The 115343-nt window shown below is 44.7% G+C and carries 98 protein-coding genes, 1 tRNA gene and 1 riboswitch (1 of these 100 only partly in view); of the genes, 64 read left to right on the plus strand and 35 right to left on the minus strand.

The window, feature by feature from the left end; genetic code table 11:
• The first annotated feature begins 89 nt into the window (after positions 1–89).
• From glgC to vsple_RS05220, 3 genes are all read left to right on the plus strand, one after another.
• Positions 90–1307 (plus strand): glucose-1-phosphate adenylyltransferase, encoded by a 1218-nt coding sequence (gene glgC, locus vsple_RS05210; RefSeq protein ID WP_261882867.1) that lies wholly within the window; start codon positions 90–92, stop codon positions 1305–1307.
• Positions 1297–2751, plus strand: a complete 1455-nt coding sequence (glgA, locus tag vsple_RS05215) for a glycogen synthase GlgA (RefSeq protein ID WP_261882868.1) — start codon at positions 1297–1299, stop codon at positions 2749–2751. The genes glgC and glgA overlap by 11 nt, the downstream gene beginning before the upstream one ends.
• Before the next feature lie 225 nt (positions 2752–2976).
• A complete protein-coding gene (locus vsple_RS05220; RefSeq protein ID WP_255231004.1) occupies positions 2977–3774 on the plus strand; it encodes an alpha/beta fold hydrolase in 798 nt (265 codons plus the stop codon).
• Positions 3775–3900: 126 nt separating this feature from the next.
• Here vsple_RS05220 and vsple_RS05225 read toward each other — a convergent pair whose 3' ends face one another.
• The 5 genes from vsple_RS05225 to torD all read right to left on the minus strand — a co-directional run bounded on the left by vsple_RS05225 (position 3901) and on the right by torD (position 7988).
• On the minus strand, positions 3901–4221 hold the full coding sequence (locus vsple_RS05225; protein WP_261882869.1) for a putative signal transducing protein: 321 nt from the start codon (positions 4219–4221) through the stop codon (positions 3901–3903).
• A gap of 13 nt (positions 4222–4234) precedes the next feature.
• Positions 4235–4915: a TVP38/TMEM64 family protein gene (locus vsple_RS05230; RefSeq protein WP_261882870.1), complete on the minus strand. Its 681-nt coding sequence runs from the start codon at positions 4913–4915 to the stop codon at positions 4235–4237.
• A 124-nt stretch (positions 4916–5039) separates the two neighbouring features.
• Positions 5040–5630 (minus strand): TfoX/Sxy family DNA transformation protein, encoded by a 591-nt coding sequence (locus tag vsple_RS05235; protein ID WP_255231001.1) that lies wholly within the window; start codon positions 5628–5630, stop codon positions 5040–5042.
• A gap of 128 nt (positions 5631–5758) precedes the next feature.
• A riboswitch (cyclic di-GMP riboswitch) is annotated at positions 5759–5843 on the minus strand.
• 171 nt (positions 5844–6014) lie between these two features.
• Positions 6015–7019 carry an HTH-type transcriptional repressor PurR gene (purR, locus tag vsple_RS05240; protein WP_261882871.1) on the minus strand — a complete coding sequence of 335 codons (1005 nt, stop codon included), beginning with the start codon at positions 7017–7019 and terminating at the stop codon, positions 6015–6017.
• Positions 7020–7340: 321 nt separating this feature from the next.
• Positions 7341–7988 carry a molecular chaperone TorD gene (gene torD / locus vsple_RS05245; protein WP_261882872.1) on the minus strand — a complete coding sequence of 216 codons (648 nt, stop codon included), beginning with the start codon at positions 7986–7988 and terminating at the stop codon, positions 7341–7343.
• Between the two features lie 256 nt (positions 7989–8244).
• Between torD and torR the strand changes: the two genes are divergently transcribed.
• Positions 8245–8958, plus strand: coding sequence for a two-component system response regulator TorR (gene torR, locus vsple_RS05250; RefSeq protein ID WP_261882873.1), 714 nt, complete (start codon positions 8245–8247; stop codon positions 8956–8958).
• Positions 8959–9078: 120 nt separating this feature from the next.
• Here the strand turns inward: torR and elyC are convergent, their stop codons facing one another.
• The gene (gene elyC, locus vsple_RS05255; RefSeq protein WP_261882874.1) at positions 9079–9954 is read right to left on the minus strand and encodes an envelope biogenesis factor ElyC; all 876 of its coding nucleotides are present in this window, start codon (positions 9952–9954) and stop codon (positions 9079–9081) included.
• A gap of 115 nt (positions 9955–10069) precedes the next feature.
• Here elyC and cmoM point away from each other — a divergent pair, with 115 nt between their 5' ends.
• The 5 genes from cmoM to fdhF all read left to right on the plus strand — a co-directional run bounded on the left by cmoM (position 10070) and on the right by fdhF (position 21988).
• Positions 10070–10852 (plus strand): tRNA uridine 5-oxyacetic acid(34) methyltransferase CmoM, encoded by a 783-nt coding sequence (gene cmoM, locus vsple_RS05260; RefSeq protein WP_261883121.1) that lies wholly within the window; start codon positions 10070–10072, stop codon positions 10850–10852.
• 136 nt (positions 10853–10988) lie between these two features.
• Positions 10989–12326 (plus strand): chromosome partition protein MukF, encoded by a 1338-nt coding sequence (gene mukF, locus vsple_RS05265; RefSeq protein WP_239840602.1) that lies wholly within the window; start codon positions 10989–10991, stop codon positions 12324–12326.
• A complete protein-coding gene (mukE, locus tag vsple_RS05270; RefSeq protein ID WP_255230996.1) occupies positions 12307–13071 on the plus strand; it encodes a chromosome partition protein MukE in 765 nt (254 codons plus the stop codon). Before mukF ends, mukE begins: the two co-directional genes overlap by 20 nt.
• Positions 13068–17522, plus strand: coding sequence for a chromosome partition protein MukB (mukB, locus tag vsple_RS05275; protein WP_261882875.1), 4455 nt, complete (start codon positions 13068–13070; stop codon positions 17520–17522). The genes mukE and mukB overlap by 4 nt, the downstream gene beginning before the upstream one ends.
• 239 nt (positions 17523–17761) lie before the next feature.
• Positions 17762–21988: a formate dehydrogenase subunit alpha gene (gene fdhF, locus vsple_RS05280; RefSeq protein WP_261882876.1), complete on the plus strand. Its 4227-nt coding sequence runs from the start codon at positions 17762–17764 to the stop codon at positions 21986–21988.
• Positions 21989–22102: 114 nt separating this feature from the next.
• Here the strand turns inward: fdhF and vsple_RS05285 are convergent, their stop codons facing one another.
• From vsple_RS05285 to vsple_RS05310, 6 genes are all read right to left on the minus strand, one after another.
• On the minus strand, positions 22103–23068 hold the full coding sequence (locus tag vsple_RS05285) for an alpha-L-glutamate ligase-like protein (RefSeq protein WP_261882877.1): 966 nt from the start codon (positions 23066–23068) through the stop codon (positions 22103–22105).
• A 3-nt stretch (positions 23069–23071) separates the two neighbouring features.
• The gene (locus vsple_RS05290) at positions 23072–24577 is read right to left on the minus strand and encodes an inactive transglutaminase family protein (RefSeq protein WP_255230992.1); all 1506 of its coding nucleotides are present in this window, start codon (positions 24575–24577) and stop codon (positions 23072–23074) included.
• 22 nt (positions 24578–24599) lie between these two features.
• Positions 24600–25334, minus strand: coding sequence for an ATP-dependent zinc protease family protein (locus vsple_RS05295; RefSeq protein WP_261882878.1), 735 nt, complete (start codon positions 25332–25334; stop codon positions 24600–24602).
• A 248-nt stretch (positions 25335–25582) separates the two neighbouring features.
• Positions 25583–26554 (minus strand): tRNA 5-methoxyuridine(34)/uridine 5-oxyacetic acid(34) synthase CmoB, encoded by a 972-nt coding sequence (cmoB, locus tag vsple_RS05300; RefSeq protein WP_032549422.1) that lies wholly within the window; start codon positions 26552–26554, stop codon positions 25583–25585.
• Positions 26555–26790: 236 nt separating this feature from the next.
• Positions 26791–27519: a carboxy-S-adenosyl-L-methionine synthase CmoA gene (cmoA, locus tag vsple_RS05305; RefSeq protein ID WP_255230990.1), complete on the minus strand. Its 729-nt coding sequence runs from the start codon at positions 27517–27519 to the stop codon at positions 26791–26793.
• 133 nt (positions 27520–27652) lie between these two features.
• Positions 27653–28537, minus strand: a complete 885-nt coding sequence (locus vsple_RS05310) for a DUF72 domain-containing protein (RefSeq protein ID WP_261883122.1) — start codon at positions 28535–28537, stop codon at positions 27653–27655.
• A 306-nt stretch (positions 28538–28843) separates the two neighbouring features.
• On the opposite strand from vsple_RS05310, the gene aspS reads away from it, so the two are divergent.
• The 18 genes from aspS to vsple_RS05400 all read left to right on the plus strand — a co-directional run bounded on the left by aspS (position 28844) and on the right by vsple_RS05400 (position 46526).
• Positions 28844–30628 carry an aspartate--tRNA ligase gene (gene aspS, locus vsple_RS05315; protein ID WP_261882879.1) on the plus strand — a complete coding sequence of 595 codons (1785 nt, stop codon included), beginning with the start codon at positions 28844–28846 and terminating at the stop codon, positions 30626–30628.
• 150 nt (positions 30629–30778) lie between these two features.
• Positions 30779–31300: a crossover junction endodeoxyribonuclease RuvC gene (ruvC, locus tag vsple_RS05320; protein WP_032549418.1), complete on the plus strand. Its 522-nt coding sequence runs from the start codon at positions 30779–30781 to the stop codon at positions 31298–31300.
• A 153-nt stretch (positions 31301–31453) separates the two neighbouring features.
• Entirely contained in the window at positions 31454–32914 is a 1461-nt protein-coding gene (locus tag vsple_RS05325) for a methyl-accepting chemotaxis protein (RefSeq protein ID WP_261882880.1), read from the plus strand.
• 91 nt (positions 32915–33005) lie between these two features.
• The gene (ruvA, locus tag vsple_RS05330) at positions 33006–33617 is read left to right on the plus strand and encodes a Holliday junction branch migration protein RuvA (RefSeq protein ID WP_261882881.1); all 612 of its coding nucleotides are present in this window, start codon (positions 33006–33008) and stop codon (positions 33615–33617) included.
• A 123-nt stretch (positions 33618–33740) separates the two neighbouring features.
• Positions 33741–34751, plus strand: a complete 1011-nt coding sequence (ruvB, locus tag vsple_RS05335) for a Holliday junction branch migration DNA helicase RuvB (protein ID WP_255230986.1) — start codon at positions 33741–33743, stop codon at positions 34749–34751.
• 555 nt (positions 34752–35306) lie between these two features.
• A complete protein-coding gene (gene cydA, locus vsple_RS05340; RefSeq protein WP_261882882.1) occupies positions 35307–36893 on the plus strand; it encodes a cytochrome ubiquinol oxidase subunit I in 1587 nt (528 codons plus the stop codon).
• Positions 36894–36906: 13 nt separating this feature from the next.
• Positions 36907–38043 carry a cytochrome d ubiquinol oxidase subunit II gene (cydB, locus tag vsple_RS05345; RefSeq protein WP_261882883.1) on the plus strand — a complete coding sequence of 379 codons (1137 nt, stop codon included), beginning with the start codon at positions 36907–36909 and terminating at the stop codon, positions 38041–38043.
• Positions 38044–38074: 31 nt separating this feature from the next.
• Entirely contained in the window at positions 38075–38182 is a 108-nt protein-coding gene (gene cydX / locus vsple_RS05350; protein WP_000270284.1) for a cytochrome bd-I oxidase subunit CydX, read from the plus strand.
• Positions 38175–38477, plus strand: coding sequence for a cyd operon protein YbgE (ybgE, locus tag vsple_RS05355; RefSeq protein ID WP_261882884.1), 303 nt, complete (start codon positions 38175–38177; stop codon positions 38475–38477). Before cydX ends, ybgE begins: the two co-directional genes overlap by 8 nt.
• A gap of 166 nt (positions 38478–38643) precedes the next feature.
• Positions 38644–39081, plus strand: coding sequence for a tol-pal system-associated acyl-CoA thioesterase (gene ybgC, locus vsple_RS05360; RefSeq protein WP_261883123.1), 438 nt, complete (start codon positions 38644–38646; stop codon positions 39079–39081).
• Entirely contained in the window at positions 39071–39754 is a 684-nt protein-coding gene (tolQ, locus tag vsple_RS05365; RefSeq protein ID WP_255230982.1) for a protein TolQ, read from the plus strand. Before ybgC ends, tolQ begins: the two co-directional genes overlap by 11 nt.
• Before the next feature lie 3 nt (positions 39755–39757).
• The gene (tolR, locus tag vsple_RS05370; protein ID WP_255230981.1) at positions 39758–40201 is read left to right on the plus strand and encodes a protein TolR; all 444 of its coding nucleotides are present in this window, start codon (positions 39758–39760) and stop codon (positions 40199–40201) included.
• 13 nt (positions 40202–40214) lie between these two features.
• Entirely contained in the window at positions 40215–41282 is a 1068-nt protein-coding gene (tolA, locus tag vsple_RS05375; RefSeq protein ID WP_255230980.1) for a cell envelope integrity protein TolA, read from the plus strand.
• Between the two features lie 12 nt (positions 41283–41294).
• A complete protein-coding gene (tolB, locus tag vsple_RS05380) occupies positions 41295–42647 on the plus strand; it encodes a Tol-Pal system beta propeller repeat protein TolB (RefSeq protein WP_261882885.1) in 1353 nt (450 codons plus the stop codon).
• A gap of 110 nt (positions 42648–42757) precedes the next feature.
• Positions 42758–43300: a peptidoglycan-associated lipoprotein Pal gene (pal, locus tag vsple_RS05385; protein ID WP_255230978.1), complete on the plus strand. Its 543-nt coding sequence runs from the start codon at positions 42758–42760 to the stop codon at positions 43298–43300.
• Between the two features lie 31 nt (positions 43301–43331).
• A complete protein-coding gene (gene ybgF, locus vsple_RS05390; RefSeq protein WP_261882886.1) occupies positions 43332–44114 on the plus strand; it encodes a tol-pal system protein YbgF in 783 nt (260 codons plus the stop codon).
• Positions 44115–44231: 117 nt separating this feature from the next.
• Positions 44232–45293 (plus strand): quinolinate synthase NadA, encoded by a 1062-nt coding sequence (gene nadA, locus vsple_RS05395; protein WP_255230976.1) that lies wholly within the window; start codon positions 44232–44234, stop codon positions 45291–45293.
• 177 nt (positions 45294–45470) lie between these two features.
• Entirely contained in the window at positions 45471–46526 is a 1056-nt protein-coding gene (locus vsple_RS05400) for a potassium channel family protein (RefSeq protein ID WP_255230975.1), read from the plus strand.
• Between the two features lie 98 nt (positions 46527–46624).
• Here the strand turns inward: vsple_RS05400 and vsple_RS05405 are convergent, their stop codons facing one another.
• A complete protein-coding gene (locus tag vsple_RS05405; protein WP_255230974.1) occupies positions 46625–47194 on the minus strand; it encodes a UPF0149 family protein in 570 nt (189 codons plus the stop codon).
• 138 nt (positions 47195–47332) lie between these two features.
• On the opposite strand from vsple_RS05405, the gene vsple_RS05410 reads away from it, so the two are divergent.
• The 5 genes from vsple_RS05410 (at position 47333) to vsple_RS05430 (ending at position 57203) form a co-directional block, all read left to right on the plus strand.
• Positions 47333–49768, plus strand: a complete 2436-nt coding sequence (locus vsple_RS05410) for a hybrid sensor histidine kinase/response regulator (protein ID WP_476723329.1) — start codon at positions 47333–47335, stop codon at positions 49766–49768.
• Positions 49769–50015: 247 nt separating this feature from the next.
• Positions 50016–50465: an L-alanine exporter AlaE gene (locus tag vsple_RS05415; RefSeq protein WP_261882887.1), complete on the plus strand. Its 450-nt coding sequence runs from the start codon at positions 50016–50018 to the stop codon at positions 50463–50465.
• A 154-nt stretch (positions 50466–50619) separates the two neighbouring features.
• Positions 50620–50707, plus strand: a tRNA-Ser gene (locus vsple_RS05420).
• Positions 50708–51378: 671 nt separating this feature from the next.
• A complete protein-coding gene (locus vsple_RS05425; RefSeq protein WP_261882888.1) occupies positions 51379–53163 on the plus strand; it encodes a hypothetical protein in 1785 nt (594 codons plus the stop codon).
• 389 nt (positions 53164–53552) lie between these two features.
• Positions 53553–57203, plus strand: coding sequence for an Ig-like domain-containing protein (locus vsple_RS05430; protein WP_261882889.1), 3651 nt, complete (start codon positions 53553–53555; stop codon positions 57201–57203).
• Between the two features lie 431 nt (positions 57204–57634).
• Here vsple_RS05430 and vsple_RS05435 read toward each other — a convergent pair whose 3' ends face one another.
• A complete protein-coding gene (locus vsple_RS05435) occupies positions 57635–58492 on the minus strand; it encodes a LysR family transcriptional regulator (RefSeq protein WP_261882890.1) in 858 nt (285 codons plus the stop codon).
• A gap of 126 nt (positions 58493–58618) precedes the next feature.
• On the opposite strand from vsple_RS05435, the gene vsple_RS05440 reads away from it, so the two are divergent.
• From vsple_RS05440 to vsple_RS05475, 8 genes are all read left to right on the plus strand, one after another.
• Positions 58619–60136, plus strand: coding sequence for an arylsulfatase (locus tag vsple_RS05440; RefSeq protein WP_261882891.1), 1518 nt, complete (start codon positions 58619–58621; stop codon positions 60134–60136).
• Positions 60137–60238: 102 nt separating this feature from the next.
• Positions 60239–61540, plus strand: a complete 1302-nt coding sequence (locus vsple_RS05445) for an anaerobic sulfatase maturase (protein WP_261882892.1) — start codon at positions 60239–60241, stop codon at positions 61538–61540.
• A gap of 67 nt (positions 61541–61607) precedes the next feature.
• A complete protein-coding gene (locus vsple_RS05450) occupies positions 61608–62591 on the plus strand; it encodes an AAA family ATPase (protein WP_261882893.1) in 984 nt (327 codons plus the stop codon).
• Between the two features lie 12 nt (positions 62592–62603).
• Positions 62604–63566 (plus strand): DUF58 domain-containing protein, encoded by a 963-nt coding sequence (locus vsple_RS05455; RefSeq protein ID WP_047475983.1) that lies wholly within the window; start codon positions 62604–62606, stop codon positions 63564–63566.
• Positions 63567–64118 (plus strand): DUF4381 domain-containing protein, encoded by a 552-nt coding sequence (locus vsple_RS05460; protein WP_261882894.1) that lies wholly within the window; start codon positions 63567–63569, stop codon positions 64116–64118. It abuts the gene before it with no gap.
• Positions 64111–65202 (plus strand): vWA domain-containing protein, encoded by a 1092-nt coding sequence (locus vsple_RS05465; protein ID WP_261882895.1) that lies wholly within the window; start codon positions 64111–64113, stop codon positions 65200–65202. The genes vsple_RS05460 and vsple_RS05465 overlap by 8 nt, the downstream gene beginning before the upstream one ends.
• Positions 65195–66940, plus strand: coding sequence for a vWA domain-containing protein (locus vsple_RS05470; protein ID WP_261882896.1), 1746 nt, complete (start codon positions 65195–65197; stop codon positions 66938–66940). The genes vsple_RS05465 and vsple_RS05470 overlap by 8 nt, the downstream gene beginning before the upstream one ends.
• Positions 66937–68259: a BatD family protein gene (locus vsple_RS05475; RefSeq protein WP_261882897.1), complete on the plus strand. Its 1323-nt coding sequence runs from the start codon at positions 66937–66939 to the stop codon at positions 68257–68259. The genes vsple_RS05470 and vsple_RS05475 overlap by 4 nt, the downstream gene beginning before the upstream one ends.
• Before the next feature lie 44 nt (positions 68260–68303).
• Here the strand turns inward: vsple_RS05475 and vsple_RS05480 are convergent, their stop codons facing one another.
• Positions 68304–69188, minus strand: coding sequence for a sensor domain-containing diguanylate cyclase (locus vsple_RS05480; protein WP_338116314.1), 885 nt, complete (start codon positions 69186–69188; stop codon positions 68304–68306).
• An 826-nt stretch (positions 69189–70014) separates the two neighbouring features.
• Positions 70015–70686: a DUF1826 domain-containing protein gene (locus vsple_RS05485; RefSeq protein ID WP_261882898.1), complete on the minus strand. Its 672-nt coding sequence runs from the start codon at positions 70684–70686 to the stop codon at positions 70015–70017.
• A 271-nt stretch (positions 70687–70957) separates the two neighbouring features.
• Here vsple_RS05485 and vsple_RS05490 point away from each other — a divergent pair, with 271 nt between their 5' ends.
• Positions 70958–71890 (plus strand): LysR family transcriptional regulator, encoded by a 933-nt coding sequence (locus vsple_RS05490; protein WP_261882899.1) that lies wholly within the window; start codon positions 70958–70960, stop codon positions 71888–71890.
• A 10-nt stretch (positions 71891–71900) separates the two neighbouring features.
• Here vsple_RS05490 and vsple_RS05495 read toward each other — a convergent pair whose 3' ends face one another.
• Positions 71901–72653: a DeoR/GlpR family DNA-binding transcription regulator gene (locus vsple_RS05495; RefSeq protein WP_261882900.1), complete on the minus strand. Its 753-nt coding sequence runs from the start codon at positions 72651–72653 to the stop codon at positions 71901–71903.
• Between the two features lie 9 nt (positions 72654–72662).
• On the minus strand, positions 72663–73367 hold the full coding sequence (locus vsple_RS05500; protein ID WP_261883126.1) for a glycerophosphodiester phosphodiesterase family protein: 705 nt from the start codon (positions 73365–73367) through the stop codon (positions 72663–72665).
• Between the two features lie 244 nt (positions 73368–73611).
• Here vsple_RS05500 and vsple_RS05505 point away from each other — a divergent pair, with 244 nt between their 5' ends.
• From vsple_RS05505 to vsple_RS05560, 12 genes are all read left to right on the plus strand, one after another.
• The gene (locus vsple_RS05505) at positions 73612–74625 is read left to right on the plus strand and encodes a C4-dicarboxylate TRAP transporter substrate-binding protein (protein ID WP_261882901.1); all 1014 of its coding nucleotides are present in this window, start codon (positions 73612–73614) and stop codon (positions 74623–74625) included.
• Between the two features lie 102 nt (positions 74626–74727).
• Complete coding sequence (locus tag vsple_RS05510) at positions 74728–75192, plus strand: TRAP transporter small permease (protein WP_261882902.1); 465 nt, start codon at positions 74728–74730, stop codon at positions 75190–75192.
• Between the two features lie 9 nt (positions 75193–75201).
• Complete coding sequence (locus vsple_RS05515; protein ID WP_261882903.1) at positions 75202–76485, plus strand: TRAP transporter large permease; 1284 nt, start codon at positions 75202–75204, stop codon at positions 76483–76485.
• A gap of 35 nt (positions 76486–76520) precedes the next feature.
• On the plus strand, positions 76521–77306 hold the full coding sequence (locus vsple_RS05520) for an HAD-IIB family hydrolase (protein WP_261882904.1): 786 nt from the start codon (positions 76521–76523) through the stop codon (positions 77304–77306).
• Positions 77307–78058: 752 nt separating this feature from the next.
• A complete protein-coding gene (locus tag vsple_RS05525; RefSeq protein WP_261882905.1) occupies positions 78059–79042 on the plus strand; it encodes an LPP20 family lipoprotein in 984 nt (327 codons plus the stop codon).
• Positions 79043–79108: 66 nt separating this feature from the next.
• Positions 79109–80095, plus strand: coding sequence for a hypothetical protein (locus vsple_RS05530; RefSeq protein WP_261882906.1), 987 nt, complete (start codon positions 79109–79111; stop codon positions 80093–80095).
• A 3-nt stretch (positions 80096–80098) separates the two neighbouring features.
• Positions 80099–80710: a lipoprotein gene (locus vsple_RS05535; protein ID WP_255230961.1), complete on the plus strand. Its 612-nt coding sequence runs from the start codon at positions 80099–80101 to the stop codon at positions 80708–80710.
• 84 nt (positions 80711–80794) lie between these two features.
• Positions 80795–82288 (plus strand): transglycosylase SLT domain-containing protein, encoded by a 1494-nt coding sequence (locus vsple_RS05540; RefSeq protein WP_261882907.1) that lies wholly within the window; start codon positions 80795–80797, stop codon positions 82286–82288.
• Positions 82289–82365: 77 nt separating this feature from the next.
• Complete coding sequence (locus tag vsple_RS05545; protein WP_255230959.1) at positions 82366–82536, plus strand: hypothetical protein; 171 nt, start codon at positions 82366–82368, stop codon at positions 82534–82536.
• 2 nt (positions 82537–82538) lie between these two features.
• Entirely contained in the window at positions 82539–83345 is an 807-nt protein-coding gene (locus vsple_RS05550; protein ID WP_261882908.1) for an ETEC_3214 domain-containing protein, read from the plus strand.
• A gap of 56 nt (positions 83346–83401) precedes the next feature.
• Positions 83402–84391: a DHH family phosphoesterase gene (locus vsple_RS05555; RefSeq protein ID WP_261882909.1), complete on the plus strand. Its 990-nt coding sequence runs from the start codon at positions 83402–83404 to the stop codon at positions 84389–84391.
• 257 nt (positions 84392–84648) lie between these two features.
• Entirely contained in the window at positions 84649–85902 is a 1254-nt protein-coding gene (locus vsple_RS05560) for a D-amino acid dehydrogenase (protein WP_261882910.1), read from the plus strand.
• A gap of 54 nt (positions 85903–85956) precedes the next feature.
• On the opposite strand, the gene vsple_RS05565 is transcribed toward vsple_RS05560, so the two are convergent.
• The 3 genes from vsple_RS05565 to vsple_RS05575 all read right to left on the minus strand — a co-directional run bounded on the left by vsple_RS05565 (position 85957) and on the right by vsple_RS05575 (position 88970).
• Entirely contained in the window at positions 85957–86880 is a 924-nt protein-coding gene (locus vsple_RS05565) for a pyridoxal-phosphate dependent enzyme (protein WP_261882911.1), read from the minus strand.
• Positions 86881–87024: 144 nt separating this feature from the next.
• Positions 87025–88296, minus strand: a complete 1272-nt coding sequence (locus vsple_RS05570; RefSeq protein WP_261882912.1) for a sensor histidine kinase — start codon at positions 88294–88296, stop codon at positions 87025–87027.
• Positions 88293–88970, minus strand: coding sequence for a response regulator transcription factor (locus vsple_RS05575; RefSeq protein WP_261883127.1), 678 nt, complete (start codon positions 88968–88970; stop codon positions 88293–88295). Before vsple_RS05575 ends, vsple_RS05570 begins: the two co-directional genes overlap by 4 nt.
• 130 nt (positions 88971–89100) lie before the next feature.
• Between vsple_RS05575 and vsple_RS05580 the strand changes: the two genes are divergently transcribed.
• The 3 genes from vsple_RS05580 to vsple_RS05590 are packed head-to-tail and all read left to right on the plus strand — an operon-like array spanning position 89101 to position 92031.
• The gene (locus vsple_RS05580; protein WP_261882913.1) at positions 89101–90120 is read left to right on the plus strand and encodes a glycosyltransferase family 2 protein; all 1020 of its coding nucleotides are present in this window, start codon (positions 89101–89103) and stop codon (positions 90118–90120) included.
• Positions 90117–91592 carry an ArnT family glycosyltransferase gene (locus vsple_RS05585; protein WP_261882914.1) on the plus strand — a complete coding sequence of 492 codons (1476 nt, stop codon included), beginning with the start codon at positions 90117–90119 and terminating at the stop codon, positions 91590–91592. Before vsple_RS05580 ends, vsple_RS05585 begins: the two co-directional genes overlap by 4 nt.
• Positions 91570–92031 (plus strand): GtrA family protein, encoded by a 462-nt coding sequence (locus tag vsple_RS05590; protein ID WP_261882915.1) that lies wholly within the window; start codon positions 91570–91572, stop codon positions 92029–92031. The genes vsple_RS05585 and vsple_RS05590 overlap by 23 nt, the downstream gene beginning before the upstream one ends.
• Positions 92032–92164: 133 nt before the next feature.
• On the opposite strand, the gene vsple_RS05595 is transcribed toward vsple_RS05590, so the two are convergent.
• Complete coding sequence (locus tag vsple_RS05595; protein WP_261882916.1) at positions 92165–94534, minus strand: YgiQ family radical SAM protein; 2370 nt, start codon at positions 94532–94534, stop codon at positions 92165–92167.
• Between the two features lie 246 nt (positions 94535–94780).
• On the opposite strand from vsple_RS05595, the gene vsple_RS05600 reads away from it, so the two are divergent.
• Both vsple_RS05600 and vsple_RS05605 read left to right on the plus strand, forming a co-directional pair.
• Entirely contained in the window at positions 94781–95461 is a 681-nt protein-coding gene (locus vsple_RS05600) for a hypothetical protein (protein WP_261882917.1), read from the plus strand.
• Between the two features lie 152 nt (positions 95462–95613).
• Positions 95614–95814 (plus strand): DUF4250 domain-containing protein, encoded by a 201-nt coding sequence (locus vsple_RS05605; RefSeq protein WP_150871959.1) that lies wholly within the window; start codon positions 95614–95616, stop codon positions 95812–95814.
• A gap of 119 nt (positions 95815–95933) precedes the next feature.
• Here vsple_RS05605 and vsple_RS05610 read toward each other — a convergent pair whose 3' ends face one another.
• Complete coding sequence (locus vsple_RS05610) at positions 95934–96845, minus strand: LysR substrate-binding domain-containing protein (RefSeq protein ID WP_261882918.1); 912 nt, start codon at positions 96843–96845, stop codon at positions 95934–95936.
• 271 nt (positions 96846–97116) lie between these two features.
• Here vsple_RS05610 and metE point away from each other — a divergent pair, with 271 nt between their 5' ends.
• The gene (metE, locus tag vsple_RS05615; protein WP_261882919.1) at positions 97117–99432 is read left to right on the plus strand and encodes a 5-methyltetrahydropteroyltriglutamate--homocysteine S-methyltransferase; all 2316 of its coding nucleotides are present in this window, start codon (positions 97117–97119) and stop codon (positions 99430–99432) included.
• A gap of 137 nt (positions 99433–99569) precedes the next feature.
• On the opposite strand, the gene vsple_RS05620 is transcribed toward metE, so the two are convergent.
• From vsple_RS05620 to vsple_RS05645, 6 genes are all read right to left on the minus strand, one after another.
• Complete coding sequence (locus vsple_RS05620) at positions 99570–99965, minus strand: GspS/AspS pilotin family protein (RefSeq protein WP_255230946.1); 396 nt, start codon at positions 99963–99965, stop codon at positions 99570–99572.
• 1 nt (position 99966) lies between these two features.
• A complete protein-coding gene (locus vsple_RS05625; RefSeq protein ID WP_032549334.1) occupies positions 99967–100263 on the minus strand; it encodes a YciI family protein in 297 nt (98 codons plus the stop codon).
• Positions 100264–100460: 197 nt separating this feature from the next.
• Positions 100461–100856 carry an acyl-CoA thioester hydrolase YciA gene (yciA, locus tag vsple_RS05630; RefSeq protein WP_255230945.1) on the minus strand — a complete coding sequence of 132 codons (396 nt, stop codon included), beginning with the start codon at positions 100854–100856 and terminating at the stop codon, positions 100461–100463.
• A gap of 118 nt (positions 100857–100974) precedes the next feature.
• The gene (locus vsple_RS05635; protein ID WP_261882920.1) at positions 100975–101538 is read right to left on the minus strand and encodes a septation protein A; all 564 of its coding nucleotides are present in this window, start codon (positions 101536–101538) and stop codon (positions 100975–100977) included.
• Positions 101539–101647: 109 nt separating this feature from the next.
• On the minus strand, positions 101648–101896 hold the full coding sequence (locus tag vsple_RS05640; protein WP_261882921.1) for a hypothetical protein: 249 nt from the start codon (positions 101894–101896) through the stop codon (positions 101648–101650).
• Positions 101897–102198: 302 nt separating this feature from the next.
• Positions 102199–103086 (minus strand): LysR substrate-binding domain-containing protein, encoded by an 888-nt coding sequence (locus vsple_RS05645; RefSeq protein WP_261882922.1) that lies wholly within the window; start codon positions 103084–103086, stop codon positions 102199–102201.
• A 181-nt stretch (positions 103087–103267) separates the two neighbouring features.
• Here vsple_RS05645 and hisC point away from each other — a divergent pair, with 181 nt between their 5' ends.
• The 5 genes from hisC (at position 103268) to vsple_RS05670 (ending at position 108577) form a co-directional block, all read left to right on the plus strand.
• Complete coding sequence (gene hisC, locus vsple_RS05650; RefSeq protein ID WP_261882923.1) at positions 103268–104392, plus strand: histidinol-phosphate transaminase; 1125 nt, start codon at positions 103268–103270, stop codon at positions 104390–104392.
• Between the two features lie 10 nt (positions 104393–104402).
• The gene (locus tag vsple_RS05655; RefSeq protein WP_261883128.1) at positions 104403–105176 is read left to right on the plus strand and encodes an ABC transporter substrate-binding protein; all 774 of its coding nucleotides are present in this window, start codon (positions 104403–104405) and stop codon (positions 105174–105176) included.
• Between the two features lie 565 nt (positions 105177–105741).
• A complete protein-coding gene (locus vsple_RS05660) occupies positions 105742–106701 on the plus strand; it encodes a TRAP transporter substrate-binding protein (RefSeq protein ID WP_261882924.1) in 960 nt (319 codons plus the stop codon).
• Between the two features lie 67 nt (positions 106702–106768).
• Complete coding sequence (locus vsple_RS05665; protein ID WP_261882925.1) at positions 106769–107248, plus strand: TRAP transporter small permease; 480 nt, start codon at positions 106769–106771, stop codon at positions 107246–107248.
• Positions 107249–107269: 21 nt separating this feature from the next.
• Positions 107270–108577 carry a TRAP transporter large permease gene (locus tag vsple_RS05670; RefSeq protein ID WP_261882926.1) on the plus strand — a complete coding sequence of 436 codons (1308 nt, stop codon included), beginning with the start codon at positions 107270–107272 and terminating at the stop codon, positions 108575–108577.
• A 100-nt stretch (positions 108578–108677) separates the two neighbouring features.
• Here vsple_RS05670 and vsple_RS05675 read toward each other — a convergent pair whose 3' ends face one another.
• The 6 genes from vsple_RS05675 to vsple_RS05700 all read right to left on the minus strand — a co-directional run.
• Complete coding sequence (locus tag vsple_RS05675) at positions 108678–109877, minus strand: dicarboxylate/amino acid:cation symporter (protein WP_261883129.1); 1200 nt, start codon at positions 109875–109877, stop codon at positions 108678–108680.
• Between the two features lie 426 nt (positions 109878–110303).
• Positions 110304–111110 carry a tryptophan synthase subunit alpha gene (trpA, locus tag vsple_RS05680; RefSeq protein ID WP_255230936.1) on the minus strand — a complete coding sequence of 269 codons (807 nt, stop codon included), beginning with the start codon at positions 111108–111110 and terminating at the stop codon, positions 110304–110306.
• On the minus strand, positions 111110–112300 hold the full coding sequence (trpB, locus tag vsple_RS05685) for a tryptophan synthase subunit beta (protein WP_261882927.1): 1191 nt from the start codon (positions 112298–112300) through the stop codon (positions 111110–111112). The genes trpA and trpB overlap by 1 nt, the downstream gene beginning before the upstream one ends.
• 138 nt (positions 112301–112438) lie before the next feature.
• Positions 112439–113866 (minus strand): bifunctional indole-3-glycerol-phosphate synthase TrpC/phosphoribosylanthranilate isomerase TrpF, encoded by a 1428-nt coding sequence (trpCF, locus tag vsple_RS05690; protein ID WP_261882928.1) that lies wholly within the window; start codon positions 113864–113866, stop codon positions 112439–112441.
• Between the two features lie 24 nt (positions 113867–113890).
• A complete protein-coding gene (gene trpD, locus vsple_RS05695; RefSeq protein WP_261882929.1) occupies positions 113891–114889 on the minus strand; it encodes an anthranilate phosphoribosyltransferase in 999 nt (332 codons plus the stop codon).
• 9 nt (positions 114890–114898) lie between these two features.
• Positions 114899–115343: the 3' portion of an aminodeoxychorismate/anthranilate synthase component II gene (locus vsple_RS05700; RefSeq protein WP_152468520.1), read on the minus strand. 164 nt of this gene lie beyond the right edge of the window; only the last 445 of its 609 coding nucleotides appear in the window; its start codon lies beyond the right edge, outside the window; it ends in the stop codon at positions 114899–114901.

Here is a 115343-nt window from a genome sequence, read left to right on the forward strand (position 1 = left end):
GCCTAAAATAACAGTTGATACTTACCCCCATAGGCTTACCCCTAAACTAAGTACCAACATCGACAAGCTATAAGTATATGGAGAATAAAATGGCTGGTGTATTGGGAATGATTCTTGCTGGCGGTGAAGGCTCTCGCTTAAGACCTTTGACTGAATCTCGCAGCAAACCCTCGGTTCCATTCGGCGGAAGCTACCGCTTGATTGATTTTGCTTTAAATAACTTCGTAAATGCAGATCTTATGAAGATTTACGTTTTGACGCAGTTTAAATCGCAATCACTATTCCACCATATGAAAAAAGGTTGGAATATCAGTGGGATAACAGATAGATTCATCGACCCAATCCCTGCGCAGATGCGTACGGGTAAGCGTTGGTATGAAGGTACAGCGGACGCAATTTACCAAAACCTCCGCTTCATGCAACTAGAAGAACCAGAGCAAGTTTGTATTTTTGGTTCTGACCATATCTATAAAATGGACATTAAGCAGATGCTTGATTTCCACAAAGAGAAGAAAGCGGCGTTGACGGTTTCTGCACTACGTATGCCTTTGGCTGACGCATCAGAGTTCGGTGTTATCGAGGTGGATGCGGAAGGGCGTATGATCGGCTTTGAAGAGAAGCCGGCGAATCCTAAGCCAATCCCTGGTCACCCTGATTTAGCACTCGTTTCAATGGGTAACTACGTCTTTGAAGCAGACGAGCTATTTGCTGAACTGGTAGAAGATGCCGATCGTGAAGGTTCTACTCACGATTTTGGTAAGGACATCATTCCAAATATGTTCCCGCGTGGTGACGTGTTTGTTTATGACTTTAGCACCAACCGTATTACTGGTGAAAAAGAGGAAGTGTACTGGCGTGACGTTGGTACGATTGACGCTTACTGGGAGGCACACATGGACCTGCTAGAAAAAGATGCGCCATTCTCTCTATATAACCGTAAATGGCCTCTTCACACTTACTACCCGCCACTACCGCCGGCAACCTTCACCGACTCTGCGAACGGACGAGTTCAGATCATTGATAGTTTGGTCTGTAACGGTAGCTATGTACGTGGCTCTCGCATCGAGAAGTGTGTACTTGGTTTCCGTAGTAATATTGCATCTGCTTGTGATATCAGCGAAAGTATCTTACTTGGCGACGTTAAAGTGGGTGAAGGCTGTGTCCTTCGTCGTGTCATCGTCGATAAAGATGCAGATATCGCACCGGGTACTCAAATCGGTGTGAATCTGAAAGAAGATAAAAAGCACTACCACGTTTCCGAAGATGGTGTGGTAGTCATCCCTAAAGGAGCAAGAGTTGGTTACTAAAACTCTCTCGGTACTTTTTGTAGCGTCTGAAGTTGAAGGTTTAATAAAAAGTGGTGGCTTGGCTGATGTAGCCAAGGCACTGCCTAAAGCGTTGCAAACACTCGAACAGGACGTTCGAGTGACCATCCCCGCATACAGCAAAATTCCAAACATTGAATCAGCAGAAGTGATTCTAACGACTGAGCTCGATCACTGGCCTCATACTGCTTATCAAGTTAAGAAATTAAGTGTTGAGGGCGTTCAAGTTTTTGGTATTGAATGTCCACAGTACTTTAACCGCGCCGAGATGTATGCTAAGCACAACCAGGCATACGCTGATAATGGTGAGCGATTTTCATTTTTCAGCGCCGCTTGTTTAGATATGCTGCCAAAGCTAGGTTTTCAACCTGATATTGTTCATGCCAACGATTGGCACACAGGCTTTGTTCCGTACTTACTCAAGTCTCGTTATCAAGATCATGATTTTTTTAAAGGGATGCGCAGTGTTATTTCGATACACAATGCTGTCTTTAAAGGTGTGTTTTCTTACGAGGAGCTGCAAAACCTACCGGAAATGCACAGTCGACATGTGCCTGAAGCCGCAGTCAGTGACACTCATGTCACAATGTTAAAGGCTGGTGTGATGTGCGCAGACAAGATCAATGCTGTTAGCCCAACGTACGCTGAAGAGCTCAAAACAGAGCTTGGAAGTCATGGCATGGCGCGAGAGTTCCAACAACGTTCTGATGACCTATTTGGTATTTTAAATGGTTGTGACTACGGTTCATGGAACCCTGAAACGGATGTGTATCTACCGCGCAAATATAAAGCGACGAAGCACAGTATGGTACAGGGAAAATCTGCCTGTAAGCAAAAGTTACAACAAGAAGTTGGTTTACCTGAAACTGATTGTGCTGTGTATGGCATGGTGTGTCGCTTAACCAATCAGAAGGGTGTCCACTATTTAATACCGATCATTGAAGAGTTTCTCAAAAATGAGCTGCAAATCGTGATTGTTGGTACTGGTGACCCTGTCTTGGCAAGTCAACTTAAAGAGCTTTCCGCGTTGCATTCAGAGAAGTTTTCGTTTGTTGAAGCTTACAACAATGAGTTGGCTCACTTAGTTGAAGCCGGTTCAGACTTTTTCTTAATGCCATCTGAATTTGAGCCTTGTGGCTTGAATCAGATATACAGCATGGCCTATGGCACATTGCCTATTGTTCGTTCGGTGGGTGGTTTGAAAGACAGTGTTAATCATTACGATGACAACCCAGAACAGGCAACCGGCTTCGCGTTCAAAGAGCCAACGCCTCAGGCTCTACTTTCTGTACTGCATCGCTCTCTGCTGCTTTATGCGCAAAAACCTGCAGAAGTTCGTCGAGTTCAGCTTTATGCAATGCAACAGAATTTTTGCTGGGAAGATGCCGCTAGATCTTATCTAGATATGTATCACACAGCATTTTAATTCGTTTATTTGCAAAGTAAGGTGTTCCATTGTGAACACCTTTATTTTTCCTGTCGCGTGAACAATCGCTCCGCCTAGTGCTTTAGGAGTAATTGTGGTCGAGCTATTCAGAACGTTGATAAGATGATTGACACTACCATCACTTAATCGGTTTAATAGCGTGCTATGATTACCGAGCACCTAACAGCGGTGTCCAAGCAAATAAGTAGAATTAAAGCGATAGGTATGTCTGAGAGTTTATTATTCCATAAAACATTCAATCACCCGACCAGTGATGAGTGGGTCGTTTTTGTCCACGGTGCTGGTGGGAGCTCGTCCATTTGGTTTAAGCAGATCAAAGCTTACAAACAGCACTTTAATTTGTTGTTGATTGACCTAAGAGGGCATGGCAAGTCTGACAATCTCTTAAAAGAGTTGATCAGCAACCGATACACCTTTAAAGCGGTAACCCTCGATATTCTTAAAGTTCTCGATCACCTCAAGATCCGTTCGGCACATTTTGTCGGAATGTCTCTTGGAACCATTATCGTGCGAAATGTGGCTGAGTTGGCTGCGGAACGTGTGCGTTCGATGGTACTCGGTGGCGCTGTAACGCGTTTGAATACACGTTCTCAAGTTTTGGTTAAACTCGGAAACCTCAGTAAACATATTATTCCTTATATGTGGCTCTATAGCTTATTTGCTTACATTGTGATGCCGCAAAAGAGCCAGCGAGAGTCGAGACACCTTTTTATCCGTGAAGCGAAAAAGTTGTGTCAGAAAGAGTTTAAGCGTTGGTTTATTCTTACTGCTGATGTTAATCCGTTGATGCGTTACTTCAAAGAACGAGAGTTGCCTATACCAACTTTGTACCTGATGGGAGAGCGTGACTATATGTTCATTAAGCCTGTGAAAGAGATGGTAGCGGCTCATAAGTCGAGCGAGCTGGTGGAAATTGCTAACTGTGGTCACGTTTGTAACGTGGAGCAGCCAGAAGAGTTTAATCAGCGTTCAATCGCGTTTATTCAGAAGCAAATCAAATAGTGCGATTGTGATGGGGCATCCCTCACGACACCGAGCAAGATACAAAGACAGGAAGCTATGATGCTTCCTGTTTCTTTTTGGAGAATGAGCTTTTGGAGATTGGACTTTTAAGCGCCTTTTGCTAACTCATGTTTCAGGGCAGGGTGAGCCACACTGCCAACATGAGCCAAATTGGGCTTCATTGATTTCATGACATTGGCTGCAACGCCACTCTTCATAGATGATGGAGTCTTGTTGTTTCTTATAAGCGTTAATGAGATTCAATGCCGCAGGCGCGTCAGAAGGCTCGTAGAGCCACACATATGGGTCTGTTTCCTCAGAGAAGGGGATTTCTCCTTTCAAACCAAACAACCCTTCTCCACGCACCTCACAGGCAATCTTTTCACTCTCTAGCAGCCCACAGATTATATGAGCCTCAGTTGGGTTTGCAGCACTGAAGATCTTCATCCACTTTCCTTGTCTATTCTACTATTGGTGCCGAACGAAACTTACCCATAATCCATTTTGCGGCGATTGGGAACACCCCAAGTAGTGCAAAAGAGATGAGTACAGAAGGAGATACGATACCTGATAGAGATTCGATCTCTGCCAGTTGAGTACCTGCGTTTAAGTAAACGGCAGTGCCAGGAAGCATCCCTAACTGACTGGTTAAATAGTAACGCCCTACGGAGATAGGTGTTAAACCCATGAGTAAGTTAATTAAGAAAAATGGGAATACCGGAATCAAACGTAGAGAGAATAGGTAGAATGCCCCGTCTTTTTCTACACCTTGGTTGATGGTAGACAGCTTGTCACCAAATTTACTTTGTACCCAGTCTCGTAATAGAAAACGGCTGCTCAAAAACGCCAGTGTTGCACCTATAGTGCTTGCAAACGAGACGAGTAACAAACTGGTCCAGAAGCCGAATAGAGCCGCACCGAGCAGCGTAACCACCGCGGCACCTGGAATTGAAAATGCGGTAATCATTACATAGAGAATGAAGTAGGTTGCTGCTGCTGCAACAAAATGACTCTCTATGTAGCCGTTTAGAAGTGCTTGTTGAGCCTTGGCATTTTCAAGCGTTAAGTACTGGCCAAAGTTGACAGCCAGTATCACTATCGTGGCAACTAAAATTATGCCTAAAATCATTTTCTTACTCATGAGAGCGTCCCTAAATTTTTTGCTTGTAGTTAGTATAGTTAGACAGGAGGAGGAGAGATTAACTTTCAATAGAAAATAAAAAAAGCCACATCAATGTGGCTTTTGACAATTAAGTGATTTGGACTTAATTAATAGAGTTGATAAGCTCATCGCGTCGTTGTTGAGGTATGACCGACCAATGAGTACCGTTGATGGCACCTTCAAGTGCCCAAAGCAGCTCTAAGCTGACACTGGACGAGTGAGACTCTTTTATTGCTTTGTACGCATTAACAGAACCAGACTCATACAAGCTCTCGACGGTATCGATGCCTGCTTTTTTCAACATACGCTCTGTGGCAAGCCGAAGGTTGGGCAAATCTTTTAATCGTGTAGGCTTCGCCGATGATTGGATTTGCTTCTCTTTTTTGGCACAGTCAAGGGACGTTTTTGCCAGTTCGATAATACGTTCTTGAGTCTGCCAGAGGTCTTCTGGAAGAGCAAAATACTTAGTAACGACTGGGAATCCGCGTTTTTTGTATACGTAAGGTTCGAAACCCTGTTGTTCAAATTTTGAAGTAGTATTTTTGTCAGCTCGAATGTGTAATTGATTGTTAACGACCAGTGCAAACATCGTGTCGTCGGCAAAGAGGCCAAAACCGCCAAACATTGAGCGTGACTTAATCTTTCCAAGTGGCTCAAATAACTTCATTGAGTCCTTGAGTATCGGTTTATCCATATTGTTTATCTCGGTGTATTTGAATTACGCCACCAAATAAGCAGGTCCGAGAGATTAGCAAAATGTCGCAATAAAATTGTCAATAAGCCGTAAATTACTACTAAAGGTAGGAAATACTGCATTTTGCCATCGGTAACCCCGCTACCATACCAATAATGGGTTAGGCCGGAGGCTTTGCGTCTCACCCTTTCAAGTGATTTGCCCTGTGCGTGACTGTATAACGAAGAATAAAGTTTTTTGTTGAATGAGGTTCACACTTGTTATTCCAAAATGTGATCTTAATTCAGTTAATTGTTGTATTTATATGCAACAAGGTTTTTATTTTGTCGGAATAAAAAAAACGCACCAAGCGGTGCGTTTTATTAGATTTTTCTAAAGTTTACGTTATTTTAACGTTCTAACTGTAGCTCGCTCAATGATCTCTGGATGCATTTCGAACACGCGTTTTTCGTGATCTTTGTCTTTAATGCGTTCCAACAAGATTTCAAATGCGTTTTTGCCGACACGACGCTTTGGCTGGTGAACAGTTGTCAACGGTGGTGAGAAGTACTCTGCCAGCTCAATATTGTCGTAACCAATCACTGAAATGTCTTCTGGGATCTTAATGCCTTGCTGTTGTAGACGGCTCATAAGACCAAGTGCCATCGTATCGTTGAAACAGAATACTGCTGTCGGGCGATTCTCCATTGCAACGATTTTATCTGCCGCGATAACTGCGGTGTCACATTCGAAGTTACCTTCAAGAATTAGACTGTCATCTGTTTGAATGTTTGCTTCCTCAAGAGCACGGCGATAACCCGCGATACGCTCTACACATGCCGCTTTATCCAAATGTCCACTTAGACAAGCGATACGTTCATGTCCTCGTTCAACCAGGTATTTAGTGGCGAGGTAGCCACCTTCTTCTGAGTTGTCGATGATTTTATCCGCTTGTGAACTCTCTGGGCCCCAGTCCATAACAACTTTTGGAATGTCTGCGTGGCGGTCAAGCATTTCACGCAGTTCTTCAGTTAAGTCAGAACACATTACCAAGATGCCGTCTACGCGTTTTTCAGCAAGCATTCGGATGTAGTCGCGTTGCTTCTCGTAGATACCACCTGTGTTACATAGAATCAGCGTGTAGCCTTGACGGTAACAGTAGCTCTCTACTCCATCGATCACTTCAGAGAAGAATAGGTTGGTTGATTGAGTCACTAGCATACCGATTGTGCGCGTAGAGTTACATTTCAGGCTACGAGCAACAGCACTTGGTGCATAATTTAGTTCATCGACGGCTTTGTTTACTTTTTCTTGAGTCGCTTCTGCGACGAAACGTGTCTTGTTGATCACGTGAGAAACGGTGGTTGTTGATACGCCGGCTAAGCGAGCGACATCTTTTATAGTTGCCATGGCTTTATCCTATTGATAGCTACTTCCTCAGCAGTACGGAGCAAGTAGCCGTTTAAAGCTACCAGAACAAGAGCTTAGAATATGGAGGGCTCTCTCGGTACTAAAGTGCTAAAAAACAAAAAACCGCTTATGAGAGCGGCTTGTCTTAACACCGAAATGCTCTTAGCTAATTTAAAGCATAGCATTTCGAGAATGTTTCATATTTTATCGTTTGCGGTCACAATTTTAGACTGACTAGAAAATACTCGCAATAAAATTCACCCAGAAATCTGGGTGAGTTGTCACATTCTACCTAAATTGTACCCTTAGTCATCAGTGAATTTATTCACCAGCTAAATATTGTGTATCAAGTTTACAGAAAGCGACTAGCAATTCTGCAACACATGCGTAAAAACCAAACTCATCAAATTCACGGCATTTTACTGCGAACTGTGGAACCCAACTAAGGAGCTGTCGTTCAACAAACTCGTGTTGTGTAGCGAAAGCCGTTTCTAGATCTTGTTCACTCTCAAGGTCGTTGGAACGAATAATGATGTTACCCAGGAAATCTAACTCAATGGCTAGGTGGTCAGCAGGCTCTTTCAGATCTTGGTTTACGGCGATGCCGTAAGACGCCATGATGGCTTCCATGTCTTGAGCTGGTTTTGCATTCAGTAGTCCACTTTTGTCTAGATAAATAGAAGCGTACGGCAGAGCACCGTACTTATCCGACTTTAAGAACAGCTCGCAAAAATCGGATGAAAGCTCTAATTGAGCATCTTCACGGTTCTGTAATCGGTTAAGTGTATCTACTAGGTTATTGATTGATGGCTTAAGCGTCTCGTTGTCGCCGAGGCCGGTTAAAAACGAACGAATCTCAACCGAGTGGTATTTGTCCAATTCTTCTTGAGTCAGTTCTTTCGCGAACAGGCTCGATAGCCACCAGTAGATTTCAGCTCGTTGTTCATTGAACGCTTTGGTTTCTTTCATCTCAATAATCCTAATATCGTCTTTCGTAATATCTGCGGTACGAAGGCTTACTAACCCTTGTATTTGCTAACTGCAAAGTCACTCGTTAGTAGTAATGCCTATATTGAATTGCGATGGGGGTTAAATAGCAAGGTTTAAGATTGTCTTGTATCAAAAAAAATTCAGGTTTCTGGCTTTTATCTTACCTACTACTAGAATTGTTACTAGTTATGAATAGAATGGTCACTGAAACTATTAAATAAGAAAAGTGGTGTAGATGAGCTATCACGTATTAGTCGTTGAAGATGATGTGGTAACCCGTAGTAAGCTAGTTGGATATTTCCAGAATGAGGGTTACACAGTAAGCGAAGCAGAAAGCGGCGCTCAAATGAGAAATGTTTTAGAAGAAAATAACGTAGATCTCATTATGCTGGACATCAACTTACCAGGCGAAGATGGATTGATGCTAACTCGCGAATTACGCAGTCAATCAGACATTGGGATTATTTTAGTTACTGGACGCACGGATAGCATCGACAAAATTGTAGGCCTAGAGATGGGCGCAGATGATTATGTTACCAAACCATTTGAACTTCGCGAATTATTGGTTCGAGTGAAAAACCTACTTTGGAGAATTTCTGCGGCTCGCAAGTCACCATCAGATGCAACTGAGCAGGCGGAAGACGCGTCAATCGTTCGCTTTGGTGAATGGACGTTTGATATTCCACGTCGCGCACTGAGTAAAAACGGTGAGCCAGTGAAATTGACCAAAGCTGAATATGAGTTATTGGTTGCTCTGTCGTCATACCCTAACCAGGTTTTAAGTCGTGAGCGAATCTTAAATATGATTAGCCACCGCGTTGATGCACCAAACGATCGTACCATCGACGTATTGATTCGTCGTATGCGTGCTAAGATGGAGTTTGATCCAAAGAATCCACAAATTTTTGTGACGGTTCATGGTGAAGGCTATATGTTTGCAGGCGATTAGCAGCTAGAATTGAAATGTTCAACTAGCGAAATTGAAAAAGCCGAGATATTCAGTATCTCGGCTTTTTGTTTATGAAATTAGCTTGAAAGGTCTAGGGACTTAAAGTCACTTCATACAGCATTAAATGGCTGGTTGTGCGCCACTTGTTGGTAGTGCATCGGAGGCGGCAGAGAGCTCTTCTTCAAGCATTGAAGGTTCGGGGATGATCATTGGCTCTTCCATTTCGGTGCTTTGGTTATCTAGCCAATCGCGCAATGATTGCCAAACTAACCCCATCGTTTCATGCCAATATCGTTCGGTCTGCTCTAAGTAGATCGCTTTTGGCATGTACTTGTTCCAAGGTTGCTCAATGCCTTCTTGAGCCAGAAAATTGGTAGGCGCTGGAATCGGCTTCATTCCTGCATCATGAAATTCGTTGAGAGCGCGCTGCATATGGCTGGCGGAAGTCACGAGTACCATTCGTTTGTTTTTCACAAATGCAGCAGCCTGACGCGCTTCTTCCCACGTATCTTTAGCTGTCTCAAGTAGGATAATGTCTCGTTTAGACACACCCAAGGCCAAGGCAACCTTCGCCATCATGCGTGCATTACTGACTTCAGTACCACCACCATAGCCAGATAAAATCAATCTAGCACCGGGATAGATTCGTTGAATGCGGATGCCTTCACTCAATCTCATCAGGCCTGTTCGGCTGAGTTCAGATGTAGGCGGGATTTGGTCGTCTACGACATGGCCACTACCCAATACCATCACATAGTCGATAGATTCATTTGTCGGCAAAAATGCGGTGTGTTGTCGTTCCATTGGCATAAGAAGTTGGCTAGAAACGGGTTGGAACGCGATCAGGAAAATACCACAAAGTGCAGAGAGCGTGATAAGGCACCCTGTTTTACGTTTTGTAGTGAACATAACAAGGGCTAGCCCCAGAAAAGCGAGAATTAACATTGCTGGCAGTGGCATCAACAGTGAAGACACTACTTTTTTCAGCTCAAACATATCCGATTAGTCCGAAAAAACATCACTTAGTACTAAAAAGAGACATCGCCTCTTTATTCCTGAAATTCCTGTGACAGAATAGCAGGCACGATAGGACATGATAACCCAAGTAGCTGTGACTGAAGACCGTAATTTCGACGATATTGCCCACAAATTTGCAAAAAATATTTACGGCTCTGACAAAGGAGAGATCCGTCAGATCATCGTATGGGAAGATTTAAAGCAAGCGTTAAGCACATTTAAAACCGAAGAAACACCTTTGCACATTCTGGATGCTGGAGGTGGTTTAGCGCAGATGTCGCAAAAGATAGCTAGCTTGGGGCATAAAGTGTCGCTGTGTGATCTCTCTTCTGAAATGCTGAAATTGGCACAGCAAGATATTGATAAAGCCGGCTTGCTTGAACAGTATCGATTCATTCATTCTCCGGTTCAAAATATTGCACAGCATATAGAAGAGCCAGTGGATATGGTGATGTTTCATGCTGTAATGGAGTGGTTAGCTGATCCAAAAGAGGCTTTGGATATCCTGCTTAAGCAAGTGAAGCCGGGTGGCGTGGCATCAATTATGTTTTACAACCATCACGGATTAGTCCTCAAAAATGTGATTTGTGGCAATATTCCTCATGTATTAAATGGGATGCCACATCGAAAACGGTTTAAGCTGCAACCCCAAAAAGGTTTGAAACCTGAAGAGGTCTATCAGTGGATAGAAGAGGCGGGTCTTGAGATTAAAGGAAAGTCGGGTATTCGTTCGTTTAGCGATTACATAGGTAATATGGAGTACATGGGCGACTACCAATTCGAAGATGTACTTGAGCTTGAGAAACAGCTATGTCGTCAAGAGCCTTACCTCTCTTTAGGTCGCTATGTTCACGTTTGGGCGCAAAAACCAGAATAAAAAAGCGGAGAATGTGGTACAAGAGTTGCCATCGCATTCCTAGGCTACAGTCGATAACCTGATAGCCCGCGTTATAAAGAAAAGGCGTAACATCGACATCTGCTCGGTGTTACAAAGAACAGTAACAGGAACCACAATGAGTGAAATGACTCAAACTGCCGAAGAGCAGCCAATTGATGAGTTGGTGGGCTGGGTCAAGCAGCATGATTTTTCATTAAATTTGCCGCCTGAGCGATTGGCATTTCTAATTGCTATCGCAGTACTAAGCAACGAAAGGTTCGATGAAGAGTTAGGTGAGGGTGAACTGCACGACGCGTTTACCATTGTCACTCGTCTGTTCGAAGATACCGGCGAAGCCTCAGCGTTTCGCGCAAACAACGCAATCAATGAACTGGTAAAACAGAAATTGATTAGCCGTTTTACCAGTGAGATTACCGATGGGGCGAGCATTTATCGTCTATCGCCGCTCGCAATTGGTATTTCAGATTACTACCTACGTCACCGCCAATTCTCGAAGTTAAAACTATCGATTCAACTATCGATGGTTGCTGACGAGATGGCGAAGGCCATTGAAGCCGCACAAAAAGGCGGAACGCCGGGTCACTGGCGCAAAAACGTTTATGGCGTCCTAAAATACTCAGTTGGCGAGATTTTTGACCAAATTGATCTTAACCAGCGTGTAATGGATGAGCAGCAACAGACGGTTAAACAGCAGATCGCGGACCTTCTTAACAAAGATTGGCGTGAAGCGATCAACAACTGTGAAGCTCTGTTATCTGAAACCTCTGCAACGTTGAAAGAGCTTCAAGATACCCTACAAGCTGCTGGTGATGAACTGCAGACACAGATTCTTGATATCCAGGAGATTGTGTATGGTGACGACGAGCTAGAGTTCGTTGGTGAAACCCTGTTCGGTTTGCAGATGAAACTAGACCGAATTACAAGTTGGGGCCAGCAAGCCATCGACTTATGGATTGGCTACGACCGCCACGTACATAAGTTTATTCGTACTGCCATCGATATGGATAAGAACCGAGCGTTCAGCCAACGTCTGCGCCAGTCGGTTACTGACTACTTCGACGCACCTTGGCTACTTACTTACGCGGACGCTGAAAAGCTCACAGATCTACGTGATGAAGCACTGGTTCTGCGTGATGACGAGGTGATGGGACAAGCGCCACTTGATGTCGAGTATGAAGAATTTGAACAAGTGAATGATTACCTCTCAGACAAAATCGCTGAGATGTTGAAAGTTCACAAACAGCAAGGGACGCCAATCGACCTTGGCCTAGTACTGCGAGACTACCTTGCAGAACACCCTCGCACACACCATTTTGATTTAGCCAGAATTGTTGTCGACCAAGCGGTGCGCTTAGGTTACTCAGAGTCTGACTATCAGGCGATCCAACCTGATTGGCAGGCAATCAACGATTTCGGTGCAAAGGTACAAGCAAATGTCATTAACAAGTACTGATGATTACATGCCAGAGAAACTGGTAAAAGCGATTGCGAACCCACTGTTCCCAGCGCTTGATAGCATGCTGCGTTCAGGTAAGCATATTTCAACAGAAGACCTAGATAATCACGCACTGTTGGCGGACTTCGAACTGGAACTTCAACAATTTTACCAGCGCTATAATACTGAGTTGGTAAAAGCGCCAGAGGGCTTCTTCTACCTACGTCCTCGTTCAACCTCTTTGATTGGTCGAAGTGTACTCTCAGAGCTTGATATGCTGGTGGGTAAGGTGCTGTGTTTCCTTTACCTGAGCCCAGAGCGCTTGGCTCACGAAGGTATCTTCACTAACCAAGAGTTATTTGAAGAGTTAATGACTCTGGCTGATGAAAAGAAACTGATGAAGCTGGCAACCAATCGTGCTTCTGGTTCTGATCTAGATAAAGAGAAGCTTTTCGAGAAAGTGAGAACGTCTCTGCGTCGTCTGCGTCGTATCGGCATGCTAATTTCTATCGGTGAAACGGGTAAATTCCGTATCAGTGAGGCTGTATTCCGCTTTGGTGCGGACGTACGCGTTGGTGACGATATGCGCGAAGCGCAACTGCGCCTAATCCGTGATGGTGAAGCCGTAGTTCATACTCAAGAACCAAATCAAGGTAGCTTGCTTAATGAAGAGCAAGAAGAGACAGAACAAGATGCTCAACAAGACATTTTCGATGACGAAATCATGAGCAACGAACAGACAAAAGAAGAAGGTGAAGCATGATTGAAAGAGGTAAGTATCAATCGCTGACCATGGTTAACTGGAACGGCTTCTTCGCACGTACTTTTGACATCGATGGTTTGGTGACAACCCTTTCTGGCGGTAACGGTGCGGGTAAATCGACTACGATGGCCGCGTTTATTACGGCATTGATCCCTGACCAAACGCTTCTTCATTTCCGAAACACAACGGAAGCGGGTAGCTCACAGTCATCTCGTGATAAAGGCTTATACGGTAAGCTACAACCGGGTGCGTGTTATGCCGCTCTTGATGTGGTGAACTCGCGAAATCAGCGCCTATTGTTTGCGGTTAAGCTTCAACAAGTAGCGGGTCGTGACAAAAAAGTAGACATCAAGCCATTCCTAATTCAAGGTCTTCCAAGCCATGTGAAGCCAACGGATGTACTGATTGAAAACGTATCGGACAGCCATGCGCGCGTATGTCAGCTCAATGATGTAAAAGCCGCGGTTGCTCAGTACGAAGGTGCTCACTTTAAAGCGTTCTCTTCTATCGTTGATTACCACGCTCAAATGTTCGAGTTTGGTGTTGTACCTAAGAAATTGCGTAACAGTGGCGACCGTTCTAAGTTCTACCGTCTGATTGAAGCATCTCTGTACGGTGGTATCTCAAGTGCAATTACGCGTTCATTACGTGATTACCTATTGCCACAAAACGGTGGCGTAAAGAAAGCCTTCCAAGACATGGAATCGGCGCTACGCGAAAACCGAATGACACTAGAAGCGATCAAGACAACGCAGTCTGATCGTGATTTGTTCAAACACTTGATCACAGAGTCAACTAATTACGTGGCAGCAGACTACATGCGCCATGCGAATGATCGTCGCAATAAGCTTGATCAGACGATGAAGCTACGTGGTGAGCTGTTCGGCTCTCGTGAAACCTTGCTTGAACAGAACAACTTACTTAATCGAGTGCAAGAAGAGCTTGAGCTGCTAGTTGAACAAGAGTCTTCGCTTGAACAAGATTACCAAGCGGCTTCAGACCACCTACAACTTGTACAAACAGCGCTGCGCCAACAAGAGAAGATTGAGCGTTACAGCGAAGATCTTGAAGAGCTTAGCGAGCGTCTAGAAGAGCAGATGATGGTCGTTGAAGAGGCGCAAGAGCGTGTTCTTCTTGCTGAAGAGCAGGCGACTATTACTGAAGAAGAAGTGGACAGCCTGAAAACACAGCTTGCGGATTACCAACAAGCCCTAGACGTTCAGCAGACTCGTGCCTTGCAGTACCAACAAGCGGTACAAGCGTTGGAGAAAACCAAACAGTTATTGGACGATGAGTCCATTACTGCAGAAGGCGCATTGACGCTGGTTTCTGACCTTAAGACGCAAGAAGAACAGAGCACGCAACACCTTCTAGCAACGAAGCACAAACTGGATATGTCGTCAGCGGCGTCTGCTCAGTTTGAAAAAGCACTGTCTCTCGTAAAAAGCATTGTAGGTACGGTAGAGCGTAGTGAAGCATCACAAGCGGCTAAACAAGCGCTTGATAAAGGTCGCAACGCAAAACATATTGTTGAAAACGAACAGCAATGGCGAGCTCAGCATCGCGATATGGCTCGTGATGTTGCACAGCAGCGTCAAGCAAAAGAGCTGGCTGAAGCGTACCAGAAGCAACACAACACTCAGCTGAATGATGAAGCGGTCTTTGAAGAAGAGCGCGAGCGTCATGCGATGCAGATCGAAACGCTTGAGTATGCTCAAGAAGAGTTGCGTGAAGCGAAGAGTGAAAAGCGTCGTGTACAGCATAATTATGATCAAGAGATTCAAAAACTTGAAGCAATTGCTCCTGCGTGGATTACAGCAAACGACGCCTTAGACAACCTGCGTGAGCAAACGGGGGCTGAGCTAGAAGACAGCCAAGCGGTGATGACTCAAATGCAGCAAGTGCTTGAAGATGAAAAAGCACAGTCTGTCGCGAAAGATCAATTGGCGAAACGTCGCAGTGAACTCGAACTTGAGATTGAGCGTTTGGCTTCACCTGGTGGTTCAAACGATCCTCGTTTGAAAGGCCTGGCTGATACTCTAGGTGGCGTGCTTCTGTCAGAGATCTACGACGACATTACCATCGACGATGCACCGTACTTCAGTGCAATGTATGGTCCTGCTCGTCACGCGATCGTGGTATCGGATCTTGACGGTATTAAAGAGAAGCTGGTGGATCTTGAAGACTGTCCAGAAGATCTGTACATCCTTGAGGGTGACGTTGACGCATTCGACGACAGTTCATTCAATGCCGATGAACTGGAAGGCGCAGTGTGCGTTCAGTTAAATGATCGCCAAATGCGTTACTCACGCTTCCCAGACATCCCGTTGTTTGGTCGTGCGGCTCGTGAACAGCGTCTAGAGAAACTGCGTGAAGAGCGTGATGTCGTCGTTGAAAATCATGCGAAAGCTGCGTTTGACTCTCAGAAGCTAAACCGTCTGTACCAAGCGTTCAATACGTTTGTTGCGAAACACCTGCATGTCGCGTTCAATGCGGATCCTGAGCAGGCGTTGGCATCGGTACGAGATAAGCGTAACCAAGTGGTTCGTGCCCTAGCTGAGTTGGATGCGAAAGAGCAGCAGCAACGTAGTCAGCTTGCACAGAGCAAACAAGCATTAGCCGCTTTAGATAAGCTAGCCCCTATGGTTCGTATTTTAGAAGACGAAACCTTAGCAGAGCGTTTGGCTGAGCTAGAAGCGCAACTGGAGCGTCTAGGTGAAGCGAAATCTTACCTGAGCAATCACGGTAAAGCGTTGCAAAGCCTAGAGCAAATCGTGACTGCTCTAGATGCAGACCCAGAGCAGTTTGATGCACTGGAAACGGAATACAAGCAAGCAGACCAAGCACTGCAAACCTTAAAGGCGAAGGTGTTTGCACTGTCTGATCTGATTGAACGTCGTCACTATTTTGCTTACTCAGATTCAGTAGACCTACTCAACAAGAGCAGCGAGCTGAGCGAGCAACTAAAAGCGAAACTGGTTCAAGCTGAACAAGCACGTGCTAAAGGTCGTGATGGCTTGAAGCAAGCTCGTGAGCAAATGAACCAATACAACCAAGTATTGGCGGCTCTGAAGAGCTCACACCAAGCGAAACTAGAAACGGTTCAAGAGTTCAAACAAGAACTTCAAGAATACGGTGTGAATGCCGACGAAGGTGCTCAAGAGCGTGCTGTTCGTCGTCGTGATGAGCTGCAAGAGCGTTTGCATACGTCACGTAGCCGTAAGAGCGAATACGAGCGCACTATCACTTCAACTGAGCTTGAGATGAAATCTCTGGCTAAGCGTCTGAAGAAGGTACAGAAAGAGTACGTTGAGCTGCGCACTTTTGTGGTTGCAGCAAAAGCGGGTTGGTGTTCAGTGCTTCGTTTGGCTCGTGAAAACGATGTTGAGCGTCGCCTACACAAGCGTGAGCTAGCTTACCTGTCGGCTGGTGAACTGCGTTCTATGTCGGATAAATCTTTGGGTGCACTGCGTTTGGCTGTTGCCGACAATGATGATTTGCGTGATGCACTGCGTCTGTCGGAAGACAATGCACACCCAGAGCGTAAGGTTCTATTCTACATCGCTGTGTACCAACACCTACGTGAGCGTATCCGTCAAGACATTATCCATACGGATGATCCTGTAGAAGCGATCGAAGAGATGGAAGTGGAGCTTGCTCGATTAACGGAGGAGCTAACACAACGTGAAAACCGTCTAGCGATCAGTTCTGAGTCGGTAGCAAGCATTATCAAGAAGACAATTCAGCGTGAGCAAAACCGTATTCGTATGCTCAACCAAGGCCTATCGAATATCTACTTCGGCCAAGTTAAGGGCGTGCGCTTGCATGTGAAGATCCGTGAAAGCCACGAGATCTTGCTGACGGGTCTAGCTTCTCAACAAGAGCAGCACAAAGATCTGTTTGAAAGTTCTCGCTTCACCTTCTCTGAAGCAATGGCGAAGCTGTTCCAGCGTGTGAATCCACATATTGATATGGGCCAACGCTCGCCACAAGTACTCGGTGAAGAGCTGCTTGATTACCGTAACTACCTAGAGCTAAGCGTGGAAGTAAATCGTGGTTCTGACGGTTGGCTACAAGCTGAGTCAGGCGCGTTATCAACAGGTGAGGCGATCGGTACTGGTCAATCTATCCTATTGATGGTTGTTCAAAGCTGGGAAGAAGAGTCACGTCGCCTTCGCAGCAAAGACATTGTTCCATGTCGCCTGCTGTTCTTGGATGAGGCAGCGCGTCTGGATGCGAAGTCCATCTCTACTCTGTTTGAGCTGTGTGATCGTCTAGGCATGCAACTTCTGATTGCAGCACCGGAGAACATTAGCCCTGAGAAAGGGACAACCTACAAACTGGTTCGTAAGGTCTTTAAAGATCATGAACACGTACACGTTGTCGGATTGCGCGGCTTTGCTCAAAACCGAACAGAGTCACCCATTCAAGAATTGATTGAAGAAGCGTAACAAGCGCGAGTGAATAGCAAACAATAGATAACTAAGCCCCTTTTCGAAGGGGTTTTTTTTGTGTCCGAAACAGCCCTCACTAAATCCCTTCATACTTTATGGTTAATATCAATGGAACGAGTTTGCGGTCACACGCACAAAACCACAATTAATGTATGGTAATAGTAACCATGATGAAATATTAATAATATTGTATTACTTAATTGTTCATTTTAGATGCTGTGTAAGGAAGGTTCACTATGATTCAGATTGTGATTGATGGGAAATACCGCATTGTCGAGCAGGGGCAAACAGTGCTCGAAGCTGCGAATACATGTGGTGTAGATATTCCATCGTTATGTGGGTTGAACCGCTCTGGTGAAAAGATCCCTTGTGACCTTTGCGTTGTTGAGGTTGAAAGTGGGGGTATGCAACGAGCTTGTGAACTGGAAGTCTACCAAGGTTTAACCGTTAACACGCAATCTGAGCAAATCAGTCAACATCGCCATCGCGCGTTAAATCGAATCATGTCTGATCACTACGCCGATTGTGAAGCGCCGTGCCAGACGGCTTGTCCTGCTGGCGTAGATATCCAATCTTACCTGCATCACATCGCGCAAAACGATTCGTTGAAAGCGATAGAGGTCATCAAACAAACCTTACCTATGCCATTGTCGATTGGCCGCGTATGCCCAGCTTTTTGTGAAACTGAATGTCGCCGCAACTTAGTGGACGATTCAATCGCGATACGTCAGCTAAAACGTCACGCTGCAGATATCGACTTAGAAGCGCAACAAAGCTACACGCCCCCGAAGAAACCGGACAATGGAAAGCGAGTCGCGATTGTGGGAGGTGGGCCTGGTGGGTTGACGGCAGGCTACTATTTGGCGAATGAAGGCTATCAAGTTGTTGTCTATGAATCGATGCCTAAAGCGGGTGGTTGGCTGCGTTATGGTATTCCTGAGTACCGTCTACCAAAATCGATTCTAGACAAAGAAATTGAGTTGATGTGCCGCAATGGAATGGTGATTGAATGCGATAAGAAGTTGGGTGAAGACTTTTCGCTGTCGAGTTTATCGCAAGATTTTGATGCCGTTTGTTTAGCGGTTGGCGCTTCCAGTGCAGTAGAGATGAATTATACGGGTAGCGATTTAGAGGGTTGTTACCTCGGTGTCGACTATCTAAAGGATTACGTTACTGACAAGCAATATACAACTGGCAAAAAAGTGGCGGTTATCGGTGGTGGTAACACCGCGATTGATTGCGCTAGAACCGCCGTCAGAGCAGGTGCTGAGACAACACTTATATATCGTCGTACTCGAGACGAGATGCCAGCAGAAGATTATGAAATCGAAGAAGCTGAACACGAGGGTGTTAAATTTCACTTTTTGACTAATCCTGCAGAAAATCTCGCAGATGAAGATGGCCGTGTCAAAGCGATTCGTCTAGAGCGAATGGATCTCGGGGCACCAGATGCTTCAGGGCGACGTAGCCCGAAAGCAACTGGAGAGTTTTTCACAGAAGCATTCGACACTGTGATTGCAGCCGTATCCCAAAAGCCAGACTTGAGCTTCATGACCGATGAGCTTTTAGAAATTCCACTTACTCGTTGGAATACAGCGGATGCCGACCCCGATACCATGCACACAGGTGTGGGCAATATCTTCAGTATTGGAGATTTCAGACGCGGCCCTGCAACAGCGGTTGAGGCGGTGGGAGATGGTCGTATTGTTGCACAGGCGATTGACCGTTTCTTTAGCGGCACTATGACACAGTTACCAGTGAAGCCTTTCAATTCACGCAAAGAGAAGCAATTAAAAGCAGTTGAACGGCAACAATATCAAGCGATTCAAAGTGTCGCCCGAAAGATTATGCCTGAGCTAAGCGCAGAGCAGCGTGAACAAAGCTTCGATGAAGTTGAACTCGGTTTCACCAACGCTGATGCGATTGAAGAAGCGCAGCGTTGTCTAGAGTGTGGGTGCCAAGCGAATACGCAGTGTGACTTGCGTGACTACGCGACAGAATATCAAGCCGTGCAAACATTCAATGATTATAAGGTCGATGTTACGGATGATGCGGTCTGGCAAGCAGTAAAAGCTAAGCAAGGGAATAGTAGCCAGCAACCAAGACATAAGTTTGAAGTGGATGCGAGTTCAGAGTTCATCGTCTTTGATGCCAATCGATGTATCAGCTGTGGTCAGTGCATTCAAGCTTGTCGAGAGCAAAATGTTCATGGTGTTTTAAGCTTCATGTGTGCACAAAATGGCAAGCCAAGCTCTAGACCGGAGCTTAGACCGAATTTTGGTCCGAATCAGACGCGAATGGGCGACTCTAACTGCGTTCAGTGTGGCGCTTGTGTTCAAGCGTGCCCTACGGGTGCAATGGTAGATGCCAGATACAAACAGCAAGGCTCTGTAGAACAACTAAAAAAAGTCGATACCATCTGCACCTATTGCGGTGTGGGTTGCAAGCTCACTATGCATGTTGACGAGTCGGCGAATAAGATTCGTTACGTAGAAGGGGCTAACTCGCCAGTCAATGAAGGCATGTTGTGTGTCAAAGGTCGTTTCGGGTTTGATTTCGTTGCTAGTGACGAGCGACTGACAACACCCTTGATACGTAAAGATGGTTGGTTACAGCCTGCTGGCTGGGATGAAGCCATTCGTTTGGTTGCCGACAAGTTTTCCGCAATTAAGAAAGGTGTTGGCAGTCAGGCGCTAGCGGGCTTCTCTTCAGCAAAAACCACCAATGAGGACAACTACGTCTTTCAAAAATTTATACGTCGAGAGCTAGGCACAAATAATGTCGATCACTGTGCACGCCTTTGTCACGCTTCGACCGTCACTGGGCTTGAAGCGTCACTGGGCAGTGGTGCAATGACTAATGATATTCCGAGTATCAAACACTCCGATGTTATCTTTATTATCGGCTCGGATACTACATCGGCACACCCTATCATTGGCTCTCACATTAAGCAGGCTGTGCGACATGGCGGCGCACGGCTGATTGTGGCTGATCCTAAGCGCATTGATATTGCCGATCACGCCGAGCTTTATCTAGCGCATAGGCCGGGCACTGACGTTATGCTGCTTAATGGCGTAATGCAGCAGATCATCAAACATGGCTGGTACGATCAAGAGTATATCGAAGAGCGGGTCGATGGCTTTGACACCCTATTGCAAGAGGTGATGTCGCCAAGCTATTCGCTGGAAAAGGTAGAGCTCGTAACTGGCGTTAAAGCAGAAGATATTTTTGCGATGGCGCGATTGATAGGCACAGCTGAACGTACAGCTGTCTATTACTCCATGGGCATTACCCAGCACACGACAGGGCACGATAACGTTCGCTCGATTGCCAATTTGCAGTTGCTGTGTGGCAACATTGGGATTGAGGGAGGCGGCATTAATCCACTGCGAGGACAGTCAAATGTGCAGGGTGCTTGTGACATGGGGGCGTTGCCAAACAATCTGCCGGGCTATCAGAAAGTCTATAATCCACTGGTTCGTAAGAAGTTTGAGATGGAATGGGATGTTGCTGAACTGCCTGCTGAGAGCGGTTTAACACTCACTGAAATCATTGATGGTGCGTGCAAGCGTGAAGTTCGTGGACTGTATGTGATGGGCGAAAACCCAGTACTGAGTGATCCAAACCAAGCCCATGTGATTGAAGGTCTTGAAGCACTCGATTTTCTGGTGGTACAAGATATCTTCTTGACCGAAACGGCTCAATACGCAGATGTTGTCTTGCCGTCATGCTCGTTCGCAGAGAAGTCTGGGCATTTCACTAATACGGAGCGTCGTGTGCAGCGTATCAACCCTGCGGTAAAACCGCCGGGTGAGGCGAAAGAGGATTGGGCAATCATTCAAATGCTGGCTAATGCCATGGGCAGCGATTGGAATTATCAGTCGGTAGCAGATATTACCAATGAGATCGCTCGTGTAACCCCACAATATGGTGGATTACGTTGGGAGAACATTACGATAAACGGCATTCAGTGGCCAAGTAACAAAAACAACCCTGATGGCACTCGTATTATGCACCAAACTCAGTTTACACGTGGGAGAGGGCAGATGGAGGCGATTCCATTTAGATACGCTGCAGAGCTGCCAGACGAAGAGTATCCTCTAGTACTGACCACAGGACGTATCCTTGAGCAATTCCATACTGGGACCATGACTCGTAAAACCAAAGGGTTGGATAATTTGGCGGGGCCTAGAGCTATGATCAGTGTGTATGATGCTGAGGCGCTCAATATCAACAATGGTCAGATGCTGAAAGTATCAACACGTCGTGGCGAAATTGAAATTGCTGCATTTGTAACCAAGCGTATGCAGAAGGGCGTGGTATTCATCCCGTTCCACTTTGTGGAGTCACCGGTGAATCGTCTAACGACAACAGCAACAGACCCACATGCGAAGATCCCTGAGTTTAAAGTCGCAGCGGTTAAGGTCGAGCCCGTATTCACTGAGCAGAGTGTTCACGTGTGATGTTTGAAAGTACCTAAAAGTACAGAACACAAAAAAAGCCGCATAGTCTGACTGTGCGGCTTTCGTTTTTATTAATAGCGCCGATGTCGTTGTTATTTTTGGCTGCGGCTGCTCTTATTCTATGTGTACGCCAAACTGCTTTGCAGCGTATGCGACACGCTCAGCGGGTTTCGGATACTCAGCTGGTGTGCCCAAGTTTTCGATGTGATGAAGACGTGGCAATAACCCAGCCCCGTTAGCAATCTGAATCGCCAGTCCTGGACGAGCGTTCAATTCAAGCACCATTGGGCCTTCCTCCTCATCAAGTACCATGTCAGTACCCATGTAACCAAGGCCTGTCATTTCCCAAGCACTCGATGCCAGAGTCAGCAACTTTTCCCAGTGAGGTACCTGCAGTAGGGCAAGCTCTTTACCTGTATCTGGGTGATGGGTGACGGGTTGGTCAAATTGCACCGCTCGTACAGCTTTACCAGTGGCAATATCAATGCCCACGCCTACCGCACCTTGGTGAAGGTTAGCTTTACCATCGGAAGCCGATGTTGACAGGCGCATCATAGCCATCACAGGGTAGCCTTTGAATACGATGATACGTACGTCAGGCACCCCTTCATAACTGAAGCCATCAAAGCAGCTGTCGAACTTAATTAAGTTCTCAACCACCGCCACATCGTTTTTACCACCTAACGAGAACAGACCCGCAAGTGCGTTACTGATGTGACGCTCAACGTCCTCTTTACCAATCGTCGAACCGGATGGTTTGGTATAAACGCCGTCTTTGTGAGAGGTGATAACCAAGATGCCTTTCCCACCACTGCCTTGTGCTGGTTTGATGACAAACCCAGGCCAGTCTTGGACCATCTTGTGGATAGTCTTCACTTCTGCTTGGTGACTAATGACACCAATCAGTTTAGGTACGGTAGCACCCGCTTGTTCAGCGATGATTTTGGTTTTTAGCTTGTCATCCACCAAAGGGTACTTGGAGCGATCATTATAGCGACCAATGTAGCTATGGTTACGCTTGTTCATCCCCATGATGCCTTTGTCTTTCAACTTAAACGGCGATGTAAACTGTTCAAACATAACTTAATCCTCCGCTAGCGGTTTAAAGCGACGTAGCTCAGTTAAGCGGTAACCTGTGTAAGTACCTAGTAGTAAGATGCCGCCTAGGACAATAAGTTGTAGACCAATAAAGTTAAACGTTAAGTGCTGAATGAACGGGTTGGTCATTGCCAAGTAAACAAGAACAGCAGTCAGTAGCGAGCCACCACCTTGTAGCACAACCTCTTTTGCACCTTCTTCTTCCCAAAGGATAGACATACGTTCGATAGTCCAAGATAGGATGATCATTGGGAAGAACGTAATCGATAGACCTTCAGTTAAACCCACCTTGAACGCGACTACAGTAAAGATAGAAATGATCATGATTACCGTAATAATCACCGCGGATATCCGCGCCACCAGCAGAAGGTTAAGTTTGGATAGATAGCTACGAATCACCAGACCCGTACCAACGATAAGTAGGAAACCGACAATACCGGTGACCAATTGCGTTTGTACGAACGCTACCGCGATCAGAACAGGCATGAAGGTGCCTGATGTCTTCAAGCCGACGATAACACGCAGGAACACAACGATGAGCGCACCAATTGGAATCAGCATGATGGTCTTAAACATCGCCTGTTCTTCAAGTGGTAAACTGTGGATCGAAAGGTTCAGTAGTTGGTCTGCTGAAATCTTGCTGTTTGTCGCTTCAGTCGGTGTCACCTCTTGGGCAATCATAGAGAAGTGAACTTTACTGTTCTGACCGCCGACAACGTCTAGTAGTGAAACGTTCGATTCATCCCAGATCAGTAGGTTTGGCTGAACTTGTTTTTGACTAGACTCTGTAGAGAAAAGTACCCATTGGTCTTTATCCCAAATCTGAATCATATGTTGGATAGATTGGCGACGACGGCCATCTTCTAACTCGATCACGCCAACAACTTTACTGTGGATTCCGGCAAAGGAAAGTAACTTGTGTGCTGCTTCCACTTTGTCCATGTTGTTGAGGATAAGTGCCGAGTTTTGGCTGTCTGGATCATTGAGTGTTTTAACGAGCTCACGAGTGAAAGTGAGGTTGTCTGCAGAGCGCTGAGTTGCGCGGTCGATAAGAGCCTTTGCTGCCGCTTCTTCAGGGCCATCAAAGCTTGGCGTGGCGACTTCGCCTTCCGGTGGAATCGCGTTAACCTGTGCTTGAGGGTCAACTAAGAACTGGGTCTTGTAATAGATGGTTTGGGCGCCGCTAGCGTGACGGATAGACCACTCTGCACGTCGACCCGTGTCAGTATTTACGTAAGAGATACCGTAGCCTGGAGAAGACGCGGATTCGCCGATGAGTGTGTAATTTGATTGTGTGTGAGGAGCGGCCAGAGAAACTTTCGCTTCTTGGTCCATTGCGTTGAACTCGATTCGAGCCTCAACGTCCCAAACTTGTCTGGTCTCCCCTGGCGTCCATGGCACACCGTAAGTCGTGTGTCTGAACACACTCAATGCAATGCCAGCTACGATGAGCAGCACGATCGAAACATAAAATGGGATTCTTGACGTCATAGCTTACCCTACTATTTGTTATTTATTTTTCCGTTTGTACGTACTTTTTACTTACATCCACAAGGGCAATGTCTTTGATAAACTCACGCCCCAGTAATACAGGGTGACTCATTTGCGAGCGATCCGCCAATGTAAATTGCGCTTTTTCATGGATTTTTCCAACTTTCACCCATAATTCGATCACAGCTCGACGTTCTGTCTCGTCACTAGTCGATTGGCGAATCTTCACGTAGCGTACAACGGGGGCTTCAATCCACTTTTGGTCTTCTTCTGATTGTGACTTGTCAGCTAGATGAAACTTAACCCAATTGTTGCCGTTGCGTTCGAATTCTTTGATATCTACCGCATTCAATGACGATGTTGTCGCGCCTGTATCTACACGCGCATCAAACTTTTGTTGGATTGACTCAATCGTGACCTTTTCAATGGCACCAAGAATGGTCGGCTGATCGTTTGAAACAACTGGGGCTTTAGTGGCAACCACTTCTTCCTCTTCGATCTCTTCGATCTGTTGTTTTTCGAGAGTAGTAAGGTGGACTTCAACTTCATTGGATAAGGCGATGATTTCTTCTTCTAGACTTTCGATATAGTCACTTTGATTACTAAGTTGAAGTTCTAAGTTTTGAACTTTATTTGCGATGTTTGTTTCTGATTTTGCGATAGCATCCAGAGTTTCTTGATGATAAGCGGCACCGTTAGTGAGAGTACAGCCAGAGAGCAAACCAACCGCCAGAATAGGCGATAATCGCTTAAACATATATAAACCTTTGAAATTAGAAAATAGTTCAGACTATTGAATAGTTTAGCCCACAAAAAAGGATGCGTGAAGCATCCTAATGTTAGCGTCCGGTCATATTGACAGGCTATGTTTGCATAGAGCCAATTATCATTCGACGAAATAGCTCATTCATTGAGCACTCTTCGGATTTTATCCAATTTCGAGCCTTCTTTCGTCAAATGCTTGTCAGCGTCTGATGTTTTTGAAAGATTAGACCTTTTAGCCGTCTATGGCTTAGTTGCCACCAAAACTGCACGGCGTGGCGCTGGATGCCCTTCAACCGTTTTACTTGGGTCATTCGGGTCTAAGTAATCAGGCAGTGAGTTGTGTGTCATCCATTCGGTGGTGCGTTGTTCACCGACCGTCGTTACGTTTTCATCGACAATACGTACGTCTTTAAAGCCCACTTGTTCTAGCCAGCGCTTTAGAGCACGCGCCGAAGGGAAGAAATAGACATTGCGCATTTGTGCATAGCGGTCAACAGGCACAAGTACCGCGTTTTCATCGCCTTCGATGACCAGAGTTTCTAGCACTAGCTCACCACCAGAAACCAACTGATCTTTAAGTTGGATTAGATGATCAAGTGGAGAGCGGCGGTGATATAAAACGCCCATGCTGAACACCGTATCGAACGCTTCCAGTTTTGGTAGCTGTTCAATGCCAAGTGGCAACAAGTGAGCACGCTGGTCGCCCCCCATTAGTTTGCGAATGGCTTCGAACTGAATTAGGAACAGGTGAGAAGGGTCGATACCAACAGTCAGTCGAGCACCTTCACCCAACATACGCCACATGTGGTAACCATTACCGCAACCCACATCAAGAACGCTGCGGTTTTTCAATGGTGTAATGTGTGGAAGAACACGATCCCATTTCCAGTCGCTGCGCCACTCTGTATCAATATGAATGCCGTGAACCGTGTACGGGCCTTTGCGCCATGGGTGGAACGTCTTAAGCAGGTTTTCTAACTTCTTCAATTCACCGTCATGAAAAGGGGTATCGTTAGTCAACGTTACTGAGTTCTTCAGATCAACTTGATCCGGAGCTCCTTGTGGGATCTTGTTTAAAGCGCGTAACCAGCGGTCGAAATCACCGTGCTCCGCGTTTTGCCAATCCGTTAACTGTTGAGGAAGAATATTCAGCCAAGGTTGCAGGCGCGTATCTTGAGCAATGAGTTGGTAAAAATTGGCAAAGTTAAACATTAGAACAAGTTCCTAAATTTTGTTTCCCGAGACTATCGTCATCCTCGAGCGCGAGTCGACGAGTGCATCGGGGATCTATAAATAGATGCTAGAGTGCTTTGTTGAAAGCGCTTTCTGAGTCGCTCGACACTCATAAAAATTACTAGTGATTAAGGTAAAGCAAAAAAGAGATTCCCTATCACGTTCGTTCCTCACTGTAGGGAATGACGGGGATTCTTCAGTATCAATTAGCTAGATTACTTAACCGCAAACATCGAGCCAAAGTTAAAACACTGGAACCAAACTTCGTGGCTAGAGAAGCCAATTTTATCGAAGCGATCTTTATGTACTTGAATTGAATCTGGGCGCATCACGTTTTCAATGGCACTGCGTTTTTGGCTTACTTCCAACTCGCTATAACCGTTCGCACGCTTAAAGTCGTGGTGCAGGTCAATCAATAGCTCATTCGCGTTTTCGTCTTCGAATACGTACTTTTCCGACAAGATAAGTACGCCACCAGGACGAAGACCAGCGTAGATCTTCTCTAGTAGAGCGAAGCGATCTTCAGGCGAAAGAAACTGCAGCGTAAAGTTGAGTACCACCACGGAAGCATCCGTAATTTCAATTTCGCGAATGTCCGCTTCAATCACTTCTACAGGGGTGTCGCTACGGTAAGCGTTAACGTGAAGCTTACAACGTTCGACCATGGCTTCTGAGTTATCAACGGCGTAAATTGTACAGCCTTCTTGTTGAATGTGACGGCGCATAGACAGCGTCGCAGCACCTAAAGAACAACCTAGGTCGTAGATGTTTGAGTGTGGTTTGACAAAGCGTTCCGCCATCATGCCGATCGCAGAAATGATGTTGCTGTAGCCTGGAACTGAGCGTTGAATCATATCTGGGAATACTTCAGCGACCCTTGCATCAAAGGTGAAATCACCGATTTTATCAATAGGAGCGGAAAAGATAGTGTCTTTGTTGCTCATAGCGTTCTCTCTCGACAGTCAGCAAATTAGCGCACTTTCGCGTGCTAAATAAAAGGGGGCGTATTTTACGTAAAAAATGTCACTGTGTCACGAAAACTCAGGTTTCACTGCCAATGGCTTGGTTGTAGATGAGTTAGAACATGCTGATTTGCGTATCCCCCTTATTAGCCGGAAATTCGGAGAGTGGGGGCAGATTGATATTGTGATGCTGCTGACATTGCTCGATTAGCTGTTTGTATATCGTGGCTGCCAGTTCTGGAGCATGGTCATTATCTGGAGTGTGGATCATTAAATAAGGCTGTTTTCCTTCCGCTACCCACGTCGGAAGCTTGGATAACCAAGGTTTGAAAAACTCAAGATTGGGCTTCTCGTCGTGCTGACCAATAAAACGAATCATCGGGTTGTTCGATGTCGCGATTGCATGCACGGGTACGCGTGGTTTTTTCTTGTGTGCATCAATAATGGCTTCTGTTGTTGGCGCTGCGGCAAACACAGGGCGACTATCCATAATGATGCGGTTGATGTTCTCTTCAACTAACCAATGATTAAAGCGCTTTTCGTCGTCGCCTTTATTAAAAAATCCAAGGTGGCGCACTTCGACACCGAGTGTCATCTCTTTTGGGAAGAGTTTACAAAACTGTTGAAGCGCAGGTAGCGATTCTGGCTCGAACTGGTGAGGTAGCTGAATCGTCCATTGACCAATACGTTCATGTAAGGGCGACATGATTTGTAGGAACTCTTTTAATTCTGCTTGGCAGTGTCTGAGTTGCTGCTGGTGGGTGATGAATTTAGGCAATTTAAATGTAAACCGAAAGTCATCATGGCTCGCGCTACGCCAATTGTTTACCGTAGTGATAGAAGGAGTTGCGTAGAAGGTGGTATTACCTTCAACAGTATGAAAAACATGACAATATTTCTCTAGTCTTTCTGCTGGTTTGGTGCCTTTTCCATAGAATTGGCTCTGCCACTCTGAGTGTGACCACATGGTCAGTCCGAGTCTTAAAGGTAATCTTGTCATGGTATCTAAAAGTGCTTTGGTTGTGTCAGTCAAAAACACTCTACGAGACTTTTGCTGACTTGGGTACTTTCAATATATAATTAGCGCAATTTTTTCAATGTTGACGAATATTTGTTCGAGATTTGTACCGCTTTGGCTGTTTCGTGAGCTATAACGCGTCAACGTCGAATAAAACACAACAAATAGGCGTGGGAAAGGTCGATTTTAGATAAGTTTCCGCGTATAAATGGATCTTTGAATTGTAATTAGATTCGGTCTAGTTACAGCATAGAAATTAGTAATTATTAAGAGATTGGGAAATTCATTATGCGTACCCATTACTGTGGTAACCTGAACAAGTCCCTGGCGGGACAAACTGTAGAACTTTGCGGCTGGGTAAACCGTCGTCGTGATTTGGGCGGTCTTATTTTCATCGATATGCGAGATCGTGAAGGTATCGTTCAGGTAGTTGTAGACCCAGATATGGCAGATGCGTACGAAGTAGCTAACCAACTTCGTAATGAATTCTGTATCAAACTAACGGGTGAAGTACGCGTTCGTCCAGACAGCCAAGTAAATAAAGACATGGCAACGGGTGAAGTTGAGATCATCGCTAAAGGTCTTGAAATCATCAACCGCGCTGACGTTCTGCCGTTAGACTTCAACCAGAAGAACTCAGAAGAGCAGCGTCTAAAGTACCGTTACCTAGACCTACGTCGCCCAGAGATGAGCGACCGCATCAAACTACGTGCTAAAGCGTCTAGCTTTGTTCGCCGTTTCCTAGATGACAATGGCTTCCTAGACATCGAAACTCCTGTACTAACGAAAGCGACACCAGAAGGTGCACGTGACTACCTAGTACCTAGCCGTGTTCATAAAGGCTCTTTCTACGCGCTTCCTCAGTCTCCACAGCTATTCAAACAGCTGCTAATGATGTCTGGTTTTGACCGTTACTACCAAATCGTTAAGTGTTTCCGTGATGAAGACTTACGTGCGGACCGTCAACCAGAATTCACTCAAATCGATATCGAAACATCTTTCATGAGCGCGGAAGAAGTCCGTGCAACAACTGAGAAGATGGTTCGTAACATGTGGCAAGAGCTTCTAGACGTTGATCTAGGTGAGTTCCCAATCATGCCATTCTCTGAAGCGATGCGTCGTTTCGGTTCTGACAAGCCAGACCTACGTAACCCACTAGAGCTAGTAGACGTTGCTGACCTAGTGAAAGATGTTGAGTTCAAAGTATTCTCTGGCCCAGCAAACGACGAAAAAGGTCGCGTTGCAGTAATCCGTGTACCAGGTGGCGCTAAGCTAACTCGTAAGCAGATCGACGGTTACGGTGAGTTCGTTGGTATCTACGGTGCGAAAGGTCTAGCATGGATGAAGGTTAACGACCGTGCTGCTGGCATGGAAGGTATCCAATCTCCAGTGGCTAAGTTCCTAAACGAAGAAGTGATCAACGGTATTCTTGAGCGCACAGGCGCAGAGACTGGCGATATCATCCTATTCGGCGCAGACAAAGCAAACACTGTATCTGAAGCAATGGGCGCACTACGTCTGAAACTGGGTACAGACCTAGAGCTGACAGACGAGTCTGCATGGGCTCCGCTATGGGTTGTTGACTTCCCAATGTTCGAAGAAGACGACGAAGGCAATCTACACGCGATGCACCACCCATTCACATCGCCTCTAGGTGTGACTGCGGAAGAGCTAAAAGCGAACCCAGCGGCTGCTAACTCAAACGCGTACGATATGGTTCTTAACGGCTACGAAGTTGGCGGTGGTTCTGTACGTATCCACAACGCTGAAATGCAATCTGCAGTATTCGACATCCTAGGTATCGAAGCTGATGAGCAGCAAGCTAAGTTTGGCTTCCTACTAGACGCCCTTAAGTTCGGTACACCACCGCACGCAGGTCTAGCATTCGGTCTTGACCGCCTAGTAATGCTACTTTGTGGTACAGAGAACATTCGTGACGTTATCGCGTTCCCGAAAACAACCAATGCTTCTTGTCTACTAACAGACGCACCAAGCCTAGCAAATCCAGCTGCACTTGAAGAGCTAGCAATCGCGGTTAAAGCTGCTGAAAAGAAAGAAGAGTCAGCTGAATAAGCACACTACTTTCTTTAAATGACACTTTTTTTGGTGTGATTTTTGTTTATGTAAATTGAAATGCCCGTTAATTTAACGGGCATTTTTTTTATGCTTCTATATACTAAGCTCATAAATAAAAGTATGTATAAATAATCAGTATTTTAAGTTATGTCTATTATCCTTGGGATTGATCCCGGCTCTCGTATCACTGGTTATGGTGTTATTCGTCAAAATGGTCGCCATCTACAATATTTGGGTAGTGGCTGTATTCGTATGTCGGAGAAAGAACTTCCTGGTCGTCTGAAGCAGATCTATGCCGGTGTAAGTGAGATCATCACTCAGTTCCAGCCTGATGTATTCGCCATTGAGCAGGTGTTTATGGCAAAGAATGCTGACTCGGCGCTTAAGCTCGGGCAGGCTCGTGGTAGTGCGATTGTTGCTGCGGTAAACGCGGATCTTCCAGTACATGAGTACGCTGCACGTCTTATCAAGCAAGCGGTAACTGGCAATGGTGGTGCAGACAAATCACTGGTGCAAAACATGGTGATGAGCATGCTTAAACTCCCAGCAAAACCGCAAGCCGACGCTGCCGATGCATTGGGCGTCGCAATTTGTCATGCCAATACCAACAAAACACTGATCGCACTAGCAGGTAAAGCAACCACAGCAAGACGTGGTCGTTATCGTTAATCTCTCCAACTGATATTCCAACCGCCATCAATTACTTATCTTTGATATGAAATGAGACTTCAAAAACAGTTTTTGTTAAATAGGTTCGCATTCTATTTAACAATTAACTAACATTGGTCGGAGGTCTTACAAGTCAATCAAGGATGATTATCGATGAACCCAATTACATGGTGGCGATCGCTCTTTCTACCCAAAACTCATCAATGGGGCAGCAATGAGTCGCGACAGGCGGACATTTTACTACTGTTTACTTTCATTGCTTTTATCGTTGGACTTTACAGTCTGATTAAATGGAGCAAACACGGTGAGCAACTGCTGATTGCAACCTCTATCTTCCTCATTGTCCTTGAGCTGGTTTCGGCCATCGTTTTGAAGCTATCGAAAAACCCAATCTTGGCCCTTAATTTTGGTTTTGTCGGTATGGCTGTTCATGCACTGAATATCATCTATCAAAGCGGCGGGGTCGTCGATTCTACTCAGGCTTACTGGGTGCCTTTGCTGGTGGTCGCTTTCTTTTTATCTGGAACTAGAATTATCGCCCTTACATGGAGTGCCTTAGTGATAGGCGTGGCGGTAGTGATGACTTCTATGCACCTGAATGGCGCTGTATTCCCCAATATCGCGTTGGATGAGCAAGCAATGGTGGTCGAGACCTGGTCTGGAGTAGTGATGCCTCTAGTGGTGATATGCATTGCACAAGCGTTTACCGCGAAGCAGAAAGAGGTTGCGATTGAGCAAGCAGAGACTGCGAAAACACAAAGCCAAAGCGTTGCAGCTCAAGCTACTCAAAGTGAAGCTCAACTCTCTGTTGTTCTAGACCAAGCCAACAATAATTCACAGAGCTTGCAAGGCGTCTCGGTACAGCTTGATCAGCAATCAAAAGATCTTCACGCTCAAGTTGAAGTTCTAAACATGAACTGTGAGTCTCAAGCGAGTGCTGCTGAACAAATGAGCCAACAGCTTCACCAGATGACAGAAGGGCTTGAAGAGTCCAACTCTTTCGTCAATGAACTGAAAGAGCGCAGTGAAGCAGTTGGAGTGAAAGCGCAGAAAAGTTCAGAATCTTTAGAAGCGTCGACCAATGCCATTAGTAAAATTATCCAAAGTAACCAAGAGATCATGAAAGTGGCAGACTTGATTACGTCGGTGGCAGAACAGACTAACTTACTGGCACTCAACGCAGCAATAGAAGCGGCGAGAGCAGGGGAGCAGGGTCGAGGCTTTGCAGTGGTGGCGGATCAAGTCCGTGAACTATCTGCGAAAAGTAGCCATTCTGCGATAGAGATCAGAACATTGCTTGACCGAAGTAAAGAAGAGGTGGAACACGGGCGCACTATTATCGAAACCACGGAAGCTGAAATGAGTGGCATTATTTCCGAGGTTCAGACCATATCTTCAGATGTTAATCAGCTAACCAATATCATGGCTATGCAGATGGGATCTTTGCATGAGCTCGATCAGGCTAGCACTGAAGTTGCAAAGAGTGTTGCAGAGACCAAAACCGTATCAGGGCAAGTTGCATCAAATGGTATTCAATTGAATCAACAAGTCGATCTCGTTAAGCAATTAGTCGCAAGCCTGAATAGCGCGGTGTCAAACGCCAAACACGCCTAATTAATTCCCCAATCAAATAGAAAGAACTGGATAAGCATCCAGTTCTTTTATATTCTGTCCATCAAATCATTTTCCATCAAGAGAGTAAGTTGTGATCGGACGTCTTCGCGGTATTTTAATTGAAAAACAGCCACCAGAATTGTTAATTGAAGTGAGTGGCGTTGGCTATGAAGTACAAATGCCAATGAGCTGTTTCTATGAACTACCTGCTGTGGGCGAAGAAGCGATTATTTATACGCATTTTGTTGTGCGTGAAGATGCCCAACTGCTTTATGGATTTAATACTGTTAAAGAGCGAGCTCTGTTTCGAGAAGTGATCAAGGCCAATGGCGTTGGTCCTAAGCTTGGTCTTGGTATCCTTTCGGGAATGACGGCAAGTCAGTTTGTTCAGAGTGTTGAGCGTGAAGATATCTCAACGTTGGTTAAGCTGCCGGGTGTTGGTAAGAAAACCGCTGAACGTTTGGTTGTGGAAATGAAAGATCGACTCAAAGGTTGGGGCGCGGGTGATCTGTTTACACCAGCTACAGATGCAGTTCCAATTGATTCAACACCGAATGCACAAGATGCTGAAGAAGAAGCGGTAAGTGCACTTCTTGCTCTCGGTTATAAACCGACACAAGCTTCAAAAGTGGTGTCGCAGATTGCCCAAGATGGCATGACAAGCGAGCAACTGATTCGTGAAGCACTAAAATCGATGGTATAAACTCGGTTTACCTAGATACATGAAATGCACTCCGTAACACTGAGCTTTCAAGCTAGTGTCGTGAGAGTGCAGTAAAGAACTCAAATAGAATAAGAGCTTGTCACTCTTAAGTTGGAATAACCTATGATTGAAGCGGATCGCCTAATAGCGCCGGACAACCCAGTATTTAAAGACGAAGACGTCATCGATCGCGCGATAAGACCAAAAGCGTTAGCAGATTACCAAGGCCAAGATCACGTGCGTGATCAGATGGAAATCTTCATCAAAGCGGCACAACTTCGTAGTGAGGCGCTTGACCATCTCTTGATTTTTGGTCCTCCGGGTTTGGGTAAAACCACACTTGCGAACATCGTCGCGAACGAAATGGATGTGAATATCCGTACGACTTCTGGGCCTGTATTGGAAAAAGCGGGTGACTTAGCGGCGCTGTTAACGAACCTAGAAGAGAACGATGTGCTGTTCATCGATGAGATACATCGATTGAGCCCAATGGTTGAAGAGGTACTCTATCCGGCGATGGAAGACTACCAATTGGATATCATGATTGGTGAAGGCCCTGCGGCACGTTCTATCAAAATCGATTTGCCACCTTTCACCCTAATCGGTGCAACAACGCGAGCAGGCTCTTTGACATCGCCACTGCGTGACCGTTTTGGCATTACGCAGCGCCTTGAATACTACAAGGTCGATGATCTACAAAACATTGTACAGCGCAGTGCAGACTGTTTGGGGCTCTCTATGGACCCTGAAGGCGCTCTTGAAGTGGCGCGTCGAGCTCGTGGCACGCCTCGTATTGCTAACCGTCTGCTGCGTCGTGTGCGTGACTTTGCAGAAGTGAAGGGCAATGGTCATATTTGTGCAGATGTGGCTGACAAGGCGTTGAACATGCTTGACGTTGACGCCAAGGGTTTTGACTATATGGATAGAAAGCTTCTACTGGCGATCATGGAGAAGTTTGGTGGTGGCCCGGTTGGTATCGACAACATGGCTGCAGCGATTGGTGAAGAGCGTGACACCATAGAAGATGTGTTAGAGCCGTATCTGATTCAGCAGGGGTATCTACAGCGAACCCCTAGGGGCCGAATCGCCACTGATCGAGCATATCTTCATTTTGGAATAGATAGACCAAGTTAATTGGTTGTTGTGTTTTATAAACCCTGGTTGCATAAGCGCCAGGGTTTTTAGTTATTTATAGAATAACAACTCTTTGCGCGAGTCGATATTAGTCTCCGATATGCCATTCCAAAACTGAAAACATTGATTTCAAATTTGACGCCGCTAACAAAAAATGAAATAAATTGTCACAATCCTTGTTAATACTTTATGGGTAGTTGTAATTCAAATGTTGAGTGAGTGATAGCGGCATGTCACAGATATCATGCATCGTTATTACCAACCCAATAATTGGTGTGATTTTAATCATGTTTGGTTGAAAATAACTCTAAATTGCTCGTAGAAATTTGATACAAATCAACGCAGGCTTCTCCTATAAACCTTTTGAAACATACTGATTTTACCAGTAATATTAGCTCCAGCTATATTAGCTCATGCTTAACAATAATCTAACTATAACGGTACGTTTTTGCTACAAATTTCAACTTGTAATAACAATCACGCTAATTGTTTTAACATGGATTTTTGCGGTGAATAATCACACAAGTGTCATTCAGCCGACACAAAGGAGTTACCATGATTGATGTTGTTGATCTGTCGCGATTGCAGTTTGCACTGACAGCGATGTATCACTTCTTATTTGTTCCACTGACTCTTGGTATGGCGTTTTTGCTTGCCATCATGGAGTCTCTATATGTAATGACCGACAAACAAATTTACAAGGACATGACCAAGTTCTGGGGTAAATTGTTTGGTATTAACTTCGCTCTAGGTGTAGCAACCGGCTTAACTATGGAGTTCCAGTTTGGTACTAACTGGTCTTATTACTCTCACTATGTTGGTGACATCTTCGGTGCCCCTCTGGCAATCGAAGCGCTTGTTGCATTCTTCCTAGAGTCTACTTTTGTTGGTCTTTTCTTCTTCGGTTGGGATAGATTGTCAAAGCGTCAGCACTTAGCAGTAACATGGTTGGTAGCGCTTGGCTCTAACTTCTCTGCGCTGTGGATCTTGGTTGCCAACGGCTGGATGCAGAACCCAGTGGGTGCTGAATTTAACTTTGAAACAATGCGTATGGAAATGGTGAGCTTCGCTGAAGTTGTCCTAAACCCAGTAGCGCAAGTTAAATTCGTACACACAGTGGCTTCTGGTTACACAACGGGTGCAATGTTCATCCTAGGTATCAGTTCTTACTACATTCTAAAAGGTCGTGACCTTGCCTTTGCTCGCCGCTCTTTCGCGATTGCAGCATCATTCGGTATGGCTGCGATTCTATCTGTAATCGTTCTAGGTGACGAATCAGGTTACGAGTTAGGTGAAGTTCAGAAAGTGAAGCTAGCAGCGGTAGAAGCTGAATGGCACACAGAAGAAGCTCCAGCTGCATTTACTGTGTTTGGTGTTCCAAACCAAGAAACGATGCACACTGACTACGCGATCAAGATTCCTTACGTTATGGGTATCATTGCGACGCGTTCTTTTGACAAAGAAGTAACAGGCCTGCGTGATCTGCGTGACGAGCACGTTGAGCGTATTCGTACGGGTATGTATGCATACGAGCTTCTAGAAAAATTGCGTGCAGGCGATAAGTCTGAAGCAAACATGGCAGCATTTGACGAAGTAAAAGGTGACCTAGGTTACGGTCTGCTACTGAAGCGCTACACAGACGAAGTTGTTGATGCAACAGAAGAGCAAATTCAAATGGCTGCGGATGACTCGATCCCAACTGTTTGGCCTCTATTCTGGTCGTTCCGTATCATGGTTGCATGTGGCTTCATCATGCTATTCGTATTTGGTGCAGCATTTGTACAAACATGCCGCCAAAAAATCGAACAGAAGCCATGGATTCTTAAAGCAGCGCTATTCTCAATCCCTCTACCTTGGATTGCGATTGAAGCAGGTTGGTTTGTTGCAGAATACGGTCGTCAGCCATGGGCTGTAGGTGAAATCCTACCGACCAACGTTGCAGCGTCAGCTTTGACTATTGGCGAGCTTTGGACATCACTATTTGCAATTCTTGCACTGTACACAGTGTTCCTGATTGCAGAAGTTTACCTAATGCTTAAATTTGCTCGCAAAGGCCCAAGTAGCCTTAAGACAGGCCGTTACCACTTCGAACAAAACGACAACTCTGTTGAAGACAAAGTTAGCCGTTCAGTAGAAGTATAAGTGAGGGAATATTATGTTTGATTACGAAATCTTACGACTTGTTTGGTGGGTCCTAATCGGTGTTCTACTGGTAGGTTTCGCCGTGACTGATGGCTTCGACATGGGTGTTGCGGCTCTGTCTCCTGTTATCGGTAAGAGCGACACTGAACGTCGTATTATGCTGAATACTATTGCCCCTCACTGGGATGGCAACCAAGTTTGGTTAATCACAGCGGGTGGTGCACTGTTTGCTGCATGGCCTCTTGTTTACGCAACGTCGTTTTCTGGATTCTATCTAGCGATGTACGTAACCCTAGCGGCACTTTGGCTTCGTCCACTTGCTCTAGACTACCGCTCTAAGATTGAAAATCCTAAATGGCGCAAAGCTTGGGATTACGCGCTTTGCTTCAGTGGCACAGTTCCACCAGTTATCTTTGGTGTTGCATTTGGTAACCTACTGCAAGGTGTTCCATTTGAGCTAAACAGCCTGCTGATGTCTGAGTACAAAGGTTCGTTCTTTGCTCTATTAAACCCATTTGCTCTACTGTGTGGCGTACTAAGTTTGATGCTATTTGTTATGCAAGGTGCGACTTGGCTACAAATGAAGACCACTGAGTCACTGCACGAGCGTGCACGCGGTGTTGCTCAAATCACAGGTCTAATCGCTGTAGCACTATTCGTAGGGGGCGGTTTCTGGGTTCAATCTATCGATGGCTACGTGATCACAAGCGCGCTAGACACAATGGCTGATTCAAACCCACTAAACAAAGAAGTAGCGGTTCAAGCTGGTGCTTGGATGGCAAACTTTGAAACCTACCCAGCAATGTGGGCTGCGCCTATCCTAGGTGTGGTAATGCCATTGCTAGCAGTGGTTGCGTCTCGCTTTGAGCGTGGTGGTTTTGCATTCTTGTTCTCAAGCTTGTCGAACGCTGGTGTTATCCTAACGGCGGGTTTTGCGATGTTCCCATTCGTGATGCCTTCTAGCCTAATCCCGAACCACAGCTTAACAATGTGGGATTCAACAGCGAGTGAACTAACACTTGGCCTGATGACTGCAGTTGCGGCGGTAATGGTACCTGTGATTCTTGCTTATACGACTTGGACTTACTACAAAATGTTCGGTCGTTTGGATAAGAAACACATCGAAGATAACGACGTTTCAGCTTACTAAGCTAGAAGTTAAATAACTTAGGAGAAATTTTATGTGGTACTTCGCATGGATTTTGGGTGTACTTCTAGCATGTGCATTCGGCATCATTAACGCTCTTTGGTTAGAGCACTCTGAAATGATGGATAAAGACAGTGAGTAATCTCACTGAGCAAGTGACTAAGCTGCATCAACCTATGGACAAGACTCTGCTTCGAGTTTTGTCTCTAGTACTGGGTTTTGTGCATGTCGGCTTGGTTATGTGGAACCCAGAAACCTACGCTGAGAGCATTGGCGGCTTTAATGCTGTCATCGGCCCAATGTTTATTTGGGCTGTGTGTTCAAGCATGGTTTTCGGGGTTGGTTTTAAGCCTAGAGCATGGGTATGGCAGTTGCTGTTTAGCCCATATGCTTCACTCACAATTTTGCTCTACCTAACAGTGTTAAGGTTCATATAGTGGCGTCAATGCCCGTGAATACAGGCTTTATTGCGCTGTTTGGTTTTTAGCCGAAAAGAGGTCATCTTATACAGATGGCCTTTTTTTTCACCACACAAATCAAATATTTCATGCCGTTATAGTATTAATGTCAAAGAGTTGAGTTATAGTGATATCTTTAACGTTTTTGTATTGTGGTATGAGTTTGCAGGGATCATCTAAGCCATTTACTTGGCCTATCACCGTCTATTATGAAGACACCGATGCGGGTGGTGTCGTTTATCATTCCAACTACCTGAAATTTTTTGAACGCGCTCGAACCGAGATGCTGCGCTCAATAGGGGTATCTCAGCAAGTCCTTTTAGAACAAAATATCGGTTTTGTTGTCCGACACATGGATATCGATTTTATCCACGGTGCACGCCTTGATGATGCTTTACAAGTCATTACAAAGATTTATGAACTGAAACGCGCTTCCCTAGTATTCTGTCAGGAGATCGTAAATCCTGATGGCAAAGCATTGTGTAAAGCAATGGTTAAGGTAGCATGTATCGACAATCAGAAAATGAAACCTAAGGCTATGCCGACTTTTATTCTTACGGAGCTGACAAACAGTGACTGCTGAAATCTCAATTTTAGGCCTTATTTTAGAAGCCAGCTTACTGGTTAAACTGGTAATGCTTACCCTAATGGGTATGTCTGTCGTCTCTTGGGCGATGATCATAAAAAGAAGCAAGGTGCTTTCTCAAGCGGCGAAACACACAGAGACCTTTGAAGATAAATTCTGGTCAGGTGTTGATCTGTCTAAGCTATACCAAGAAAGCAACAAGCGTAAAGATGAGCTGTCTGGTACAGAAGAGATCTTCTATGCAGGCTTCACCGAATTTGCACGTTTGCGTAAATCTAACGCGACGTCACCAGATTTCATTATGGAAGGCACTGGTCGCGCGATGCGTGTTGCTGTCGCCCGTGAAGTCGATGAGCTGGAAACCAACTTACCATTTCTTGCAACGGTAGGCTCAATCAGTCCATACATTGGTCTTTTTGGTACTGTATGGGGGATCATGCATTCATTCATTGCATTAGGTGAAGTGAAGCAAGCTACGCTAGCAATGGTGGCACCGGGCATCGCAGAAGCACTTATTGCAACCGCAATGGGTCTATTTGCCGCGATTCCAGCGGTAATGGCGTACAACCGATTCAGCAGTCGTGTAAGTAAGCTAGAACATAACTACGCGACATTCTCTGAAGAGTTCCACAGTATTCTTCACCGCCAAGCGATGGCTGGAAGGGAGTAATCAATGGCAGGATACCAACCTAAAAAGCGCAAAATGACTGCAGAGATTAACGTTGTACCTTACATCGACGTTATGCTGGTTTTGCTGATTATTTTTATGGTGACCTCGCCGTTTGTAACTCAAGGAGTGGATGTAGAGCTACCACAAGCCTCAACAGCAAAATCGGCTCAAGATCTTCTGGGTGACGATAATGCCAGCTTTATCATTGTTGAAGTGAATAAAGACGGTGAGCTAGGGCTAAGTGTGAACAACGAAGAAGTGCAACGTGGTCTGTCATTGCAAGAGATCATTGTGCGAGTGAAAGCGGAACTTTCAATTAAGCCCAATTCACCTGTGGCGGTTGGTGGTGATGCTGCAACGCCGTATGCTGAAGTGGTTTTACTACTTGATGAATTAAGCCGAGCAGGGGTGCCGAAGGTTGGCCTACTGACGGACATAAGGGAATAACTCCGTAGCATTCATGAAAACAAAAAAGACTAAATCGAATAGCTTAAGTACACCACTTATCGTGTCGCTAGCGCTGCACGTGGTGTTATTCGTTGTGCTGATTGTGGGTGCAGATTTTACTATGTCTGAACCCGAGCCAAGCGGCCAAATGGTTCAGGCTGTGGTTATTGATCCACAATTGGTTCGCCAGCAAGCGCAGCAGATTCGTCAGCAACGAGAAGCTGCGAGTAAGAAAGAACAAGAGCGCCTTGATAAGCTGCGCCGAGAAAGCGAACGCTTAGAGCAAAACCGCAAGGCGGAAGAAGAGAACATTCGCAAGCTGAAAGAGAAGCAAGCCAAAGAGGCAAAAGCGGCTCGTGAAGCAGAGAAGCGTCGCGTAGAGCAAGAGAAACAGCGTAAAGCAGAAGAAGTTCGTCTTAAGCAAGAGAAAGAGCGCGCAGCGAAAGCTGAAGCCGATCGCAAGCTTAAAGAAGCCGCGTTAGTTAAAGCGGAACAAGAGCGTAAAGCGAAAGAGGCGGCTATCGCAAAAGCAGAACAGGAACGCTTGGCAAAAGAGCAGGCGGCTAAAGAAGCGGCAGAAAAAGCACGTAAAGAGAAAGAAGCGGCTGAACGCGCTGAAAAAGAGCGTTTAGCGAAAGAGAAAGCAGCGAAAGAAGCAGCTGAAAAGGCACGTAAAGAGCAAGAGCGATTAAAGCGACTTGAAGAAGAGCGTAAGCAGCAAGAAGCGGCACTTAACGACATCTTTGCTGGCCTTGAAACCGAGGCCTCGCAAAACTCTTCAGCAAGACAACAATTTATTGGTGATGAAGTTCAGCGATATGGTGCGATTTACACCCAGCTTATACAGCAAAACCTGCTGTTGGAGGATAGCTTTCGGGGAAAGTCGTGTAGGGTAAATCTAAAACTGATCCCGACTGGATCAAACGCTATTTTAGGTAATCTTTCAATTTTAGAGGGTGACAGCCGTCTGTGTGCTGCGACGAAACGAGCCGTAGCTCAGGTGCAGTCTTACCCACTACCGAAAGACCCAGATATCGTAAACTCTCTGAAAAACATCAACCTAACAGTATCACCAGAGTAAAAGGACGAACCCGTGTTAAAGAAACTATTACTAAGTTTTGTGTTTGTAATAGCGACCAGCAGTCAATTTGCACATGCTGCTTTGGAGCTCGTTATTACCGATGGTATCAACTCGGCACGACCGATTGCGATTGTGCCTTTTAAATGGGAAGGCAAAGAGAAACTGCCACACGATGTGTCTGCTGTGATCGCATCAGACTTACAGCGCAGCGGTAAATTCAGCCCAGTTGCAACCAGTAAAATGCCACAAACACCATACAGCGAAGCAGAAGTTGACTTCGATGCATGGACAAACCTAGGTGTTGATTCACTCCTGACAGGTAGCATTACTCAGGATGCGCAGGGTCAGTATGTGGTGAATTATCAATTGGTCGATATTGTTCGTGGACAGCTCACTAAAGGTCAAAGCCGTGCACTGAGCGATGAAGGCCAACTGGTTCTTTCGAAAGACCACGTTCTTTTCAATAAGAAGGCAACTGTGCCTGGCCCGCGCCTGCGTGAATATGCACACCGTATTTCAGATCTGGTGTATGAAGAGTTAACAGGTGAGAAGGGCGCGTTCCTAACACGTATCTCTTACGTTGTGGTGAATGACAAAGATAAATACCCGTACCAACTGCGCGTAGCGGATTACGACGGCTACAACGAGCGTTTGGTACTTCGTTCTAAGCAACCATTGATGTCTCCAGCTTGGTCACCAGACGGTAAGAAACTCGCTTATGTGAGCTTCCAAAACGGTCAAGCGGAAATCTTTATCATGAACATCTACACCGGTGAACGTGAAAAGGTGACGTCATACCCTCGTCACAATGGTGCGCCAAGATTCTCTCCTGACGGTAAGAAACTGGCATTAGTACTTTCGAAGACAGGCAGCCTGCAGGTTTACACGCTTGACCTACAAACTCGTAAGCTAACGCAAATTACTCGTGGCCGTGCTAACAATACGGAACCTTTCTGGCACCCTGATGGCAAGTCTCTCATTTTTACGTCTGATCGCGGTGGTAAACCCCAGATTTATAATGTAAATTTGTCAGATAATTCTACCCAACGAATTACTTGGCAAGGCAGCCAGAACTTAGGTGGTCAAATTACCCCTGACGGTCGATTCCTGATCATGGTGAATCGCAGCAACTCTGGATTTAACTTGGCCAAGCAAGATTTGGAAACAGGCGCAGTACAAGTATTAACAAAAACTTTGCTAGATGAGTCTCCAAGTATTGCACCAAATGGAGGTATGGTTATCTATAGCTCTATTTACAACCAAACAAATGTACTGTCGATGGTCTCTATCGATGGTCGTTTTAAAGCTAGATTACCGGCTACTAATGGACGCGTAAGAGCACCAGCGTGGTCGCCGTTTCTGTAGCCACGCCTAAAAGCAATTAGCTATTGATAGTAATAACTATTGTAGCAAGCAACTATCTATAGCAATTTATCAGCTGTAGAAACTAAGTTTGATAACGTAAGGAAAATAAGATGCAACTTAATAAAGTTCTTAAAGGCTTGATGATTGCACTACCAGTGATGGCAGTAACAGCATGTAGTTCAAGTGATGATGCAACATCTGCGACTTCTGGTACTGAAACTAACCAAGCAACTTCAGGTTCAGAAAACAACGTAGATACAACTGTTGTGACACCAATTGACGCGAATGGTCAACTGTCAGAGCAAGAGCTTAAAGAGCAAGCACTACGTGAAACTCAAACTATCTACTTCGCATTCGACAACGCTACAATCGCGGGTGATTACGAAGAGATGCTAGCGGCTCACGCAGCTTACCTAAGCAAAAACGTAGACATGAAAGTTACTGTAGAAGGCCACGCTGATGAGCGCGGTACTCCTGAGTACAACATCGCTCTAGGTGAGCGTCGTGCTCAAGCAGTTGCTAAATACCTACAAGCTCTAGGTGTTCAAGCTGACCAAATCTCTATCGTAAGCTACGGTGAAGAGAAGCCACTTCTTCTTGGTCAATCTGAAGACGTGTACGCTAAAAACCGTCGTGCAGTACTAGTTTACTAATTAGTAGACTTTTTAATTGAGGAATAGCCTCATGATCAGTAACAAAAAGCGTGTCATTATGCTTTCGTTACTGGTAAGTGCAGCGGGCACCGCGCTCGCTGCACCTGCTCCAGTATCCGATCTTAATAGCACCACAACCAATTCAACTTCCTCTTCTACTCGAGCGGCTTCCAATGAAACCGATATCGAGCGTCTAGAGCGCTTGCTACAAAATCGCAATCGCGTTCAACTTCAAATGCAGCAACAAATGGACGACATGGCTCTTGAGATCAGTGAGCTACGTGGTCAACTTGAGCGCAATAGCTATGACATGAAACAGATGTTAGAGCGTCAGCGTGAACTGTTTATTGAGCTAGATAAAGTAAGAAGTGAAGTGAAAACATCAGGCTCTGTAGCTGCGGTTGTTCCCGAAACAGACGCTAAAGGCGCCGAGGGAACTTTCAGTACTGATGTGGATGAGCAAACTGCTTATCAAAACGCTGTGGATATGATCCTAAAACAGCGAGACTACACGGGTGCAATCACTGCATTCCAGAAGTTTCAAACAGACTTCCCAGATTCTACGTTCACACCTAATTCACACTACTGGTTAGGTCAGCTCTACTTTGCTAAGAAGCAAGATAAAGAGGCAGTGAAGAGCTTTGCGGCTGTTGTAGCTTACAAAGACTCTAATAAGCGCGCTGATGCTTTAGTGAAGCTTGGAGACATCGCTGCGCGTAACAATAACTCTGAGCAAGCGAAAAAGTACTACGAACAGGTGGTGGCTGAGTACCCGAACAGTGCATCGGCAAAAGTAGCCAAGACTCATTTATAGTTCTTTAGTAAAAGAGGCGCATTAGCGCCTTTTTTTATACCCAATCCTTTTTGATCCCAATCGTTGTACTGTGTAGAATGCTCTAATTCTCGGAAGAAGTTGCGTAGAGCAGAAGCAATGAGCCATATATTAGATAAAATCGACACTGTTTACCCATTCCCACCGAAGCCAGTTCCATTGAACGATGCTCAAAAGCAGGCTCACATAGCGAACATCAAAAAGCTACTAAAAGAAAAAGACGCTGTTTTGATTGCTCACTATTACACTGACCCTGAAATCCAAGCACTCGCAGAAGAGACGGGCGGTTTCGTTGGTGATTCGCTAGAGATGGCTAAGTTTGGTAACCGTCACCCAGCGAGCACACTGATCATCGGTGGTGTTCGATTCATGGGCGAATCAGCGAAAATTCTGACACCTGAAAAGCGCATTTTAATGCCAACTCTAGAAGCTGAGTGTTCGCTTGATCTGGGCTGCCCAGCGGATAAATTCACTGAGTTTTGTGATGCGCATCCAGACCATACGGTTGTGGTTTACGCGAATACATCAGCTGCGGTAAAAGCGCGTGCTGACTGGGTTGTCACATCAAGTATTGCACTTGAGATTGTCGAAAGCCTAGATGCTGAAGGCAAACCAATCATATGGGGCCCAGACCGTCACTTAGGTTCGTACATCGCCAACCAAACAGGCGCAGATATGCTTCTATGGCAAGGTGAATGTATTGTTCACGACGAGTTCTCTGCAGATGCATTGAGAAAGATGAAGTCTGTATACCCTGAAGCAGCAATTCTTGTACACCCAGAGTCTCCAGCAAGTGTGGTTGAGCTCGCTGATGCAGTGGGTTCTACTAGCCAGCTTATTAAAAAAGCGAAAGAGTTGCCGCATCCGCAAATGATTGTCGCGACAGACAAAGGTATCTTCTTCAAGATGCAGCAATTGGTGCCTGAAAAAGAACTGATTGAAGCGCCAACAGCAGGTGCTGGTGCAACATGCCGTAGCTGCGCACACTGTCCTTGGATGGCGATGAATGGCCTAGAGGCGATTGAAAATGCGCTTGAGAATGGTGGTGAGCAACACGAGATCTTCGTTTCTGAAGAACTGCGCGTGAAGTCTCTTATCCCATTAAACCGTATGCTTGATTTTGCTGAGCAGTTGAATCTGCAAGTGAAAGGTAACGCGTGAGTTCGCTCTCCGTCAGTATCTAAAATCTAGTCTCTATTCTGAATGACCCCCAATAGTTGGACACCAATTATTGGGGGTCTTTTTTTGTACCTTTTTTCGAGTTTTACACCTGATATCTTGTTGATATCGCAAATTTTTCCTAGCATGTAATTAACAAAAAACTTAATTGAGGTGCGGATGGTTATCTGGTTACAGCTTAAACGCTGGCTTCAAGCGAACTTATTTGTGTTAAACGGGAAGAACTTGTTGGTGGCGTTTGCAGGCTATGTTTTCACGGCGTGGCTACTGTTGTTCATTGCTGGTGAGCATGATCTTACGTCTTCATTGACTACCTTCGCTTACTATCTGGTCGTGACTGCCTCAACGGTCGGCTATGGTGATTTGTCACCAACCACAGCGTTTGGTCAATGGATAGTGATTCTATTTGTGATCCCCGGAGGCTTGAGTTTGTTTGCCGCGTTACTCGGTAAAGTTGCGACTGAAGGTGTTGAATATTGGCGTGCGGGCCTATTGGGTAAAAGGAGAATTCGAGTGGAAAACCACATTTTAATGTTAGGTTGGAATGAGCAAAGAACGATTCATCTCATAAGAATGCTGCAACATGAAGAGACAGGTAAGCGCCCAATTGTGTTGTGTACGCGTTCTGATATTGAAAACCCTCTGCCTGGAGAGATCAACTTCGTTAAAGTGAACAGTTATACCGATGGTAAAGAGATGGAAAAAACGGGGATTGAGTCGGCAAGCTGTATTCTTATCGACAACCCAGAAGATGACATCACTCTATCGGCGGCGCTTTATTGCGCCAATCGCAATCCAAATGCTCACTTGTTGGTTTACTTTAAAGACGAAGCCTTGAGTGACCTTCTCCACAAGCATTGTCCAAACTCTGAGTGTATTCCAGCTGTGGGAGCAGAAATGCTGGCTAAAGCGGCTGTTGATCCAGGCTCGAGCGCTTTACACCAAGAGCTACTGAGCTCCACTCGTGGCATGACGCAATATTCTACTTACTACCCAGAGAGTGCAGAGAAGACAACGGTCGCGCCAATCTTTAGTGTATTTAAAGAGCGTTATCAAGCAACGCTGATCGCGATTGATCACGGCAAGGGGCGGGGGATCGAACTTAACCCAGAACTGGATGTGGAAGTGACTGGAGGATCAAAACTCTTTTATATCGCAGACGAGCGTATTCCGGAGTTTAACTGGCAAATCATCACAGACAAATTGAGGAGTTAGACACTCCTGCGTCAATCAGATCGAAAAAAGGCTTCCGTTGGGGAAGCCTAGTACTTTTTCGTTCATTACACCTAGCGATGCAAGTTCGACATAAATCGTTATTGAGCTTCAGCTAGAGCGATACCACGTTGCGTTAAGCCGCACAGCATAACGGGTACAGCATTGAAGATCTCTTCAAACTGCTCCAAACCTTCAACACCTTGTTCTGCTAGTGTCGCGATCGATGTTTCTGGATCGTAAAGCATGCTAATAGATAGAAGAACGCCACCAACTAATGCGTTGTCTTCACTCTCTTCTGGCATCAATGTTTCCCAATCATCACGAGCGATTTGCCAGCCTTGCAGCAAGCCTTCGCAGAAGTCACGCGTTGCTTCGTTCACTACCTCTTCTTCGTCTAATTGACAAGCTTCTGGCCAAGTCCAGCTACCTTCCATCAAAGCTGGGCGAGTTTCATTCCAAAGCGCAATGATAAGCTCAATATAGCTCTCTAGTTGTTCGCCATCAGCGAAAGGAGCAACTTCTTCACCTCCCCATAAGAATGGAAGCCACTCGTGTGGCGTTAACACGTTTGGTGCGGCTGCCATAGCAGTCACAAAGCCAAGTGTTTTGTGTTCTGTGATAAGTTTGCCTTCCAACTCAGGAAGCGAAAGAATTTCTTGTAGTGTCAAACTGAAGTACCGTAGTAGGTGAAACAAATTGGTGTTTATAGTACCAATCTTGTTGTCGCAATCAAAACCCAATCTAAAAAGGCTTGATGTAACTGGATATAGTCGCTAGCTTAAACAAAAAATCAGCAATAAAATTATATGCAGATACGTTCCTCTCTTAAGAAAAAAAGCATGGTTGCCCTTGGATTATACCTTGCAACCTTTATTGCCATCATTGGCAGTGTCACCTATTTCGTTGTTGAATCGCCGGTACGCGCTAAGCTCCAACAGAATTTAGACTTAAGGGCAGAAATCCTTTCATCATTAATTGAGGCACCGCTTAATAGCTCAGAGGGCTTTTTACGTAGCCTTGTCGGACTTGCACAAGCTCAACCTGACCCTAATTTGTTGGCTCAGCATTTCAAGTCAATCCTCGCGGCCAGTGATGACACCATAATTAGTGCCGGCATCTGGCCTGAACCTTATGTATATAACCCTGAGCGAGAACAAGATAGTTACTTCTTCAATAAAGCTGATGATGGCAAAGTTGATCAGATCTTCTCGTACAACAACCCCAAATCAATGCTCTATCATCAAGAGGCTTGGTATACGTCAGTTGTCGATAAACCGATGGGAACGGTGTCGTGGAGTGATGTTTACTTAGAACCATACACTCATATCCAGATGATTACGGCTTCCGCTCCGTTTTATCTCGACGGCGAGTTCGCGGGTGTTGCAACGGTAGATTTATCCCTCACCGAACTTCTCAACTTTATAAAAAGCCATGCTGAAGAGTATGACCTAGGCATTACGTTACGTGACCAACATCAGCAGATATTGGTAACACACAACTATAACCTGGTTGATGGCATCTATATCAGCCAGCACAAATTTGGTCAGTTTGATTGGCAGGTCGATGTTGTCAATTCCAAATGGTTGGTTGCTGACGAAGTGTCTAGACAGGTCATCAGTATTGAGTGGGGTATCGCACCTTTCTTACTTTTGTGTGTGATGGCTGGTTACTACTTGTTAAACCGTTATCTAATTAGCCCTATTACGACGATTGCCGCTGAGGTAGATGGTTCCAAGGCGGGAGGGGTCATAGATGTTAACTATCAAAGCCAAGATGAAATTGGCTACCTAATCAAAACATTTAATGAAAAAACGGTATTCCTAGAAGCTGAGAAAGTAAAAGCTCAAGCGTCAACCAATGCCAAAACTGCCTTCTTAGCAACACTTTCTCATGAAATACGAACGCCGATGAACGGAGTTTTGGGTGCAGCACAAATCCTTCTCAAGACACCTTTAAACCGCGAACAAGAGAAACTTCTGCGTGGGCTTTATGAATCTGGCGACCACATGATGACGCTACTCAACGAGATTTTAGACTTCTCGAAGATAGAGCAGGGGAAGTTAGATCTTGATAATACGAGTTTCCCACTCGACTCTCTTATTGGCAGTATCAATAGTGTTTACTACACCCTGTCCGCTGAAAAGGGGCTTCAATTCAAGGTGTACACCGAAGTGCCAGCAGGCCGTTGGTATTTTGCTGACAAGGCGCGTCTGCGTCAGGTTCTGTTTAATTTGCTCAACAATGCGGTGAAATTTACCTCACGCGGCTTTGTCGAAGTCTATTTCAAAGAAATCTCTAAGAATGGCAATACCTATCTGAACATTCGAGTCCGTGATACTGGTATTGGTATCTCCAAAGAAGCGCAAAAACGTATCTTTCATCCATTCGAGCAAGCTGAGTCGTCCACGACGCGTCGCTTTGGCGGCACGGGATTGGGTTTAGCGATTGTGAAGCAAATTGCCGAGTTAATGGGTGGTGATGTTCAAGTGACCAGTGAAGAGGGGATTGGAACCAGCTTTGATGTGAACTTAAAAATCGAACCGACAGAGCCTGGAGAGTTGGAAAGCGTGCCACACTCCAAGCTGAACTACTCAGGTTTAAAGGTCTTGATTGTGGAGGATAACCGAACGAACACTGTGATCATTGAAACTTTCATGGAAAACAAAGGCTTTACTTGTAAGAGTGTTGAAAATGGAGAGCTTGCGATTCAGGCTTTGGCGTCCGAGCGCTTTGACTTGATTCTTATGGATAATCACATGCCCGTTATGGATGGCGTAGAGTCAACAACCGCAATACGTTCACTGGCTGATGAAGTGTCATCGGTGCTTATTTTTGGCTGTACTGCAGATGTCTTTAAAGAGACGCGTGAGCGAATGATAGGGGCAGGGGTTGATTACATCATTGCTAAGCCGATTGATGAGCGAGAGCTTGATGACGCGCTCTTTAGATTCTCTAGCAAGCTCTATCAATATCATGATTCTCAAACAAAGGAGAGCAAAGAGCCGGCAAACAAAACGCCAGATAACACCGAGGAGCTCTTGGTGACTTTGTACATTGCCCTGGAAGACCAAAACATAGAGTTGGCGACGTTTGCATTAGAGAACCTACTTATTCATATCGAGCCGACAGAGAACTCTTTGCTTCCATCATTATTAACTCAAGCGATTCAAGAGCTTTCAAAAGGGCGCTTCCCCTCTCAAGAGCTCATTAACTCGATAACCGTCAATATCCCAGTTGAATAAGTGTATTTTAATTACAGTAAATGAAATACATTTTGAGTGAAACTTGAGCTAAATCTACTTTACTGGTGGAAGTAACTGGTTTTACTCTAAATTCTGGTTGTAAATTTACAACTTTATTTTAAATTCAAAATCTATCACTGCAAATCTTATGTTCTAATAGTGGCATAATCTGGCTGGGTGTTGATTTGCCCTTGTTATATGTTACTAAATCACTGGATTGGCAGTGGTATATTTTGGGTTTAGTGGAATGAAGTCTCGTGGACCATTTTGTATTCGTAACGCTGCTGCGGATACTTTTGCTATGGTAGTTTTCTGTTTTATCTCTGGCATGATTGTTGAGATTTTTATCTCGGGTATGTCGTTTGAGCAGTCTCTTGCATCACGAACGCTCTCTATTCCTGTCAATATTGCAATCGCATGGCCTTACGGTGTTTTCCGTGATTGGGTACTACGCAACGGTGCGAAGCTGTCTGGCAGTTCATTGGCAAAAAACCTGTCTGATCTGATCGCGTATGTTCTATTTCAGTCACCAGTATATGCAGGTATCTTGTTCGCGGTAGGCGCGTCAACAGATCAAATCGTGACTGCGGTGACGAGTAATGCCGTGATTTCGTGCGGTATGGGTGTGCTATACGGTTACTTCTTAGATATGTGCCGTAGATGGTTCCGTGTACCGGGTTACTATCAACAAGCATAATCCTGCTGATATTTGGTCTGTTTTCAAACGAATGAGTTAATTTGTAAGCGAACAGACCAATTAGGATAACTTTTTTGATAATGCCCCTTGACCAAAGCGAGCAGAATCAATAAAGTAGCGCCTCGTTGAGCAACATAGCTTAACAACAAAATTTGGTGAGGTGTCCGAGTGGCCGAAGGAGCACGCCTGGAAAGTGTGTATACGGAAACGTATCGAGGGTTCGAATCCCTCCCTCACCGCCATATTCTTGAAGAAAGACGTCCTAGGGCGTCTTTTTTTATATGCGAATCACAATCTTATCTCTCAGATTTTTCCCCTCACAGCAGCTGGCGCCTATTTCATAGTTAACGTATTGGTTTCCGTACCGTTAAAGCAGTGCGCATCGATCAATCGTAGAGCAAAAGCCACTGATGTCCCATTAACGCTGACAACAAACTTGCCAAACAAAACCTATACAACCAGTCAATTATCTGTAATTCCTATGAGTTTTTGCAGTGAACCTTATTGTGGTTCAGTGGATAGGTAATTCTAGGGGATGCAACATGACAATGGACACTTAATGCCCGCCTTTATGTTAATTGTCAGAAAATCCTGATAGGCCAATAAGGGCTTGCCTATATCATAAAACCCTCCCGTCTTATAACGTAACTCCCTAAATTTCATCCAATTTCTCATAACAAACTCATCTTTTTGCCTTAAACGCAGCCACCGAGCTGCAAGACTGGACAGTTCTAAGACGTTAATAGCGTTGTCACTACATCGGCAAGAAGAACAAAGTTCTGTAACTCAAGTTATTTCGGGGTCGCATTGCACGCTAGTCGACAGCTTTGTTTTCGTCGAATTGAGCATAGAGTCGTCTAGAGTTTTGAGGTGCATCGTTATTGGAGCCATCACACTATTTTAGGTAAGTCTTTTGAAAGTTGTTCATCTATTAATTATTCCTTCTGTTCTTCTACTTGTGGCTGGCTGTAGAGAGGACGTCACCTCAAACCAAGAAAGTAACTCAGTGGGTGATCGACCACAGCTAGATTCACTTACGCCGACGGTACGCCCGTTACCAGAAACTCTAACGCCGTCAATTCGTCCGATACCGGATACGTCAACACCAACATTGAGTCCCAGCTATATAATCCAGAGTGAGAGTATTTCTAATATAGAGACTACGGATAGGGCTTATACAGATGCATTTACGCTAGAAAACATCAACGTTGGTTACAATATCGATTCCAACAACTTTACGCTGAACAACGGCACACCAAGATACCTTTATAACCCTGTGATTTCAGTGGATGGATTACTATACTTGTTGGAAATGTCGCTCGAACCATTCCAATCAGCAACATTTGTTTTACCGGCAAACTTGGACGCAGTGAATGTGAAGAATGTAACATTCATCGACCGTCAGCCATTCTTCAAATATAAAATGACAGAATACAGAACCAACGACGACAATGATATGTTTGGGATGCCTTCCAAGGATAATGCATTTCAATACGAACAAGAAATGCGAAGCTATAAAAACGCTTTAAATGATTTTGAGTTCAACGTTCATTTCGCCGAATACATTACAAGTTACGACCTTAGACGACATGCCCTACACTTTAATCATGAAGACTGTGGTCATGTGCAGCACGTGAAAACTGGTAAAGACAGCAGTGGTGCGAATACGAAGATAGTCAGCATGTTGACCCATCAACCTGAATCAGCTCATATGATGCTTGAACACTCATACAACGGTTATGCCACTATCGGAAGCGGTTGGGTGTCTGTCCGTGATTTCCGACTGTACCAAGATGGACAAACTTTACCTAGAACTACGTATCTACATGAAAAAATGCATAATCATGGATTCAATCATGATGGGGGGATGACCTACGGTTTACCAGATGTTCTTATCAACTACATGGAAGATGAAGGTCAGTTCCCAGATTACTATGATGGAGAAAAGCTGGCTTCAGAGATATCAAAAGTTACTGTGATTAAGGAGCTTGTATCCTCGGAAGGTTATCTCGATATTAATTTCCATTTCTTCGGTTATTCCGGAGATTTGCCTTCAGAATTAAAGAAGTTAATGATTGTGTTCTCAGATGATCAAGAAGTCGAGTCGGTTGAAATAACCATTAGCGATGTAACAACTATTCTAACTCCCACAACCCATTATTTAGATGGAAAAATCTCGATCTATCGGGAAGTGTCAATTCCTGTTGTAAATTTCAAGAATCAAATCACCGAACAGAATGCTTACCTAACAGTGAGATTGAAAAGCCCAATCGGGAACTCTACATTAGCGCTGCTAGCATCAACAAGTGACACAGACAAACGTTGGGCTGTCCAGGCAAACGCTATTGTTGAGATAACAGGCGGAAATACTTGGCTCAAAACCACAGATTCTCAATACGTAAAATATGCGCGAAACAACGAGTTCAATGATCAGGGCGTTATCGATCAAGAGCTAGTTTTATTTACTCCAGAAGAGGGAATGCAGCTTTGTATTGACAATGGTTACGCAGGGCTTGGTTATTTGAAAACCTATAAATCGACTGAGCAAATGGACTTTCAAATGGAGTACCTCCCTTACGAAAGCCAAGTCGGTATAGATCCGGACACTCACGAAGCGGTAGCGGTCGATGTTAACTCAAGCTATCGACCTTCGTACGTAAATTACTCAGATAAGGGAGCTCTCATTGTCTGTAATTGATTATTCTCCTTCTTCGCGAGACAGATTCTAAGTTCGTTCTAATGAACTTCAGTCACACGCGTTCATCAGACTAGATTGCTCCATTCCTCAATCTAGTCTGTTCCCTCACTAAGTTTAATAACAAAGCCGTTGTCAGAAATCTCCTACTTGCCTTTCCGTCTTTCCTGATACACCCCTGCTGTTTCGATACATATAATTTTTTACTTTTATCGCTCACGGACTTGGAATGATTGTGTTCGGGAAGTTTGTGAAGCAACAAAATGATATCTGTTTTTGTTGTTAACGGTCCCAATGGAAACATCTGCTTCTTATGGCTCCATTGATTCGAAGGTTTTACAAAAAGAGAGGTTATGTGAGCGATTAGGCAGTGGTGGTGGAGTAACCAAGTTATGAATAAATTAAAACCCTTTTTGAGCTTTGCTGTGTTATTCGTGCTTAGTTTTCTGGTTTCTGGTTGTAAGAATGATGATCGGGAAATAATTAATATCTCTGCTGATGCTTCAGTTTCATCTTTGGTCGTGACCGCCGAGGCAACGTCATTACCTGCCGGTTTATCTATTGGATTAAAGGCCGAGGTGGTTTATCAAAGTGGCCGAGTTGAGGACGTAACCAATTCGAGTGAGTTCTCGTGGTCAACAAATGATGCAGCTCTTGCAGAGGTGGTAGTAGACTCCGAAGGCAGAGTGGTCTTGCTTGGAAAATCGAGTGGTGTGGTTGATGTCACTGTTGCTGGTCTTGTTGATGGCCTGAACCTTGAGTCAACACTGAAGCTTGAGGTTATAGAACCGGTTGTGATTGACACTGTGCTTGATTTTCGTTCGGAGTTTATTCCGGTTGGAATGAGTCAGCAATATTCAGTCTATGTTTATTTTTCTAATGGAAAATATTATGAGTTGACTGACCAATTGGCTGTGTCGTGGTCAACTCAAGATCCTGAAGTCGCAAGTGTATCAGCTGGAATGGTGACGGCACTTGCGATGGGAAGCACTGAGGTAGAAGTGACGTTCAGCTTTAAGGGTAAGTTGTACCGGGCTGTGGCTGGACTATCAGTTACTGAGTCGGTTGTTACAGAGTTGATTGTCACACCAGTTGTTGAAGAGCTTTCTGAGGGACTTCAAGCTAACTTTACAGCTAGCGTGCTGTTGTCTGATGGCCGCGTCATTGATGTAACACAGAGTGACGTCACTTCATGGAGTACATCGAGCGAAAATGTCGCTGTGGTGAGCAATGATAAGGAGACTAAGGGGATAGTCACTGGTATTGGTAAGGGAGACACCTATGTGCTTGCTTCGGGGTCGTTCAATGACAAGTACTTAACGGCTAAAGTTCCACTTACAGTTACGGATGCAGTGGTCACTAATCTGAGGATAGATAATGACGGGGAGACGATCCCTTTAGGATTTGTGCAGCAATATACAGCGAGTGTGGAACTGTCGAATGGGGCTGTGTTTGATGTTACGAATGATGATTCGATTGATTGGCGTACTAGTGACTCTTCGATAGCATCGGTTTCCAACGCTACAAATGCAAAAGGTTTGGTGACTAGTTATGAGGTGGGCGATGTCGAGGTCTCTGTGTTTGGTGAGTTTGGTGGTCGCAAATTTAACTCCTCAACGAACCTCTCGATAGGCACTGCCGTAGTGACCAGTCTGGCTATAGAGCCACGTGCGGTTTCTATTCCTGCCGGGCTGGAGCACGACTTCCAAGTTTATGCGAACCTTTCAGATGGTCGTGCGATTAATATTACGGATGACTCGTCTTTATACTGGCATTCAACTAATCCTAGTGTGGCAAAAATTAATGATGTATCTGGTAGCGGTGGATCGGTTTTAGCTATTTCTGAGGGTACTGCGTCAATTTTAGTGTCATTGGTGATTGGTGACGAGAGTTTCGAGGCTGAGACCTCTTTGACAGTGACAAAAGCAAAAGTTGTTGGATTGACTGTTGAATTGGTTACACCCTCTGTGCCTGTTGGACTGGAGGGGCAAGCCTTAGCCTATGCTCACTTAACAGATGGCTCGATTGTTGATGTGACCTCTAACTCAGCCATTCACTGGAGTGTGAACAACTCAACTTTGGCCTACGTAAGTGGCGATCAGTTATCAAGCGGGGTTATTAAAACGTTTGGTGCGGGGGTGGTTGATGTAATCGCGTCGGCGGAATTGGAAGGGATGGAATTTAAAGGTGTCACTTCTTTTGAGATCACCAATGCAATTGTGACAGAAATGTCGGTATTACCAGTTTTGAATCCCATACCTGTTGGTTTGACTTATAACTTTGAGACGCAAGCAACATTATCGGATGGTAGGGTGATTGATGTGACGGGTGATTCTGCTATTAATTGGAAAACTTCGGATCCCAGTATTGCATCAATTAGTAACGCTGAAGGTAGTGAGGGGTCGGCACTGGGCCTAGCGGTAGGTGAGGTGTATGTCACAGCTACCGGTTTTAATAACGGTAAGAAATTTGAATCTAGTGTATTGGTTAGTATTTCTGATGCGGTTGTTGTGGATTTATTGTTGAAATGCCCGAACGATACGTTGCCACTAGGTCTCGAGATGGAGTGTTCGGTTCACGCCGTTATGTCGGATGGTTCTTCGTCTGATGTAACACAAGACGATGCGATAGTTTGGAGTAGTAGCAATACTGATTTTGCAAGCGTTACTAATCTAGAACCGTCTAAAGGGAAGGTTAAGGGGCAGGGAGTAGGTCAATCTCTGATTTCGGTGTCTGGGTTCTCATTGAGTGATTCAATGTCGATCAATGTTACGGATGCTGTTGTTGTGAACTTGGATGTCACTCCTTTAAATCTGTCACTCCCTGTTGGTTTAGATCAGCCTTTCAGCGCTTTCGTGCGCCTCTCTGATGGTCAGATTCTTGATGTTACCGGTGATGAAAGCTTGGCTTGGAAGGTAAGTGATTCAAGTGTTGCGGTTGTGAGTAACTATCAAGGTCGAGAAGGCTTGGTGACGGCGCTAAAGCCTGGGGCAGTTGATGTGATTGCTTCAGGAGAGGCGAATGGTGTTGAGTTTGAGGCGAAGGTAGAGCTGATCGTCACTAATGCGGTTGTGAGCACCTTGAGTTTAAGTCCAGACCAGCAAAGTTTGCCAGTCGGTCATCAGTTACAATACTCGGCTCAGGTACAGATGTCTGATGGAACTTTTATTGATGTCACAATGGATGAGGCGCTTCATTGGCGTACGAGTGATTCTACTCAAGCTGTAGTGAGTGATCTGGTTGGCAGTAAAGGGGTAGTCACTGCATTAAAAGAGGGAGAGGTCAGCGTGTTTGTTGAGGGATCTGCTAACGGTACTGATTTCTCAGCAGTTGCTAGCCTATTGATTACCAAGCCAACTTTAGAGGCTATAAGTTTGACGGCGAAAAGTGTCACGTTGACGGAGTACCATAATGTGAAAGTGGATGCTTTGGCTCATTACTCTGATGGTACGATCATTGATGTGACAGCTCAAAGTTCATGGTATTCGGGCCCGAATGTGTCTGTCGTTGAAGGCCTAGTAACTGCATCCCCTTTTGTCGAGGGCAGTACGTCATTTATTCACGCTACTTTCGATGGTATGGATTCAGATCCAATCGTCGTTACTATGCAGGCAGCGGAGCGAACTGAGGTTATAGGAAAAGAAACACCTTACTACAATGAAATTTCGAGCGATGTTGTCGATGTGTTGTCCTTCAAAGGGAGTGCCGTTATAGATGGAATCTATGATGCTGATACTGAGCAACTTCTTGCTGGAGGGTATGGAGGAAGCTTAAATGCGAGTGACCGTGAGCGATACTCAGACCTAATGCATATTGATGATGTTACCCATATCAAGGGAATTTATGGTACCGCTTGGAGTCGAGTTCCTATGCTTCAAGTTCTCGAATGGTATGAAGGTGATGTTGAGAAGCAAGTTGGCAAGTTGTATTCAGGTACTTCAGTAGAGGTGGGACTAGATAATAGTGTTCTGGGTATTATCGTGTTTTCATCTGCCGAATCTGTGCCTCGATATGTGACGGGAATACAGTTTGTTTATAAGTGATTTATCCTATTTTCTCTAGCTGCTCGTTTTAATTACGTTTGAAATTTTTGGTAAGAAGAAAAATAGTACTACTATTCAGTTTTTAAAACTCGAAAGATGCATCTTAGTGAATTTCCTGATAAGAGTATTGGGGTAGATATATGAAGCTTAAAACTTATTTCTTAGTTAAATACAAAGTTGTTATTAATCCTCCAAGTTGAACTTACGAACGGAATTTAGTGAGTTCATATAGTCAATAGAGTTTATAGATATTTAGATTAACGGGTTGTTAACTAAAAGCCTCATTTATTAACATGAATGAGGCTTTTATTTTCAAGGAAAACACATTGTAAAAATGGAGGAAGAGATAAGCATAAGTAATTATCAAACTTGTATTACCGTGATAACTTACTTTAGGAATTTTGTTGTCACACCATTTTATTCAAGTGATGCTATAAGTCTATCGGTATAGGGTTAATAGAGCTGAGTTGCGCTTTTATTTTTTTTCTGAGGTTTACGTGCAGGGGATTTGTCTCATCTCGTTTATGATAAATGAACATGTAGGGTATCGTGTCAATGGCTATTGGGCTCTCTAAGATCTGTAGCTTCATTGTTTTGCTCCATTTCATCGCGAATGAAAGAGAGACCAAGCCAAGACAGTTTCGTTGTGCCACGTACATAGCCATTCCAGCCAGAGAAGATGTGACTATTTCTATATTTCTTTCTTTAATAGGTTCTTTAGCTAACTGATCGAAGCCAGATGTTTTATTCCATATGCCGGAAAATATGCAGTGACTTTCTCGATAGTAGTCATTTTTTGTCAGTGTACCTTGAATGCGAGGGTGATTTTGACGGCAAATTACAACAGCGGGTTCTTCATAAGCAGTCTCAACCACAAATGAAGACTCTTTAGTAACAATAGTATCTATTGCTAAGTCGACTCGTTGCTGTCTTATATGCTCAAATAACTCATATTTTTCTGGTTGTGACTCTTGAAAAATAACATTGTCTATTGGGTTTAAACTGTGAAGGAGTGTTTCCGAGCAGCTGACTTTAAATGACTTTTTCTCAGAAATTGCATTGTCAACAATACTTATTGCTTGTTGAAACTGAGGAACAAGTTGATATGCCATTGAGGTTGGTTCTATTCCTCGCCCTTTTTTTACAAAAAGTTGTTTTCCAATAACTTGTTCTAAGCGTCTCACCGACGCACTGACTGCTGGTTGGGTAAGTCCAAGATGTTCAGCTGCTTTAGTAAATGATTTGTATTCAGCAACAACTAAAAAGGTTTGGATTAAATTTAAGTCCATTTCCTGACCTATAAGTTTTATTTATGTAATAACGAAAGTTGAACTTATTTATTCGCAATCAAATTAGGTTTATTTTGAAAACATCTCGGTTTTCTCTACGTAACCGAGTTTACCAATAATAGATTGATGGAGTCTAGTATGACAATGAACGGCAAAAAGCTTCTTTTGAATGCTTGCACGCTTGCTATTGGCGCAGCATCGGCGAGCGCTTATTCAGCAGAAAAACCTAATATTTTAGTTATCTTTGGCGATGACATTGGTTATTGGAACATCAGTGCCTACAACGGAGGTATGTTAGCCTACAACACTCCAAATATTGATAGCATTGCTAAAGAAGGTGCAAGATTCACTAACTTTTATGGTCAACAAAGTTCAACCGCTGGCCGTTCAGCTTTCATTACAGGTCAAATGCCTAAACGTACTGGTTTATCGAAAGTTGGCATGCCTGGTGCAAAACAAGGTCTATCTAAAGAAGATCCAACAATTGCGACAATGCTTAAAAACTTAGGTTATGCCACCGGTCAATTTGGTAAGAACCACTTAGGTGATCGTGATGAATATTTACCTACAAGTCATGGTTTTGATGAGTTTATGGGTAACCTTTATCACCTAAATGCGGAAGAAGAGCCGGAAAATGGAGATTACCCGAAAGACCCAGAATTTAAGAAGAAATTCGGACCGCGTGGTGTTATTCATTCTTATGCAGACGGAAAAATTGAAGACACCGGTGCTCTGACTCGCAAACGCATGGAGACGGTGGATGATGAAACGTTAGACGCAGCGGAAACTTTTATTGATAAGCAAGTTAAAGCTGATAAACCATTCTTTGTTTGGTACAACTCTACCCGCATGCATAACTTTACTCATATTCCAGAAAAATATGAGGGTTCTACAGGCGCAGGCTTCTATGCTGATGGCTTGAAGCAACATGATGATCAAATCGGACAACTGCTACAGAAAGTTAAAGATCTAGGTGTGGATGACAACACTATTATTGTCTACACGACGGATAACGGTCCAATGATCAATTTATGGCCGGATGCAGCAATGACACCGTTCCGTAGTGAGAAAAACACGGGCTGGGAAGGTGGGTTCCGCGTACCTGCACTTATTAAATGGCCAGGTCATATTAAGGCTGGCGAAACTTTGAATGGTATTACATCACTAGAAGATTTCTTCCCAACGTTATTGGCTGCAGCTGGAGAGAATGATGTAAAAAATGAGCTACTTAAAGGTAAAAAAGTCGGTAAAACTGACTACAAAGTCCATCTCGATGGCTATAACCAACTACCTTATCTAACAGGTAAAACAGACAAATCTGCTCGCAATGAGTTCTTCTACTGGAGTGATGATGGTGACCTTGTTGCAATGCGTCAAGGAAAGTACAAGTTTCACTTTGCCATTCAAGAAACAGAAACTGGCCTAGATATCTGGCGTAAACCATTCACGAAACTTCGTGCACCGATGATCTACGACTTAAGTATCGACCCATTTGAGCGTGGCGACACCGGTATGGGTTACGACCGCTGGGTCTATGAGCGTTCATTCTTATTTGCTCCTGCAATGGAAGGTGTCAAGAAAATGATGGCAACGTTTGATGAGTTCCCACCTCGTCAGACTCCAGGTTCATTTGTACCTAAGTAACTTTGAAAAAACCATTAGTATTAGCGCTCTTCGGAGCGCTGTTTACCTAAACGCCTCTTTTGTGTGTTGGGCGATTAGGTACATTAGAGAGTGAGTTAGAAAATGAGTAAGTCATCCCCCCGCTATTCAACAACAATGCCGATCATTCCGTTACGCACGGCTGCCAAACCAATAAACTCTGATGTGTACTCACGCCGATTTCATGTAATGGCAAAGCCTGGCGGAGCAAAGTGCAACATCGATTGTCAATACTGCTTTTATTTACACAAAGAAAATCTATTGCACCAAGACAAGCAGCCTGAAATGGATAATGCAACGTTGGAAGCATTCGTTAAAAGCTATATCGAGAGCCAGGATGGTGAAGAAATCGTTTTCTCATGGCAGGGCGGGGAGCCAACGTTACTCGGGTTGGACTATTTCCGCAATGTCGTCGCTCTGCAAAAGAAACATCAACCAAAGGGCGTTCGTATTGAAAATGACCTTCAGACCAATGGCATTTTGCTGAACGATGAGTGGTGCGCGTTCTTAAAAGAGCATAATTTCCTTGTTGGTTTGTCGATCGATGGACCACGAGAGTTGCACGACAAATATCGCAGAACCCGCAGCGATAAACCGACATTTGATTTGGTCATGAGAGCTGTTGATAAACTCAAAAAGTATGGTGTGAAGTTCAACGCGCTCGTTACGGTGAACAGTTACAATGCGAAATATCCCCTCGAAGTATATCGCTTCTTAACACAAGAGTTGGGTGTGACTTATATTCAGTTTTCGCCAGTGGTAGAAGCGAACAATTTTCAGACGACCGCCCCGCAATTTTGGAATGAGCAAATGATACCCGTTAAGGGGAGTGAACTTGCTAGCCCCGGACATCCAATGTCTGTGGTAACCGATTGGTCCGTTGACCCTGAGGATTGGGGCGCATTTTTAATCTCGACGTTTGAAGAATGGGTTAACAATGACCTTGGTCGAGTCTTAGTAAATCTGTTTGAGACAGCCGTTGCACAAGTTATGGGTAAACCGTCTCAACTATGTGTGACTGCAGAATTCTGCGGTAAGGGCCTAGCTATCGAACATAATGGTGACGTATTTAGTTGTGATCATTATGTTTACCCAGAATACAAATTAGCCAACATAAAAGAATACTCATTGAGCGACATGGTTCTATCTACACGTCAATTTGCTTTTGGAATGGCTAAGCGGGACTCCCTGCCTCAATACTGTATGCAATGTCCCTATCTTTCGTACTGCTGGGGTGAATGCCCCAAGAATCGTTTAGTTAAAACGTCTGAAGGAGAGGTTGGCCTCAATTATTTGTGTTCAGGAATAAAGGCTTTCTTTGATTATTCACTTCCGATGTTGGTTGGGTTGGCTCAAATCTTAAGAAGTGAAGAGCGGAAGGATTAATACTGACGATTGTTCTTGTTTCTTTAGACGAAATTTACAATTTTTTAATCAGACTCGGGGAGAGAAAATGAACCACGCACAACAAGCCATTAATGAATTAATCGAACAAACTGAAAAAAGCGTCATTGGCCAAAGCCATGTGGTTCAGGCTTTGGTGATAGGGTTGCTGACCAATGGTCACGTACTTTTAGAGGGCTTACCGGGAACGGCAAAAACGCGCTCGGTGAAGTCACTTGCAAACCTACTTAACACCAGCTTTGGTCGTATTCAGTTTACTCCCGACTTATTACCTTCAGACGTAACAGGTACCGAAGTGTACCAAGAGTTGGATGGCAAGCCTCAGCTGCACTTCCAACCGGGACCAATCTTCAACAGCATTGTGTTGGCGGATGAGGTGAATCGTGCGCCAGCAAAAGTTCAAGCTGCACTGCTAGAAGCGATGGCAGAAGGCACGATTACGGTGGGTGATAAGACCCACGTCTTGCCTGAGTTGTTCATGGTGCTTGCAACACAAAACCCAGTGGAACAAGAGGGTACTTACCCACTGCCAGAAGCGCAGATGGACCGTTTTATTATGAAAGTGACCGTCGACTACCCAGAAGATGAGGCAGAGCGTGACATTATTCGCTTGGTGCGCAGCGAAGAGTTGGGTTCAGAAACCAGTAGCGAATTAGTGACGCCACAACACATTGAACCAGAGCTCGTTATTGAAGCGCGACGCCAATTACCAAACATTACTGTTTCCGATTTAGTCGAGAACTACATCGTGGCGCTTGTGATAGCGACACGTAAACCAGAGCGTTACGCTGATTCCTTGCTACAAAAATGGATCGAAATCGGCTCAAGTCCTCGCGCCTCAATTGCCTTAGACAAATGCGCGCGTGCTTATGCGTGGCTACAAGGGCGTGATCATGTAACGCCTGATGATGTGCGTGCAATGGTGCCATCGGTGCTGGGACATCGCTTCTCACTTTCTTACGATGCACTTGCCGATGGTGTTGATCATCAACGTGTGGTGCAAGAATTACTTGATTGTGTAGAAATCGGATAAGCAGGAGGGACTATGGCAAAGCCAACGCTTGCTCCTCAATCCCAAGGGCTCGATCCTCGCTTGTATTGTGATTACGCTCGCTTAGTGCGTTTACAAGCACAAGCCGAATCCTTCAGCCTGCTGCCTCACTTAAAAGCGGGCAGTGTGCTTTCTGGGCGGCACAACTCATTATTCCGTGGGCGTGGTCTGAACTTCGAAGAGCTGCGTCATTACCAGCTAGGGGACGACATCCGAAACCTAGATTGGAAAGTCACCATGCGCACAGGCAAGCCCCATGTGCGCAGTTACACCGAAGAAAAAGACCGCAATGTGATTGTTTGCGTTGATCAGCGTAGTGCGATGTTTTTCGCCTCGACCGAGGTCATGAAATCTGTGGTCGCTGCTGAAGTGGCGGCTATGTGTGGTTGGCGAGTATTGAAAGACGGTGACCGAGTTGGGTTTGTTATCGCCTCTGATTCTGCTCTATACCACAGCAAAGCTCAGCGTTCCCAAAACGATTTGCTCGCTCAACTGAAACGACTCTCTCAAGCCAACCAGCGCTTAAATGTGGACTCGTTAGATTCAGACAAAGTGACGTTCAGTAAATGGATTGAGCTCATCAAACGGATGAAGCTAAAACAATCCACGTTGATTTTCATCAGTGATTGGCGCGATTGCGAAGAGCATCATCTTGATCATCTTAAGCAGCTTCAACAGCACAACGATGTCCTCGCGGTGATGGTAAGTGATCCTTTAGAGCAGTCGCTTCCTCAAGATTTGGCGAAAGTAAAATGGGTGATTGGTGATGGTCGTTACCAGCTCAATTTAGACAGTAAAGCCAAAGTCGATGCCGCCAGCGCCAGTTTGGTTGAGAAAGCTCAGTTACAACGTCAATCACTGGCACAACTCATGGCAATCAAAAAGCTGCCTCATATCGAAATCGACACAACCGGTGACCACATTACTCAATTCCAAAAACTCGTTGGAGGCCGATAAATGACAGACTTACACACGCCTCCAAGCACGTATATTCTGCGTGAGCTGCATGACGTCGCGGTGCCAGAAAGCGTCAGCTGGGTGCCACAAACCATTGGTTGGAAGATCCTTGCCATTGTCGGTGCGATTGTACTCATGTGTGTCGGCTACCGACTGGCACACCATTGGTGGGATAACCGTTACCGTAAAGAAGCTATTGAAGCCATTTCTCGTTTAACACCAGATGACGCCAGCATGCCGAAAGCGCTGTTCTCGACTCTGAAAATCGTCTTGATTCATCTTGATAGCTCTCATGCTCGTTTATTTGATACCTCGTTCCTGAGCAAGTTAGATGAGCTTAACCCCAAGCATAAAATGTTTGATGACGAAGTCTCCAAGCGTTGGCTGCAAAGTATCGTTGACCCAAGCGTTGAACTGGAAAAAACAGAGCGTTTACAACTTCTTGAACGCGCAACTGAGTGGGTGAAAGAGCACGATGAGAACGCTCACAACATTGAAAAGCGCACGCTTGCCTACAAAGCGCGTGCATTAAAAGGAGGTCGCCATGGGTGATCTTCTTGCTTCATGGCTGGACATGAGCAGTTTTGAGTTTGAGCATCCGCTTTGGTTCATCATCTTGCCGCTGCCTTTAGTAGTGTATTTCCTCGTCCCAGCTTACCGCACCAAACAAATGGCCATCAAAGTGCCGTTCTTTAGTCAGCTTGTGGACGCCATTGGTGAAACCCCATCAGAAGGGGCAAGCCAACTCACTCCGAGCTGGTGGCAGCGCGCAACGCTCATCATCTCTTGGCTTTTGGTCGTGACCGCAATGGCAAAGCCGACAGTGCTTGGCGAGCCACAGGTGCGTGAAAGCTTAGGCCGAGATGTTATGGTCGTCGTCGATTTGTCTGGCTCAATGGCAGAGCAAGACTTCACGTCCAACACCGGTGAAAAGATTTCTCGTCTCGATGCTGCCAAAGAAGTATTAAGTGACTTTGCCAAAACGCGCAAAGGCGACCGCTTAGGGTTAATCTTGTTTGGCGATGCGGCATTTGTGCAAACGCCATTCACGCCCGATCAAAAAGTGTGGCTAGAGTTGCTTAACCAAACGGATGTGGCGATGGCTGGGCAAAGCACTCACTTAGGTGATGCAATTGGTTTGGCGATTAAGGTGTTTGAGCAAAGTGAAAAGTCGCGTACCGACGTAGAAGATAGCAAAGAGAAAGTCGCCATTGTTCTAACGGATGGTAATGATACCGGAAGCTTCGTTGAACCGATTGATGCGGCGAAAGTCGCGAAAGCCAAAGATGTACGCATCCACGTGATTGCAATGGGTGATCCACAAACCGTGGGTGAAACTGCACTAGATATGAAAACGATCAAACGTATTGCGAAAGAGTCCGGTGGTGAGGCGTTTGAAGCGCTCAACCGTGACGAACTTGCTAAAGCCTATGATGAGATTGGTAAGTTAGAGCCACAGATCTATGAGAGTACCACTTACCGTCCTAAGCAAAGTTTGCATCATTACTTAATGGCTTTGGTGGTTGCGATGTACTTAACCGCGTTCTCGTTGGCGACATTTAAGCGTCGTCGACTATCAGTGAACAGTGACGGTTCTGCACAAACAGACAACGTAGAAGGAGAGCGCCATGTTTGATTCTCCTTTCTCTAGCATGGGGCTAGAACAGTTTGTCACACAGTTCCATTTCATTCGTCCAATGTGGCTATTGGCGTTCATCCCGATGTTTCTTTTGCTTTGGTTAAGGTGGCGAGAAGAATCCAAGCCAAGCTGGAAAGACATTCTTCCTGAGCATTTACGTAAAGCCTTAACGATTGGCGACTATGGTTGGCGAAAACAACTGCCGCTCAAGCTACTTATGGTGATAGTAGCGATTGCCATCATCATCTGTGCTGGACCTTCTTGGGAGCGCCAAGCTTCACCGTTTGGCGAAGACAAAGCCTCCATGCTGGTGGTGTTGGACAACAACGATTCAATGTTACAAAAAGACCTTCCGCCTAGCCGCTTGGAGCGCTCTAAGCAAAAGATCCGTGACCTCTTGGCTGCACGAAAAGGTGGTAGCACTGGGTTGGTTGTCTATGCGGGTTCTGCTCATGTCGCGATGCCAGTAACGCAGGACAGTAAAGTATTCAAACCGTTTCTAGCGGCGATAACACCAGAAATCATGCCAGTTGAAGGTAAACTTGCTGAAACGGCGTTGCCTTTGATTGACCAACAATTACAAGGCCAACCGGGTTCTACGGTTCTGTTGGTTACAGATGGCGTCAATCCGGCAACCATTACCGCTTACAAAAACTACTTTGCAGACAAGCCTTATCAATTGCTTATCTTGGCTGCGGGTAACTCGGACATTGTTTCTAACAACCCGGTCGATTTGGACTCGTTAAACAATCTTGCTAGCGCGACAGGTGGACGTCTTGTTGAAGTGACGGTAGACAACAGCGATGTAGACAAGCTGAACCGTTTTGTTGAGCGAAACATGCAACTCAATGGCGAATCATCCATGCCTTGGAAAGACATGGGTTATCAACTGCTGTTCCCAATTGCTCTCATCATGATGCTTTGGTTCCGCAAAGGCTGGTTAGTGCAATGGTGTGTGGTGGCGATGGTATCAACGTCTTTGTCTATGACGCCAAAAGCCATGGCGGAAACGGTCTCGCTCAAAGCGGATAAACCTGAAGTGGTGCAAGAGGTAACCGCCTGGGATAAAGCGTCTCAATGGTGGTGGGATTTATGGCTCACGCCAAATCAGCAAGGGCAACGTTTGTTCAACAAAAACGAATACCTTGAGGCAGCAAAGCACTTTACGGATCCGTTGCGTAAAGGGACAGCTTATTACTACGCAGGCGAATACAAACTGGCTCATACCGCTCTCTTGGAGATGCAAAACGATCCATCAGATGCGGTAAAAGACTATGGCTTGTACAACGCTGCGAGTGCGTTGGCGCGTCAACGTGAGTACTTGGCCGCGCGTAATTTGTTGCAAACACTGGCAGACAAAGACAGCTTGAGTGAGCAATTGCGACCAGACGTCGAACACAACCTAAAAGTCATTGGTGGCATTGTCGAAGAGATAAACCGCACCAGTGAAAGCCAAGCGGGGACAACAGACGGACCCGAAGAGTCGTTTGAACTGGGTGACAACCCGCAAACTGCAGATGGGACAGACGAAAAAACCGCGGCTGAATTAATGCTGAAAGAGAAACTCAATGCGAACGAAATCCTTGGCAGCCAAGAATTGGCGGATAAGTGGTTAAAACGTGTAGAGGCCGATCCTAAGTACTTCTTGCGCGCTAAGTTCCAAATTCAACTGCGTGAGCCCGTAAAAACGCAGCCACAACCGCAACCACAACAAGAAGAGGAGCAAGCACAATGATGAATGCATTCAAACTTGGCGCTGACTCCGTGGTTGGGCGTTTAAGCACTATCATGATGATGTTTACCTTGTTTTTTACTGGCTTGGCGAACGCACAAGATATTCAAGACTTGCAGCGCCCGTCTCTACCTAAAGAAAGTGATGTCGAGTTATTAGCGTGGGTTGGCAAGCAGGGGGCAGGAGCAGATACGAAAGAAACGCCTAAGTTCAGTGTGAATGAGCAGGTGATCTTGTACATCGAAGTTGCAACGCCTCGTTGGTTCACTGGTGGTACACGCATTGGCAGCGTAGAAATCCCCAACGTGATTGCAAAGCAGCGTAACCAATTAGCAACCAACTATACCGAGCGCAAAGGGGGGCAAACGTGGTCTCGTCAGCGTTGGGAAATAACTTTGTATCCGCAAGCCTCGGGGCAGTTTGTGATTCCACCTGTCGCCGTGGGTGTGCAAGTCTCTGCGCCTGATGGTTCAAAAGTGGCTGGTACGCTTTATACGCAGCCAATTAAGTTCGAAGCGTCTATGCCTTCTGGTTTGCTCAGTGATGACTCTGCATGGTTTACCGCGACTAAAGTGAGTGTGGATCAGAAATGGACAACGTCTAACGATGAGCTGAAAGTCGGTGATGCAATCACTCGCACCATAACGATCAATGCACAAAACAGTTTGTCAGTGTTGCTTCCAGACTTGTTATCCAATGATTCTACTGCCAGCTATCAAGCGTATCCTCAACCAAACCGCTTAGACGATAAGCAAACACGTGGCGATTACCAATCGAGTCGAATAGAAGAAAGCGTGTATGTGATCCAACAGGGCGGTGAGTTCACCTTGCCTGAACATAAGTTCCAATGGTGGAACAGCAAGAGTAAAGAGTTGGAAACGGTGGTGATTGAGGGTAAGACCTTCAAAGCCAAGCATACATTTAAATCCTTTGTTAGAGCTTATTCTGGCTGGTTGATTGGCAGCGCAGTGACGCTATTTGTTCTCGTTATCGCCGCCTTGAGCATTCACCGTTATTATCGTTCTCGTCCTACGCCGCCATGGTTAGTGTTCAGACGAATGGTGAAAGCGAATCGATGGGGCGCTGCTCGAGCAAGCTTGTATAAGCAGCTGAGAAGCAACACAGGTGGTCTTGAAATGAGTAAAGCCAGTGACACTGATATTTGGCAGAAGCGTTCACAGCGCCTACAAGAGGGGCAGGAGGACGCAAGCTTGATGAATGCGCTTTGGAAAGGGATACAAGCGCTGAAGCCAAAACGCCTTAAGTGGGCGATACCAAAGGCCTTGCCGCAACTCTATAAGCAGGCAAGTAATAAGAAGTAAAAACGAAAAAGGACGCTGATTCAGCGTCCTTTTTTTGTTCTTTTTTACAGCAATTCAACGCAATTACGGCCTCTCTCTTTCGCGACGTAAAGCGCTTGGTCTGCTCTCACTATCGTTTCGCCAAACGTTGCGTCTTGAGGTCTTACGTGGGTCACACCAATACTAGTAGTGATACCAATTGGTTGGTTATTGTGTTCGACTTTTAAGGATGCAATTGAATACCTAACAGCCTCCATTGCCTCAACAACTTCAGCCCAAGAATCTCGTTCGATTATAAATGCAAACTCTTCACCGCCTATTCGAGCAAGGAAGTCTTGTTTTCCGGTAACAAATTTAGCGACATCTGCTGACTTTACCAACATTAAGTCGCCCGCATCGTGACCGTGGTTATCATTCAGCAATTTGAAGTTATCGAGGTCGAGTATCGCGACGTAAAACCCTTTTCCTGTCGCTTTGTAGTTTTTAAATTTGTTTTCTATGGTGTTCATGAACTTGCGACGGTTCGGAACGCGGGTTAAGTCGTCAATGCTTGCTAGCTGCTCCATTCTTTGAGCTTGTGTATGCAGAGCAATATTTAAAGCTAGCCAGCTCGCAATGCTTTGTAATAGTGCAGCATGTTGTTCGTTGTAAAAGGCGCCTTCTTTGTGGGCGATGTTTAATGTTCCGTAGCAGATGCCGTTATTGATAAGTGGCGCGTCCATACAGCAAGACAGCCCATGCGAAGACAGTAGAGTACAGTCTATTTCTCGCGACTGCTGAACATGATCACAGATAGTCAATTTTTGAGTTTGAAAAACTCTTCCAACGAATGAGTTTTCGATTGGAATAAGCATGTCGAGCGGTATCGCTTTGTTGCCATGAAAGGCGAATACTTTTAATTGGTGTGTGTTTTCCGGAATTGCGACACTGACTCGATCACAAGGGATAATGGTATCTACTCACTCCGCGGCAATGTCTAATACTTGTTGTAAGTCGGTAGCCTGTGTGAGAAGGCTAATAAAGGCTATCGGGAAGCATACTTTATTATTTGAATGGCTTTTTAATAAACAGTCAGGTTCAAATACTCGTTCTTGGTGCAAGAGATACCTCTTAATGCTCTTATCTTTTTTGCATGTAGTAACTTCAATAATGCATATAAAATCAAAACCCTCGATAGTCAGGGTAAGGAGTTAATGATTTTTTTGCGATATTGGAAGTGAATATGGATAAATACATACTCAATAAACAGAGGTTTAATACTGCTACTTATTAAGGGATAGTAATTATTTAGCTCAATAATCGTACCAGAGTAAGATAATTGTTGCAAATAAATTGGACGAAGTTCAAATAATTGAGAATTAACTATAAAGGGTTATTGATTTAATTATTTCCCTTTTATTTTAATTGGTTAAATTTTGACTAAGTGACATCTGTAAAATATGTAGATGTTTAATAAGTTCTATGATTTATATTAAATTTTTGTTACTACCTTTCTTTGGCTATATAATGATCTGGTGACTTAAATCTCATCTTATGTGAATAAATAGTCAGTTGTGTCTTTCCGTTGATTATTGATGAGATGGAGCGATTTTGAGTATAGTACCTAAATTCAACACGTGAATATCTTTTTTGCATCGGTATTAGTTAACCCAATGCAGCATGTAGTGAGTGAGTACTATTCTTGAAGTGGATACATTTTCGGGCAGAGGCCGTGGGGCCTCTTTCTAAGGTTTAGATTAGGATTATTGGCGAGTTGCGGTTAACCGAAGTCGATAGTTAACCAAAGTCTATAGTCAGCAGCAGTCGATTTTCTTGTGCAGAAATCATTGGTGAGCGATGTACTAATGCCGTTTCTTCATTACCAATCCACGCACCGCCTTTTAACAGCGCGACGTCACCACACGATAACTGTTGAACGTCACTTTCATCTTGGTATAAGCCGGATAGGTGGTCAGGTTGTCCGTTGCTGCCATGTCCAAGCTTAGAGCGATCAAGCACATGGTTAGGTAGCCATTGTGTTGCTGTACCATGGAAAGTGGTGACCAATCGGCAAGGGACACGGTCGACATGAAAGCGTGGGCACATAGCACTGTTTAATGTTGCTAGGCGTACACCAGCATCTTTGAGATCGAATAAGCAACAGAACATATCAACTAGCTCAGCAATGTTCTGAACTAAAGTTGGGGGCAAGTCGTCGAGTGATTTTTGTAATTCTTGATAAGCACTTTCAGAAGACACATTCACTGACTTACTGAAATCCGGGTTATTAGAAATAAACTCATCAATGGCTTGTGTCAGTTCCTCACTGAAAGCGCGCTCCCAAACCACCATATTGAGATGATCTTGATAGATATCCGTCAGCACGGTTGGCAGCTTTCCTTTGCTGAACGAAGGTGTTTCGCTCGTTTTGTTATCAGCAGTGAATACTTCAGTAGTCTCGGTGTTCATTACGTGATCCTCAATTTCCCAGTCGGTTGACGCTATATGACATTTCACAGCATCAATAAATAATAGATTATAAGTGAAATGTTATATCATAACATTTGTGATGATTGAACTGCAGTGACTAAACAGAGCTGGAATAACTTTTCGGTTTGGCAATAGATGGTGACCTCAAGCACAGATTTTCCCCTTAACAATAGCAACAAGAAAATTTATTGAGATTAGATAGCCGTATATATGAGAATCTTGGTGAATTGCCGTTGTACAAGGACTTATCATGCATCACTTTAATATACGTGCTCTAGAGTATCTCAATGGGTTGTCTAAGTACGGCTCACTGCGCAAGGCAGCGAAAATGCTCAACGTAGACCCGGCAGCCATGAGTCGTATGCTTGGTCAGCTTGAAGCGCAGGTTGAAATGAAAGTGTGGGAGCGTAATAACCGTCAATCGTATTTGACCGAGGCTGGCAATGAGCTGCTGAATCACTATCGCAACATTATACGCAGTGAAGCGGCGGTGCTTTCTCAGCTAACGAAGTTGAAAAATTTAACAGGCGGTAGTGTCAGCATCGCAATCGGAGAGGGTTTCATTACTAATCTCGTTTCCAAGCCGATGGAAACCTTCATGACTCGTTATCCTGATATCAATTTGTCGATCGAAATCGCAGGCGCTCTGGATGCAGTTAAGTTACTTGAAGATCAGCAGATCGATTTTGCGATAACCTACGCTGCTGCGCCTCATCCTAAGCTACATACCCATGTTGAGCGAAGTCATCCGTTAGAGCTCATTGTTCCTAAAGGGCATCTTCTAACGTTGAAAGAGGAACCGACAACACTGCAAGATCTGCAGGCTTTACCTCTTGCTCTCATCGATAACTCAACTGGTATGGGTAGGCTTGTTCATCATGCGCAGCAGATGTCTCACTTGAACCTCTCACCAAAGCTACAGACCAACTCAGTGAGTGCGTTGAAAAACTTCGTATCTGCGGGGCTGGGCGTTACTTTTATGCCGAAGCTAACGGTCTTGGAAGAGGTTGAATCGGGAGAGATTGAGATCGTGCCGACTGATCTTGAGATCTTGTCTAAAGCTCGAGTGAAAGTGCAGTCACTAAAAGGTCGGGCATTGAGCCCGCAAGCGAGTACATTGCTTGATTTCCTAGTTGAAAACACCCACTTCCTTCGTAGCGATGCAAATGGGCTGGTTCGATAATCGACGGGAATTAAGCCGATACGGTATCGTCGATGAGCTGAACGTTTAACTCTTCTGGGAGTTGACGATTATTAGTATAGATACGATCAAATTGATCTAGGGGAGCGACTTTTAGTGCAGCAAAACGACCCCATTTACTCGCATCTGCGACTAGCCAGCATTCACGGCTGTTGTTGAGAATGGCTTTGGAAAGATCGGCCTCAACTTGCTCATGCTCCATCGCATAATGGCTCGTTGTTATAGAGCCACAGCCACAAATGCCAATATCAGCTTCGAAATCGGAGAAGAAGTTAACCACACTGCTGCCTACCATGTCTTGGTGTTCACGGCGCAGTAAACCGCCTGCTAAATAGACCTCGATTTGGTCGTTCGCTTCTAAAATTCGCGCAACTTGCAGATTATTAGTGATAACGCGTAAAGAGGGCTTTGCAAGTAGATACTGAGCAATTCGAGTGACGGTTGTACCAATCCCAATCATCACAGTCGACCCTTCCGGTATCGCATTAGCGACCGACATTGCGATACCGTCTTTGGCTTCTGACTCAACGCCAGTGCGAAAGCGATAGCTAGTGTTGGTTAGTGCGGTCGGCAGGCTCACGCCACCATGTACTCGTCTCGCTAATCCTTGTTCGCACAGCTGGTTTACATCACGTCGAATCGTTTGGGTGGTAACAGCAAACTGTTCAGCGAGATGGTCAATTTGAACATCTTGGTTGGCTTTGAGAGTGGCTAGTATCTGTTTTTGGCGCTGATTTAATTCCATAGTGTTTCACTAAAATTGATTCGGCATGTCGGTAATGATGTTGTCGACACCCATCTCATAGAATCCTTTCGCTTTCGAAGGTTCATTGAGTGTCCATATCTTGAGGATTATACCCGATTCTTTTATCTCATTAGCGATGGAAATATCGAGTAGCTGGTGGTCGATATGAATACTATAAAGGTCTAAGCACAGAAGGGTGTCTAAGCTGCTTTGATCCCACTTATCACAGATAAAGCCGCGTCGTACTTGAGGGTAGTGTGCTTTGCATTGAGCTAACACATCTTGGTTGAAGCTTGAAAACAACAACATATCTAGCGGGTAATTAATACGTTCAACCGCCGCAAGCACTTCATCGGTTAGCGTTTGTGTTGTGTGCTGGTTGTAGACCTTTAATTCAAGGTTTAAGGTTACTCCAAGCTCCATACACTTGAGCATCGCTTCTTCCAAGGTCGGAATCGTAACCCCCTCGAACTCTTTACCAAACCAACTACCAGCATCTAACGCTTGAATCTCTGCGAGTGTCAGTTCGGATAATTTACCAGTGCCGTTAGTGCAACGATCAACGGTTTCATCATGCATAACGACTGGGATTTGATCCGCAGTTAGCTGAGTATCAATCTCTACCCATTTGGCACCTGCTTGGGCGGCTCGTTCAATACTTACCAATGTATTTTCTGGTGCCAAAAGTGCGGCACCGCGATGGCCTGTGATCATATCAATATCTAATTGTTCATTTGAAAGTTGAGTGAACATTATCTCTCTATCATTACAGATTTATTACTACCTATATGAAAGGTGAGCGACAAAATTTGCGTTTTATGGGCAAGGTCATGTTTTTTGTAATGTTCAAATAAACATTTTTATGTTCATATGAATGTAATAATTGAATCGCATACTCAACCAAAATTTAGCCTTCTATACTCAATTGAAGTAACACATCCAAAACAAAGGATTCAAAATGAAAAAGCTAATTGGAACAGTAATGACAGCCGCGGCACTTCTTGTCGGTTGTGGTCAGGCAGATGAAGCAGCAACAGAGGCAAAGATTGAACCGATTGATATCAATATGAGCTTGGTGTTCACTCAGAATGAGCTTCTAACGCAAGAGCTAGTGAAGGTGACGGACAAGATTCGTGAACGCACTGATGGCTCAGTTAACATTAAGGTTTTCCCTGGCGGCCAACTACCTGTTTATAAAGACAACCTAGAGCAGGTCGTAAATGGTGCTAACTGGATTGCCGTGGAAGACCTGACTTACCTTGGCGATTACGTTCCTGATTTTGCGGCACTTGCAGGTCCTATGTTGTACAACTCTTACGATGAATATTTAGCAATGATGGACACCGACTATGTTGCAGGTCTTAAGCAGCAAGCTGAAGAGAAGGGCATTAAGGTATTAAACGCGGACTATATGTTTGGTTTCCGTCATATGATCACCAATAAAGAGATTGTCAACTCTTCAGACATGGCGGGGATGCGTATTCGTGTACCACAAAGCCAACTGTTTATTAGCACACTCTCAGCGATGGGCGCAGCGCCAGCTTCTCTTCCTTTCCCAGAAACATACGCAGGTGTTCAGCAAGGTGTCGTTGATGGTCTAGAAGGCTCTATCTTGACTATGTACTCAACGAAAATCTACGAAGTGGCTAAGAACATGTCGCTAACGAAGCACTTCCTCGGCTCTGTTGGTATCTACATTTCTCCAACGTTGTGGGATAAGTTCACGCCAGAGCAGCAAGCCATTATTAACGAAGAGCTAGAAGCGGGGGTTGAGTCGAATACTCAAGAGCTAGTTAAGCTTGATGAAGAATACAAGCAGAAGCTAGAAGAACTGGGTGTGACATTTAATGAAGTGAACTCTGAAGAGTTTAACAAGCTGACAGCAGACGTTTACAACCAGTTCCCTACTTGGAGTGAAGGCGTTCACGCGACCATCATGAAAGAACTTGAGGCGATTCGTGCGGCTCAATAACAATTAAAATTCCATTTGTTAACACTAGCGATCCAATGGTTTTGGGTCGCTTGATTCCTGTTTGCTCGCAGTATTCACAGCGGGTATATCTAGGAGGACCTTTTGTTTTTGTTAAGAAATCTTGAAGAAATCTTAGCGTCGATTGCTATTTCAATCACAGTGCTTGTTGTGATTGTTAATGTGGTTTTGCGCTATGGATTTGGCTTTGTTGTCCCTTGGAGCGAAGAGCTCTCAGTGATCTGTTTTATCTGGGCTGTCTATCTGGGCATCAGCTCATGCTACAAGCACAAACTTCATATGGGCGTGGATGTGATTGTAGCCATGTTACCAACGCGCCCCCAACGCATTTTTAAACTAGGGGTCTCGGTATTCCTATTAGGCATCAACATTTTGATGTCAGTGCTTAGTTATCAATATTTGATGCTCTCTAGCAAAGTCACGCCTGTAATGGGGATGTCTTATTTTGCTATTAATGGCGTGTTGGTACTTAGTTTTTCTTTGATGGCTATCCACACCGTTAAGTTCATCGTAGACGATGTAGCTTGTTTAAAAAGTTCTAAGCAGTAGGTACTCTCAATGGAAAGCTATCTTCCAATTTTCATTCTTTTTGCTCTTTTCCTACTGAATATTCCGATTGCATTCTCCCTGATATCGTCTGCAATGGTCTATTTCCTATTTATCAATAATTCGATTCCCGTGACCTTAGTTATGCAGAGGTTCATCAGTTCGGCAGAGTCGTTTCCGTTACTGGCGATCCCGTTTTTCATCATGGTGGGTTCGGTGATGAACTATGCGGGGATCAGTAAAAGTTTACTCGCGTTTGCCGATTCAATGATTGGCCATAAGACGGGCGGCTTAGCACAGGTTAACGTGGCATTGAGTACCTTGATGGGGGGGATCTCAGGTTCAGCCAATGCCGATGCCGCAATGCAGTCTAAAATCTTAGCGCCAGAGATGACCAAACGCGGCTACGACTTACCGTTTACTGCGGCTGTTACTGCTGCGTCTTCAAGTATTAGCCCAGTAATCCCACCTGGTATCAACTTGATTATTTTCGCTTTATTGGCGAACGTTTCCGTGCATCAAATGTTCATCGCAGGTTATGTACCGGCGTTCTTGATGGCTCTGTCTTTAATGGTCACCATTTGGTTTATCTCTCGCAAGCGAAACTATAAACCTTCGCGTTCGAAGCCGGCGACTGCTAAAGAACGTCTTCATTACTTCTTTAAGGCTGTGCCTGCTCTGTTGATTCCGTTTGGCATTATTCTGGGAATGCGCTTTGGGCTCTTTACCCCAACGGAAGCCGGCGCTATTGCAGTTCTACTTTGTGTCATTATTGGTGCGTTTATCTACCGAGAGTTGAGTTTCAAACACATTCCTCAAATTATGCGAGAGACGGTGCAGGGCACCAGCAGTGTGATGTTCATTATCATCGGCGCGATGGTTTTTGGTTACTACATGACACTGGAGCAGATCCCTCATAATGTCGCCTCGGCATTGATTGGGCTGACGGATAACAAACTGGTACTTCTGCTACTTATCAATCTGTTGCTGTTAGTAGTCGGCATGTTTATCGAAGGCGGAGCCGCGATGATCATCCTGACGCCACTGCTGCTACCTGCGGTATTGAACTTGGGTGTCAATCCGGTTCATTTCGGCATTATCGTGATTGTAAACATCATGATTGGTGGTGTGACTCCGCCATTCGGCTCCATGATGTTCACGGTCTGCTCAATATTGAAAGTTCGTATGGTCGACTTCGTTAAAGAAGTGGCTCCCTTGTTGCTAGCATTGTTAGCGGTATTAATGTTGCTGACGTTCTCAGAGAGCGTGGTGATGTTCTTGCCGAATTTACTTTAACACTGTGTCGTTAATCATTATTTAGAGGTGTAAAAATGAATTCGGTATCGAATGAATTAAATCAAAATTGGAAAAGCGTGGATTGGGTTTTAACAGATGTCGATGACACTCTGACTTGGAAAGGTGAACTGCCACCAGAAACACTGATCGCACTAAAAAAGCTTCGAGATGCAGGGAAGAAAGTGGTCGCGGTAACCGGTGCTTGTGCAGGGTGGTGCGATCATATTGCTCAGCTTTGGCCTGTTGATGCCGTGCTTGGTGAGAATGGCGCTTTTGTTATGGAAAAGAAAAATGGTTTCCTTACCCTTCGTTCAAGTGTGCTGTTAAGCGTGATCAGTGAGAAACAACAACAGCTTAAACAACAAGTGTTAGCAATCTTAAACCAATATCCTGATCTCGAGTTGACGTTGGATCAATCGTACAGACTGTGTGAAGTCGCTATTGATATCGGTCAGAATCGCCCACGTGTCGACGAGAACATTGTTGAAGAGGTCGTTTCGAAGATACGAGCATTGGGTGCTCATGCTACCGCCAGTTCAATACATATCAATGCGTGGTATGGCGAGCACTCTAAAAAAGCGACCGCGACGGCTTTTCTAGAGGAAAAGGGCTTGTCAGGCGAGGAGATACTCAAACATAGCTGCTATGTGGGCGACTCAATGAACGATCAATACATGTTTGAAGCCCTACCAAATAGCGTTGGGGTAGCGAACATTCAACACTATTGGCAGCGTCTTGAACACCATCCAGTTGTTGTAATGACTCAACCTGGTGGATATGGTTTTGCCGAGTTTACGGACAAGTTACTCGCGCTAAAATAGTTAGATAGACATGCTTGAATCCTTCATAGATGAAAGTGAAACTACCCTTAAGGTGGTATCGGTGTTTTTTATCTATGAAGGAGGTTTGAAATAGAGAAAATAGTCATTAATTAATTTTTTCAACGCCATCTAGTTTAGCTTCCATAACACAGTCTCTCTTAACCCGTCATTTCGCTTTATATTCCTACCAAGGGATAAGTTTATATAAATAACCCACTTTTTATAAAATTGTTATTTTCATTTATATCAATATCGGAGTGAAAAACAAACAATCAACCTTTCTCTACTGCCAAGTTCATTATTTACAAAAATGTAAATAATGAACTTGGCGTTAACGTTTCAGTGATCGTATTACACATTTTTTAAAGCTCAGGTTCTAAATTTATCTGCAAAATTAAAGACGTTTTTAGAAAAAATGGATTTTACTGATTGGACAAATATCACTTTCTTAGATGAACAAATGTGTTTTTTTTGAACTGATATTCAATTTTTTTAAGACCTTGTTCACGTTTTTATCAATGAAAATCATAGTGTTATTGTGAAGTTTCTATTTTTTACGAAATGTCTCAAAATCAAGACTTTGTATTGTTATTTTTATTAATTAATGAGGTTTTTGTATGAATTTGATGCGGGAGAACGATAAAAAACAAACATATTTCGCCTGAAAATGAATCTAACTGCGAATTGGGTCGTTTGAATGTTTAGTTTTAAGAATATAACATTGCGACAAAATTTTTCGATGTTGGTTCCAAATGTCTTCAAATAAAAAAATAGTTCGCTTTTTCATTGCGCTATTCGCGTTGTTGGTTCTTTCTGGTTGTCAATCGACAAAGCCTGAGTGGTACTTAAAACCTCAAGCAGACAGTGGCGAGTATATTTATGCGGTATCTCAAGCACGAACGTTATCTCATGCAAAAAAAATCGCGGTAAACAACATTAACGAAAAGTTATGGACTCAAGTCGAGTCATCTTTCTACATGCGAGACACCGTTCGAGAAACCAATGGCAACGGATTTTCAAATAGTCTAGTGGATAACAAAGTTAATACTAAGACAGAATCTTTGACTCTGAATGGAATCGAATATGTCCAGATGGAAGAGAACGATCTTGGTGCATTTGTTGAAGTAAGAGTAAAACGATCTCTTGTGACTCAACAATTGATTCGCGAAATTAATGACCTAAATCGAAAGTCTGAAATCGAGCTTGATGCGCTTGCACACGAAGATAAATTACTTTGGTGGTTGGATAATCGTAGTGTTTATAAAACTGAGCATGATGCTTCTGTGCGTATCGCCATGCTTTCTTCTCTTAAGCCGGGTTATAAACCTGACATCAGTTCAATCGAAGAGTTGACGATTGTTCACCAAAAACTAAGCAGTCAGATCAACATTCGCCTCTCATCCGATAGAGAATCAAGAAAAGCCATTGAACTTTTGGGGAACCAGTTATCAGAGTTCAACATTGCAACGTCTACTTCTAAGAATAAGAATCAAACTCATGTGTTGAAAGTGGAATCTGAGCGTCGAAGAAACAAAGTTGGCGATGCGTATATTTCAACCTTGGTCTCTAATATCAAAATCGTAAATAACAAATCTAAAACAGTCTCTCGTAGTGAAATCATCTCTACGGGTAACTCTGTCACCAGTTATAAATATGCCGACGAAGGGGCTGCACGCCACTTTGATAAGCAAATAAAGAAAAAAGGGATTTGGACTGCGCTTGGTTTAATCAAATAACGATCTGATAGTCCTAAAAAATAAAATAAACATATTCGGAGAGAATAGATGTTAAAGAAAACGTTAATGGCTACTGCAGTAATCACTGGTCTAACTGGCTGTGTTATCAAGGAGGATGTTGTTTGTACTCCTGATACGCGTGTAGATATTGAAACTGCTGAAATTCAAATCCCATCTTCAGAGAATATGAAGGTTGTTGTTCTTCCTGTCGACATTGGGTTTGAAAACTCTGCTTCGAAAAAAATCCAGTCTGCAATGCGAAATGCACTAGAGACACAGGTTGATCAAACTGGCGCGAACCTTGTTGACCGCAAAATTGCTAATAAGGTAAAAGGCGAGATCAAGCTAGCGGAACAAAGTGGTCGTTTAAGCAGCAAAGGTGTCCCGATCGCTGATTACGCGATTATTACAGAGGTGACTCGCGCTGACTTGAGTACATCATTCAGTGAGCGCCGTACTTACGAGAACGATGACGGCGAAACTAAGGTTATTCCAGCATCATGTAGTTATGATTTTGACGTAGAGGCGATCGCTAAAGTCGTTGCTCTGCCAAGCATGGAAGTTGTTAAGCGAATCAAGCTTGAAGGCGACAAGTATTCGTCTAGCGAAACAAATAACTCACGTTGTCCTGTTAGTAACGCAACTTATGGGTCCATGGCGACTAAAGCTGCAACAGAAGCTGTAAACTACTCCTCAGAAATTAATAAAATGCTAGCAGCAAGTGCTCCAGTTCTTGAGATGCGCCAGTGTGAGGCGGGCACACAGGTACGCATTGCTATGGGCAAAAATCAGAAGATTAAACCAGGCGTAGATATTTTGTTCTCTAACGCTATGAAATCTATGGAAGGTGAAACTGAGATTCACCCGATTGGTGAAGGCTACGTTGTAAATAATGAGATCAACGCGGTAACAGATAAGTATTCTTGGGTAGTGGTAGACGAAGAAGTTTCATTGAAAATGAAAAAAGGCACCATTAGTAAAGTGGACGCAAGTTTAAGTTGCTCCTTATTAGACCCAGAATGTACAGGCAAGATATTAATGGAATCATTTTAATCTATGAAAAAACTACTTATTGCAACTTCACTTGTAGCCGTTCTTGCTGGCTGTCAGAGCAACAACGCAACGGTTAAGGAAGCACAAAACTTCGCACCATGTACTTTCCCAGATGCACCTACGGTATCAGCACCGGGTTGGATTTGTGATGTGATTCCAAGTGATATCGCTGCGGCGGCAAAAGGCTACTCTAAGAAGAGTGCAGCCGGTATGAGCGTTATGCGTAAAATCGCGGTAAATGATGCTCGTGTAAACCTTGCAGCTGAGTTTGAAACTGACGTGAGCAACCTATTCCAAGCGGCTACTGAAGGTGTGACTTCAACATCAGCGGCGGAAGGTGTCACGCTTGTGACGGAAGATGTTCAAGAGACTTTCGAAAACATCACCAAGACAGTTGTGAACAAAACGCTAACTAACAGTCGCGTTATCGTAAGCCAAGCAAGCCCAACTGGTGGTCTTTATGTTCTAGTTGGTATGGACCAAGCGGCATACGACGCAAACATGAACAAAGTTATCGATGAAGTGGGTGGCGAAGATTCTGCTTTATGGGATCAATTCAATAATGAGAAAGCGGCAGCAGACTTAGCGGCAGCGTTCGAAGCATTGAAAAAATAACCGCCAACTGAATCGCGATTAGTATGAGTGAAAAAGGCCGCCATTTGAGTGGCCTTTTGTCTCTATATCCTATGGGAGTTAACTATGTATCAAATGATCAACAAGACTGTGCTAGCTGTAGTGATTTCAGCAGCGATCAGTTCTCAAGCGTTTGCTGTATCGGAAGATCAAAAACAGCAGCTAGATAGTGCCATTACCAAAGCCAGCCAATCACAAGAAGACAAGATCAAAGAGTTTCATGCTTACGTTAATGCTTACTTGGACGAGTACGAAGCGTGGCGTGATGAATACACTAATAATCTTGATGAGCGCAGAGCAGATTTAATCAAGACATGGGGTGAGGGGGAGGTTTCTTCCCAAACCAAACAGGTTGATTATTCCCAAGACGATCAAGTGAAAACTTCCATCGACTACGAAACCAATACGGCAACAGTATCTGTATTGGTGGATGAAGATAGCAGCCCAGAAGAGATCGAAGCACTTGTTAAAGACATTCCGGTTGAAGTTGCGGGTAAAAATGTTGAGCTAGCGGAACTGAAAGCAGAAGACCATGCAGTACTTTATTCGTTAGAGAAAGAGCAACAAGAGAAAAACTTCGTTATCCAACAGACGCAAAGCCAGATGAATGAGTTAGATGTGCAGGCTGAAAGACTGATTCTATCTAACACGGGTATTCCAGACTCTTTCATTTATCAGCGTGCCCACAATAAGAAGATGGCTCTTCTGGCAAAGGCTCAAGAGCGTATTGCAGCGCAAACCAAACTGTATGATGAAATGCGTGCGAAGCATGGTATTGAGGTCAAACGACCAGAGCCTGCGGCGGAAGTCGTAAAACCAGTTGAAAAGGTTGAATCGCCAAAAGACGTTGCCAAAGTAGAGCCAACGCCAGCAGAAAAGCAACCGCCAAAAGTAGTGGAAAAGGTTGCTGAAAAAGCTCCGAAGCCAGAATTGGTAAAGCCTAAGCCTGTTGTTGAAGTTGCTGCGACCCCGGCTAAGCCAAAAAAAGTGATCAGTTATAAAGTGAAGCTCCCTGAGAACAGCTTAAAAACACGCGCGAGCAAGTACAGTGCGCTAGCTGAGAAAGAGAGCAAAAACTGGGAAGTCGATGCTGCACTGATTATGGCAATCATGCACTCGGAATCGGCGTTCCGCCCGGATGCTAAATCACACGTGCCTGCGTTTGGTTTGATGCAAGTTGTACCAACCAGTGCGGGTCATGATGTTAATAAACAAGTCCGCAATATCGATGCGCCAATGAAAGTGGCAGATCTATATCAACCGGTTATCAACGTAGAAACAGGAACGGCTTACTTAGATATCTTGAATAGTAAGTATCTTCGCAAGATAAAGAACGACGAAAGTCGTTTGTACTGTGTCATTGCGGCATACAATACTGGTGCGGGTAATGTGGCTAAAGCGTTCAATAAAGATCGCTCTACCAGCATTGGTAAAGCATCGAAGATTATTAATCAAATGACACCTCAACAAGTTTATGACCATCTAGTGGTTAACCTGCCGTACGACGAAACCAAAAACTACTTGAAGAAAGTAAACAGTCGTATCGCTTTATATCAGTAATCAATCGGGCAAGTAAAAAGCCAAGCGCATGTCATTAGCATGTGCTTGGTTTACCAGTTAATAAATTGAGAGTAACAATGTTTAAAATTTTCGCTTTAGTCTTTATTGGTGTTGGCATCTATCTCGGCCTTAATTACAGCGATGAAATTGAAAGTATCATGGATACTGATGCTTTCGAGCGAGTGCAAGAGGCTGCTGAAGACGGTACAGATGCGCTGATGGATAAAATCGACGAGATCAAAGGTTAAAAATGTCTGAAAAGCAAAACAAGGATATTCAAAAAGATATACAGGATGAGTTGCAAGAGCTTCAAGACACTCAAGAGTCTCTGTTGGAAGAACAGAAGAAGGGCGGAATCGCGCGTACTATTGGTTTAGTGTCGGTTATTTCGATCGCTTTGGGTGGCTTTAACGATAGTTTTGACGCATTGGAGAAGATGTTTGACTTTGGCCTCTCTCAAATGACAGATATCCCGTCACACAGGAAGTTGGATAAAATCTACATTCGCTCATCGGCTGAGGTCTTAGACGAAACATTTGGTGCGCCCGTTTATATTAAGCGCGCAACAACGGATGATGTGATTAAGTACTATCAGGATGACAACTTCATTCTGTCTGCGATTACTCGAGACAATGCGATCGTGGCTTATCTTGTTTTCCCTGATGAAGGCTTTGCTCCAGAGACGCTAGAACATGCTGGTGGCTCGGCGTTCTTTTCACAGACATTCAGTTCCATTGAGAGTGTCAATGAGATACGTGCATCGTTTGCAAGAACAGGTAACTATTACATTGAAGAGAATAATGGTGGCGAGTTCGGCTACTTGTATTCATCAATCAGTGGTTCAAGCGAGTTCATTTCGCCGATGTCACAAGAGAACAGAAAGCTGCTTTCAGAAGTCGTCGATGCCTTAACAATGGATGAAAACATTGTTGAAAGCGTGCAGTCTCTGCGTAGCAATGCGAAGCCGAATTTTTATGGATACAGCACTTTGGGTGTTGGTGCATTAGAGGAAGCGATTCTTTCTAATACCGAGTATCGATTAATTCATAAGATTTAGAACATCTTATCTTCTCTAGCCTCTTCGGGGGCTAGTTTTTTATGAGCAATTTAATAATGGCAAATATTGAATTTGAAGCTTTTCTAGACAAGCTTAAAGCGAATAAAAGAGTGATTGTTCAAGCTCATGATTTCCCAGATCATGATGCGATCTCTTCTGCTTTTGCACTGGCGTATCTGCTGAAAACGCAAGGTTTGAACCCCTTTATTACCTTTAAAGGACATATCGATAGAGTGTCACTACGAAATCTGATCGATTGGTTAGAGATTCCTGTGAGTAAGCCACAAGATCTGCATCTAAAGCCAGACGATAAGATCATCGTTGTTGATGGCTGTATTGGTGAGAAAAATATCACTGACTTTACCGGCGAAGAGGTCGGGGTCATCGATCATCATCAGGTGGAAGCACCGGAGTCGGTTTGGTATAGCGACATACGTTCGAATTACGGCGCGACGGCTACCATCATGGTCGAGTATTACCAATATTTTTCTATAAATATGCCTCAACGAGTCGCAACAGCGTTATTGGTAGGCTTGAGTTTTGATACCGCCAACTTTACTCGAAGTGTTGGCGCAGCGGATCTTAAAGCGCTTGCATACCTTCAAGCCAAAGCTGACAACGCAATCGTGAATAAGATTTGTCGAAACCAAGTTCAGTTTGAAGAGCTGCAACTGTTCAATTCGATGCTGGCCAGTATGCGACGCGAAAAAAATGCTGCTTTTGCTGTCTTGCCAGAAGGTTGCCCTAAAAACATGCTAGGGGTATTAGGTGATTTTCTTCTGAGTGTTGATGAACTCGATATTATTGTGCTGACTGCAAGAACCAGTGAAAAGACGTTTATCTCGCTGCGTTCAGAGTGCTCAGAAAACAATGTCGCTCAAATAATTAAGAAAACGTTGAATGAAAAAGGCATTGGTTTTGGGGGAGGGCATCCGCATATGGCAGCGGGTATGATCCCACGAAAGTTTCGTTCAGGTGAAGAGCTAGATTGCCTTTATGAGCTTATCCGACCAAATTTAGTCCTTGATGCTGCAGTATCGACTTAGGTGAATGCTGGTTCGTTTATTAGGCCTGTCTCTCCCCATTAGCCCTGCTGAATAATGTTTGATTCAGTGGGGCTTTTTGTTTGTTATTGCCTGTTTTTTAAACAAAATAATCAAAAAAGTGCCTTGCTGCCCAAAGTCGCGAGTGACAAATCTCTTTTGTTGACTTTAAGTCAATATATCTATGCTTGTTAAGTCAACGTTCGCTTCATAAAGTGTCTTAAAGTTACGAAGATGTTGCTAAATTCAGGAGCAAAGCAGTGGAAGTGATTGTTATTGGTAGTGGAGTGATTGGGTTGACCAGTGCTTGGTATTTAGCCAAGGAAGGGCATAAGGTATCGGTTATCGACCGTCAAGATAGCAGTGGTAAAGAGACCAGTTTCGCAAATGCTGGTCAAATCTCTTACGGTTATTCGTCGCCTTGGGCTGCACCCGGTATTCCCGTTAAGGCTCTCAAATGGCTAACGCAAGAGCACGCACCGTTAAAAGTGAAGCCTTCTCTTTCACCTGCTTTGATTCAATGGGCGACTCAAATGTTGTCTAATTGCAGCCCTGCAAAATACGCCATCAATAAATCTCGCATGTTACGTATTGCGAATTACAGCCGAGATTGTTTAACCGAGCTTCGGGAAACGGAAAATCTTGACTATGAGGGTCGTCAGCAAGGAACGCTTCAAGTGTTTCGTGATCCTAAGCAACTGGAAGCGATTCAACAAGATATGAAATTGCTCAAAGAGAGTGGTATTGAGCACTCTTTGTTGGATGTTGAAGAGTGTATCAAAGTCGAGCCTGGGCTTGAATCAGTGAGAGATAAGCTTGTCGGTGGGCTTTATTTACCGGGAGATGAAACGGGCGATTGCCATAAGTTCTGTGTAGAGCTGACTGAAAGAGCCAAAGCCTTGGGTGTTGAATTTAAGTTTAATACCGAAGTGCACTCTTTGAATCGACAAGGCTCATCGCTCGTGAGCATCAACACGAGTGTCGGAGAATTGAAAGCAGATGCTTTTGTTCTGGCAACGGGAAGTTATTCGACAAAGCTTTTGAAGCAGATAAATATTGATATTCCAGTCTATCCTGTGAAAGGTTACTCATTAACACTGCCGATCGTCAACGCTGATAAGGCTCCAACATCTACGGTGATGGATGAGACATACAAAGTAGCAATGACACGTTTTGACGATCGTATTCGTATTGCGGGCACTGCAGAGCTGGCGGGTTTTAACTTTGATATTCCAGAGAAGCGTAAAGCGACCATCGACATGGTGATCAAAGATCTATTCCCAGAGGCGGGTGACCATGCGAAAGCGGAATACTGGACAGGGTTACGCCCGATGACCCCAGACGGGACGCCAATCATAGGTAAAACGCCCGTGGGTAATCTCTATACGAATACTGGTCATGGAACTTTAGGTTGGACGATGGCGTGTGGCTCAGGAAAAATTCTTGCTAGTGTGGTGAGTGGTAAAACGCCAGAAGTCGAAAGTGACGACCTAAGTGTCTCTCGATATCAGTAAAATCTTGAAGATATCAGCAGCAAACGGCAGTATCTAAATATCAGACGATGATTATCAATCTAATGTCCGCTTGACGGTCATCTCTGGATATTTACGTTGATAACGAGGCAACATAGATTCATTGCCCAGCAAGCCACCTTGATGAATGTAGATAAGTGTTTTGTTTGGGTTGTCGTGTTGCCACTGTTCCAAACATTGCCACATCAAAGGGTCGTAGAGCAGATCAAATTCAACATCGGTCTCTTCTAGAAGGTCGAGCCACATTTGGTAATCTCGTCGATAGAGTTTGCCAAAGTGGTGTTTGTTTTCTTGAGGTAAAATTTGTGGATGATCGTCCTCACCCAGCTCTTTAAACTGTTTGGTCAGGTAGTCACTACCGCCAACACAAGCACAGGTAATGACGGGAAGATTGTGCACTTTCAGATGTTTGTGTAAATAAAGGGCGGTGCTGCCAGTGCCTGCTGGTAAGGCGACGACAAAGTCATGCTTAGATTCGAAACGTGTCCAGCTTAGGATCTCCATAGCGAGCTGCTTGACCCCATACTCTGACATCTGACTGCGTCCACCTTCTGGTAGCACAATGCACTCAGGGCCTGGCTGCCTGACTTGCTCGATATAATCTCTTGGGTGCAGTTCACTGGCGACCAGCTGCATACTGATGACTTTGGCGCCAAGGTCTAGCGCACCACGATAGTTTCCTATTGGTTTATCAATCAACCATTGAGGTAAGTGGTCAACGTAAAATTCTAAATTCCAACCCTTTATCTTAGCCAGCGCAGCGAGCGACAAGAGTGAATTTGCTTGAGCCGAACCATAGCAGATCAATGTCGTGATGTTCGAGTGCTCTTGTTCAAGTAGCTGCATGAATTTCCGGGCTTTGTTGCCACAAAAATGGGAGTGCAATTGGTCATCGCGCTTTAAGAAGAAAGTTCGACCATTGAACTGGTGTTGGGTGATAGGGCTGTTGTTGAGTTTCATGTTGGGTAGATGCCACGAGGCATATGTTGAACATTGAAGACGCAGTATCGGGTAACTGGTAGTTCAAGTAAACCGTTTAAATCAATGTTTGGGTGGCTAACTCATCCAAACATCGGCTCTTGAGCATTTAAGGTGAGAGAGCCCTCACTGTGGTTGTGGGTCAAACACCACCTGTGCAACGCAGCCGCCATCTTGATGGTTAATGAGCTCAAAATCCCAGTGGTATCGGCTACACAGATCTTCCACGATTAACAACCCCAACCCGTGCCCACTTGGGTTGTACTGCTCAGTCAAACCTTCCCCTTGGTCATGGATGCTGATTAAATGTTGGGTCAAAGTGATTTCCACTTTGCCACGGTTGGTAGCAGCAATGGCATTTCTCAGGAGGTTACCAATCAACATGTTAAGTATCGCGCTGGTGGCTCGAATGCTTGGCTCACCATTCACTTCGAGTGTCACATCCACTTGCTTTTCGCTCGCTTGTGCAGAGTTCTTCGCAATGATCTGTTCCAGCTCTTGTTTGCTGAACAGGCGAATTGGCGCGTCGTCTTGATTTCGCTCATAACGTACTAGCCCAAGTAGCGCATCAACCATCTCGGACATTTGAGAAACTGCATCGTCGACACGTTTCACCTGGCGGTGTTGGAATTCCGTCATCTGGCTACGTAGAAGCAGTTTGTTCGAACCTCGCGCAATGGTAAGAGGTGTGCGCAGTTCATGGCTAGAGTAGCGGGCGAATGCTTGCTCACGCTTTACTAGCGCATTGATTTCACGACGGTATTCATTGAGTTGGTTGGTAAGTTGGCGAAACTCAATCGCTGCGCCATCTTGGACTGAAAACTCTTGATTGAGGTTGTTTTTATTGCTCTCCAACTGCTTTGCTAGTGAATTAAATGGCTCGATTAATCGTCGAGAGAGGCGATAAAGCAGTGCCCCAAAACTGAAGATTAGAATGGCTAACAACGTCAAGACAGAAGAAGTCGCATAGAGAATCTCTGTGACATTAAATTCTATTCGGTCTATTTCAGAGAGTAGGATAAGAGGATAGGTTACCCCCTCGTGAGAGTACTCTCCGATATACACCATGCGTGAATGTGGTTCTTCGCCAACTTCGCCAATGAAACTCTCTTTACTATTTATATATTTTTGATAGCGATCAGGCACCAGAGAAGGGTCATTGAAAGCGATAGTCAGGTCATCAATCCGCACCTCACCTTGGGCTCCAGCTTCAAAGAGGGTGACAGCGTAGTTTCTGTCAATCAGGATGCGTCTTTCACCGACTCGGTCTTCTGACAGGTACAGAGCAGCGATAAAGACCGCGTAGACAAAGGCTGTGATGATAACGGCCATCAACCCAAAGAACAGAGCGAGTCGACCGGTTAAGCTCTTGGTGCTGCTCAGTACGTTTAATATCACGAGTTAGACTCCAATCTAAAACCGACTTTAGGCACGGTAATCAGCATCTGTTGATCGAAAGGTTTGTCCAATTGATTTCTTAACTGATAAATATGGCTGCGCAGAACATCATTGTTGGGTTCGTCTTCCTCCCAAAGCTTGTAGGAGATGTCTCCGCGGGTAACCACATCGGGAGCGTTTTTGCATAACATCTCAAGGATGGTATAAGTGGTTGGATTGAGAGCCAATAGCTTGTCTTGTCTGTAAGCTTTACGTGTCTTTTGATCAATGCTGATTTCACCAAATACTAACTTACTTGATGCGACGGTGCCGTGATATCGACGAACTAATGCTTTCATTCGAGCTTCGAGGATATCGAGGTCGAATGGCTTGGTCAGATAATCATCGGCACCATGTTCAAAACCAGCAAGCATGTCGTCTCGGCTATCTAGTGCAGTAAGCATCAGAATAGGAGTGGTGTTGCCGTTCTCTCGCAGTTTGTTGCAGACTGTGAGTCCATCCATGCGAGGCAGCATCAGGTCTAGGATAATGATATCGAATGAGTTATCCGTGGCGAGTTGCAAACCGAGTTCACCATTATCAGCGTAATCGAGTTCCATGCCGATACATTCGAAGTAATCGAACAGTACACCTGCAATCTCACGGTTATCTTCTACCAGCAACACTCGCTTCATCTTATTACCCATTAGAACTCATTCGTTACTACGATCATCCTGAATTGACGTGAAAAATATGTCAACAACATAACTTTCATGGCGCGTTAGTTAATCTGCTGACGGATTCAAAAAAATAGAAGACCGTATTATGACTGAACTTCACATCAATTCGCGCCGCTCAAGCGAACCTCAAATTAGCCCAGCAATTTCGCTGTCCATCATTGTGCCTTTTTTTAATGAAGAGGAAGTACTGCCCGAGTTCCACTCGCGCTTAACTAAGGTGCTTGATGAACTGCCCATATCGAGTGAGATCGTTTATGTCGATGATGGTAGCAAAGACAATAGCTTGTCTTTGGTGGAGTCGTTTACGTCAATTGCGAGCTCTATTTCAGTCATTGGTCTCTCACGTAATTTTGGTAAAGAGTCTGCAATGAGCGCAGGTTTAGAACATTGCCGTGGTCAAGCGGTGATCTTATTGGATGCGGACTTACAAGATCCGCCAGAACTGATTCCAGATATGGTTTCTAAATGGCGAGAAGGTTATGACGTTGTCAATATGCAGCGCAGCCAGCGTGATGGCGAGACTTGGTTTAAGAAGTTTTCAGCCGCCAGTTTCTATCGCGTAATGAACGCTGCCGCAAAAATTGATGTACCTGAGAACGTTGGAGATTTTCGCCTGTTAAGCCGTGAAGTTGTCGATCACATCAATCAGCTTCCAGAGCGTAATCGTTACATGAAAGGCATCTTCTCTTGGCCTGGCTTTAAACAAACCACCGTCCAATTCAAACGCGATGCGCGTTTTTGTGGTGAGACCAAATGGAACTATCTCAAGCTACTTGGCTTGGCGATGGACGGCATCACCTCTTTCTCTATTCGACCACTGCGTATCGCAACCGCAATCGGCAGTATGGTCGCTCTCAGTGCCTTTGTTTACGGCATGTTTATCATCTTTAAAACCTTGATGTTTGGTGAGCCGATTACGGGTTATCCGTCGATGATGGTTGTCCAGTTGGCACTTGGTGGTATCCAGCTTCTTAGTATTGGTCTGATGGGGGAATACATTGGCCGTATTTTTATCGAAACCAAGAATCGTCCTTTGTATCTCATTCAATCTGTTGTCGATAAACCGGCACTCAAAACAACGTATCAATTAGAGGAATCAGCATGAGCCTGAACAGAACCCACCTGTGGTATTTATTAGCCTTCGCGTTAATTCTTAGGTTGCTGTCACTGGCGACGTATCCGTTGATGGATACGACTGAAGCACGTTACGGCGAAATGGCTCGCTTGATGGTTGAAACCGGCAACTGGCTCACTCCGCAATTTGACTACGGTGTGCCTTTTTGGGGTAAGCCGCCACTGTTTACATGGATGAGCGCCGTTGGCATCGAGCTGTTTGGGTTGAGTGAATTTGCAGTGCGAGCTCCTCACTGGCTAGCGGGTGTTTTCACGATCTTATTGATCGCCTATTTTGCGAAACGTACCGAGCAGAGCGCATTGGTTGCTGCTGTGGTATTGGCAACATGTGGCATTTTCTCGATTGCTGCAGGCGCGGTGATGACGGATATTGCTCTTACACTGGCTATGACCATCGCTATGCTTGGCTTTTATCTGTGTTGGAAAGGAGAGGGCAGCAAGCGTATTAATAATGCTTGGGGCTACGTCGGTTTTATTGGCCTTGCTTGTGGTCTGCTTGCCAAAGGTCCTGTCGCTATTGTGATCATGGGTATCGCGGTTTTCCCGTGGCTTGTTTTACAACATGGATTGATTGGTGCATTCAAAGCCCTGTGGCAGCGTTTTCCAATTCTCTCTGGTTTGGCGTTGATGATGGCGATTGCGCTGCCTTGGTACATCATGGCAGAAATGGCGACACCGGGCTTTATCGATTACTTCATTGTTGGTGAGCACTTCAAGCGTTTTGTTGTAAGCGGTTGGGAAGGCGACCTCTATGGTTCAGCTCACAATGAAGCTAGAGGTATGATCTGGGTGTTCTGGATTCAAGCTGCCGCTCCTTGGTCGATTGTACTGCCGATATTGGCATGTGCTCGTCGCCAAAAAATCAAAGAGCAAAACCAAACTAACACAGGCTTATTCTCGTTCCTAATTTGTTGGTTGATTTCACCAGTGTTGCTGTTCACTATGGCGGGAAATATTCTCCCTGCTTACGTGTTACCGGGTATTCCAGCGTTAGGTCTGCTTGTGGCAATGCTGGTGGTAGAGAAAGATAAGAAATGGTTCTCAAGTGTCGCGCTAGTGTTGCCTGTATTGCTGATGATAGCCATGGTGTATTTGAATTTAGGTAAGGCGAACGAGAAGAGTGACCGTATTATCTTCAACCATATTCAAGACGACGCCCCAAGTTACTACATAGGCAAGCGTCCATTTTCGGGTCAGTTCTATAGCTTAGGACAAGCCAAGAAAATCACCGATATCTCAGAGGCAGATACGAGTGATAAGTTCTACTTAATTGGCAAGAAGGAAGAAGTTGAGTCGGTCATTGCACAGAATGCATTGAGCTGTGTGCGAGAACCCGTTAATAAACAGAAGCGGGTGCTATTTAGTTGTAAGCCAATGGGTTCGACAGGAGTTGCTGAGCCCGTTGCCGTAAAGATTCTCGATGAAAACGCCATTTCACTTTAGAACGATGACCTCAAGTATCGAAAGAGTATTGAGGCCTCATCATCAGCTAATTAAGTTTGCATGTGTTGGTGCCGGTGGATTTGTCGTTGATTGTGCCGCTTTTGCACTGTTTCATTTTGTGGGTGATTTGTCGGTGATGTGGGCAAGAATGTTGGCCTTTCTAGTCGCGGCAACCAGCACTTGGATAGGTAACAGAGTACTAACGTTCGAATACCAAGGGACAGGGTCACGCAGGGATGATTTTAAGCAGTGGCAAAAATTCATGACCTCGGCAATGATATCGGCCTTACCCAACTTGATATGTTTCAAGGCTCTCACATTAATGCTGCCTGCATTTTATGGCTCGCTGTTTTTGGCTATGGCGGTCGGGGTGTTGGTTGGAATGGTCAGCAACTACTTACTCAGCAAGGCTTGGGTGTTTAAACAAACGCAAGCTTAGCCACTCATCTAGCTACAGAAACAAAAAAGTCCAAGTGGGGAATCACTTGGACTTTTGTCATTTAAAGCGAAGGGTTGTCGCTTTGCTACTTAAAGTTAACGTCTCTACTGAGAGCTTGCATTGTTTCTAAGAGCTAGCGCTGCGCCGCGCGTTGGCGGTTCTTTCCGTTACCAGAAGGTTTGCCACCTTGGCCATTGCCTGCTTTGTTGCGGTTTGGTTTGCCGTTTCCTTGAGATTGGCCGCCCGGACCTTTCTTAATAAAGCCGCTCGCTGGTTTACGACCGTTGCCGCCGCCATTTCCGTTGCCCTGATGACCATTACCTTGGCCGTTGTTACTGTTAGGCTTCTTACCACCTGGCTTTTTGCCTGAATGGTTACGTGGCTTCTCGCCGCCTAGACCCGGTTGAGATTTACTGTGCTTGGTCGCGAAACGGTGAGCACCGTGACGACCAGACTTACGACGTTGTGCTGGTGTTTGTGCATCAAAGTCTTCTTCTGGCACCAAACAACCCGGCTTATCACCGATTAGGTGCTTCTTACCCATGTCGATCAGCGCTTCACGGATCAGTTTCCAGTTCTCTGGATCATGATAACGCAATAGTGCTTTGTGCAGGCGACGTTGACGGTCACCTTTTGGCACTGGAATATCTTCACGCTTTTTGTACTTAACGCGTTTCAGAGGGTTGGTCTCTGAGTAGTACATTGACGTAGCGTTACACATTGGCGATGGGTAGAAGTTCTGAACTTGGTCACACTCGTAGTTGTGCTTCTTCAGCCAAAGCGCAAGGTTAAGCATGTCTTCATCTTCTGTACCCGGGTGCGCCGAGATGAAGTATGGGATCAGATACTGTTTCTTACCTGCTTCAGCACTGTACTTCTCGAACATCTCTTTAAAGCGGTCGTAAGTCCCCATACCTGGCTTCATCATCAGATCAAGAGGGCCTTTTTCAGTATGCTCTGGAGCGATCTTCAGATAGCCACCAACGTGGTGTGTAACCAACTCACGTACGTATTCTGGAGACTCAATCGCTAGGTCGTAACGAACGCCAGACGCGATCATGATCTTCTTAACGCCTTCCACTTTACGTGCAGAGCGGTACAGGTCGATAGTGTGTTTGTGGTCTGTGTTTAGTTTCTCACAGATCTTAGGGAACACACATGATGGACGACGGCAGTTCACTTCCGCTTTCGGGTCAGAACAACCTAAGCGGTACATGTTTGCTGTTGGACCACCCAAGTCAGAGATCGTGCCCGTAAAGCCAGGTACTTTCTCTTTGATGTCCTCGATTTCATCCAAGATAGACTCTTTTGAGCGGTTCTGGATGATACGACCTTCGTGCTCGGTGATGGAACAGAAAGAGCAACCACCAAAACAGCCACGCATGATGTTAACTGACGTTTTGATCATGTCGTAAGCAGGAATCTTCGCTTTGCCATACATAGGGTGAGGGACACGCTTGTATGCAAGGCCAAATACGTAGTCCATTTCTTCTGTCGTAAGAGGGATTGGCGCTTGGTTTACCCAAAGTTCACGGTCACCGTGTCGCTGAATCAGGGCGCGGCCCGAGTATGGGTTAGTCTCTAGGTGCAGAATACGACTTGCGTGGGCGTAAAGAATGCGGTCATTGTTTAGCTTTTCAAACGCAGGGATACGAACCGCTGTTGTTTTCGCATCATGGCGAGAAGGGCGGATAGTAATTGGTTGCGCTTTTGGCTCTTCGTCTTTCTTCGTATCACACTGGGTTTCAACCTCGTATGGGTTAACCGGCACATAGGCTTTGTTTGGCTTTTCGATACGAGAAGAGTCAATGATCTTGTAGCCTTCTGGTGCAGCTGGCAAGTTGACCGCAGTACCACGAATGTTGGTCATGTTCGCGATATCTTCACCGTCGGCTAGGCGGTGTGCAACTTCAACCAATGCGCGCTCTGCGTTACCAAATAGAAGGATGTCTGCTTTTGCATCGAAAAGAACAGAACGGCGAACTTTGTCAGACCAATAATCGTAGTGCGCTACGCGGCGAAGACTTGCTTCAATACCACCTAGAACAATCGGCGTGCCTTTGTAGGCTTCACGACAACGCTGCGAGTAAACCAGAGTTGCACGATCAGGACGCTTACCCCCTTCGTTATTTGGCGTGTAAGCATCATCGTGACGTAATTTGCGGTCAGAGGTGTAACGGTTGATCATGGAGTCCATGTTGCCCGCAGTGATGCCGAAGAATAGGTTTGGTTTACCTAGCTTCATGAAAGCATCTTTATTGTCCCATTTTGGTTGAGCAATAATGCCTACGCGGAAGCCTTGTGCTTCAAGCAAGCGGCCGATGATCGCCATACCAAAGCTAGGGTGATCGACATAAGCGTCGCCCGTTACGATGATAATGTCGCAGCTGTCCCATCCAAGAGCATCCATTTCCTTTCTACTGGTGGGCAAAAAGGGCGCTGTGCCGTAGCATTCGGCCCAGTATTTTTTGTGTTCATGAATAGGAGTGATATCGCTGTACATATTTCGACCTCTGATTTTTGAGGCGGGAATTATAGCGGCATGCGCCCTGACTAGCCAGTAGAACATGCCCCTGTTAATTCTACTGTCTTTACCCCGGCTAACCCTATATTGCTATGTCGGGAAGAGATTCTTGGGAAGAGCATAGACCAAGGATAGGAGACAATGAGCAAATTGATGATTTTGATTAGTGTTCCAAGCAGTTTTTGATATCATTCTGCCAAAATAAGTCCATATAAGTAGATCCCAATGATCGAATCTGTATTACTTCAATTCGCGCCTATGTTACTGGGTGCACAACTTGTCCTGACGCTGATCTTAGTGAAAGGTGACATCTGCCCAGGCCAGCGCGGTCGTATTCATAAGGTATTGCCGGCTATTGGTGTACTTTGGTTGGCGGTTGCATCACTTAAGGTCGAAGCTTTCTTAGTGGTATTTGCCATCTTCTATTTCTTCTCCCAAGTTCAAACTAAGAAGACTCGTGATGCAGGCCCTATCTGGGTAATGTATCTGGCTTGTGGCTTGGCACTCTCCTATGTGGGTATTCAAGCGAGCGAAAAGGCAACATTAGTTGGTTTAATTTCCTCTCTGCTTTTGACCGTTCTACTAGGTAGCGCCTTCTCTCATCTCCTGTTGACGATTGCGCGAACACGCCTTCAGGCATTTCATCGTATCTTGCCGGTTGCTGGTATCTTGAGCGGTATGCTGGTGGTACTGACTACTGTGTTGGGTGTCTATTCGCTTTCTGAAGAAGTATTGGAACCTATGGTGCCGTCATTACTGTTCAGCTTTGCTTTGTTGATCTCTTCGATTGTGGTTTGGTGTTGGCATCTGTTATTTGCGAAAACACCTGAAAAAATCCAGCTTGCTGTTGCTTTGCTGATGCTGATCGCGTCGGTTGTGGGCTTAGAGCCAATCTGGGCACTATAGCGCTATAGTAATTCAGGCACTAAAGCAATTTGGGAACTTTATAAAATTGCAAACTGCTCTTTGATTGAATGAGAAATGTGATCTGTTAATAAGCGGATTGACCATTGTCGTTCTAAACTTAAATCAGTCGATGTGTTCGTAAGGAGTACGAGATGGATTTAAGCAACGTCAAAAGCCTAGATAGCATTATTTTATTGGGAATCGTCAACGAAAAATTGCGTCTTGAATGTGATAGTTTTGAAGAGCTTGTCAGTATGTATGAAATGGATATTGAAAGCGTGGTCGGTAAGTTGGATATGCTCGGCTACCAGTACGATCCATTGACCAATCAATTTAAATCTTATCCCAGATAACTGCTTAGCAGAGGGGAACAGTTTAAATTGTTTAATCGTTACAAATGAAAGCCACAGATGCTCAGTCTGTGGCTTTGCTTTTAAAACGGCACTTTGTATCGAAAACAAACTTAACAAAGTTAGACGACTTTGATTCCATCTAGGTGACTCTTACTTTGTTGTCTTGCAGTGCTGAAGAAGGCTTGTAAGTAGCGTTTGTTTCTATCTGAGTTTCTGACTGCGGCAAATAGGCGGCGAGACAACCCTTTGCCTAACGGCTTACTCGCGATCAATCCTTGCCTTGAAAATTCACTGATTGCCCAGTTGGGCAGTGCTGCCACACCTAACCCAGCTGAGACCATTTGTACCAACATCAAGGTGTTGTCGGCCTGTTTCCACTTCTTAGGTTCGATTCCAGCCGGCTGAAGAAAGTGTTTTACTACATCAAGGCGTTGTTTCTGAACCGGATAGGAGAGCATCGTCAGCTCGGCCAAGTCTTCAGGTAGAATCGTTTCTTTTTCTGCGAGAGGAGAGTGAATTGCCGTGATCAATCTCATCTCAAAATCAAACAGGGGTTCATAGTGAACTTCGGATCTCGGCTGGATATCCGAGGTGATCACTAGATCCAGCTCTCCGGCCATCAACGCAGGTAAAGGCTCGAACCCAAAGCCAGAGGAGAAATCGAGAGTCACGCTTGGCCAAGTCACTTGGTACTCTTTGAGTGCTGGCATCAACCATTGAAAACAGGAGTGGCACTCAATCGCCATATGAAGTCGCCCGTTCACATCTTCTTTAAGGCTAGCCAGTTCATTCTCAGCCTTCGCCAGTTTTGGCAATATTTCATCCGCTAGTCTTAGCAGTATCTTCCCCTCAGAAGTGAACTTAACTGGGCGAGTTTTGCGCAGAAAAAGTTGCCCACCCACGCGAGCCTCAAGATCTTTTAATTGATGCGACAAGGCAGATTGAGTCAGGTGTAGTGATGTCGCGGTTGCGGTCAAAGAACCACTATCACGCAGTGTGGTTAATGTTCGCAGATGTTTGAGCTCTATCATGAGTAACCCTCATAGTTCCTAAGCTGATGTTCAATATTTCTTAATAACTACCCTACGTCGTTTTTATGGATGTGTAAACATCTAGACGTCTAATTGTTTTCGGTTTTCTCATATGTGAATTCATCAACATGAGGTTTTCTAATAAACAAGTTGAATATTTGGAGATTGTTCACAAACACATTTGGCGAGATAGTTTAGCCATCCAGACGCCTTTTAAAGAAATTATTCAGCGTCTGACCGGATTCGAAAATAGTGATTAAGGAATAGGCTCATGACAACAACGACTCATATTTTAGGCTACCCACGTATTGGCGAAAAACGAGAACTCAAATTCGCTTTAGAAAAGTATTGGCGTGGGGAAATCGATCAAACGGAACTCAAAGCTGTCGGCAGTCAGTTGCGTAAACGTAATTGGCAAGTTCAATCAGGCGCCAATCTAAGCTTTGTCACGGCTGGCGATTTCGCTTGGTACGATCATGTTCTTGCTACTACGTTACTTCTCGGACATGTGCCAAAGCGTCACAACCAAGGCTTCCCTGATTTGGATACACTGTTCCGTGTTGGTCGCGGTCAATCTCAGATCAGTTGCTGTGGCTCAAATCATAACCATGACCAAGATGGCGCCGCGGCATCAGACATGACCAAGTGGTTTAACACCAATTACCACTACATTGTGCCTGAATTCAGCAAGGATGATTCTTTTGAGGTGAGCTGGCCGCAACTGTTTGACGAAGTCAATCAAGCGATCAAAGCGGGTCATAAAGTGAAACCAGTATTATTAGGGCCGTTGTCCTACCTCTACCTAGGTAAGGAAGTGGAAGAAGGGTTTGATCGTCTAAGCTTACTGCCTCGTTTGCTAACTGCCTATCAGGGAATCTTGGCGAAGTTAGCGAAGCTGGGCGTGGAGTGGGTACAGATCGATGAGCCAATTCTTGCTTTGGAGCTAGAAACCAAATGGGCAGACTCTTTCAAGCTTGCGTACCAAGTGATTCAGGGCGATGTAAAGCTACTACTAACCACCTACTTTGATTCCGTGAACGATACGCTAGATAAGATTATTGACCTTCCGGTAAACGGACTACATATTGACTTGGCTGCTGCTCCTCGACAGTTGAAAGACGTGGTTGAAAAACTGCCTCAAGATTGGGTTCTTTCTGCAGGTGTTATTAATGGTCGCAATGTATGGCGCGCTGATTTGGCTACGCTACTGGCGTCGCTTCTACCTATCAAAGAATCTTTTGGAGAAAGACTGTGGGTGGCAAGTTCTTGTTCTCTACTGCACAGCCCGGTCGATTTAGAGCTAGAAGAGACCTTAACGGAAGAGGTGAAGAGTTGGTTCGCATTCGCCAAGCAGAAAGTTGCAGAAGTGAGCTTACTCGGTGCTGCGCTAGATGGTGATCAGAAAGCGATATTAGCTTGTGAGACTTACAGTTTGCCGATTGAGGCTCGTAAGCAAGCGACTCATGTAAACAAGCCACATGTTCAGGCGAGATTGAAAACACTAACGAAAGCGATTGGCGAGCGAAGCGCCCCTTATGCAGAGCGAGCGGCTCACCAAGCTGAAGTATTGGGCTTACCGTTGTTGCCGACAACAACCATAGGCTCTTTCCCGCAAACTGGCGAGATCCGAGTTCAACGCAGTGCGTATCGCGCAGGAAAACTGAATGAAAGCGAGTACAAACAAGCATTGAAAGGGCACATTGCAGACGCGGTCAAACGTCAAGAGGCACTCGATCTTGATGTGCTTGTTCATGGAGAAGCGGAACGCAATGACATGGTGGAGTACTTTGCTGAGAACTTAGCTGGTTTCCAAACGACCAAGTTTGGATGGGTTCAAAGTTACGGCTCTCGCTGCGTGAAACCAGCTATCGTTGTTGCTGATATTGAGCGAGAAAACCCAATCACCGTTGAGTGGTCGACTTACGCCCAGTCGCTGACTTCTAAGCAGATGAAAGGCATGCTAACGGGGCCGGTGACAATCTTGTGTTGGACTTTCCCTCGTGAAGATATCTCTCGCAAAGAGATCGCAAACCAATTAGCGTTTGCACTGCGTGACGAGGTGTCCGATCTACAAGATGCCGGCATTAACATTATTCAGATTGATGAACCGGCAATTCGTGAAGGGTTGCCTTTGAAGAAAGCTGATCATGCGGAGTATTTGGAGTGGGCTGTTGATGCGTTTAAAGTTTCTGCTGGAAGCGCGAAGCCAGAGACACAAATTCACACCCACATGTGTTACAGCGAATTTAATGAGATCATCGAGTCAGTGGCAGCACTGGATGCAGATGTTATTACCATCGAAACCTCTCGCTCAAACATGGAATTGCTGAAAGCGTTTGAAGAATTCAATTACCCGAATGAGATTGGCCCTGGTGTGTATGATATCCACTCACCAAACATTCCTTCAGAGGAGTGGATTGTGGGCTTGCTTAAGAAAGCAGCAGAGAAGATCCCAGCAGAACGCTTATGGGCAAACCCAGACTGCGGCCTTAAAACTCGCAATTGGGAAGAAACCGAAGCGGCATTAGCCAATCTTGTTTCAGCAACTAAAACGCTGCGCAAAGAGTGGCAAACCGAAACAATTTAAGGTTTGTAAAGTTTGAATAAGGCTTTGTATCTGAGACCTTACTTGCACAAAAAAGCCTCGCACTCGCGAGGCTTTCACTCCTAATTTTGCTCGAATCTCGAATCTCGAATCTCGAATCTCGAATCTCGAATCTCGAATCAGCTACCGCTTTGGCAGGTTTGCTTGCTGATCGGCTGTTCTACCATCAACTGACCGCGCGTATTGCGAATCTTGATGTTGTACACTAAGCCCATATCTAGGTTTGCTCGTACGTCTGAGCTTGTACAGTAGCTATTGACACTGCTTTTCAGCACTTGATTGAGCGGCTTTGCTCCCTGAGCATCTTGGTTGTAGATCATCATGATTTCAATCACGGTGTTCTTTGCCAAGACACGCATTATTTTCAATGGGCCATATTCGATAGGCAGGCCTGCTGAAAGCACACCTGCTCGGTGTTGCGCCATCATTTCTAACTGACGTTGTTTGTCTTGGTCACTTGAACTACAACCCGCAAGGACGAGCGCAGCCAGTGATCCGATAATCCACTTCTTCACGTTAAAATACTTTCTTAAATGGTTTTACAATCACGTTAGCATAAACACCAGCTTCAATATATGGGTCTGCGTCTGCCCAAGCTTGCGCTTCTTCTAGTGAATTAAACTCTGCAATAACCGTTGAGCCTGTAAAACCAGCTTCACCTGGGTTATCTGAGTCGATCGCAGGCATTGGGCCAGCAGTCAATAAACGGCCTTCATCGTGAAGTGTTTGTAGGCGCTCTAGATGTTGAGGACGAACGCTTAAGCGCTTTTCCAATGAGTTTTCGACGTCTTGAGAAAAAATCACGTACCACATATTGGTATATCCTTATTTATACTTCACAAAAAAAGAGGCTCGATGAGCTATGTAGCTAATTTACGCGAACTAATCCTATTTGGAAGAGGGGAAAAGAAGAAAGTGTGAATTGATGCGCGTCGAAGAGGCTGGGTCTTTAAAAGCTGCATAGAAAACGTTCTAAAGACCCTAAATTGATTGGTTATGAGGTGGTTGAATTATTTCGCGATAGCGCGCGGCTTGCCGTCAGAATCAATAGCAACATAGTTGAAGGTTGCGTCACAGACCATAAAGCGGTCTTCGATACCGTGGTCACGAACGGGTTTAACCCAAACCGCCAAATCGATGCTCATTGAAGTGCGACCGATCTTGGTACATTCACCATAAACACATACCACGTCTCCCACCTTGACTGGTTTTTTGAACGTGATGCTCGAAACCGATACCGTTACGATGCGGCCGCATGAGATTTCTTTCGCTAGAATGCCGCCAGCTAAATCGAGCTGAGACATGATCCATCCACCGAACACGTCGCCATTGGCGTTGGTGTCGGCAGGCATAGCAAGAGTGCGAAGAAGAAGTTGGCCTTTTGGCGCATCAGAAGTGTGACTCATTATAAGGGATTCCCAAAACATCAATAAGTCAGTGGCCAGCGTTTATCCTAATGACCACTGTGAACGAAATAATGTGCAAGATTGTAACAAAAAATGAGATTGAGGTCTCATTCGACCATTACTCCTTGTCTCGATTTTTCTCAGAATATTGTTGTTTGTCGTCAGGCAAATTTTTGTAGATGTATAAACCGGTCAATAAAGTCAATGTAATGGTCGCGATCAATAGACCAAATACTTTGAAATTCACCCATACATCGAGTGATAAGTTGAAAGCAACATAGACATTTAAAATCGCACACAACACGAAAAACAGCGCCCACACCCAACTAATATTGCGCCATACAGAGTCAGGCAAAGAAATCTCTTTCCCAAGCATACCCTTTATCACCGGTTTGCCTATTAGTTGGCTCACCGTTAAACCAATGGCGAATAGCGTGTAGACAATGGTGACCTTCCATTTAATAAAGTTATCGTCATGCAGAAATATCGTCATACCACCGAATATTGCAACCATCGCAAAGGTAATGAGCTGCATCTTCTCGACTTTTCTGTAAAGGAGGTAGGTGAGTGCAATTTGAATGGCTGTAGCTGCGATTAGCGCGCCGGTCGCGATGTAGATGTCATACATCTTATATAGAGCAAAGAAGATGATAAGCGGGACAAAGTCGATAATTTGCTTCATGTTAGACCGAACATCCAGTTGAGATTGTTCCTTTCAGTCTAGCTAAAAGTGCTTCGATGCAAAATAGCTCGAAGCACATGAAAATGAAATGTTTGATTGAGTGAAGTTGTTATCGTGTACATGCAGTTTGATAACGTGGAATAAGTTGTTTGATGTCTTCCAAGTAACCTTCACTTCTTAGGTTGTCTAGTGTCTGTTCGAGCTCTTCTTCGCTCATCATAAAGCATGTTGATTTGCCCGTCGTAAGATCCAGATATTCGTGATATTCATGCTCTGTGAAGTGGCCAATGCGATCCATGAGTAGTGTTTTAATCCCGTGGTGAATTAAGCCGTAATATGTATGTCTTTGTAAGGTCATAGCCTATCCTCCGCTGCAAGTCACAATAAGATAGAAGTGCAACCTGCTTGATATTGGTTGGGTTATCTATGACAAAGCAATTCGAATGCCATTTTCATGTCGAGGATGGATCTTTTTAACTTGAAAGAATGATTTGTTTCATATTTTCATTCAGTTAAAAGATTGCTTCGCCTGCTTTCACAAAAGCAATACGTGTAGCGCGAAGAATCGTATTAATTTGAGAGGTAATTTTGCACATCAATTTGAGAATATCTCGATTCTCATTTTGACAAATTTCATCATCTGTTCTCATCTGATCAAGCTCAATCCACTAACCAATCGACCAGAGCTGAGAGTGAGGTATTTTGGCGATTCTTTGGTTGTAGTAGGAAGTAACCATTTCCTGAAAAGACACTGCCTTCACTCACTTTCACTAGTCGACCCAAATCGATGTCTTGTTTCGCAAGCGTAATGTCACCAATGGCGATACCAAAACCTTGAATTGCTGCGTTCATGGCCTGATCGAGTGTTGCGAATTGCTGGTTATTTTTGCTTGAAAGTTCATTACTACCGATATGCTCTAACCACAATCGCCAATCACTCTGCTCATTGTTAGCGTGTAGCCAAGTGTAGTGGGAAAGTTTGTGTGGCTTGATAATGCTCGAGTTAATGTCCGCTAGGTGATCTTTAACAATAATCTGCGATTGGCATACCGGAGCCAGTTGTTCGTTGAACAATAGTTGGCTCACGATTGAGTGTTGATTTGGCTTCTTACCATAGGTAATTACCGCATCAAAGGGGTCAAAACTTGGCTCAAAGACGTGTTTGATGGTGGAAGTGAGTTCCACATCAATCTCAGGAAAAGCCTGTTGAAATGACATCAGTTTGGGGAGTAGCCAAGAGGTGATACAACTTGGGGCATTAAGCTTGATCTTTGAGGGAGAGCTTGACACTTGATTGAGCGCGGATTGCAGCTGCTGAATGGTTGCTTGAATAAGCGGAACGAGCTCTTCACCTTTAGGTGTTAACGATAGGCCACGAGCATGACGATAAAAAAGATCACACCCTAAGCTATCTTCAAACGCCAAGATCTGGCGGCTAACAGCGCCTTGCGTGACGTTGAGTTCATGTGCGGCGCGGGTAAAATTTAGGTGCCGTGCGGTAGAGAGAAACGCAAGTAAAGTTTTGGTTGAAGGTAGTGTATGATTCATATATTTACCTATGACTTTTTATCATGGCTATTATGTAATTATTTCGATTCAATTATCAATAGTGTTCTGTTTGAATGTAAATACTTAATCATCATTTGTGATTCAATATGTGTATATCTCTCATAAATTGAATATGAACGCGATGGTGATAACATTCTGATTAAATGGAAAGGATCGCCTCTTGATATCTTTTATCGATAGCTTAGTGCCACAGGCAGTAAAAAAATTAATACCTTACCAATCGGCGAGAAGAATCGGTGGTGATGGTCGCGTTTGGTTAAACGCAAACGAACTAGAGAGCCCACTGTTTCCGGAAGAAGTTGGGTACAACCGCTATCCAGATTTTTTGCCGCAAGATATAGCGAAGGCGTATCAAGCATATTGTGGAACGGATGCTGAGACGGTTGCGGTGCGTGGTGCAGATGAGGCGATTGATCTGTTAGTCAGAACCTTCTGTGAACCCGCTCAAGATAAGATACTGATTTGTTCTCCAACCTACGCAATGTATGAGTTTTGCGCTGATGCGTTGGCGATCGAAACGTTAGATTCGCCGCTCAAGCAAGATTTCAGTTTAGATACTGCCGATGTGATAGAGAAAGCGGAACTAGCTAATATCGTTTTCCTCTGCTCACCCAACAACCCAACTGGTAATGTGATTCCTAAACCAGATTTGGTTGAAGTGCTTGAGGGTACTCAAGGTAAGTCGCTGGTGGTGGTTGATGAAGCCTATATTGAGTTCGAACCGCAGACATCGGCTGTAAACCTGATTGAGCGCTACCCACATCTAGTCGTAATTCGTACCTTGTCTAAGGCATTTGGATTGGCTGCAGTACGCTGCGGATTTCTGTTAGCGAGCCCTAACGTGATGCAGTATGTAGTAAAACTGATTCCGCCATACCCAATACCTGATTGTTCTTCGCAAATCGTATTGGAGGCACTGTCTGACGAGCGTATTTCTGTAATGCAAGAAGCGACATTAGATCTGATTCAAGTTCGTAACCGCTTTGCAGTTCAATTGACACAGTTTGATTTCATTGAACAGGTTTATCCGTCGTCAACCAACTTTGTGTTGTTAAAGCACAAGCCGGAACACCAACTGTTTAGCGTGTTGGCAAAAAATGGCATTGTGACAAGGAATCAACATCATGAACCTGCGTTGCGTCACTGTGTACGCATCAGTATTGGCAGCCAAGAGAGCATGGATGAAGTGATAGCGTCACTAAGCCACTATCAGAAAGAGCTGCATCAGAAGCAACAAGCTCAGAATAAAGAACCTCAATTTCAACTTGATAAAGATCATATCTAGGATGGCAATGATGAAAAAGATACTACTAGGACTTACTTGCGCGGCAGTTTTACTTGGTACTTCTGTACAGGCGAAAGAGATTCGCTTGGCGTCAGATTTTACCTATCCACCTTTTAACTACAAAAATAGTGAAGGTGTACCGGTTGGCTTCGATATCGAAATAGCCGATGCCTTATGTGAGCAAGCGAAACTGGACTGTACTTGGGTATCGCAAAGTTGGGACTCCCTTATTCCAAGCTTACTGGCGAGAAAGTCAGATGTGATCATGGCGTCGATGCGTATTACTGAAGAGCGCAAGCGTAAGATCTTGTTTACCAATAAATACTATCAAACCCCGGCAGTATTCGTTGCCGCTAAAAGTGCAACATTTGAGATCGATCAAGAGGGTTTATCGGGTAAAACCATCGGTGTACAACAAGGGACTATTCACGACCGCTATGTGACGGACAAGTTTGGCAGTGTCGCCACCATCAAGCGCTACACTGGTCAAGATGAAGTCTACCTTGATCTTCAGAATGGCCGTTTAGACGTCACCTTTGGTAATTCAGATCAGCTGTCTCTCGCGTTCTTAGATAAGGCTGAAGGAGAGGGTTTTGAATTCAAAGGCAAAGCGGTAACTGACAAAGCGTATATCGGTGAAGGCACAGCACTGGCGTTAAGAAAACAAGACTCAAAATTAGCGGAGCAGTTCAATAATGCCATCGAAGAGATTCGAGCTAACGGCACTTACGATAAAATTGCGGCGAAGTACTTCTCTTTTGATATCTATGGCAGTGATTTGTAATTTTGCCTAGCGCCTAAAACTAAATTACTAAAAAAATCCGAGAGCAATGAGGTTCTCGGATTTTTGTTACAAATAAATTCTATCTAGTGATTCTATCAACGTTCTTCACACCAGTTTGTTCATTTTTGTATCTAAAGCTTTCCCACGATCTATTCTCCAGTCATAGTTGATACGACGATTTTTCAATCGGTTAATCCTTCCTAGTTCACGCATTTATATCCACCTTAAAGTATTAAAATAGCACAAAAAAATAAATTAATTTTGGCTTAACAACTTGTTCTAAAAATAAATTAAATTTCAAAAACTCCGTAGTATTAGCCATTTAATGGCTTAATTAGTGACAAATATGATTGATATCACAATCAAATAAAACATAAGACTCACATATAAAACTTATCTCACAAAATACACAAATGTTATTGTAATACAAATTTGTCAAGGTAAAAATGTTGTAATGAAACGTTACAAGGGCGAGTAGTGTGCGATTGATTTTTAGATTTCAAGCTCGGCTTTAGCGTGACATAGACAACTGTACCTCTTACTAAAATGGATTCTGGAGAAGAACATGAAAAAACACCTACTAACGATTGCTGCTGCATCAGTTCTCTTGGCATTTGGATCTCAAGCCAAAACGTTAACCCTAGGACATGCGATGTCATTAGAAAGCGCTGCTCATCAAGGCATGGTGATCATGGCTGATAAAGTCAAAGAAAAATCGAATGGAGAGCTGACTATTAAGATTTTTCCAAACGGTCAGCTTGGATCTGAGCGTGACCAAGCTGAGCAGGTTGTTACTGGCGCGATTGACATGGCAAAAATCAATGGTGGACTAGCCGAATCTTTTGAACCGACGTTTAAAGTGAATGCACTGCCATTCTTATTCCGTGATGTTCAACATATGAGGATGTTCATGCGAAGTGAAGCGGCGCAAGAGATGCTGCTTTCAAGCCAGGGTAAGGGCTTCATTGGCCTCACATTTTATGATTCAGGTACACGTAGCTTCTACGCTAAAAAAGCGATTAACTCTCCAGACGATCTAGCCGGTATGAAAGTTCGAGTTCCTGGCTCTCCTACAATGATGGAAATGGTCAATTTGTTAGGTGGTAAAGCTACACCTGTACCTTTCAATGAGGTATACACGGCACTGCAACAAGGCGTTATTGATGGTGCTGAAAATAATATTTCTAGCTTGGTTGAGATGAAACACAGTGAGGTTGCTAAGTTTTATTCCATGGATCAACACATGATGACCCCTGATGTAATCATTATTTCGGAATACAAATGGGGATCACTCACGCCGCAAGAGCAAAAAATCTTAAAAGAAGCAGCAGCTGAATCTCTTGAAGAGCAGATTAAAATCTGGGACGCAACAGATGACATGAACAAAGAGAAAGGTATGAAAGCAGGCGTAACGTTTGTCAATGTTGACAAAGCGCCGTTCCGCGCGGCTGTGAAACCAATGATTGATGATGCGAAAAAAGATCCTAAATTAGCTTCATTCATTGAAAAAATTGAAGCTCTTTAACCAGTCTTAGTGAAAATATAATTTTGCCTTGGTTTTGCTAGGGCAAAATTTTTTGAGGTATCACACAATGTTAGCCACTTTCAGAAACTTACTTGATAGATTGATTCTTATTGTCTCTTCTTTTGCACTAATGCTACTCGTTGTTACCGTTACTTGGCAGGTTTTTAGTCGATATGTTTTGAACGACCCAAGTAATTGGACTGATGAACTTGCTCGTTATGCGATGGTGTGGCTTGGCCTACTAGGAGCAAGCTACTTGTTTGGCACCAAAGGCCACTTAGCAATAACACTATTGGATGGAGCTCTTAAGGGTAAAGCACACATAGCATTACATTTACTCATTAATATAATTTCAGGCGCATTTGTTTCTCTAGCAATGCTTATAGGTGGCATTGCCCTAATGGTAAGGACGACACAACAACTATCTCCAGCACTGCAACTACCGATGTCGACGGTTTATTCAATACTGCCGATTTCAGCCGTTATTATCCTCATCTATTTGATCATGAATACGTTGGATCTTTTTTGTGAACCTAATAAAAAGTAAGTTATAAAAGGACTTTATATTATGGATTTGTCCATTGGTGTTTGGCTGCTAGGCCTCTTCTTATTAATGATCGCGATAAGCATGCCGATTGCAATTGCAATTGCTATGTCATCTTTAACGATCATGTATTTTATTTTACCGTTTGAAGTTGCAAGTATCACTGCAGGTCAAAAAATAATTACCGGTATCGATAGTTTCAGTTTATTAGCTATCCCTTTCTTTATTCTCGCTGGAAATATAATGAATGTGGGTGGCATCGCGAGTCGGCTAATCAACCTTGCAAAGCTTTTAGTTGGTTGGATCCCTGGGTCACTATTTCACGTGAACATATTTGCAAATATGATGTTTGGCGCAGTTTCAGGATCAGCCGTTGCAGCAGCGGCTGCTGTAGGTAAGACCTTAGGCCCTGAATTAGAAAAAGATGGCTATGATAAAAACGTAGCAACGGCGGTGAACGTGGCATCTTGCCCCGCGGGTTTATTGATACCACCGAGTAATTCACTGATCGTGTTTTCAGTGGTATCGGGTGGGACATCCGTAGCTGCACTATTTATCGCAGGTTATGTCCCAGGTATTTTAATGGGTTTAAGCTGTATGGTCGTAGCCTATTTCATCGCTAAAAAGAAAGGCTATAAAACAAGTGCGAATGACGGCTTCACAACAAGAGATGTTCTGAATATTGTTTGGCAAGCAACACCGAGCTTGGGACTTATTGTCGTTGTTATCGGCGGTATTATTGGAGGTGTGTTCACCGCAACAGAAGGGGCGTGTATAGCGGTACTGTATTCTTTTGTATTGTCACTCTGTTACCGAACCCTCAAGTGGGCACACTTCCCGGTAATTTGTAGAGAAACCGTTCAGGTTACTGGTATTATGCTGTTCTTGATTGGTGCTTCTACTATTATGTCATGGGCTATGGCTTTTACAGGGCTCCCGACAATGATCAGTGATTGGATGCTCTCTATTTCTAATAATCCGATTATCATCTTTATTCTGATGAATCTGATTCTGCTGATTGTGGGTATGTTTATGGATCTGACGCCAGCTGTATTGATTTTTACCCCTATTTTTATGCCGATTGCTGAACATTTAGGTATGCATCCTATTCACTTTGCGATGATGATCATCTTCAACTTATGTATTGGTATTGCAACTCCACCCGTTGGTACTGCGTTATTTGTAGGTTGTAGTGTTAGTGGCTCGAAAATTGAGAATGTAATAAGAAGTATTCTGCCGTTTTGTGCTGTATTAAGCATTACCTTATTGGCTATTACTTTTATACCCGCAATTAGTCTGGCTCTTCCTCGTGCTTTTGGATTAATTAATTAATGCCTTTAAGTTCAGGGCTTATTGACTTGAAAAAGAATGACCAAAAAAAACCGCCTATATAAAGGCGGTTTTATATTCTCGTCTAAACTTAACAACAAGGCTACGCTTGCTGTTTTTGTAGCTCAGCTTCTTTCTCTTCATCCTTGATTAGAGAGTCAACAATAACCGCACACGCCGCATCACCAGTGATGTTCAGAGCTGTACGAATCATGTCGAAGATACGGTCTAGAGCGAACAGTAGTGGTAGGCCTTCGATTGGAATTCCCGCTGCTAGTAGAACGGCTACAACTAGGAATGATGGACCTGGAACACCCGCTTGACCTACAGCACCAAGAGTTGATGTTACGATGATAGCGATGTACGCGCCCATTGATAGGTCAATGTTGAATAGCTGTGCGAAGAAGATAGCCACTAGGCCGTAGTAAATCGCGTTACCAGACATGTTGATTGTTGCACCCAGAGGCAGAACGAATGATGCCGTTGAGTTACGAACACCTAGCTCGTTCTCTACCGTATCCATAGTTACAGGTAGTGTTGCCATAGAAGAGGCTGTTGATAATGCTACGGCTTGTGGTTTTTTCATCGCTACTAGGAACTTCTTCGCCGAAGTTTTGGTGAAGATTTGTACCATCAGTGGGTAAGCAACAAAACCGAAGATTAAGATAGCAGCAACGTACACAACGAACAGTTTAAACACGACCATAAGAGCGCCAAAACCAAATGTACCAACCGCTTCAGCCATCAGACCAAATACGCCAAGAGGAGCGATGATCATAACTTTGTTGATCATCCATACCATAGCGTCAACGATAGCATTTACACCATTGATGATTGGCTCGCGTTTCTCTTTCGCTTGCTTAGAGATTGCGATACCAAAGAACAGGCAGAATACTAGAATCTGAAGGATGTTTGCTTCGTTTAAAGACTGGAAAACGTTGGTTGGGATCATACCTGTGATGGTCGCCCAGAAAGTTGGAAGTTCGCCTTTCGATGCATACTCAGATGAGAACATACTTTCAACACCAGAAACGTCGATACCGCGTCCTGGTTCGAATACTTCACCCATGATCAATGCAAGGGCAACAGCCAGTGCAGAAGTCAGTGCAAAGTAACCTAGAGTAGTGATACCTACTTTACCTGCTGATGAGCTATTGCCTAAGCCTGCTGCACCAGAGATCAGTGCAACGGCTACTAATGGTATAACCAGCATCTTGATCAAATTGATGAAGATCGCGCCTAGAGGAGCAAACATAGTTGCGCTCTCACCCATCATGGCACCGACTACAGTACCCACGATCATAGCAATAACGACTTGAATGCCGATATTACCTAGTAAACTCTTTTCTTTTAACACTTCCGTTACCTCTGTGCTACAAAATGTAAAATTCCTAGAACTACATGCCAATGTACTTCGTACAATTGGATAAATATTTCGCGATGAGTTTTACACGTATCTGTTACATTTATCAATATGAGCAAAGGCGAAATACAACTAAAAATAGGCGTAGAAAGTGATTGTGATTATATTTTGCACAAAAGCAAACGTTTGCTTGTTGCTTTGTTATGACATTCTATAAATTTTTAGTATGAGTATTTGCTTTGTATTATTGCGCTGAAAGGGGAGAGGATTTTGAGGTTGTTAACAAGTGGTTAATAGTAGGATGATTTTACTCGTTAAAAAAAACACCCTCTGGCCTTAAAGCAAGCGGCCAGAGAGCGTGTTATGTTACTTTTGCGTAGCCGCTTTCATTGGTGCAATAAAGTCAGCCAGCTTATCAAGCATGATCTGTGGTTGCTCTATATTCTGTTCGATGATTTTTACCACAGCAGAACCAGAAATCGCGCCCGCAGCGCCTGCTTCAATGGCTTCTTTCACTTGTTCAGGTGCCGAAATACCAAAACCTAGTAGCGCTGGTGGTGCGTTGAATTGGTTTAGACGATCAAGCATGTGTCCAACAGGCATGTTTGCCTTTGTCTCTGCGCCCGTTACACCGGCACGAGAAAGTAGGTAAGTGTAACCACCACCGAGCTCAGCCACTTGCTTCAATGTTTCATCGCTTGCCGTTGGTGGTGCGATGAAGATTGGATGGATACCGAACTTCTCAGCAGCCGCTACAAACTCTGCGCTCTCGTTAGTTGGCACGTCAGCAATCAGAACAGAATCAATGCCAGCTTTTGAACAGCGCTCGTAGAAGTCTTCAATACCGCGAGAATATACAAGGTTTGCATACATTAGAAGGCCAATCGGCAGTTCTGGGTATTTCGCGCGAATCTTACCAATCTGCTCAAAACAGATATCAGGAGTTGCGCCTGAATCCAGAGCACGGATGTTGGCCCCTTGGATAGTTGGGCCATCTGCTAGCGGATCAGAGAATGGAATACCTAGCTCTAGTGCATCGGCACCAGCTTCAACTAGGGTTTCCATGATCTTGTAAGACTGCTCTGCGTTTGGATCGCAAACCGTTACGAACGGTACAAATGCGCCTTGGTTTTTCTCGTTTAGGCGCGCAAACATCTTCTCATAACGGTTCATTAGATAGCTCCTTTTTCTTCTAAGATGGCGTGTACGGTGAAGATGTCTTTGTCACCACGACCTGATAGGTTTACAACCAATAGTTGTTCTTTTTCTGGGTTCTCACGAGCCATTTTCAGTGCGTGTGCAACAGCGTGAGAAGACTCAAGCGCAGGGATGATACCTTCGTTGCGAGCGATCTCTTGAAAGGCTTCTAGTGCTTCATCATCGGTGACGTTGTCGTATTCTGCACGGCCAATTGCATTAAGGTGTGCGTGCTGAGGACCAACAGAAGGGAAGTCTAGACCTGCTGATACCGAGTAAGACTCTTCAACTTGACCATTAGAGTCTTGCATTAGTGGCGCCTTCATACCAAAGAAGATGCCGGTTTTACCATGCTTAAGCGGTGCACCGTGCTGGTCGGTATCGATACCTTTACCTGCTGGCTCGACACCGATTAAGCGAACACTCTCTTCTTCGATGAAATCAGCAAACATACCGATTGCATTTGAACCACCACCCACACAAGCAATAACAGCATCAGGTAGGCGACCTTCACGAGCTAGAATTTGGTTCTTGGTCTCTTCGCCAATCATGCGTTGGAAATCACGAACGATAGTTGGGAACGGGTGAGGGCCAGCTGCAGTACCTAGTAGGTAGTGTGCGTCTTCATATGTTGCTGACCAGTCACGTAGCGCTTCGTTACACGCATCTTTTAGCGTTGCGGAACCTGAGTGCACAGGGATAACCTCTGCGCCCATTAGCTTCATGCGGAATACGTTCGGGCTCTGACGCTCAACGTCTTTTGCACCCATGTATACACGACACTTAAGACCAAGCAGAGCACAAGCCAGAGCCGTTGCCACACCGTGTTGACCTGCGCCAGTTTCAGCGATGATCTCTTCTTTACCCATACGCTTTGCAAGCAGAGCTTGACCAAGCACTTGGTTGGTTTTGTGCGCGCCACCGTGCAGTAAGTCTTCACGCTTTAGGTAAAGCTTGGTCTTAGTGCCTTTCGTTAGGTTGCGAGTTAGTGTCAGTGCCGTTGGACGACCTGCGTACTCTTGAAGCAGTGTCATGAACTCACTGCGAAATTCTGGATCCGCTTGAGCGTCGATAAACGCTTGTTCCAGTTGCTCTAGGGCTGGCACTAGAATCTGTGGTACGTATTGACCACCGTATTCACCAAAGTAGGCATCAAGTTTCGCCATCGTGTTATTCCTTCAATTTGCTTGGTATGTCTGGATACCAATGTCTTTAATCTTGTAGAGCACCTCATTGCGATGCTCTGAAATAGGGTCTGTAGACTATCTACAGTGAATCATCTGTTCTTAAGTTGGGCTGGTCGCTCAGTATTGGCGAATTGCAGCAAACGCTTTGTTGAGTTTGTCTGCATCTTTCTTACCCGGGGCACTCTCAACACCTGAGTTAAGGTCGAGCCCTAAACAGCCTAAAGTGGCTGCTTGCTGTGCATTATCTGGGTTTAAACCACCCGCTAACATCACAGAACTCTGATCATTGATCAGTTGCCAGTCGAATACTTGACCTGTTCCACCAGTCTGAGAGCCTACTTTTGCATCAAGCAGATGGCGAGCCACATTGCTTTCTAATAGTGCCGGTAGCGAGTCTTCAACGCCGTAAGCTTTCCAAATCTCTACGTGTTCCGGTAGCTGATTTGCAAGTTCAGTCACGTATTGTTGTGATTCTTCACCATGAAGCTGAACACCGTATAAACCGAGCTCTTTCACGGCATTGATAACGCTAGCTTGGTCATGGTTTTGGAATACGCCAATGTACTTAAGCGGTGCTCCACTCATGGTTAAGCGTGCTGCTTCTAGGTCAACACAACGCTTTGACGCCTCTACAAAAATTAGGCCACCGAATACCGCACCGGCTTGGTAAGCTTTAGCTGCATCATCAGGATGAGTTAAGCCACAAACTTTGTTTTCACCTAATGTTACCTTGCGAACGGCAAGCTCTAGGTTCTCTTCTGCCATCAATGAGCTACCGATAAGGAAGCCGTCTGCAAATGTCGCTAAGTCACGCACTTGCTGATGAGTGTAGATACCAGACTCTGAAATCACGACTGCGTTTGGTGCTAACTCACGAAGCAGAGGCGCCAGCTCTTTGGTACGGTTTAGATCTGTGCTTAGGTCACGAAGGTTACGGTTGTTGATACCAATCACTTTCGCGTCTAATCCGACAGCACGGTGCAGCTCTTCTTCGTTACTAACCTCTGTTAGCACGCCCATGCCTAATGAGTGAGCAACTTCAGCGAGAGTGCGGTACTCATCATCGTTTAGTACAGATAGCATCAGTAGGATAGCGTCTGCCGAGTAGTGACGAGCTAAGTAAACCTGATAAGTATCGACCATGAAGTCTTTACATAGGATTGGTTGCTTAGCAATGCTACGTACTTTAGGTAAGAATTCGAAATCGCCTTGGAAATACTTCTCATCAGTCAGTACCGAAATCGCGTTTGCGTGGTTGTTGTAAACCGATGCAATGTATTCAAGGTCAAAGTCATCACGAATCAAGCCTTTAGAAGGAGACGCCTTTTTACATTCGGTGATGAATACGGTTTGCTCTTGGCTTAATGCATCATAGAAGCTGCGGTCTGAAGCGGTTAGCGCATCTTTGAACTCATTTAGTGGTTGCTGCTGTTTACGCGCTTCAACCCATTGATACTTGTCGCGAACAATTTTTGCTAATACTTCTGCCATTTCTGCTTCTTTTACAGAAACGTGAGTTGATAACTTTTCGTTTGTCTGTGTCATCTTTCTAGTCTCAAATCTTGTTCGTTATGCGTGGTCGGCAAGTTGCTGTACAAGCTCATACGCTTTGCCAGAGTTCATTGCTTCCATTGCCTTCGCTGCGTTGGCTTTTAGATCTTCATGACCAAATAGACGCATCAGTAGAGCAACGTTAACCGCAACCGCACCCGCCTGAGCTTCAGTACCTTTACCTGTTAGGATATTTGTGGTGATAGCTTTGTTCTCGTCTGGCGCACCGCCTTTGATTGCTTCTAGCGGATGCTGATTGAGGCCGAAATCTTCAGGAGACACAATGTATTCATGAATCTGACCATCTTTGATCTCTGCAACGATGGTTTCACCGTGAATTGCAACTTCATCTAGACCACTGCCGTGAACCACAGCTGCACGCTTCATACCCATTTGCAGCATGGTCTCAGCGATAGGGCGCACTAGTTCTTTGCTGTAAACACCCATCAGTTCGATGTTAGGACGAGCTGGGTTAATTAGTGGACCAAGGATGTTAAAGATGGTGCGAGTTTTCATTGTTTGACGTACTGGCATCGCGTGACGTACACCACCGTGGTATTGCGGTGCAAACAGGAAAGCAACGCCAAGCTTATCAACGGCAGAGCGAGTGTCTTCTGCGCTCATCGCTAGGTTAATACCAAACTTATCAAGAAGATCCGATGAACCCGATTTGCTTGATACGCTGCGGTTACCGTGTTTTGCGATTTTTAGACCACAAGCCGCTGCAACAAATGCTGAAGTTGTAGAGATGTTGATTGTGTCATGACCATCACCACCTGTACCTACGATATCTGCAAAATCGTAATTAGGGCGTGGGAAAGGGTTTGCGTTTGCCAGCAGTGCTTTCGCCGCACCAGCAATCTCTTCAGGTGTTTCGCCTTTGATCTTTAGTGCAGTCAGTACTGACGCCATCAGAATAGGGTCAAGTTCGCCTTTGATGATGATGTCGAAAAGCTGTTGGCTTTCTTCTTGAGTAAGAGACTGTTGGTCGTAAAGCTTATTAATAATCTGTTCCATGATCGTGTCCTATTTTCCATTCTTCTCAAGAGTTGTGTTCTTTTCTAACGCCCACTCAATAGCGTTCGCCAATAGCGTTGCGCCGTATGTTGTCATGATGGACTCAGGGTGGAATTGGAAACCACACACTTTGTCTTGCTCTTGGACAACCGACATCACCAAATCATCGACTTCAGCGGTAATCGTTAGGCTTTCCGGTACGTGAGTCGCAACCAAAGAGTGGTAGCGCGCAATTGCAAGCGGAGAAGGCAAGCCTTGGTAAGTCGCGTGATTGTCGTGTTCCATCATCGAAACCTTACCATGAATGATTTCGCCAGCGCCTGCAACCTTACCGCCGTATGCTTCAACAATTGCCTGGTGACCAAGACAAATACCAATCATAGGTACTTTACCTTTCAAGCGTTGAATTAGCTCTGGCATACAGCCTGCGTCAGCAGGAGCACCTGGGCCCGGA

Source organism: Vibrio pelagius, assembly GCF_024347575.1.
GTDB classification, from domain to species: domain Bacteria; phylum Pseudomonadota; class Gammaproteobacteria; order Enterobacterales; family Vibrionaceae; genus Vibrio; species Vibrio pelagius.

Coding starts and splice junctions, on each gene's coding strand:
- glgC (WP_261882867.1), top strand. CDS start 90: ATGGCTGGTGTATTGGGAATGATTCTTGCTGGCGGTGAAGGCTCTCGC.
- vsple_RS05220 (WP_255231004.1), top strand. CDS start 2,977: ATGTCTGAGAGTTTATTATTCCATAAAACATTCAATCACCCGACCAGT.
- vsple_RS05225 (WP_261882869.1), bottom strand. CDS start 4,221: ATGAAGATCTTCAGTGCTGCAAACCCAACTGAGGCTCATATAATCTGT.
- vsple_RS05230 (WP_261882870.1), bottom strand. CDS start 4,915: ATGAGTAAGAAAATGATTTTAGGCATAATTTTAGTTGCCACGATAGTG.
- vsple_RS05235 (WP_255231001.1), bottom strand. CDS start 5,630: ATGGATAAACCGATACTCAAGGACTCAATGAAGTTATTTGAGCCACTT.
- purR (WP_261882871.1), bottom strand. CDS start 7,019: ATGGCAACTATAAAAGATGTCGCTCGCTTAGCCGGCGTATCAACAACC.
- torD (WP_261882872.1), bottom strand. CDS start 7,988: ATGAAAGAAACCAAAGCGTTCAATGAACAACGAGCTGAAATCTACTGG.
- torR (WP_261882873.1), top strand. CDS start 8,245: ATGAGCTATCACGTATTAGTCGTTGAAGATGATGTGGTAACCCGTAGT.
- elyC (WP_261882874.1), bottom strand. CDS start 9,954: ATGTTTGAGCTGAAAAAAGTAGTGTCTTCACTGTTGATGCCACTGCCA.
- mukF (WP_239840602.1), top strand. CDS start 10,989: ATGAGTGAAATGACTCAAACTGCCGAAGAGCAGCCAATTGATGAGTTG.
- mukE (WP_255230996.1), top strand. CDS start 12,307: ATGTCATTAACAAGTACTGATGATTACATGCCAGAGAAACTGGTAAAA.
- mukB (WP_261882875.1), top strand. CDS start 13,068: ATGATTGAAAGAGGTAAGTATCAATCGCTGACCATGGTTAACTGGAAC.
- fdhF (WP_261882876.1), top strand. CDS start 17,762: ATGATTCAGATTGTGATTGATGGGAAATACCGCATTGTCGAGCAGGGG.
- vsple_RS05285 (WP_261882877.1), bottom strand. CDS start 23,068: ATGTTTGAACAGTTTACATCGCCGTTTAAGTTGAAAGACAAAGGCATC.
- vsple_RS05290 (WP_255230992.1), bottom strand. CDS start 24,577: ATGACGTCAAGAATCCCATTTTATGTTTCGATCGTGCTGCTCATCGTA.
- vsple_RS05295 (WP_261882878.1), bottom strand. CDS start 25,334: ATGTTTAAGCGATTATCGCCTATTCTGGCGGTTGGTTTGCTCTCTGGC.
- cmoB (WP_032549422.1), bottom strand. CDS start 26,554: ATGTTTAACTTTGCCAATTTTTACCAACTCATTGCTCAAGATACGCGC.
- cmoA (WP_255230990.1), bottom strand. CDS start 27,519: ATGAGCAACAAAGACACTATCTTTTCCGCTCCTATTGATAAAATCGGT.
- vsple_RS05310 (WP_261883122.1), bottom strand. CDS start 28,537: ATGACAAGATTACCTTTAAGACTCGGACTGACCATGTGGTCACACTCA.
- aspS (WP_261882879.1), top strand. CDS start 28,844: ATGCGTACCCATTACTGTGGTAACCTGAACAAGTCCCTGGCGGGACAA.
- ruvC (WP_032549418.1), top strand. CDS start 30,779: ATGTCTATTATCCTTGGGATTGATCCCGGCTCTCGTATCACTGGTTAT.
- vsple_RS05325 (WP_261882880.1), top strand. CDS start 31,454: ATGAACCCAATTACATGGTGGCGATCGCTCTTTCTACCCAAAACTCAT.
- ruvB (WP_255230986.1), top strand. CDS start 33,741: ATGATTGAAGCGGATCGCCTAATAGCGCCGGACAACCCAGTATTTAAA.
- cydA (WP_261882882.1), top strand. CDS start 35,307: ATGATTGATGTTGTTGATCTGTCGCGATTGCAGTTTGCACTGACAGCG.
- cydB (WP_261882883.1), top strand. CDS start 36,907: ATGTTTGATTACGAAATCTTACGACTTGTTTGGTGGGTCCTAATCGGT.
- cydX (WP_000270284.1), top strand. CDS start 38,075: ATGTGGTACTTCGCATGGATTTTGGGTGTACTTCTAGCATGTGCATTC.
- tolR (WP_255230981.1), top strand. CDS start 39,758: ATGGCAGGATACCAACCTAAAAAGCGCAAAATGACTGCAGAGATTAAC.
- tolA (WP_255230980.1), top strand. CDS start 40,215: ATGAAAACAAAAAAGACTAAATCGAATAGCTTAAGTACACCACTTATC.
- pal (WP_255230978.1), top strand. CDS start 42,758: ATGCAACTTAATAAAGTTCTTAAAGGCTTGATGATTGCACTACCAGTG.
- ybgF (WP_261882886.1), top strand. CDS start 43,332: ATGATCAGTAACAAAAAGCGTGTCATTATGCTTTCGTTACTGGTAAGT.
- nadA (WP_255230976.1), top strand. CDS start 44,232: ATGAGCCATATATTAGATAAAATCGACACTGTTTACCCATTCCCACCG.
- vsple_RS05400 (WP_255230975.1), top strand. CDS start 45,471: ATGGTTATCTGGTTACAGCTTAAACGCTGGCTTCAAGCGAACTTATTT.
- vsple_RS05410 (WP_476723329.1), top strand. CDS start 47,333: ATGCAGATACGTTCCTCTCTTAAGAAAAAAAGCATGGTTGCCCTTGGA.
- vsple_RS05415 (WP_261882887.1), top strand. CDS start 50,016: ATGAAGTCTCGTGGACCATTTTGTATTCGTAACGCTGCTGCGGATACT.
- vsple_RS05430 (WP_261882889.1), top strand. CDS start 53,553: ATGAATAAATTAAAACCCTTTTTGAGCTTTGCTGTGTTATTCGTGCTT.
- vsple_RS05435 (WP_261882890.1), bottom strand. CDS start 58,492: ATGGACTTAAATTTAATCCAAACCTTTTTAGTTGTTGCTGAATACAAA.
- vsple_RS05440 (WP_261882891.1), top strand. CDS start 58,619: ATGGAGTCTAGTATGACAATGAACGGCAAAAAGCTTCTTTTGAATGCT.
- vsple_RS05445 (WP_261882892.1), top strand. CDS start 60,239: ATGAGTAAGTCATCCCCCCGCTATTCAACAACAATGCCGATCATTCCG.
- vsple_RS05450 (WP_261882893.1), top strand. CDS start 61,608: ATGAACCACGCACAACAAGCCATTAATGAATTAATCGAACAAACTGAA.
- vsple_RS05455 (WP_047475983.1), top strand. CDS start 62,604: ATGGCAAAGCCAACGCTTGCTCCTCAATCCCAAGGGCTCGATCCTCGC.
- vsple_RS05460 (WP_261882894.1), top strand. CDS start 63,567: ATGACAGACTTACACACGCCTCCAAGCACGTATATTCTGCGTGAGCTG.
- vsple_RS05465 (WP_261882895.1), top strand. CDS start 64,111: ATGGGTGATCTTCTTGCTTCATGGCTGGACATGAGCAGTTTTGAGTTT.
- vsple_RS05470 (WP_261882896.1), top strand. CDS start 65,195: ATGTTTGATTCTCCTTTCTCTAGCATGGGGCTAGAACAGTTTGTCACA.
- vsple_RS05475 (WP_261882897.1), top strand. CDS start 66,937: ATGATGAATGCATTCAAACTTGGCGCTGACTCCGTGGTTGGGCGTTTA.
- vsple_RS05485 (WP_261882898.1), bottom strand. CDS start 70,686: ATGAACACCGAGACTACTGAAGTATTCACTGCTGATAACAAAACGAGC.
- vsple_RS05490 (WP_261882899.1), top strand. CDS start 70,958: ATGCATCACTTTAATATACGTGCTCTAGAGTATCTCAATGGGTTGTCT.
- vsple_RS05495 (WP_261882900.1), bottom strand. CDS start 72,653: ATGGAATTAAATCAGCGCCAAAAACAGATACTAGCCACTCTCAAAGCC.
- vsple_RS05500 (WP_261883126.1), bottom strand. CDS start 73,367: ATGATCACAGGCCATCGCGGTGCCGCACTTTTGGCACCAGAAAATACA.
- vsple_RS05505 (WP_261882901.1), top strand. CDS start 73,612: ATGAAAAAGCTAATTGGAACAGTAATGACAGCCGCGGCACTTCTTGTC.
- vsple_RS05515 (WP_261882903.1), top strand. CDS start 75,202: ATGGAAAGCTATCTTCCAATTTTCATTCTTTTTGCTCTTTTCCTACTG.
- vsple_RS05520 (WP_261882904.1), top strand. CDS start 76,521: ATGAATTCGGTATCGAATGAATTAAATCAAAATTGGAAAAGCGTGGAT.
- vsple_RS05525 (WP_261882905.1), top strand. CDS start 78,059: ATGTCTTCAAATAAAAAAATAGTTCGCTTTTTCATTGCGCTATTCGCG.
- vsple_RS05530 (WP_261882906.1), top strand. CDS start 79,109: ATGGCTACTGCAGTAATCACTGGTCTAACTGGCTGTGTTATCAAGGAG.
- vsple_RS05535 (WP_255230961.1), top strand. CDS start 80,099: ATGAAAAAACTACTTATTGCAACTTCACTTGTAGCCGTTCTTGCTGGC.
- vsple_RS05540 (WP_261882907.1), top strand. CDS start 80,795: ATGTATCAAATGATCAACAAGACTGTGCTAGCTGTAGTGATTTCAGCA.
- vsple_RS05545 (WP_255230959.1), top strand. CDS start 82,366: ATGTTTAAAATTTTCGCTTTAGTCTTTATTGGTGTTGGCATCTATCTC.
- vsple_RS05550 (WP_261882908.1), top strand. CDS start 82,539: ATGTCTGAAAAGCAAAACAAGGATATTCAAAAAGATATACAGGATGAG.
- vsple_RS05555 (WP_261882909.1), top strand. CDS start 83,402: ATGGCAAATATTGAATTTGAAGCTTTTCTAGACAAGCTTAAAGCGAAT.
- vsple_RS05565 (WP_261882911.1), bottom strand. CDS start 86,880: ATGAAACTCAACAACAGCCCTATCACCCAACACCAGTTCAATGGTCGA.
- vsple_RS05575 (WP_261883127.1), bottom strand. CDS start 88,970: ATGAAGCGAGTGTTGCTGGTAGAAGATAACCGTGAGATTGCAGGTGTA.
- vsple_RS05580 (WP_261882913.1), top strand. CDS start 89,101: ATGACTGAACTTCACATCAATTCGCGCCGCTCAAGCGAACCTCAAATT.
- vsple_RS05585 (WP_261882914.1), top strand. CDS start 90,117: ATGAGCCTGAACAGAACCCACCTGTGGTATTTATTAGCCTTCGCGTTA.
- vsple_RS05590 (WP_261882915.1), top strand. CDS start 91,570: ATGAAAACGCCATTTCACTTTAGAACGATGACCTCAAGTATCGAAAGA.
- vsple_RS05595 (WP_261882916.1), bottom strand. CDS start 94,534: ATGTACAGCGATATCACTCCTATTCATGAACACAAAAAATACTGGGCC.
- vsple_RS05600 (WP_261882917.1), top strand. CDS start 94,781: ATGATCGAATCTGTATTACTTCAATTCGCGCCTATGTTACTGGGTGCA.
- vsple_RS05605 (WP_150871959.1), top strand. CDS start 95,614: ATGGATTTAAGCAACGTCAAAAGCCTAGATAGCATTATTTTATTGGGA.
- vsple_RS05610 (WP_261882918.1), bottom strand. CDS start 96,845: ATGATAGAGCTCAAACATCTGCGAACATTAACCACACTGCGTGATAGT.
- metE (WP_261882919.1), top strand. CDS start 97,117: ATGACAACAACGACTCATATTTTAGGCTACCCACGTATTGGCGAAAAA.
- vsple_RS05625 (WP_032549334.1), bottom strand. CDS start 100,263: ATGTGGTACGTGATTTTTTCTCAAGACGTCGAAAACTCATTGGAAAAG.
- yciA (WP_255230945.1), bottom strand. CDS start 100,856: ATGAGTCACACTTCTGATGCGCCAAAAGGCCAACTTCTTCTTCGCACT.
- vsple_RS05635 (WP_261882920.1), bottom strand. CDS start 101,538: ATGAAGCAAATTATCGACTTTGTCCCGCTTATCATCTTCTTTGCTCTA.
- vsple_RS05640 (WP_261882921.1), bottom strand. CDS start 101,896: ATGACCTTACAAAGACATACATATTACGGCTTAATTCACCACGGGATT.
- vsple_RS05645 (WP_261882922.1), bottom strand. CDS start 103,086: ATGAATCATACACTACCTTCAACCAAAACTTTACTTGCGTTTCTCTCT.
- vsple_RS05655 (WP_261883128.1), top strand. CDS start 104,403: ATGAAAAAGATACTACTAGGACTTACTTGCGCGGCAGTTTTACTTGGT.
- vsple_RS05660 (WP_261882924.1), top strand. CDS start 105,742: ATGAAAAAACACCTACTAACGATTGCTGCTGCATCAGTTCTCTTGGCA.
- vsple_RS05665 (WP_261882925.1), top strand. CDS start 106,769: ATGTTAGCCACTTTCAGAAACTTACTTGATAGATTGATTCTTATTGTC.
- vsple_RS05670 (WP_261882926.1), top strand. CDS start 107,270: ATGGATTTGTCCATTGGTGTTTGGCTGCTAGGCCTCTTCTTATTAATG.
- vsple_RS05675 (WP_261883129.1), bottom strand. CDS start 109,877: ATGATCGTGGGTACTGTAGTCGGTGCCATGATGGGTGAGAGCGCAACT.
- trpA (WP_255230936.1), bottom strand. CDS start 111,110: ATGAACCGTTATGAGAAGATGTTTGCGCGCCTAAACGAGAAAAACCAA.
- trpB (WP_261882927.1), bottom strand. CDS start 112,300: ATGGCGAAACTTGATGCCTACTTTGGTGAATACGGTGGTCAATACGTA.
- trpCF (WP_261882928.1), bottom strand. CDS start 113,866: ATGACACAGACAAACGAAAAGTTATCAACTCACGTTTCTGTAAAAGAA.
- trpD (WP_261882929.1), bottom strand. CDS start 114,889: ATGGAACAGATTATTAATAAGCTTTACGACCAACAGTCTCTTACTCAA.